We start from the raw sequence: 115,343 nt of genomic DNA, 5'->3' as shown, positions 1-115,343 counted from the left end.
CCGTACCCCGGGGAGGGGAGGGGCCCGCGCCCGTCACGAATGGCGATCTGCCGGGGCATCCCTTAGATCCTGGGCCCGGGGCGGGTAGTGAGGCCGGGCCCAGGGCTGCCGGGGCCGGGGCCCAGGACGCCGGGGCCGCGAGCGGGGTGGGCCTGGTGGACAGGGCAGGTAGCGGGCCTCATCGACCCGGCAGCGCGGAGGAACCCGGAGAGGCGGGGCCAGCTGTACCCGGGGCGGGTGGTGAGGCCGGGCCCGGGGCGCAGGAGCCTGCTGGGACGGCAGGGCCGAGTCGGGCGACGGCGTCGGGCCTGCCGCCCGGGCTGGTGGATGCGGTGCGCGCCGTCCTCCGGGAGGCCGACGGCGGGGACCAGCTGGTCGTCCGCCTCACCCCGCCCCACGCCCCGTCCCAGGCCACCATCCAGCTCCGACGTGCCGGGCGGGTGCTGCGCCTGGAGGAGATCTGAGCAGCCCCTGCTGGCAGTGGGGCCGCAGGTGGGGCGGCTCGGTAGCACCGGGCCCGGTGCCTTGCGCCCGGGTACCCGAGGGCCTCTGGTGCACGGTCGCCCTGGCCCGGCGCGACCCTGACTTGCGTCCGGGTACCTCGGGGCCTCCGGCGTCGGGTGCCGGGCGGTCCTGGCGCCTCCTGTCAACCCCGGTACAGGAACTGACCCCTAGGAATGTCACGAAGGGCGCCAGTGAGGTCTCCCGTCGTGGACGACGATCACGATTGGCGTCACATAAAATGACATAAAATCATCTATGATGGTCAAGTAGAGGGTGGATCCATTATAAGGTCTGGCTATTGAAATATTCAAAAATATAATAGTTTGAGCCTCGCAAGGTTTTTCGTGGCAATTACTTGTACTTTGTGAGGCTGGCTGTCGGCGGGCCCTGAGCGTAGACTTCCACTGCTGTCCTGCCCGCAGAGGCGTTCCCCGGCTTTGACGGTCGGCAGACGCCATGATTTTCAGTCCCTGGACCCACGGAGATACTTTTCTATGAGCATGGATATTTTCTTGGTGCTGGAGCTGTCCGGTACGGTAACCCCGTGGCCGCATTCTTCCCGGCGTTCCGTCGGTGCATGTGAGTGATATTATTTGAAGATTTACAAGGACTACCCTCTTAGTACTTGTGTCCCCGATTAGGAAGGTAAGGTCAGCGGTGAGTCGGATATTCAACTTTCTCTCGATTCTGGGCGGAGCCGATCCTGACGTCCTTAAGCATGCGCGATCCGAACGGAACACTTTTATCGGGCTGGGTCTGGTCATGCTCGGCACCGCGTTCGTGGCCGCACTGTCCATGATGTTCGCCCTCCGCAACGCGGTCCTCGTCGTAGTCGACCCTCAGACGGGAGCGGCAGCGGCAAACCAACCGGGCAGCCGTCTGGCGGCGTCCATCGTCCTGGGCCTCTTGTGGGGCGCCCTGATTCTCGTCCTGGACAGGGCGCTCATTAAGACGATGCAGGGTATCGCGGGATGGTGGCGGGCAACGAAGTACGCGTTTCCAAGGTTCATTCTGGCGGTCTTCATAGGTGTGGTGGTGTCGACGCCCATTACGTTGCAGATCTTTCACAGTGAGGTCAGCGCCGAGGTTAAGGCGTATCAGGACGACCTGATCCGTGATAGCAGGGAGGCGGCCGAGAACGGCTCCACCAAGACGGACCTGGAAGCAGTCGATCAGGAGATCGACGCACAGCAGAAGATCGTCAATGAAGGCCCCGCCGGTCTGACGTCGCCGGAGCTGGAGCAGGCGAAGACGGAGTACGCGGCCGCCGAAGCCAAGCTAAAAAGTGCCAAGGATGCGCGTGAGCAGGCTCATGAAGTCTATATATGCGAGCAGAACGGTCAGAGTTGCGGTGGTCGCGCAAGTGGGATCCCCGGTAATGGCCCTGCTGCTGAAGCAAGAAAAGCTGAATACGAGCAAGCCAATAAGAATGTTGTGAACGCGGAGACGGAAAAGCAGAAGGCTCAGGATAACCTGACTGCGGCTCAGGACGCAGTCAGGGAGGCCAACAAGGAGAAGACCGAGCAGGCCGTGCGCGAGGCGAACATAGCGCTCTGCGGCTCCCAGAAGGACAGTCAGGGTAAGGCGGTCAAGGACGACAAGGGGCATGAGGTAAAGGATCCCGGCTGTCAAGGTGGGCTGATCGCAAAGCGCGACAGGTTCAGTGCCCAGCTGGAGGCGGAGAAGAACGGCGACCTCATCCGGAACAGCTCCGGACTGCTCTTCCAGATCATTGCGCTCCACCGTCTCGGCTCGAAAGGCTGGACGCCGTGGCTGTCACATCTCTTCGTCGCAGGTCTGTTCATCTCGATTGAGCTGCTGCCTGTCATCATTAAGGTGTTCATTGCCGCAAAGGGTGTCACCCAGTACGACAGGATCGCCCGAAAGCTCCAGGACGATGAGTATGACCGGGTTGAGACGACCACCGACCGCGACCAGGAGCAGCGTAACCGGGAGACTCGTCGGGAGAAGGCCATCCGTGATGACATGCTCGACCGGGAGATCGAGCTGGGAAGGACCGCCAACGCGCACGTCGCCAAGGAGATGGAGGAGATTCTGAAGCGTGCGCTGTCTGAGTGGAGCTCGCAGGTGAAGAATGCTGCTGCTGCCAGCCCCGCTCAGCCTGGGGGCAACCGTCCCTCGACTGCACGTAGTACCTCAAACGGCCTTCCGGACGGGAGTAAGATATGAGACAGACAGACGTTCCTCCTCAGGTCCCGGGGAGCGTGAGCGGTGAGATGGATGAGCGTATAGTCGGCGTAGTAGTGGTAGCCTGTTCCGAGGGTGTCAGGAGCAAGGTCTCACGGGCCTTCCTTAACGCAGACTACTCCCTGTCTGTCGACCCGGTCCTCTCGGAGGCCCTCGTTCTCGTCGGACCACAGGGTCTCAGGACCTCCCTGCGGCACAGGGGAACCAGTGCCTTCGGCTCGACTGACGCAGAGCGTATTCGCAAGTCATTTGAGTCCGGGCTGTTGAAGAGCGACCTCGACCAGTTCACTCGCGTGGTCCTGGGTGTCATCGTGGTCGATCACGGGCAGAACCTGGAAACCATTATGATGGGTCTGCGAGGCGCTCCGCAGCTGACTGGCATCCGCATGCAGGTGCGTGGCATTAGCCTCACACCGATCTCCGGGGAGCCGATTAAAGGGGTAACCGCCCTGGGCCCTGACCAGGGCCTTGACCCCCTCATTCTGAGGGTCTGCGAGGAGATCATTGAGTCCTCGCAGTCGTCCACAAGGATGTCGGTACCAGCGCTCGAGCTCGGCAAGGTCTTCAGCTCAGTCAAGATAGGTTCTCGTGTCGCGGACGAGGTGGAGCCAGCACGCATGATGGACCAGGAGGAGTCCGCCGCGCACGCGAACCAGGTGGCTATAGCGTCCTCCGTTAGCGCCCAGGAGCACCGTCCTGCTCTCCTGCAGCCCTCTCCCCAGGATCCTTACATGGCCCCAGGAGGCCTTCCTCTGCGACTGACTTACCTGGTCATCGCTAATGGCGTGGAGTCAAAGCCAAAAAAAATACATAACAGGATTGTCGAGCTGGTCGTAGACCTCGACCGCGGACTGACTCCCCACCATAATACGTTTGCGAGCAAGACACGGCTCGTGGCCGCTGGCCAAGGGGAGTCGCGAAGGCCCATTATGCGAGATACCGGAAGCATTGACAAGGCCAGCATCTGGAAGCCCAGCTCTGATTTCCTGGACATGACCAGGGTAATGCGCGAGCTGCTGCAGCTAGTTACTGAGGACATTGAGTCCTGCCAACGGCGCGGGCAGAAGCTTAGCAAGCCCCTGGTCCTGTTTGTCCTACCAGATGCAGCCATGTCGGGAGAGCGTTGCCTGAAACTGTACCGTAGTCTCAAGGAACGTGCCGACATCGGCTGGCTGATCACGGACAAGGACGCCCCTGGACCGAATGCGGAGGTAGACGGACAGCGGGTCGTGACCGACAAGTTTGATGTCGTCAACGAGCTGCTGTACAAGGTAGGGTATCCGCAGGAGTTCCCCGTCGCCCCGTCAGTTCAGGAGGAACCGTCACGCAGTATTCTGAGAAGAGGTCTCGCAAAGGTATTCAGACGTACCGCACCGTCGGACCAGGACACCCACTAACAAGTATCACACCCCCGCACCTCAGCACACAGTACATAAGGAGAAGAGAATCATGACTGAAGTTTCCGAGGTCCCAGAGTCGTCGTTCAAGGAGCAACTGGTCATGCCCTTCTACATCATCTGCGACGCCTCCGCCTCCATGAGCGCCGACCTGCCGGATCTGCAGGCTAACCTGGAGGAGCTGGTGACGTCTATCAGCAGCGATCCGGTTGTTGAGGACACGACAATGATCAGCATTATCGCGTTCGGAACCGAGGCGAAGACGCTGGTCCCGCTCACCCCTGCGGGAGACATTGTTACGGTGCCGACTCTGAGCATTATGGGGGGCACCTCGTACTCCAGTGCGTTCAAGGAGTTTAGCAGGCGATTCCCTGAGGACTTCAAGCGCCTCAGGGCCGAAGGGTCAAAAGTGTATCGTCCGTGCGTGTTCTTCCTCACAGATGGAGAGCCGACCGACCCCGGGGAATGGGAGAGCACGTTCCAGGATCTGATCGCCTGGGACCCTAAGACCGGGACAGGTAACAAGCGTTACCCGTACATTGTGTCGTACGGGTTCAGGGACGCTACTGAGCAGATTATGAAGAAGATCGCGTACCCCAATTTCGGAAGAAAGCTGGGGGCGTGGTTCATGGCCCGGACAAACAATGTGCGCGCGCTGCTTGAGTCAATGATCGGTACGATCGGGAAGACGATTATCAGCTCAAGCTACTCGATCGGGCAGGGTGAGCCTGAGCTCATGATCCAGGCGCAGCCCAGCTCTGAGTTCCGGTCCGGAAACCCTGATATTCTTGAATGATAAAGGTGGGATAGTGTGATCGCTATCGGTCCGCCAGGGAGAGCGGCGAATGAGATCGGAGGCGGAGTCCCTCCTGCTGAGCCGTGGCCGCCTGACATTGCGGCCTCAGAGTATGAAGTCGGTCCTTTTACCGTGCGGGCCGGTTCTGTTCGCGGCATCCTGCACCGGCACCCGCGTAATAGTGAGCCCAGGCAGGACGCGTACGGGTTGATGTATGACCAGAGGACTAGGACCCTCATTGTAGTGGTCTGTGACGGGGTGGGTGAGTTCAAGTACTCCCACGAGGCCGCGGCGCACGTGTGCCGTGAGCTCCCCTGGTATTACCTGAAGTCCGGTAGCTGGAACAGTGCGTTCTTCGAGGCCAACAACTCCCTCATGCGTCTGGTAGAGTCGTGGCCAGGCTCAACTGGACGCGATAACGACCTCATGGCCACCACGGTCGTGGCTGCTGCCGTCAGCGCAGGTGATAGTGGGATCTCTGGTGAGATCGCCTGGGTGGGAGACTCCCAGGCCTGGGTGCTGGATGATGAATCGGTGTGGCATCTGGTCGCGCCGGTAAGGTCGGATCAGCCCGACACGGAGGTGGTAGCTGGGCGCACCAGGGCGCTACCGTCGGGCTGTTTGAGTGTGCATACCATATCCTGGCCACCAGGAGGTCGCCGAGTTTTCCTCATGTCTGACGGCGTGGGTACTCCCCTGGAGATGAGCGCGGAGGTACAGAAAACTCTTGCGGAGTGGTGGGGATCCCCGCCGGATCCGTACACGTTCGTTCAACAGGTAGGATTCGCCCGACAGTCTTTTATGGACGACAGAACCGCGGTCGGAATATGGATTGACCTACCCGACGCTCCAGAAGACGAGAACAGTGAAGGTAACGTAGCTGGCTACTCGGGTCTTGTGCTTCGCGACAGTAGTAGTGACCAGGAGGACGTCGCGGCATCGGTGGTGGTGTCGTATACAGATCTCGGGGTTGTCGGGTTTACCTCTGATGATGATCTCGGGGAGGTTTTCCGTACCGGGTTCAGGCTTCCTGGGTACCGTGGTCCTCTTGTCTATAAGGAGCTTAGGTCATCTCTGTCCCAGGAGGAGTACTCCCGAGCTATTGGCGGTATGCGTCAGGCGGTGCGGCTCCGTGACTTCATGTCGGATGAGGACCGTTCTTCTCTGGATGAGGTGACCGTGTGGCCCCTGGCCCTGGTAGAGAAAGACGGCGTAGTCAGCGGGTGCCTTATGCCGATGATCCGCCCTGAGCTCTCTATTGAACTGCACCCGCCCGCCACGGGCAGGACGGTCTCGAGGAATCGTGACCTGGCCTGGCTGTGTATGGGGGCGCGGACGGCCATACGTGCTGGGTTCTCGCAGGAGGAGATTGACGAGTTCAGTGGTCTCCTGGTCCGTATGAGGATCCTGGTCTGGCTGGTGCACTCCGTTGCCCTGCTGCACAGTCACGGGGCGGTCTACGGTGATATCAACCTGAGGAGTGCGGTGTTCTGCCTGGGTGAGCATCCTCGTTCTGTTCTCACTAGTTGTGACAGGGTCGCTAGGCTGGATGATATGTCGAGGCGTCAGGCGAACTCCCCGTTCTTCCTGGCTCCTGAGTGCGAGGAGCCGGGGCGTAGCCCGTTTTCCCGGGGGAGGGCGCACTTCCAGGACACCCGTACCGACGTCTACAAGCTCGGGCTGTGCGTGGTCCGGTGCCTCTCCCGGGGGCACGGTGCTACACAGCTTAAGTCAGCGGACCACCTGACCGGCCTGCTGAGCCCGGAGTGCCTCGATGCCATTAAGGCCTCGCTTAGCCAGGACCCGGACCAGCGCCCCACGGCCAAACATCTCTACCAGGCCCTGAACAATTTTGTTCAGTTTAGGACAGAGTATGACTCGGCGTGCACACGTTCGCCTAATTGTTCCAATGTGCGCAATGATCAGAGCCAGAAACCAAAGCTGGGTGAAGTAGGTAGCTGCGGTGGAGAGGATAATGGTCGCAAAAACTGATCTAGGATCTCTTGCGTCTATTGCCAGTGGTGGTTTCGGGGAGGTTTTCCGTACCGGGTTCAGGCTTCCCGGGTACCGTGGTGCTCTTGCCTACAAGGAGCTTAAGTCCTCCTTGTCTCAGGATAAGTACTCTCGGGCTGTGGAGGCTATGCGTCAGGCGGTGCAGCTGCGTGACTCCATGTCGGATGGGGACCGTTCTGACCTGGATGAGGTGACCGTGTGGCCCCTGGCCCTGGTGGAGGAGGGCGGCGTAGTCCGCGGGTGCCTTATGCCGCTGATCCGCCCTGAGTTCTTTGCCGAGCTGCACCCGCCAGCCACAGGCAAGAAGGACTCAAGGACTCGCGAGCTGGGCTGGTTACCTGCGAGACCAGCTGCACTTCAGGGGGCAGGCTTCTCGCAGGATCAGATTGACGAGTTCAGTGACCTCCTGGTCCGTATGAGAATCATGGTCTGGCTGGTGTACTCCGTCGCCCTGATGCACAAGTACGGGGTGGTCTACGGTGATATGAGCTTGAAGAACGCGGTGTTCTGTCTGGGTGAGTATCCTCGTTCTGTCCTCATGGACTGTGACGGAGTCGCTAGACTGGATGATGCATCGAGGCGCCAGGCGAACTCCCCGTCATTCCTGGCTCCTGAGTGCGAGGAGCCGGGGCGTAACCCGTTCGCCCGGGGGAGGGCGCACTTCCAGGACACCCGTACCGACGTCTACAAGCTCGGGCTGTGCGTGGTCCGGTGCCTTTCCCGAGGGCGGGGTGCTATGCAGCGTAAGTCAGCGGACCACCTAGCTGGCCAGCTGAGCCCGGAGTGCCTCGACGTCATTAAGGCCTCGCTCAGCCAGGACCCGGACCAGCGCCCCACAGCCAAACAGCTCTACCAGGCCCTGAATGATTTTATTGTTCCCGTTATTCATGAGTTCCGCGTTCTTGACTCGGTAGTGCCGCGGGACGGGGGCACCATGCTGGTCTGGAACGTGTCTAACGCTACCAAGGCCTTTATCCATGGCCCCAATGGGTCAGTCGTCCCGGTGGACCCGCTCCAGGGACAGCACCCTGTGCAGGTACACGACCCGACTGTGTTCACGCTGGAGATATGCAGAGGCAGTCAGACGGTCCAGCAGGACTCCGATCTCGTCCGAGTTTTCGACGTCCCTAAGTTCGACATTGAAAGCAGTAAGCACTACAGGTCGCTGAGCGCTTCACTTAATACTCCCCGTCTCCCGCCGGTAGATATCTCTCCGATCCTGGAGTCGTTTCCGAGGCGACCTGCCGTAGGAATAGGGGGAGACTCTGCGCCAGAAATCATGCTGCCGTCGATAGAGGACTTTGTCCGACGACTGGACAGGGCGAGCACGGGGTCGTACGAGGCGATAGTGAGTCAGGTCATGCGGTCGTGCCGCTTCCCTGACCTTGAGCGTCAGGCTGGATCTATTAGCCAGCTGATTGCTGACCTCCCTGCCGCGAGCGAGGAGGCCAGGCAGACGATTGAAGGTGCCCAGGAGGGCCTGCGCAGGTCTCTTGAGCAGGGTATCGCCGGTAGCCTCGACCAGGCTGTCGACGATATCTCCAGGCACGTGACGGCCAAGTACAGTGCGGCTAAGCCATGAGATCATTACGTGCCAGATTGCGGACAGTGCCTCGAGTGAGGACGCTGGTCGTAGATCCCTGGAATAAGCTCCTCGTGTGGACGAGGACAGGTCTTGGCGGGGTCGTAGGCAGGTTCCTGGCGCTGTCGTCCGCGGCCCGTCGCGCGGCACCCGCACGAATGGGGACACACGTAGGCGTCGTCATGCGCAAGATACGCACTTGCGCAGAGTCCCAAGCCAGGACCGTGAGGCGTCTCCACCTGAAAGGCGTCACCGGTACCACGAGCTCGTTCCTCGCACATGCATTCACTAGGCTCGTGTCAGTGAGGACGCGACTGCTCTTGCGGCTCAGAGCAGCGGCCTCAGGCGCAGCCGAACTCGCTCGCTCTGCACCTAATACTATGCTGTGTGCGTCCTCGGTGTCCGCACTGATGGTCTTCTGGGCGGCATCACGTTTTTACGGCCACGCGGTCTTCGGAATCCTCTCCGCCATGACCGAGGCCAGCATCCTGCTGGCTCTAGGAAATCTCTCAACCACGACGATGACGGTCCCCGGAAAGGCGGGTCGACGTGCTGACACCTCACTGCTCTCACGATTTTGCGCGGTGTTCCTCCTGGCCGCGACGATCTCCGGCCCGGTGGTCCTGATGTTCCTGCATGCGAGTTTCTCAGGACTTCCGGCTGGTATGATGTACTCGTCTCACGTCTGGATCGCCGTCCCGGTCGTAGGAGGCGTGAGCCTGTTTCTGACGTTGTGCATGTCATCCCCGTTCCTGGTTGCCGCAATGGTCTTCCTGAGAGGGGACGATGCCAGGGGGAGGAAGATGGTCTCGGACAGGGAGCTGCACCTACTCGCGGCCTTGTCCTGGGTGTTCTACGGGGGGATTGCGTTGATAGTTTCAGGAACAGTGTAGGTGATGAGGTTGGTCGGCGAGCCGGTGTCGTATACTGGTGCAATTGCGTTTCCGTTCTACGTCGTTATCCTGGCCAGGACGTTGTCTCACACCTCCTTGGCACGGAAGCTGAAGGACTTCATCAACAGGATTGCCTGTGATCCTCTGGCGGACGATTGTGTCATGTTAGGCGTCATCGTAGCGAGTGATCAGGCTCAGGTCATGGTGCCGCTAAGCTATGCAGATGATATTGTTCTGCCGAGTTCCCTGCCCTCAGGCGGCGACGTCTTGGCGCCGGCCCTCGAAGAGTTTGTGACGCAGTTCACAAAAGATTTTGCGAACCTGAGGCGGCATGGATGTAGGGTGTGGCGTCCGTGTATGCTGCTCGTTCTAGCCGACCGACCGCTAGACTGCAGGGAGTGGAAATCGACGCTCGAGCGTCTCGTGCGATACGATCCAAAGAGAAAGGTAGGTAATAAGTATTATCCTCACATTAGCGTTTTTGGGTCATCGAGTGTAGGTGTAGACGTCCTGAGAAGTATAGCCTATCCAGATTTCGGCTCAATACCAGGAAGGTGGTTTATGATTGAGGAAGGAGGATTTGACGACATTTTGGATGTCGCGCTCAAGGTCGCGGAGAAGGCAGTATTCTCCCTATTTGAAGCTCGGGTCGAAGTCCGGTCGTCGCCCTCTTATTTTTGTGACCTTGACGACGTGCCGGGCATTGTCTCGGGCGTGCCGGAAAGGTTGTCGGACTAGAGTTCGTGCAGGAATCCTAAAGTTTTGCTGACAGAAGGAGTGACATGCCCTCAACAATAACGCTTCGTGATGCCGACCGCATCCTGCCCCTGTATCTGATCTGTGACACCTCGCTGACGATGAGCGTCTCTAGAAACGGAGGGAGGCGGCCTATCGACGTGCTCAACGAGTCGATTGACAACATCTTTCAGGTGATCGATGAGCGCCCACTCACGACCGTCGACATCCATGTGAGTGTCATCTCCTTCAACACGAGGGCGTCGCTCAGCCGTGAAATGGCTGCCATCGACTCGGGGGCGACCATGCTCCCGCTGACATCGTCGGGGGTTACCAATCTTGCTCCCGCACTGGAGCTCTTCAAGTCACGCCTCGTTATCGACAAGAAGAACAGGGGACCTCGCGGCGCGTACAGGCCCGTGGCGTTCATTATGACTGACGGGGTTCCTACGGACTACCCGGAGCAGTGGGTCCCTATTGTCAAGGCGCTGGGGGAGATGCCCTTTCCTCCGCGCCTCATCCCCTGCGCGCTGGGTAAGTCGGTGCCAGATGTGTTCGCGCAGCTGACCGCCGCGTACGGAACTAATGTAGGCGCCCTTACCAACGAGATCCTCAGTGACGGGAAGGACGTGGCCGAGCGAATCGCCTCGTTGTTTGAGAAGATCTCCAGGACCCTTGACGCGGCTCAGGCTCCGACCACGCAGGAGGAGATGGACGCCACCGTCGTCGCGGCACTGACTGAAGACCGCAACAAGGCAGAGTTCTCGTTCTTTAGGAGTCTCTATGGTAACTATTCCTAGCTTCTGGCGGTGGCTGCGGAACCCTGATGCTGACACCCCGAGCGCCACCAGCTCACAGAACGGCCTGGACCCGGTAGCAGGCCATGATGCTCCGGCCTCCGGAGCGTCCCAGAACGACTGGCCGTCTACGGGCGCCTACTCCGGTGCGCCTGCGACTCCGGTAGCCACGCAGCAACCCGCTCTTCCGCTCCACCGCCCCACGGCTCCTGCGTCTACGGCCGCAGGTGACCCTCTTGTTCCGGCTACCACATCATGCAACCCAGTGGTTCCCGCGCCTGTGGCGCCTGTGGACGTGGGAGGCCGCTTCTCCACGCTCCCGGGAAGCATGACCTCCACCCTCATGGACGGACCAGGGGTTGCCCTTGACGCCGGGTCAACCATGGGGGGTCTGATTGAGGTGCGCGCGGCCTCCCTGGTAGGCGACAGCCACGTCAACACAGGCTCTCGTCGGCAGGACGCCTACGCCCTTCGTATTAGCAGGGAGCGGCGTGTAGTGAACGCGGTCGTCTGTGACGGCGTCGGCTCGCGCTCCCGTAGCAACGAGGGTGCTGCAGTACTGGCGACCACGGTCGCACGGTGCGCGGCTCAAGGTGATCCTGATCCCGTGCAGCAGGGTACCGCCCAGTTGCTAGCCATGGCTCAGGCAGCGGGCGTGGCACCTGCGGAGTACTCCACTACAATGATCTGGGTACAGGTGGAGGTCGGGGAACCAGGGGAGCCGTGGGGAGCCAGTCTCGTACACTACGGTGACGGCGACGTCCGATTCCTTGGACGCGATGGACTGTGGAGGCCCGTAGATACCCGTCCCGCCGCCTCAGAGACAAGTGCAACATCCTTCGCGTTGCCGCTGGCAAGATATCCCGCCCGTACGACTCGTTTCGCATGGGAACCCGACCAGCTCCTTGTCCTGGCAACAGACGGCCTGTCTGTCCACCTGGACTCCCAGACCAAGGTCGGGTACTTCCTGGCTGATGCGTGGCAGACCCCACCAGACCGTTGGACCTTCCTCAGCCAGATCGCTTTCCGTACCGTTGGTGCCGGCGACGACCGGACTGCCGTCGCCCTGTGGCGTACCGACTTGGACTCCTTACCACCTGGCGGGAGCCGCCCACTGCGGCAGCCAGAGATGGCATAACGGCCCCGACACTTCAATAGGTACTCGACCCCGTGCTCGCGCACAGTACTTGGACGCCCTGGAGGTTCTTGCTACATGGTGGACTACTATCTCGGTGACTATGACCGCATTAACGAGATGGCGCGGACGATCCGGCTGTACAATGATAGCTCTCCCCTTGTCGCCGCCGACCCGGTCGAGCGCAGCGAGATCATAGCCGGGGTGGACATGTCTGACAGGAGGGAGGGTGGTCAGGCCTACTTCCTGTACCTGAAGCACCACAATCGGACGTTTGGTGTCAAGATGTTTAAGAACGACACCGCCAGTCCTGCGGATCGCGTCAGGAGGGCTAAGCGCATAAGATCGGCCCTGGAGGTGCTGAGCCGAATAGAGTACAGGAGCACGCGGACCCTCCTGCTGTTCAACCTGCTCAACGTCCCGATGCAGTACGTCAACGACCCTGACGGGGGCCTGGCCGGGCTGATCGTCCCCATTCTGCCCGACTCCTGCCACATCGAGGTCGAGCGCATGGGCAGGCGCAGCTCCCGGGACGTGCTGATCGGCAACATTGTCTCCGACAGGCACCTTATCCCCTCTCGCACAGGCAGTGCCAACGACCCCCTGCCACCGAACGCGAAGTGGTCGTTCCTCTCCTCGCTCTGCGAGGCCATCTCGTTCCTGCACGAGCTCGGGCTCATCCACGCGGACATCTCGTCAAACAATGTCTTCGTGCGGTGGGCCGAGTCTGACGACCCTAAGGCGTACGTCATTGACGCTTTTAACGGATTCAGTACCACAGGAGGTAACAGGGAGCTCAAGGGCATGAGGTCGGACGTGTTCTGCCCGCAGTCCTTCCGCCTGGGCGAGTACACGCCCGCGACAGACGTCTACTGCCTGGCCTGGTGGATCGTCCATATTGCGGTCACGGCTGACCCGATCGGCGCGAAGCTGCCGCGGCCGAGTATGCGTGACGCCGCCGAGGGCGCCGACGTGCTCTATCTACGGCACAGGTACGTGGTCGAGGGTCTTGACCTCGGGCGCAAGAACCTCTCCAAGGATCTCCTGTCGATCCTCAAGGAGGCGCTCCAGGAGCCGCCCGCGAGCCGTCCCTCCTCCCGCGAGCTCGCTAATGTTGTTACCGAGCGCTGGTTGACCTGCAGGGGGGCGTAATACCTGGAGGCCTGCCCGGATTCGGAACGTCAGCATGAAGGTACGTGCTCCCAGGCCTGGCGCCTTGCGCCTCCGGCATTCTCCTGGTCCGGGCCACCACCGTGCTTGCGGCCGGGCGCCAGGGGGCCTCCTGGGGCGGCCTGCCCCTGTTGTGCGGGCATCGGAGTCTTGCGCTCGGGCGCCCCGGGGCCTCCGCGGCGTCTGGCGGTCCCAGCGCCTCCTGTCAACCCCGGTACAGGAACTGACCCCCGCGGACGCGGGATGTGGCGTGGACCGGGCGCCGCAGGGCGGGCGGCAGGACACGAGGGCCGGACCGGACGACGTAGGCCCATCATGTGATACGCACTTAAAAAGTGCCAAGCGCAACCAAAGGGATCGCTAGGCGTCGTTTATAAAATCGTCATCTGAGTTCGTCCGAGATAGTCGGAAGGCAGGTTTTGGGCGTGTTGCTGGGTTGACATGACCGGGATCCTAGGCCTAACCTAATCCCCGCTGCTTTGACCCGCTTGAGCATCTTGCCTGGTTACGCAGTTTCCCACCCACTCCCTGAAACCACTGTGGAGACGCACTATGAGTGTCGATCGTGACCTGTCCCTGGAGGCGCGCGACCCTCGGACGAGCGCGGACCGCCTCGGGGAGCTGGTCGACCAGGAGCCCGCCCTGTGGAAGGACATCTTCCTCAACCCCTCCTGCCCCGAGGACCTGCGCTCCTACGTCCTGAGCCGGCTGGGGGAGGCGGACCAGAGGAGGTGGAAGGCGGAGCTGGCCGAGCGGACCCGCCCGCGCAACCCACCTCGACCTGCCGCACCGGACCCCGCACCGACTATGACCGCACCGACTGTGGCCGTGCCGCGGGGCTCCGTGCTGAGGGAGCCCCCGCGTCGGCCGGCCGCGGGCGCGCAGAGGAGGCCCTCGCGCACCGGCCCCACCGTGTTCAAGGCGGTTGCGATCGTGTTCGCGGTCCTCCTGCTGTGGCGTTGCGCGGCCGCTGTCATGAAGGACGACACCGGCCACCGGTCCCGGTCGGTCAGCAGCGTCTCGGCCAGCCCGACACCCGTCAAGGTCAGCCCGGCGCCAGCGGGCGCGGGCAGCGCCACGCTCATTGAGGCGCCCTCACACAATATATCGTGCAGGCTCAGCGGCTCCGACGTCACCTGCTCCATCCACGAGAGGTACTACGCCGAGTCCGGCCAGCAGGACTGCTCCGATGAGTACTTCTCCATCAGCGTCTACAAGAGCACGGAGCTCGCCTGCGGGCAGCCGATCTCGAGCAGCGGCACCGTCCTGGAGTACGGGGAGTCGACGGCCAACGACGACTTCGCCTGCACCTCCGCCACCGACGGAATGACCTGCTGGAACCAGTACACGGGGTCAGGGTTCAAGATCGCCCGGGCCGGGTACTCGACATGGTAGGAGGCACACAGTGAACGACTTTCACTTCAGCGGGGTCCCCAACGCCTTCGGCTCCGGCCGCGACCCTCAGGAGCAGGAGCCCACTAGGAGCAGGAGAAGACGGAGCCGGAAGGCCTCCGCCGCACCCGGGTTCGGCTCGGGCAGCTCAGGGTCCTCGGGCGCCCCGCAGGCGCCGGGCGGCTCGGGGTTCGGCTCGGGTGCCCAGGGCTCCGGGCCCTCTGGCGCCCGGGGCTCCGCGGGCTTTGGCTCAGGGTCCTCGGGCAGCCCAGGCACCTGGGGCTCCGCGGGCTTTGGCTCGGGTGCTCCTGGCTCAGGCGCCCCGCAGGCGTCAGGCGCCCCTGGCCCCTCGGGGTTCTCAGGGTCCTCGGGCGCCCCGGGCGCGGGTGCCCCGGGCTTTGGGGCCGCCTCCCCCGGCACCCCGGCTCCCGTCTCCCCCGGCGGCCTCACTGCCTTCTTCCGCTCCTTCCGCGCCTCCCGTACCAGCGGCCAGGCGGCTGACGACGCCGGCTCACCGGTGCGCTCCTCGCGCACCACACGCCCCGCCGTCGTCCTGTGCGTCCTGGGACTGGCGGGAATCGCCTGGGGCTCCTACCACTTCCTGGCCTCGATCGACGTCTTCGGGGTGGTGTTCTCCGGGGCCTCCCTTATCCACCTCACCGACGTCCTCCTCGCCACCCTGTCCGCGTTGCTCGTTTTCCTCGCCCTCCTGCTGAGCGTCCGGGGGATGGTCGTCAGCCGTCCCAGGCGGGTGCCTGCCGTCGTCTTCGCCGCCGCGCTGCTGCTGCCCCTGCCCGTGGCGGTGGGCTCGCTGCTCCTGGGGGCCGAGGCCCTCAAGGACAACGTCGTGGACGACGCCTGGGACTACGTGGGCCAGGTCTCCCCACAGGACGTCGATACCGTCTACGATCAGCTCGAGGGCTACGGCATCAGGATCCCGGGCCGTGAGGAGGTCCACAGGATCCTCACCGCGACGGCCCCCTGACACCCCTCCCAGGAACTAGCCCGTCCCCGGTTCTCCTAGATGTGAAGGTCTGACGCATGAGCAACCCGTCCCAGCAGCCCGCGGCCGGTGCGTGGCAGAGTCTCCCCGGTACCCGGGCACCCGCACCCGGCGACCTCCCGGAGGAGAGCACCAGGGAGGTCCCCGTGGTCCCGGCCCCGGGCTTCACCCGGCCGTCCTCCCCCCTGGGCGGGACGACGGCGTCGGACGCGATCACCGTGGTCTCCCCGCCGGTCGTCATCCTCTACGGCTCCCTGGCCGCGAGCCTGGCCGGCATCGCCCTGGCGGCGCTGGGCGCGAGCCTGGTCCTGGGCGTGCTCAGCTGGTCGCTGTCCGCCCTGGTGGGGCTGGGGCTGGCCGTCCTCTTCCTGCTCAGGGACTCGGCCCGCCAGACCCTCCCCTTCTACGCGCGCACCCCGGCCACCGCGCACCTGTACCGCGCCAGCGTCGCCGTGGCGCTCCTGGGCATCACGGCCGCCGCCGTCCGTATCGCCTTTATCGCCGGAAGGATGTGACAGACGTGAGCCTCCTACGCCCCCGGTTCCGGCGTACCGCCGCGGCCGTCGGCCTGGCCGCCAGCCTCCTGGGCGCCGCCCTGGCGGGGACCTCCGTGGCAGCCCCCGCGGCCCCCGCGGCCCCGCCCGCCCCCGCGTCCACCCCCGGGCTCAGCGAGTTCGGGGCCTGCCTGTCCGGACACGGCCAGGGCTCGGTGGTGCTCCTGGTGGACCAGTCCGGCTCCATGCGCCAGACCGACCCCGACCAGGGCCGAGTCAAGGCCGCCACCTACCTCGTGGACCGCCTGAGCAGCTTCGCCGGGCGCAGCGGCGTCACCCTTGACGTACGGGTGGCGGGATTCGCCGACGACTACCACCCGGTGGGGGACTGGACCGCCCTGACGGCCTCCACCAAGGACGCCGTGTCCGCCTCGGTGCGTACCGTGGGCGCCGACCTCAAGGACTACGACACCGACTACTGGAACGCCCTCAACGGGGCGCGCCAGGACCTGGTGGACCACGACTCCTCCGGGTGCCGCGCCGTCGCCTGGCTCTCGGACGGGGAGTTCGACCTGGACGTGCGCGACTCCGACACCGCCAAGCACGACTACGGGGAGACCAAGGGCTACGCCACCGGCGCCGACCTGTCCAGCGAGTCCGGCGTCCAGCAGGCCGAGCAGGCGGGCCGGGGCGACCTGTGCCGCCCCACCGGCCTGGCCGACCAGGTCCGCTCCAGCGGGGTGACCCTCATCGGCATCGGCCTGAGCGGCCCCGGCCCCCAGCCGGACTTCACCCTCATGCGCCGCGTCAGCCAGGGCGGGGGCTCCAACGCCGCCGCGGCCGGCCTGGAGCAGTGCGGCAACGTCTCCAGCCCCTCAGGAGTCTTCTACCCGGTCTCCAGCCTGGACACCCTGCTCATGGCCTTCGACTCCGTCTCCACCCCGGGGGACACCGTGCAGAGCCAGTCCGTGAGCATCTGCCAGGGCAGCGCGTGCAGCGCAGGGGAGTTCAGCTTCGTCCTGGACGGCACGCTGGACGCCGTCCACGTCATGGCCTCCTCCGACGCCCCCGGGCTGGACGCCTACCTCTACGCCCCCGGGGCCACCCAGCCCCTGGTGGTCAAGGCAGGCCAGAGCAGCCCGGCCGGCACGGGCGTGGACGCCACGTGGCTGACCCCGGGCACCTTCCAGGCCGACCTGGACTCCACCAAGGTGCCCACCTGGGACGGCCAGTGGCGCCTGGCCTTCGTGGACCCCTCCTCGGCCTCCCAGAACCAGCAGATCCACGTCAACGTCCACCTGTCCTCACCCCTGACCCTGAGCTGGACGGACCTGGACAAGGCGGAGCTGCGCCAGGGCGAGAGCGTGGGGGACGTCAACCTGGCCCTCCTGGACCACGTGGGCGGCCAGGCCGTCCCGGCCTCCCGCGTCAAGGGCTCGGTCACCATGTCGGTGTCCCTCAAGGACTCCGCCGGCAACGAGCACGAGCTGTGGAGCGGCACCGACGTCACCGCCCTGGGGGCCCCGGTCACCGTCGCACTCCCCCCGGACACCGCCATCGGCAGCGCCACCCTGACCACCTCGGTGACGGTCACCACCGCCTCCACCACCCTGCCGGACGGCAGCACCGTCCCGGGCACCGTCCTGACCCCCACCGAGGCCGCCCAGGACGTTACCGTCCTGGCCCCCGTCAACTTCCCCGCCGTCACCGGGCAGGCGGCCTTCCCCACCCTGGAGGACGAGCTAAGCGGCGCCACCGAGCTCACGGTCAGCGGCCCCGGCTGCGTGTGGCTGAGCTCGGGCGAGCCGACCCTGACCGGCGCCCCGGCCGACGCCGGGAGCGTGAGCGTGTCCTCCCCGGCGTCCTCCCCGGACACCTGCGTCAAGGTGGCCGACGGCGCCACCGCGACCCTCCCGGTGACCCTGGCCGTACAGGGCCACGCCAACGGGGCGCTCTCGGGCACCCTGGCGGTGACCCTCGCCCCGGACGACGCCCCCGACCGGGCCCAGACGGTCCAGGTCCCCTTCAGTGCCGAGATGCGCCGCCCGCTCAACGTGGCCACCACCTGGACCACCTTCGTCCTGGTGCTGCTGGCCGGCGTCCTCATCCCGCTGGCCCTGCTCTACGTCCTCAAGTTCCTCACCGGGCGGATCCCGCGGGGCCCGCTGGACACCGCGACCCGGGTCGTGGAGGTGCCCGCGCAGGGCGGTGCGGTCACCATCCGGGTACCGAGCAATGAGGTCACCATGCTCTCCCTACGCGGACGCTCACGTCAGCTCACCGTGGGGCCCTACGAGTTCAGGGTCCGCACGGGCCTGCTGCCGACCTCCGCGCCGACCGTGGAGCTGGTCTCCCCCGACGTCCCCTCGGTCTGCGGCGCCGACCCCGGGGCACGCAGGGGCCACGCGGTCCTGCCGCTGGGCGTGCGCGGCAACTGGGTGGCCGTCCTGGACCAGCCCGACTCGCCCCGGCACGTGACCGTGGTGGCGCTCGCGGCCACCAGCAAGGGCAACCAGGCGCTCCAGCAGGTCCTGGACGACGCCGGACGCCACCTGGCGGACCGGGTCGCCAGCATCGCCCCCCAGGACGCCGGGCAGGGCGACGACGCCCGATCCCAGGACCCGGGCTTTGGCAGCGGCTCGACCGGGCCGTCCACCTCCTCCGCCTCCTTTGGGACGGGCTCATCAGGGTCGGGCTTTGGCAGCGGCTCGACGGGCTGGGGCTCCGGCGGGTCCTCGGGCTCCTCCTCCTCAGGCTCCGGTTGGGGTAGTGGCGGCTCATCAGGATCGGGCTTTGGCAGCGGCAGCGGGTCCTCGGGCTCGGGCTCCGGCGGGTCCTCGGGCTCCTCCTCGGGCTGGGGCTCAGGCGCGGGCTCCGCCTCCTCCGGCTCGGGCTGGGGCAGTGGCGGCTCGACGGGCTCGTCCACCTCCTCCGGATTCGGCTCGGGCGCCTCTGGCTCCGGGTGGGGCTCCAGCGGGTCCTCGGGCTCCGCCTCCTCGGGCTCCGGGTGGGGCTCGGGCTCCTCGGGACCGGATCCCTCGTCTGGCTCGGGCTGGGGCAGCGGCTCATCGGGTACGACCCCTCCGCCCGCCACCTTCTAGCCCCTGCCGCGGGGACAACCCTCTACCACTCACCGCCACCCTGGGTTCCAGGGCCGGGCGCCGGTCACCCGGCGGAAAGGACGAACAGCACGATGTACCGCGTACTCGTTATTGGGTGCGGAGGCTCAGGGGCCAAGACCCTCGCCTACATGATGGACCAGCTACGGGCCGACCTCAAGGTCTACGGGATCAAGGAGATTCCGGGCTGCTGGCAGTTCCTCAACGTGGACACACCCCTTCAGGAGGAACCCCCCGCGTCGGTCGCCCCGGTGTCCAGGCAGGGCGGACACTACGTGTCCTGCGGCGTCTCCAGCGGCGCCTACCGGATCGTGGACGAGGCCCTGATGGAGGACGTCCAGGCGCAGACCTCCACCGGGCTGCGGGACCTGGCCACCTGGCTGCCCCGCAGGCCGCAGGACGTCACGGTGCCGCTGAACATCGGGGCCGGCCAGTACCGGGGGATCGGCCGGCTGGTCATCCTCACCAGGCTGGCGGAGATCCAGGACGCGGTGCGCCAGGCGGTCGAGGCCATGGGCCACCCCGACTCCCTGCGGGCGGCCGAGGAGGTGGCCCGGCGGGTGCCCGGCGTCGGCACGGCCCCGGCCATTGACCTGGCGTCCATGGTGCTGGTGGTCTCCTCCATGGCGGGGGGCTCGGGGGCCTCCATGACCCTGGACGTGTGCCGCCTGGTGGCAGGGACGAGCCTGGAACTGGGGATCAACCCGGACAGTATCAGCGTCTTCCTGTACACGGCCGAGGTCTTCCAGAAGTCGGTGCCGGCCAATGCGCGGCAGGGGATGCCGGGCAACACCCTGGCCATGCTCGGTGAGATCGTGGCCACCCAGTCGGGTGCTGACGGAGAGGCCGCGAGAGTGGACCGGGACCTGTACGCCAAGCTAGGGGTCTCTGTGACGGCAGGCAAGGCCTTTAAGCGGGTGACCCCTATTGGGCTCAAGGCCGGGGGCTCCGGCGCGGTGTTCGGCGACGGCAGCTCCGAGGGGGTCTTCCGCGGTATGGGGCGCGGGCTCGCCCGCTATATCGCCGGCGACGCCTTCCAGGACTATGTGAGCTATGACGTCGCGAATCATATTGACGTGCCTAACCGTGACCTGGTGAGCTGGGGCGTAGACCCGGACAACACGGCGTGGAGCTCCTTTGGCTACGCCTCGCTGAGCACGGGGCGGGACCGCTACGCGGAGTACGCCTCCCAGCGCCTGGCCCGCAGGGCCGTGGACCACGTCATGGACGGGTTCCGCATCCCGGGAGACACCACCAGCGACACCCAGCGCCTGGCCAACCTCTGGCAGCACTACCAGGGCCAGGAGCTGCGCGACCTGGGACTGCCCGACGGCGTGGGGGTCAATGTGCTCAGCACCGCCGGTACCGCCACGGACCAGGGCGTCATTAACTGGCTGCTCTCCGAGGAGGTCAGCCAGGGCGTCAACCGCGCCGTCCTCAACCAGCGGGCCGGGGAGGCCGTGGCCACCGTCATGGGGCAGCGTCCCCAGGCTGACGGCATGCCCGTCCCCGAGTGGGGGACGAGCATGGCCCAGTTCCTGGACTACCACCGGCCCCGCGTCCTGGAGGAGCTGGAGAAGGTGGCGGCGGCCCTGGCCCTGCAGCGCTCCCAGGAGATCGCCCAGAGGGTGGTCGTCACCACCCGCTCCGCCATCGCCCGGCTGGGCCTGCCCTACGCCTCCACGGTCCTGGCCCGGGTACGCGAGCCCGGGGGCGTCATTGACTCCCTGGTACCGCGCCTGGCGGCCCTGGAGGGGCTCAAGCCCGCCAACACCCTGGAGATCCCCAACGACCTCGTCACCAAGATGCGCGCCATGGCCAAGGCGGTCCTGGGTGGCGTCGGGGCCGAGAGGCTGGCGGAGACGGTCCAGGTCGCCCTCCAGGAGCAGCTCTACCAGTGGCTGGCCGCCCGGACCTCCGTCCACCTGGCCACCGCCCTGAAGGACCTGTCCCGCTCGGCGATCAAGCCTCTCCAGGACGCCCTGGAGGACGCCAGCAAGGTCCTCCGGGGGGCGCGCCACACCGAGACCACCGAACGGGGCGTGGCCAACGTCGCGACCTCGTTCTACACCGCCTGGCCCGCCGAGCCCGAGGCGGGGCAGGCGGAGGCCGCGGCGGTGCCGGTGCGCTTCGCCACCGCCCACAACGAGGTGGTCCTCATGCCGGTCTCGGAGTACCCCGGATGCTTTAACGAGCACGTGCGCGACTCCGTCCAGCCCCCCTTTAACGCGGACCTGCACCAGGCCTACGCCGAGGCGGTCCGTGAGGTCGTCACCGGGGTGTGGGAGCAGGGGGCCGACGTCAGGCCCCCGGCCGACCTGCTGACGGTGGCCACCGCCTGGGTGCCCAGCGGCCTGCAGGGGGCCACCGGCGGGGTGCTGCCCACCCCGGCCCGCTACGAGCTGCGCCTGAGGCCGGTGGACCTGCTGGAGCGCTCGCGCGCCTTCGTGGCCCGGCGCGGGGAGTCCTTTGAGCAGTTCTGCTCCCAGTCCATCCGCGACTACCTCGGCGACGAGGGCGTGGGCGACTACGAGCGGGACCAGCGCTCCCGGGCCGTGCTCGAGGGCCTGAAGAGGACCATGGAGATGGCCCGCCCCCTGACGGAGGTCAACAAGGGCCTCTACGAGCGGCTCCACCAGGGGACCGCTGCGGCTAAGTTCCAGCGCGAGTACAGCTTCACCCCCATCCCCGTGGGGGAGGCGGTGACCGAGCAGCTGTGCGACTACGTCACCACCCTGCCGGACGTGGACAAGGCCGAGCTGCCCCGCCGGATCCAACGTGCCGCCCAGACCGACGCGGCCGTCTCACGCATTGACGTCTTCGGCTCCTTCTCCCGGACCCTGCCGGCCGCCTACTCCGGGATCCTGGACTCCGTCAAGACGGTCTGGGAGCAGGCCAAGGGGTCCCCCGGTGCCAGGAAGCAGATGTGGACCTTCCGGCGCGCCCGCCCCCTGGCGGGGGGCGTGCCGGTGGGGGACGCGGACCGGCGGATGCAGATCCGTGGCTGGTGGGTGGCCTCGCTGTGCGGCGGCCTGGAGCGCCCCGCCTGGGGTGACAAGCAGGCCGACTACACCCCGGTACGCATCTGGGACAGGGAGGACCGGCGCTGGCTGGACTTCCCCACCCCGCTGCTCACGCCCCCCTCCGAGATGATCGTGGCCAACGCCCTGCTGCCCGCGGTGCTGGAGTCCACGCTGCTGGCCTACCTGGAGGTCTCCCAGAAGGGGCTGGAGGCCTTCCGGCCCTGGACGGTCATGCGCCGGTGGGCCGAGGCGGGGAAGAACGACCCCGAGAGGACCTTCGGCATCCCGACCCCGGTGGAGGACAACCTGGCTGACCTGCTGGCCACGGGCACGGTCGACGACCTGGCCCCGGCGGTGCAGGGCCTGGAGAAGGCCACCACGCCCGAGGAGCGCCGTGAGGTGCTGCTCGCCTACTGCGACTCGGTCCTGGCCTACCTGGACCAGCACTACCTGCCCGGCCGGGGCAAGAAGGACGAGCCCGGCTGGTTCACCAACTACCGGCGGCGCAACCTCGTGGAGTGGACGCCGCTGACCGTCGACCTGGCCCAGGAGATGAGTGAGGAGCTCATGCACGTTCGTAACGTCCTCAAGACCCTCAAGCCCGCAGGCACCGAGGGCCCCGGCAGCCTTCCCTTCTCCGACGGCGGGATGGTGTTCTGAGATGGCCACCCACAAGCAGGAGAAGGCCAGCTCCGCCGTCCTCATTGTCGCCCCGCCCAGCCAGCGCCCGGTCCTGGCGGCCCTGGCCGACCTGTCGGCCGCCGGGCTCCTGGCCCCCTTCGCCTGGGTCGAGGCGCCCAGGGACCCCGAGAACGCCCAGGACTGCCTGGACCCCAGGACCGTCGAGGTCCGTGACGGGGCGCTGAGCGCCTCCACGTACTCGCGCCTGGTCAACCACCACGGCCTGGAGCGCCTGCGCCTGCTCGTGCTGGTCCCGGTGGGCCACCCCGCCGGTGACGCCCTGCCGGCCACGGCCGAGCAGTTCTACCAGCTGCTGGGCCTGCCCAACGGCGCCGTGCGCCACAGCGTGCGGGTCGTGGTCCCCTGGAGCGCGGACCCCCTGCCCGCCGAGCTGGGGCGCATTGGCTGGGAGGACGTCATGGTCTCCCCGGAGTCCACGGCCGACCCCGGCTTCAACCAGGTGCCCTGGTGGAACAACCCGGCCACCGTCCCCGGGGCCGTGGCCGTGGCCCTGAGCGTGCAGGCGGGTATCGCCGGCGCGGTCAGCCAGGCCCCCTACGACGGGGCCGGGCCGGACACCTCCCTGGACGTCCAGGTCGCCCGCTGCTTCGTGCGGGTCACCGACGCCCACGACGTCGAGGACAAGCTGCGCCACCAGGTCCTGCGCCTGTCCGGCACCTTCCCGCGCCCCAACCAGGTCTCGGTCGGGATGCAGGTGATGCCCTACGCCGACCCCGAGGCGCGTATCGAGGCCCTCACCCAGGCCTGGAGGAAGCGGCACACCGAGTCCCTGCGGCGCCCGCCCGTGCAGGTGCGCGTCGTCCCGGCCCAGACCATGGGCCTGTTCAAGGCGCTCGGACTGTTCTTCTCCTTCCTCTTCCGGGCCATTATCGGGGCCCCGGGCGCCTGGGCCAGGGGCCTCGTCCGCCGCGCCAAGGCCGGGATCGCGTCCACCACGACGTCGGTGATCTTCGGTAAGGACAGCGCCGTGGACGTCATTGTCGGCGGCGTGGACAGCTCCGGACGCTCCGTGGGCTGGCGTGAGCTGGCCGCGGCGGCCAGCAGCGCGAGCACGGCCATGCCCGAGGACATGAAGCGCTCCAGCCAGCCGGTCAGGCGTGACTTCGGTGCCCTGTGGCAGGATCTGACCACCGGCAGCATGGCGCTCGTGGACGGCTCGGGCTGCGCCAACCTGGGGCTGGGACCCCACGAGGGCTGCGTGTGCGACCAGGCCCTCATCGCCCCGGCCCTGAGTGCCGACGGCGTCTTCGAGATCAGGGAGTCCCTGGGTGACGTCCCCGCCGGTACCAGACTGCGCTGCTGGGACCAGCTGGAGGTCGACCGGGTCTCCTCCCGGCTCCAGGAGCTGTCCCGGTCCCAGGACCCGCGCGCACGGCGGGCCGCCGAGTGCCACATGGAGCTGAGCCGGTGGCAGGGCCGTAACCAGCACCGTCTCCTGCCGCAGGTGGGGCGGAGCCTGGCAGAGGTCTTCCAGGCCACCCGTGCCGACATCGACCGGCTCAGGGGCGAGATCCGCTCCCTGGAGAGCGAGGACGAGCTCGGCGACCTGGAGGTGCGCCAGCGTCGTCTGGGCCGGATCCTCGCCGTCCTGGCCGCCCTCCTGCTGGGCGGGCTCGCGGTCCTGGCCGTGGTCGGGGTGCTGGGGAAGGTCGGATGGGGTCTTGTCGGCGCTGTCTGCGCTGTCCTGGTGCTGGTGTGGCTGATCGTCTCCCTGACGGTCTTCGTCAAGGAGCAGCGTGAGTTCTTCCGCCTGCGCTACCGGCTGGAGAGGACCAGCACCCAGTACCCCGACCTGCTGGCCAACCTGCGCCTGGCGATGGAGGACCTGGCCGCCCAGGGGGAGGCCTACGCCCAGTTCGACCGGTGGGCCAGCATCCTGACCTCCTTCCTCACCGACCCCCTGGGGGAGAGGGACACCGAGCGCACCGCCCGCGAGCACGAGACCGTCCTGCCCGCCGGTATCCAGCGGGTCACCGTCTCTGCCGGCACCGAGCACCTGGCCAACGTGGCGGCCGCCCTGCGCACCGACGTCTTCCAGGTCGGCTGGCTCACCGAGGCCTGGCAGGCCCTCAACGAGCACATGGGCGCCTACCTCACCCCCGACCAGCGCCAGCTCCTGGTCACCCGCCAGCTGTCGGTCACCGCCGAGCGCGGCACCCAGGGGACCGCCCTGAGCAACTGGGCCCAGGGCCTGGAGCAGGGCGGCGTCACCTCCTCGGCCGGCGCCCAGCGGTGGGGCAGGTGCCTGGAGATCCTCAAGACCGGGTCCGGGCCGGAGCTCGACCTTGAGATCACCATGCCCGACGGCGACACCCGCCAGCTGGTCGACTACCGCCAGGACCTGGCCCAGGCGGCCCACAAGAGCGTGGTGCAGGCCGTCCTGCGCGCCCGGGCCCGCACCGGCGGGGCGGTGCTCACCCAGCCCCGGTACTCCTGGTACCGCGAGCAGAGGGACGGGCTGTCCGAGACCATGGTGCTCATGGCGGCCACGCAGCCTATTAGCCCGGGGAACTTCGTCTACCCCGCCCCCCGTGACGAGCGGGTCGTCCACGACTGGCAGCAGGAGGGCCCCGGCACCTCACGCCCGGCTGCGCAGGACCCCCCTGCCGACGGTATGCAGCCCTGGCAGCGTGACGTCACCTTCTGACACGAGGACACCCTAATGACCTTCTCCTTCTTCGACTTCACGATGGCGGTCACCAAGTGGCTGTCCACCGCCCCCGACGAGGCGCGCGAGCGGCTCAAGCCCTCCAGCTGGAAGACGATCTACTCCACGGCTGACAAGCAGGGGGAGCACCTGACCTTCTCACCCGACACCATTGCGCGGGTCGCCCTGGACGGGAACGCGGGCCTGAGGGACAGGGTGGCCGTCCCACTGGCCGACATGCTCAACCAGCGTTTCGGCGCCCCCCAGGCCTCCCCGCCCGCCGAGCCCCCGGCCGCCAGCTCCCCGGTCGCCGACTCCCCGGCTGCGGAGTCCCCGGCGCCGCGACAGGGGACGCCCCCACCTGCCCAGGTGCCCTCGCCCCGCCAGGAGACGGCGCCACCGGCCCCGACCACGGCGCCATCGGCGCTACAGGCCTCGGCCCCGGTGGCCCCGACTCCACAGGCCCCGCAGGCGCGCCCCGTGGCCGGGCCCGCGCCGGTGGCCGGGCCCGCGATGCCCGCCCCGGCCACCCTGCCTGAGCCAGCACCCGCACCCGAGGCCCCGCAGCCCGCACCGGCGTGGGTGTTCCCGGACTTCGACTACTCCCGGCCGGACCGCGACCAGGTCGGTGTCGAGGGCGGCACGCACCACGCCGTGACCGTGCAGCGGGTGGACGGCACGCTCCTGTACCGCTGGGAGGACCCCGGGGAGGACGAGGTCTACCGGGTGGTCGTCTCGGACACCGAGGACCCCTACGTCCCCGACGACTTCGAGCAGGTGGCGGTCACCGAGGACCTGGAGGCCCGGGACACCACGCCGCCCACCACCGCCGTCCGGTTCGTCACCGTGTGGGGGTACACGCGCCCCTCCTCTAGGACCAGCGTCCTGGGGCAGGGGCGGCGGGTGGCCAGCGCCGTCGTCGTCCACCCCCTGCAGGGGTGGACCCTCTCCTTCGACACCATGAGCCGGGCCGTCGAGGGCAGGTGGAACCCGCCCACGGCGCCCGCGGACGGCCAGGTCACGGTCCTCACCGCCCGGCTCCCCGTGGACAAGCCCGTGGGACGCTACCTGCGCGGCATGGCCTGGCTCTCCTGCCAGATCCCCAACAACGGGGCCGGGTTCCAGGACAGTGACGGCCTTGTCGGCGGCAGGAAGCACACCTACGTGGCCGCCGTCGAGGTCACCGTGTCCGGGCAGACCTACACCTCCGCCCCACAGGTGGCGCACATCACCCCTGAGCTCGTCCGTGAGGCGGTCACCGACCTGAGCGCCCACCAGCAGGCACAGGGCGCCGAGGGCGTGCGCGGCACCCTCCTGAGCGTCACCTGGACCCAGAACCCCCTGTCCGACGTCGTCGTCTACCGCACCGACTCCCCGGTGGACGCCGCGGCGCTGGCGCAGGGCACCCTGGCCACGAGCCAGCTGGAGTCCGCCGGCCTGAAGGAGTCCGACGCCATTACCAGCGCCGCGGGCCTGAGCGCCACTGAGGACCCCAACCGCCAGCTGCGGACCCTGGAGAAGGTCGTCTGGCCCGAGGGCAGCCAGTGGGACACCTGCTACCTCACCCCCGTGACCAGGCACGAGGACGGCACCTCCACCATTGGCACCCCGGTACAGCTCAAGCGGGCCGGCGGCATCCGCAACGCCACCTTGAGACGCCGGGGCTCCTGGGACCTGGTGACCTTCACCTGGCCCGGTGACGCGACCTCCGTGGAGCTGCGGGCCCTGCCGGTCGACCAGCCCTTCGACCCCGACGTCCCGCCGCTGGTCAGCGTCAACCAGGACCGGTACCGCACCGACGGCGGGTGCATGGTCCCCGGCGGCCTGCCGGCGGAGGGCAGCACGGTCTACCTCAACTCCCTGACCTACCACGGGGGCCAGCAGATCACCTCGGCCCCGGTCAGCCTGGAGGCGCCGCCCCTGTGGAGGTACCGGTACACGCTCAAGTGGCCGCTCATGAAGAAGGTGACCCTGTTCGGCGCCCTGGTGGAGGTCGAGGTCGTGTCCCAGGTCGGTATCACCCGCCAGGACGACGCCGTCGGCATGAGCCTGGTCTACAACCCGGACCACTTCCCCCTCCACGCCGGGGACGGCCAGCCGGTCCCCCTCTACCTGGAGCGACCCACCAAGGACGGGGGCCAGGAGACCCACACCGCGGTCCTGCTGCCGCCTCACGGGGTGCCCATGAGCATGTGGTTCGACCACAAGGACCTGGGGCCCGGCTACGTGCGCCTGCTGGTCAACGCCCGCCCGGCCGTGGCCGGTACCGAGGGGCACGGCCACGCCCTGGAGTGCTACGCGCTCACCGACCCGCCCCTCAGCCTCCTACGGAAGCGGTGAGACGTCATGACCACCTACAACAGCACGCCCTCGGTGGAGCAGCTGCTCTACACCAACGTGGACCGGGTGGTGGACGGCCAGGAGCTCAGCGGCTGGCAGACCATGGCCACCACCCCCGGCATGGACGAGGCCGAGGCCGACTGGCTGCGCAGCCTGATCGACCCGGGCCTGAGCGGCACCCGCCCGCTGCCGGGGTACCCGACCCCCGAGCAGGTGGCGGCCGCGGACCGACGCCTGCGTCAGGTGCCCTCCTCCTCCGGTACCGTCCTGGTCCACACCGCCCCCGCGGGCACGGACTCCACCGGGCGCACCAACTCCATGACCCACGTCCTCCTGCTGCCCAGGCAGGCCGCGCCGTCCCTGCGGACCACGGACCTGTGGCGCAGCCCGGGGTGGGTCACGCCCTTCGGGGCGCAGGCCGTGCGCGACGCCGTCCTGCCACCGCCCCAGGACCTGGTCCCCGGCGAGGTCACCACCATGGACGCCGTGACCGAGTTCGTCCTCCAGAAGGGGCGCGGCGCCGTCCTGACCGCGCTCGCCGACGCCCTGGAGCCGGTCCTGGCCTCCCGCGTGCCCGGCCCGCCCCGCCCCGCCCCGGACACCACCGTCCTGCTGGGTGTGCGCTCCACCGACGAGGCGGCCCTGTGGGTCGCGGCCCTGCAACGCTGCTGCGCCCCGCTGACCGGGTGCTACCTGGGCTTCTCCACCCTGGAGACGGCCGGGACCATGACGGAGGTGGACGCGGTCATGGCCTCCCCCACCGACCTGGCCTGCGTCCCCCTGGCGGAGCTGGAGGCGGTCGAGGCGCGCCCCGGCCTGGTCGTCATTAACCCGGACAGCCCTCCCACGTCCGCCCCGCAGGGCACCTGGGGCAAGCTCGTGGCGGCCATGACCTCCAGCATGGCGAGGTGGGTCACGGGCCAGGAGGGCCTGGAGACCGTCCTCAGCCTCCTGGAGGACCACCGTGAGCTCACCCCGGCCTGGCCCCTGGCCATGGCCGAGGCCAGCGAACCAGGCCTGTTCTCAGACGTGATCAACGTCATAACCGACGTCGACCGTGAGCTCATGACCTGCCAGCCGGCCGCCCTGGCCCAGAACCCCTACCTGACCGGCCTGCTGACTGAGCGCTTCCTGGACTCCTCGGACACCGACCCGGCGAGCTGGTACGCCAAGCTGGACGCCGTCCCGCTCGGGACGCCCGTGGGCGGCGTGGTCTCCGGGCTGGTGAACAAGTACCTGGACAGCGCGGTCGCGGACAGCGGCTGGCTGCTGGACGACACCCGTCAGGCCTCCGCCACGGTGACCTACTGGCTGCGCAGCTGGACCACGGAGCCCGAGCCGGGCCGGGACATGAGGCTGAGGCTCCTGGTCAGGACCGCTGAGCGCACCGTCGGTGACACGCCCATCGCCCACCTCCTCCTGGCCGACCGGCTGACCCGTGACGGCGTGGTCCTGGGGGAGGCGGACACAATGCGCCTGGTCATTGACTCCGCCCAGAGCCTGGTGGGTCCCGGGAACCCGTTGCTGCGGGGCCAGGTCCTGGGCCTCAGTCCGGCCCCGGACCTCATGGACGCCATCCGCGTCCTCGTGGAGGACCTGCTGGTGGTCCCCGTGGAGGACGTCCCGGTGCTGCCCCGCCTGGACAGGCAGGTCGCCGCCTGGCTCGCCGCCGACGGCCCCAGGACGCTCGGACCGGCCCTGGGCGCCGAGGTGGCGCTGGCCTTCCTGGGGGCCCCGGGGACCGACGTCGAGACGGTCCTGGCCTTCCTGGGGGCCCTGTCCCGCCGCTTCCACCTGGACCCCACGGTGGTGGACTCCCTGGTCGCCGTCTGCACCCCACGTCAGGCGCTGGCGATGACGCCGCTGTGCGCCGACAGGGTCGTGCTGGTGAGCCGGGTACTGGCCCGCGACCCCCAGGGCGAGGGGGCCCAGGAGGCCGCCAAGTGGCTCATGCGGGTCAAGCAGCACTCCCTCGAGCAGCTCAGCGTCACCCCCCTGGAGGCAATGAGCCAGGGGACCGCCGCCGCGCTGCTGACGCTCTCCCGGCAGGTCCCCCTGGCCAGCGGCCTGGAGACCAGCGTGGCGTGCTGCCTGGCGGGCAACATCCTGGTAGCGCTGCAGTCCCTGCTGACCTCCCAGGGCATGTGGGCCCCCAGGCCGTGGCCGGGCGGCCCGCCTGGCCGGCCCCCGGTGGCGGCGCGCCGCCCGAGGACGCCCCCCAGCCCGAGGTGGTCCAGCCCGAGGCCGTGCCCGACGCCGCCCCGCCCGCCCCGGAGGGCGTGCAGGACCCGGCCCCCCAGGACGGCGCCCCCGGGCCTGACCCGTACGGCGTGTGGGGCCCGGACCCCTGGACCCAGGCCCCGCCCGCCCGGCAGGACATCCGCTACCCGGGTGACCCGCCCCGCCCGCCCGCGCCCCCCTCCCCGGAGTCGGTGCGGCTCACGCCCTACCAGCAGGACGTCTGCGACCGGGCGCTCGCGGTCCTCCTGCTGGTGCTGTGGAACGACCAGGCGGTGCGCCTGGAGGGCCTGCGCCCGGAGATGACCGTGCTGGCCCAGGAGCGTCTGGGGCTGCTCGCGGGACGCCTGGAGGAGACGAACGCCTTCCTGGTCGACGGGGAGGAGGTCGACTCCGTCCTCGTCGCGGGGGCCGTGGTCCGGCTCTACTGGCTCATGAGCGGCTCCAGGCACCAGGACCAGCAGGCTGAGCGGGAGGCCCTGACCGAGGTGGAGACCGCCTCCCACCACCTCCTGCACTCCCAGGACGAGCTGGTGCTGGCGTTGTGCCGTGCATGGGTGTGCGGCTTTGACGAGGACTCCGGTAACAGGTTCGTGGCGACCGTGCTCTCCGGGCTCCCCGGCGACCCTGACGCGGAGAAGTGGGTCAGGAAGCACATTATGCCTGCGTCGGGCCTCAGGAAGAAGCTCAGCGGCAGGTTCTTCGGCGGCCGCTGAGGCCGGGTACTACAAGGAGAGGTCGTAGTTCATGTCCAGTATCCATTCCTACGGTGAGTGGGACGAGCTCCCGGTCACGGGGCGTTCCGCCCTCACCCTGACCCTCGTCAGCAAGGTCCCCGCCACCGTGGCGGCCACGGGTACCACCACCACGCCCAAGTACCTCGGGGCGGCCCGCGACACGCTCGCGTTCCCCGTGGGCGCCGTCGCCCCGGACAAGCCGGTCACTATCCGGGCACTCACCGTGAGCCGTGAGCCCTTCCCGGCGGACTGCGTCGTGGACCTCTCGGTGGACGCCGGCGGGGGAGCCGGCTACCTCCTGCGCGGCCTGCCGGTGACCGGGCAGGTGGAGGCGCCCCTGGTCCAGCTGCGTCGTACCGAGCGGGGGCTGGTCCTCGTACCCGGCGCGGAGGGGCAGGTCGCCCTCAGCCTGGGCGGGTGGTGCGTCAGGCGCTGTGAGGAGAACGGACGGGTTCTGCGTCCCACCGTGGGCACGGTGCTCCTGGACGACTCCTCCTCCATGCGCCGCCACGCCCGGGAGGTCGAGGCGCTGACCCGGTGGCTCGACGACGTCTACGCCACCCTGGGTGCCACGCCCCCGGCGGTGGTCCGGGAGGGGGCCGGCGGGGCGCTGGCACACGGGGTGGGCTACGTGGGCGGTTCCCGGCTCCGGGGGAGGGGACGCACCGTCGTCGTGACCGACATGCCGCTGCTGGACGGCGACGGCGAGAGCCTGGTCATCGGCTCCCCGGAGCTCGCTGAGATCCTGCCCGCCGGGCAGGTCTTCGTGCCCACCAAGGAGGTGTGGCACGAGCTGCGCCGTGAGGACACGGCGTTCACGCAGCACACGTTCAGCACACTCACCCCGCTCCTGGAGTGGGTCAGCCACCCCGCAGACACGAATGGAGTCCCCGCATGACCACCGCCTGCCCCTCGTGCTTCACGCCGCTGCCCGACGACCAGGTCGTCTTCCGCTGCACGGGCACCTGCCCCCAGACCAGTGACCCGGTGGCCTCCGAGTACGCCGGGACGAACGTGCTCCTAACACCCTGGTACCGGGCCTCCCTGACCGGTGAGATCAAGGTCCTGCCCTCCTCGGTCCCCTGCCGTCGCTGCCAGAGCCGGTGCACCCAGGAGATCTGCCCCACCTGCCACTACGACATCCCCGCGGGCTGGCGGAGCTCCCGCGCCTTCACCGTGGCGGTGGCGGGTGCGCGCGGCGCCGGCAAGTCGGTGTACATCGGGGTCGGCATGCAGTCGCTCACACGCTACGCCCAGTCCCGGGCCTGCACGGTGAGCCCCTACACGCAGGGCACCCTGGACGTCTACAACCGTGAGTACTACAAGCCCCTGTTCGACGAGAACATCACCATGAGGGGCACACCTCCGGTCAGTGCCGGTGGCGCCTACCAGCGCGACCCGCTGATCTGGGACATGTCCGGCGGGCCCCTGGGAAGGCTCTTCCTGGTCATCCGTGACGCGGCGGGGGAGGACCTGGAGAAGATCGTGGGGCGGTCCAAGGCCTTCTCCTTCTTCAGCCGGGCGGATCTCGTGGTCTTCCTGTTCGACCCGCTGCGCCTGAACGGCGTCCGCCAGGTCCTGTCCGGCATTATCCCGGACGTGGATCCCAAGCGCCTGGGCGCGCCCGCGGAGAAGGTGCTCGCCAATGTCCTCAACCAGATGGAGAGGAGCAAGGCGCCCATGGCCCTGACCATCTCCAAGTTCGACTCCCTGCAGCAGCTCCCGCAGGCCAATAACCCCCTGGCACTGCCCCTGGCCAACCCCGGGTCCCAGATCAACCAGGACGACACCATGGCCCGTGCCGCCCTGCCACCGCGCGAGGCGGTCAAGGCCCTGGACCGCGACTCCGAGCTCCTCGACGCCGAGCTGCGCACCCTGTATCAGGAGCTCGGGCAGAACAGTGTGGTGCTCCTGGCCGAGCAGGCGCACCAGAGCCACAAGATCGGCGAACTGCGGCACTTCGCGGTCTCGGCCCTGGGTGAGACGCCGGAGCACAACCAGCAGCTGACCCTGCGGGGCGTCTCCCCCTTCAGGGTCCTGGACCCGATCCTGTGGGGCATGGCCCAGGCGGGGTACCTGTTCTAGGCAGTTCTAGGCCGCGGAGGGGCACGGCACCAAGGGATCCGGGTGCGCGGGCAGGGCCCGGGCCGGTGGCCTGCGGCGGCCGGCGGTCCCGGGTGACTTCATCGGGTGGATAGGCGACGCCTGGAACGGCGGTCCCGCGGCCCGCGGGGCTCGGGTGCTGGGCGGGCACACTGTCAGCAGGTAATCGACAGCTAGGGGGTTATAGGAATGTACTACTGGCAGGATGACCAGGACCAGGTCCGCCGTCTGAGGGCGTTGCTCGCGGCGCGTCTGAGGGCCGTGCTCGCCGCGGTGCCCACCTGCGACGTCTCAGGAGGGGTCTGTGAGAGATCGTGTCAGGTTGTGTTTGTCTGAGGTAGACGGGAGATAAAAATGTCACGTCAGGACAGGAAAGAGCGCAGGCGCGCAAAGAAGAAGTGCGATGAGGGCTTTGAACTTAAGTGGAAAAGTAAGTATGCTGAGGCGCTTGCCGCGTATAAGGAGGCTCTCAGTATATATCGCAGCCTGGGTGACGAGTTCGAGCAGTCTTGTTGCCTGGAGGATATTGGTGGGGTTCTACGTAAGCTAGGGAGGTACGAGGAGGCCCTCAAGGCGTACCGACAGGGTGCGGACGTGTGCGATTTCGATTTTCGACGGGCAGACTGTCTGGAGGGAGCTGGCGACTCCCTGCGTGACATGAAACGATACGAGGAGGCCATAGCGGAGTACCGGCAGGGTGCATTGGTGTCCGACTCGGACTACGAGCGGGGCCAACTCATGAAAAAAACTGGTGAGGCTCTGTACGAAATGGGGCAGCACGAGGAGGCCCTGTCCGCTTTTCAGCAGGCCCTGGACTACTGGCGCAAGGAGAAGAGCTTCGAAACGCGGCGGGCTAGCGGCCTGAGTGACGTCGGCGATGTGCTGCGTGCGCTAGGGCGCTACGAGGAGGCCGTGACCGCTTATCAGCAGGCTGCAAATACTTACCGTGACTACAAAGGCTCCAAGTACTACAAGAAGGAGCGAGCTTACTGTCTGAGTGACGCGAGTGCCACCCTGTGCGCACTAGGGCGTTATACGGAGGCTGCTGCCGCCTACCGGCTGGCGCAGCATCTGTGGCCTTACCGGTCTGACATCAGTAAGAAGCAGGCCAGTTCCCACTATAGTACTGGCGATTCCCTGCTCCAGGAAAGTCATTACGCTGAGGCGCTGGACTCCTATCGTCAGGCCCTGGAGATCTACCGGCAGGTGGAGGGCACCGAGAAGGACCAGGCCGACTGCCAGGCGGGGATCGACCGCGCCCTGCGTGCGCTGGGCCGGGACGGGGCCGCCGCGCCCGCCAGTGCCGGGCCGGCGTCGAGCGGTTCCGCGCCAGGGACCGCCGCGCCAGCCAGTGCTGCGCCGGGGGCCGCCGCACCGTCCGGCGTACCGTCAGGGGGTGTCCCGTCGTCCGGCACCACGCGCCAGCAGGCCGACTCCCTGCGCAACGACGCTCTCGCCCTGCGCAGGGAAGGGCGTCACGAGGAGGCGCTGGACGCCTTCCGGCAGGCCCTGGAGGCCTACCGAGGCATTGGCGGCACCGCGGAGGACCAGGCCGACTGCCTGCACTACGGCATTGGCCTGACCCTGCAGACGACGGGGCACTACAGCCAGGCCCTGGAGGTCTACCGCCAGGCCCTGGAGATCTACCGGCAGGTGGAGGGCAGCCAGAAGGACCAGGCCAACTGCCTGTACAACACCGGTAAGACCCTGTCCCTGGCGGGGCGCCTCGAGGAGAGCCGCGAGGCCTATCAGGACGCCCTTGGCCTCTACCGGCAGGTGAGTGGCACCACGGAGGACCAGGCCGACTGCCTGGGCAGTACCGGGACGGTCCTGCGCGGCCTCAAGCGCTATGAGGAGGCGCTGGACAACTTCCGCCAGGCCCTGGAGGCCTACCGCAGCGTGCCCGGGACAGCGCGCAGCCAGGCTGGTTGCCTGCTTGACATTGGCAACACGCTGGACAACCTGGGGCGCTACGCCGAGGCCGTGGACACCTACGGCCAGGCCCTGGAGGTCTACCGCCAGATAGAGGATGCGACGCGAAACCAGGGGGTCTGCCTGGAGAACACGGGTAACACCCTGTGCCGCATGAGCCGCTACGCCGAGGCCCTGGCCTCCTACCGCCAGGCCCTGGAGACCTACCGCCAGGTGGAGGGCACCGAGAAGGACCAGGCCGACTGCCAGGTGGGAATCGATATCGCCCTGCGTGCGCTGGGCCAGGGCGGGACCCAGGACACCGCCCCCGCCCCGTCAGCCCCGCCCGCCCCCGCTCCACCTGCCCCGCCCGCTCCACCTGCCCCATCGTCAGGGGGCGTTACGTCCTCCGGCGTCGCGCAGCAGCGGGCCGACTCCCTGCGTGACCAGGCCCTGGTCCTGCGCAGGGCGGGACGGTACCAGGAGGCCCTGGCCGTCTACGGCCAGGCCCTGGACGCCTACCGTCAGGAGGGCACCAAGGCGGGCCAGGCCGAGTGCCTCAACAGCATCGGCCTGGTCCTGGGGGCGCTGGGGCAGGACCAGGAGGCCGCGGACGCCTACCTCCAGGCCCTGGAGACCTACCGCCAGGTCAGTGGCACCCAGCGGCTGCAGGGTGTCTGCCTGGAGAACACCGGTCACGTCCTGCACCGGGAGGGTCGCTACCAGGAGGCCCTGGCCAGGTTCGAGCAGTCCCTGGACCTCTACCGCCAGGTAGCGGGCAGCGAGCGGGACCAGGCCGACTGCCTGCGCGGTACCGGTCTGGCCCTGGAGAAGCTGGGGCGCTACGAGGAGGCCCTGACCTGCCTGCGGCAGTCCCTGGGCCTCTACCAGCAGGTGGAGGGCACCCAGGAGGCGCAGGCTGAGTGCCTGGGAAGTACCGGCAGCGTCCTGGACGACCTCGACAGGTACCAGGAGGCCGCGGAGGCCTACCGCCAGGCCCGGGAGACCTACCGGCAGGTGGAGGGGTGCGAGGAGGAGCAGGCCCACTGCCTGTACATGGCCGCCCTCAGCCTGCTGCGGGCGGGGCGCCACGAGGAGGCGCTGGCGGTCCTGCGCGACGCCCTGGAGCTCTACCGCACCCTGGACGGCACCCAGTCGGACCAGGCCGACTGCCTGCGCGGTACCGGTCTGGCCCTGAGGAAGCTGGGGCGCCACGAGGAGGCCCGCACCGCCCTCCACGACGCCCTGGAGCTCTACCGCAGCCTGCCTGACACCCAGTCGGACCAGGCCTGGTGCCTGCGGGCTGCTGCCGACTGCCTCAGTGAGGCGGGCCAGTTCCAGGAGGCGCAGGCGGTCTACCGTCAGGCCCTGAGCCTCTACCGCAGTCTGCCCGGCACCCAGGAGGAGCAGGCCGAGTGCCTCCTGCACTGCGCGGACATCGCCCAGTGGGTGACGGGGCGCTATGAGGAGGCCCTGACCGCTCTCCGGCAGATCCTGGATCTTGGCGGGCAGGGTGACCAGGCGCACAAGGTGAGGGCCGTCTGCCACTTCCGCGTCGGCACCCTCCTGGTGGAGCTGGGGCGCGACCAGGAGGCCGTGGCCGCCTACCGCCAGGCCCTGGAGGACTACCGGGAGGAGGGCGCCGTGGCGGAGAGGGCCAGCTGCCTGCACGAGCTGGGTACCACCTTGGCGCAGACGGGGCGCTATGAGGAGGCCCTGACCGCCCTGGACGAGTCCCTGGGCCTGTACCGCACGCTGAGTGGCACCGTGGCGGAGCAGGCCGGGTGCCTGTATGACACGGGCGTGGTCCTGGGCGTAGTGGGGCGTCACGAGGATGCCCTGACCGCCTACCAGGACGCCGTCGAGCTCTACCGCAGCCTGCCGGACACCAGCCGCCAGCAGGCCGCCTGCCTGCACAGCACCGGCCTGGCCCTGGTGGAGGTGGGACGCTACGAGGAGGCCCCGGCCGCCTTCCAGGGGGCGGAGGATCTCTGCCCGGGTCTGTGCGAGGAGGTCGGGCAGGCCGACGCCGAGGACCTGCGCGCCGCCTGGAGCGCCCGGCGCCTCGCCGAGGACGGTGACGCCCCCGGGCGCACGCGCCAGGGCTGACCTGCGCGGACGCCCCTTGCCTGGGGCGCGGGTCACGCCAGCGGCCTGTTACCGCCGACATCGTGTCCTATCACCGGGCCCAAGGGCGTGTGGATCACGCCCTTGGGCCCTTCGGCCTCCTAGGCTCGGAGCTGGCACCCACGCGTCGGCCCCGCCCCTCCCCAACGGCGGAGAGCCACTGACCCCAGAACTGTCTCACGGCGGGCGCGCGCCAGGTACGCACACACGACGGATCACGCGAGGCAGGAGGCAGGAATGGCGCACAAGGACGAGGGGCGTGCGAAGAAGCACTTCGACGCAGGAACGAAGCTCCTGCACAGCGAGCAGTACGAGGAGGCGCTTGCCGAGCTCAGAAGTGCCTTGAGCATCTACCGTGAGACCTCCGACACCGGCTGGAAGCCCGCCAGCTGCCTGTTCAGGATCGGCCAGACCCTACGTGCCATGAGACGCTACGAGGAGGCCCTGGAGGCCTACCAGCAGGCCGTGAACATCTACCGTGACCTCGGTTACGCCAAGGACGAGTACGCTGACTGCCTGCACGGCACCGGTGAGACCTTGATCGCACTGGGCAGGCGCCAGGAGGCGCGGGCGGCCTATGAGCAGGCCGTGCGCCTCTACGACGCCCTGCCCAAGTGGGCCAGGGAGCTGAGGCAGGACAACTACAGGTCCTGCCTGCGCGGCATCGGCAGGACCGTGTCCGCTACCGACCGGCAAGGGCCCGGCGCCCCGGGCACCACCTCCCCAGGCCCCCTCCCCTCAGGCCCCGCCCCGGTCACCAACGGCAGGCCCGGCCCGGACCGCCAGCGGGCCGACGCCCTGCGCAAGGAGGGCGTCAGGCTGCGTGAGGCGGGCAGGTGCGAGGAGGCCCTGGCCGCCTACCACCAGGCCCTGGAGCTCTACCGCGCCCTGCCCGGCACCACCGTGGCGCAGGCCAACTGCCTGCACTACGGCATTGGCCTGACCCTGCAGACGACGGGGCGCTACAGCCAGGCCCTGGAGGTCTACGACCAGTCCCTGGAGCTGTACCGCCAGGTAGGTGACACGCAGCGGGACCAGGCCAACTGCCGGTACAACGCTGCCAACGCCCTGCGCCGCTCGGAGCGGTACGAGGAGGCCCGCCTCGCCTACCAGGACGCCCTGAGCCTCTATCGGCAGGTGGAGGGCACCGAGGAGGACCAGGCCGACTGCCTGAACGGCGTCGGCCTGGCCATGACGGGTGCCGGGCGTTCCGAGGCGGCCCTGGCCCCCTACAGCCTGGCCCTGGACATCTACCGGCAGCTGCCGGGGACCGAGCTCGACCAGGCCAACTGCCTGCACAGCACCGCCAACGCCCTGGACGACGTCGGCCGGTACGCCGAGGCCGTGGAGGCCTACCGCCAGTCCCTGGAGCTGTACCGCCAGGTGGGGAGGACCTCGCGGGAGCAGGCCAACTGCCTGTACAACATCGGCGGCACCCTGCGCCGGGCCAGGCGCTACGAGGAGGCCATGACCTCCTACCGCCAGGCCCTGGAGACCTACCGGCGGGTGGAGGGAAGCAAGCGTGAGCAGGCCGACTGCCTGTACGGTCGTGGCCTGGCCATGACGGGGCTGGGCCGCTGCCAGGACGCCCTGACCGCCTACCGTCAGGCCCTGGAGGCCTACCGCCAGGTGGAGGGGACCGAGCGTCGGCAGGCCCTCGTGCTGTTCAATATCGGTGACTGCCTGGAGGATCTCAGGCACTACCAGGAGGCCGTGACCGCCCACGAGCAGAGCCTGGACCTGTACCAGCAGATCGGGGGCACTGAGCGTCAGCAGGCCATCTGCCGGGAGAACATGGCGAACTGCCTGCGCCGGGCGGGCCGCCCCGAGGAGGCCATGACCGCCTACCGCCAGGCCCTGGAGACCTACCGGCGGGTAGAGGGCACGACGCAGGACCAGGGGATCTGCCTGGAGAACACGGGCAACACCCTGCGCCGGGCGGGCCGCCCCGAGGAGGCCCTGACCGCCTACCGCAAGGCGCTGGCCTCCTACCGCAAGGTTGAGGGCAGTGAGCGAGACCAGGCCGACTGCCTGGGTGGTATCGGGCGGGCTCTTGACGCCCTTAAGCGCCGTGAGGAGGCCCTGAGCGCCTACCGCCAGGCCCTGGAGGCCTACCGAGCCGTGTCCGGCACGGTGCGCCAGCAGGCCGTCTGCCTGCTGAGAGCCGGTAACGTCCTGGACGACCTGGGGCGCTACGAGGACGCCCTGACCTCATACCGCCAGTCCCTGGAGGCCTACCGCAAGGTGGAGGGTACGACGCAGGTCCAGGGCACCTGCCTGTACAACGTCGGCGGCACCCTGCGCCGCCTGAACCGCTACGAGGAGGCCCTGGAGATCTACCACCAGGCGCTGGAGGCCTACCGGCAGGTGGAGGGCACGACGCGGGCCCAGGCGGACTGCCTGGGTGGTATCGGGCGGGCCCTGCGCGGCCTGGGGCGCTATGAGGAGTCCCACAAGGCCTTCCGCCAGGCCCTGGAGGCCTACCGTACCGTGCCCGGCACGGCGCGCCCCCAGGCCGTCTGCCTGCTCGACATCGGTAACGCCCTGGACGACCTGGGACGCTACGAGGAGGCGGTCGACCTCTACGGCCAGGCCCTGGAGGCCTACCGGCGGGTGGAGGGCACGACGCGGGCCCAGGGGCTCTGCCTGGAGAACACGGGCAACACCCTGCGCCGCCTGAACCGCTACGAGGAGGCCCTGGAGATCTACCGCCGGGCGCTGGAGGACTACCGCAGGGCGGAGGGCGCTGAGAGGGACCAGGCGGACTGCCTGGGTGGTATCGGGCGGGCCCTGCGCGGCCTGGGGCGCTATGAGGAGTCCCACAAGGCCTTCCGCCAGGCCCTGGAGGCCTACCGTACCGTGCCCGGCACGGCGCGCCCCCAGGCCGTCTGCCTGCTCGATATCGGTAACGCCCTGGGCGACGTGGGGCGCTACGAGGAGGCGGTCGACCTCTACGGCCAGGCCCTGGAGGCCTACCGGCGGGTGGAGGGCACGACGCGGGCCCAGGGCGACTGCCTGTATAACATCGGAAACGTCCTGCTGAGCCGCCTGGGTCGCTACGCCGAGGCGCTGGAGGCCTACCGCCAGGCCTTGGAGGCCTACCAGCAGGTGGAGGGCAGTGAGCGTGACCAGGCGGACTGCGTCATTAATACCGGGCGGGCCCTTGACGCTCTTAAGCGCCGTGAGGAGGCGCTGTCGGCCTTCTACCAGGCCCTGGAGGCCTACCGTACCGTGCCCGGCACGGTGCGCCAGCAGGCCGTCTGCCTGCTCGATATCGGTAACGCCCTGGGCGACGTGGGGCGCTACGAGGAGGCGGTCGACCTCTACGGCCAGGCCCTGGAGGCCTACCGGCGGGTGGAGGGCACGACGCGGGCCCAGGGCGACTGCCTGTATAACATCGGAAACGTCCTGCTGAGCCGCCTGGGTCGCTACGCCGAGGCGCTGGAGGCCTACCGCCAGGCCTTGGAGGCCTACCGCCAGGTGGAGGGCAGTGAGCGTGACCAGGCGGACTGCGTCATTAATACCGGGCGGGCCCTTGACGCTCTTAAGCGCCGTGAGGAGGCGCTGTCGGCCTTCTACCAGGCCCTGGAGGCCTACCGAGCCGTGCCCGGCACGGTGCGCCAGCAGGCCGACTGCCTGCTGAGAGCCGGTAACGCCCTGGACGACCTGGATCGCTGCGCCGAGGCGCTGGAGGCCTACCACCAGGCCCTGGAGGCCTACCAGCTCGAGGGCGCTACCCGGGGCCAGGCCAACTGCCTGTACAACATCGGCGGCACCCTGCGCCGCCTGGGTCGCTACGCCGAGGCGCTGGAGGCCTACCGCCAGGCCTTGGAGGCCTACCAGCAGGTGGAGGACAGTACCCGGGACCAGGCCGACTGCCTGAACGGCGCCGGCCTGGCCCTGGTGGGGCAGGGGCGCTGCGAGGAGGCGCTGGGCTCCTACCACCAGGCCCTGGAGACCTACCGCCAGGTGGAGGCGACCGAGCGTCGTCAGGCTCTTGTCATGTTCAATACTGGTAGCGCTCTGGAGAAGCTCGGACGCTATGAGGAGGCTGCGACCGCCCACGAGCAGAGCCTGGGCCTGTACCGGCAGGTCGAGGGCACCGGGCGTCAGCAGGCCGTCTGCCAGGAGAACACGGCCAGCTGCCTGCGTCGGGCGGGAAGGTACGCCGAGGCCCTGGAGCTCTACCGCCAGGCCCTGGAGGCCTACCGGCAGGTGGAGGGCACCAAGACGGACCAGGACGACTGCCTGAGGGGCATCCGCCACTGCCTGGAGGCGCTGGGGCGCCCGCAGGACGAGGCCGACGAGGCCCCGCCTCCTGTCGGCAGGCAGCCCGCCGGTGACGTGGCGGCCGACCACGCCGCCCAGGTACCCCAGCCCGACCACGCCGCCCAGCCCGACCAGCCCGGGGCCGGGCGCCAGGAGGCCGACCAGCTGCACGAGGCCGCCCGCTTCCTGATGGGGCAGGAGCGCTACGAGGAGGCCGTGGTCTCCTACCGCCGGGCCCTGAGGGCCTACCGCGACCTGGGCGGCGCCCAGGCGCAGGAGGCCCGCTGCCTGCACGAGGTGGGCAGGGCCCTGGCGGAGGTGGGGTGCCTGACCGAGGCCGTGGACGCCCTCCAGGAGGCCTCGGAGCTCTACGACGCCGGCTCCGTGGGGGACCGGGCCGCCTGCCTGTACGACACCGGCGTCGCCCTGGGGGCGGCAGGGTGCCACGAGGCGGCGGCGGCCTCCTACCGCGCCGCCGCCGACCTCTACGCCACCCTGGCCGGCACCGGGCGTCAGCAGGGCACCTGCCTGTACCGTCTTGGCGGCGCACTGGCTGAGCTGGGACGCTACGAGGAGGCCTCGAGCACCTACGCGGCCGCCGTCGGCCTCCACCCGGGCCTGCGCGAGGAGGCCGGGGTGGACGACGACACCCTGCACCGCGCCTGGAGCACCCGGAGCCTCGCCGAGGACAGGGGCCTGCCGTGAGGCCTCCGCGGGTACGCCCTACCCGGTACCGGACACATGCGTCATATGTTAAAATATTGTTGTCTATGATAGGCGGGAGATGAGGATGCCAAGCCAAGATGAGGAGGGACGCAGGCGCGCGCGCGAGACGTATGACGCCGGCGTCGCCCTCAGGCGTGAGGGCCGCCACGAGGAGGCGCTCGCCGAGCTCACGAGCGCCCTGGAGCTCTACCGCGGCCTGCACGGCACCAGGTGGAGGCAGGCCGACTGCCTGCACGGCATGGGCCTGGTCCTGCGTGAGACCGGCCGGTACGAGGAGGCCCTGACCTCCTTCCAGGACGCCCTGAGCCTGTACCGCAAGATCCAGGGGACCGAGCGCCAGCGGGCCAGCTGCCTGCTCAACGCCGGCAACGCCCTGGACGACGTCGGCCGGTACGAGGAGGCCCTGGCCTCCTTCCAGGACGCCCTGAACCTGTACCACCAGGTGGAGGACGCCGAGAAGGAGCAGGCGGGCTGCCTGAACAGCACCGGCATCACCCTGCGCCGGGTAGGGCGCTACGAGGAGGCGCTGGCCTCCTACCGTCAGGCCCTGGAGCTCTACCGCAGCCAGAGCGGTACCGGGCGTGAGCAGGCTATGTGCCTGCGCAACACCGGCCTGGCCCTGCGCACGGTAGGCCGTCAGGAGGAGGCCCGGGCCGCCTTCCAGGACGCCCTGTCCCTCTACCGCCGGGTCAGGGGCTCCCAGAGGGACCAGGCCGTCTGCCTGGTCGACGTCGGTAACACCTGGGACGACGCGGGGCGCTACGCACGGGCACTGAGCGCCTACCGGCGGGCCCTGGACCTGTACCTCCAGGTGGGGGCCACCGAGCGCCAGCAGGGTATCTGCCTGGAGAACACGGGCAACACCCTGCGCCGCCTGGGGCGCTATGAGGAGGCGCTGGCCTCCTACCGCCAGGCCCTGGAGCTCTACCGCAGCCAGGGTGGTACGGAGCGTGAGCAGGCTATGTGCCTGCGCAACACCGGCCTGGCCCTGCGCACGGTGGGGCGCTATGAGGAGGCGCTGGCCTCCTACCGCCAGGCCCTGGAGCTCTACCGCAGCCAGGGTGGTACGGAGCGTGAGCAGGGCATGTGCCTGCGCAACACCGGCCTGGCCCTGCACGGGCTGGAGAAGCACGAGGAGGCGCTGGAGGCCTACCGCCAGGCCCTGGAGCTCTACCGCCAGGTGGAGGGCACCCAGAAGGACCAGGCCGACTGCCTGGGGCAGACGGGCAACACCCTGCGTGTCACGGGCCGCCACGAGGAGGCGCTGGAGGCCTACCGCCAGGCCCTGGAGCTCTACCGCCAGGTGGAGGGCAGCGAGCGTGACCAGGCCCTGTGCCTGCACGGCACCGGCCTGGCCCTGCACGCCCTGGGCCGCTACGAGGAGGCCCTGGCCTCCTACCGGGACGCCCTGGGCCTGTACCACCAGGTGGACGGCACCCAGAAGGACCAGGCCCTGTGCCTGTACGGCACCGGTAACACCCTGCGGCAGGTGGGACGCTACGGGGAGGCCTGCATCGCCTTCCAGGAGGCCCTGGGCCTGTACGCCCAGGTGGAGGGCACCCAGAGGGACCAGGCCAGCTGCCTGTACAACACCGGCCTGGCCCTGGGGAGCATGGAGCGCCACGAGAAGGCGGTGGCCGCCTACCGCCAGGCCCTGGGCCTGTACGCCCAGGTGGAGGGCACGGGGCTGCGGCAGGCCGGCTGCCTGCGCAATATCGGCCTGGCCCTGGGGAGTATGGAGCGCCACGAGGAGGCCCTGGCCTCCTACCGGGACGCCCTGGTCCTGTACCGCCAGGCGGAGGGCACGGAGAAGAGCCAGGCCGAGTGCCTCAACGGCATTGGCAAGGCCCTGCACGCCACGGGCCGCTACGCCCGGGCCCGTGAGGCCTTCCGGGACGCCCGGGATCTCTGCCCCTCCCTGCCCGGCACCCAGTACCAGCAGGCCGACTCCCTGTGCGAGTCGGGCGTGGCCCTGAGCGCCGAGGGCCGCCACGAGGAGGCCCTGAGCAGGTTCCGTCAGGCCCTGGACCTCTACCGGCAGATGAAGGGCACGGAGAAGGACCAGGCGGACTGCCTGTACGACACCGGCCTAGCCCTGCACGCCATGGGCCGCTACGAGGAGGCCCTGAGCAGGTTCCGTCAGGCCCTGGAGCTCTACCGCGACCTGTCCGACGCCGAGCACTGCCGGGCCGACTGCCTGGGCCAGGTCGGCGTCACCCTGCGCACCCTGGGCCGGTTCGACGACGCCCGCACCGCCTACCAGCAGGCCCTGGAGGCCTACCAGCAGGCCCTGGACCTCTGCCGCGACCTGCCGGGGTGCGAGGCAGAGCAGGCCGACTGCCTCTACGGCGTGGGCGACTCACTGGACCGGGTGGGGCGCTACGAGGAGGCCCTGGAGGCCTACCGTCAGGCCCTGGGGCTCTACCGGGACCTGCCGGACACCCGGGCGGAGCAGGCCGGCTGCCTGTACGGTACCGGCAGCGCCCTGGCGGAGACGGGCCGTCACAAGGAGGCGCTGGCCGGGCTCGGCCAGGCCCTGGGGCTCTACCGGGACCTGCCGGGCACCCAGGAGGAGCAGGCGGACTGCCTGTACAGCACCGGCCTGACGCTGGACGACGCGGACCGCCACGAGGAGGCGCTGACGGTCTACCACCAGGCCCTGGACCTCTACCGCGACCTGCCCGGGGACCAGGAGCAGGACGACCACCCGGATGCCGGCGCCGACGAGGGGCACAAGGAGGCGGAGCCCACCCGGCAGGGCCCGCCCGACCTGCTCGTGACCGGGCGCCAGCGCGCAGGCTGCCTGCACGACATGGGCACGGCCCTGGTGGCGGTGGGGCGCCACGAGGAGGGCCTGGACGCCCTGAGGGGGTCCCTGGAGCTGTACCGGGACCTTCCGGGCGCCGTGCAGGACCAGGCGGACTGCCTGTACGACACCGGCGTCGCCCTGAGGGCGGCGGGGCGCCACGAGGAGGCGGCCGCCTCCTTCCGCCAGGCCCTGGACCTCTACCGGAAGGTGGGGGGTACCGGGCGCCAGCAGGCCGTCTGCCTGTACCGCGCGGGCAGCGAGATGGCCAAGCTGGAACGCTACGAGGAGGTCCAGGAGGCGTTCCAGGACGCCGTCGCCCTCTACCCGGGGCTGCGTGAGGAGTTCGGGCAGGACGAGGGCACCCTGCGCACCTCCTGGAGCGCCTGGTGCTTCGCCAGGGAGCGGACCCACTCGCGACGCTTCCGCAGGTGCCTGTGAAGGCCGACGGAGGAGAATGGGACGTTACTTCCACGTAACAAAGAGCCTCAAGATAAAGTAATGTGATCAAAACACATTGAAATACCTGGGCATGGGTCAGAACCTGTCTGTATCCGGGGTCCTCGAGGCCCCTGAGGCGTCCTGGTGCTGTGGCATACTCACGGCGACGTTTTTCGTCTCCTCCGTGACTTGCGGCGTCGTACGGCCGGAGGATTCCCGTCCCCGTGGAAAGGTCGGCTGTTGCGGCGTCTCTCGGTACGTAGGCTGACCGTGTGGGTCACGAGCGTCCTCACGGCGGCGGCGGTGGTCCTGGTGCTGCTCAACCCCGGCGTCGCCACCCACGAGGTGGACCTCCACGACGGCGGCGTGTGGGTCACCAACGCCGGTATGCGCCTGGTGGCCCACCTCAACTACCCCTCCCAGGCCCTGGACTCCGGGTTCCGGGCCGGCTCGGCCTCCTTCGACGTGGACCAGGCCGCCGCCGACGTCTTCGTCTCCGACACCGAGTCCGACACCTACACCCAGGTGGACGTGGCCCGCAGCGAGCTCCTCACCGCCTCCAGCGCCACCGGCTCGGCCCGCATGGAGCTGGGCGGGGGCTCGGTGGGCGTGGCCGCCCCCGACAGCGGCCACGTCTGGGTCATGCCCGCCTCCCGGTACGCCAGCTTCGACCCCGCCTCCTCCAGCCCGCTGGTCACCGACATGCCGGGCGCGGTCCTGGCCATGGGCACCGACGGCTCGGTCCACGTCGCCTCCACCCGCACCGGCACCCTGCGCACCCTGACCCCGGCGGGCTCCACCTACGACGTCACCCAGACCGACCTGCCCGCCCTGGGCCCCGAGGCCGTCCTGGAGGTCAGCGCCGTCGGCTCGGCCACCGCGGTCCTGGACACGACCTCGGGCACCCTGGTCCTGCCCGGCGGCAGGACCGTCACCCTGCCCGGCGACTCCTGGCGCCTCCAGATCCCCGGCCCGGCCGCCGGCGAGGTCCTGGTGTCCACCAGCCAGGCCCTGCTGCGCGTGTCCCTGGAGGGCGAGGTCACCACCGTCGCGCCCACCCTGGCCGGGGGCACCCCCGCCCGCCCCGCCCAGCACGCCGGGTGCGCCTACGCCGCCTGGGGCGGCAAGGGCTCCTTCCTGCGCGACTGCGAGGGCCCCCAGGACGACGTCGACATGGCCGTGGCCGGCCTCGACGACGCCACCCGGGCCGTCTTCCGCGTCAACCGCGAGGTCATCGTCCTCAACGACGTCGAGTCCGGGGGCCTGTGGCTGCCGGACAGGAACATGGTCCAGGTGGACAACTGGGACGCCGTCAACTCCGACGTCGAGAAGGAGGAGACCAGCGACGAGGACTCCACCCGGACCCAGGACGAGGCCCAGCAGGAGCGCAAGGAGGAGAACACGCCCCCCGACGCCGTGGACGACTCCTTCGGGGTGCGCCCCGGACGCACCGCCTACCTGCCGGTGGTCGCCAACGACACCGACCCCGACGGCGACGTCCTGGTGGCCACCCCCGACGCCGACCCCTCCTTCGCCACCGTGGGCAAGGTCCGCGGGGGAGCGGCCCTCCAGGCGCAGGTCCAGGAGCAGGCCACCGGGGAGTCCACCTTCACCTACACCCTCGACGACGGCCAGGACACCGACCAGGCCACCGTCACCCTGACCGTCCACCCCTTCAGCGTCAACGACGGCCCCACCCAGCTGCGCACCTCCACCCTGGCCCTGACCAGCGGGGCGCAGGTCTCCCTCAACGTGTCCGGGGACTGGATCGACCCCGACGGCGACCCCGTCTACCTCAAGGGCGTGGCCTTCCCCGCCGACCTCGACGTCACCTGGAGGGCCGACGGCACCATCAACGTCCGTGACCTGGGCTCCGCCACCGGCACCACCGACCTGACCGTCACCTACTCCGACGGCACCGCCGAGACCGACGGCGTGCTGCGCGTGGACGTGCGCGGCAACGACAACGTGCCCCCGGTGGCCAACGGCGACCACGTCATCACCCCCGCCGGGGTGGGCGTCCAGGTCATGCCGCTGCTCAACGACACCGACGCCAACGGCGACACCCTGCGCCTGGTCTCCGTCGGCCAGGCCCCCGCCGGGGTGGGCGTCAGCGTGGACCAGAACCTGGGCATGGTGACCGTCACGCCGTCGGCCCCGGGGACCACCTACCTGACCTACACCGTCAGCGACGGCCCCTCGTCCACCGACGGCCTCATCCGGGTGGACGCCGTGGACCCGGCGGTCTCGCTGCCGCCGGTGGCCATGGACGACGTCACCACCCTGCCCGCCGGTGGCCAGGCCCTGGTAGCGGTCCTGGACAACGACATGGACCCCAACGGGGGCGTGCTCTCCGTGCAGTCCGTGCGCACCCCCGAGGGCTCGCCCCTGGTGGCGGCCCTCCTCCAGCACCACCTGCTGCGCGTCACCGCCCCCAGCGGCCTGAGCGCCCCGGCCCAGGTGACCTACACCGTGGCCAACGCCTACGGCACCACCGAGGGGCACGTCATGGTCATCCCCGTCCCCGCGGCCTCGGCCAGCGCGCCCCCCGAGCTCACCGACGACACCCTGGTGGTGCGCGCCGGTGACATCGGCACCGTCTCCGTGCTGGCCAACGACCGCTCCCCGGCGGGCCTGACCATGAGCGTCAGCGGGGACCTCCAGCACGAGATCGCCCCCGCCATGGGCACCCCCTTCACCTCCGGCAACCAGGTGCGCTTCCGCGCCGGGGACCAGCCCGGCAGCGGCAACATGATCTACACGGTGCGTGACACCGCCGGCAACGTGGCCTCCGCCGTGGTACGGGTCACGGTGGTGGCCATGGACGAGGAGCGCAACACGCCCCCGCACCCCAAGGACGTCACCGCCTGGGCCGTGGCCGGGGAGACCGTGACCATCCCCGTACCCCTGGAGGGTATCGACTCCGAGGGGGACTCCGTGACCCTGGTGGGCCTGGGCACCAGCCCCAGGCTGGGGGCCGTGGAGCTGGGCACCGCCGAGATGGCCTACACGGCCGCCCCGAACAAGGTCGGCACCGACGTGTTCACCTACACGGTGCGCGACCGCCTGGGCAAGATCGCCACCGCGCAGGTCCGCGTGGGCGTGGCCCCGGCCGCCACCAGCAACCAGCGCCCCGTGGCGGTGGCCGACGCCGTCACCGTGCGCCCCGACGTGGCGGTGGCCGTGCCCGTCCTGGCCAACGACGTCGACCCCGACGGCGACTCCCTGTCCCTGGTGGAGAGCCTCATCGCCTCCCAGGACCCGGCCGTGGCCCCCGCGGCCCGCGGCTCGCGGGTGGCCCTGCGCTCCCCGACGACCCCGGGCACCTACACCATGGAGTACGGGGTGACCGACGGCAGGTCCGACCCGGTCACCGGCCTGCTGACCCTCACCGTCTCACCCACCGCCCCGCTGTCCGCGCCCGTGGCGCGCGACGACGAGGTCCCCGCCGACCAGGTGCGCGCCGGGGCCTGGGTGCCCGTGGACGTGCTGGCCAACGACGAGGACCCCGACGGGGACGTGGCCGCGGACACCATCTCCTCCGCCGACGACGGCGTGCGCGTCCAGGACGGCAAGCTCGTCGTGGAGGTGCGCGACCAGCAGCGCTTCGTCCTGTACACCCTGACCGACCCCGACGGCCTGACCTCCTCGGCGGTGGTCAACGTGCCCGGCACCACCGTGACCGTCCCGCGCCTGGACGCCACCAAGGGCGCCGTGACCGTCAGGGCCGGCACCACCGTGACCATCCCCCTGGGCGACTACGTCCTGGCCACCCCGGGCAAGAAGGTCCAGATCACGGACCCCGACAAGGTCAGCGCCGCCGTCGGCTGGGACGGCTCGTCCCTGGTCAAGGACGCCACCACCCTGACCTTCGGCGCCGCCGCGGACTACTCCGGGCCCTCCTCGGTGACCTTCGAGGTCACTGACGGGGCCGACCTCAACGACCCCGCGGGCAACGTGGTCCCGCTGACCCTGCCTATCACCGTCACCCCCGGTGAGAACCGGCCCCCCGTGGTCACGCCCACCGGCGTGGAGGTGGCCGCCGGGGAGACCTCCCCCGCCGTCTCCATGGCCCAGTGGGTCACCGACCCCGACGGCGAGGACCCCGCCTCCATGACCTACACCCTGTCCGACGTGCCCGCCGGGGTCAGCGCCTCGGCGTCGGGCTCCTCGCTGTCGGTAGGCGTGTCCGCCGACGCCCCCCGGGGCAGCGCGGGGTCCATGACCCTCACCGTCACCGACGCCGGGGGCGCGAGCACCTCCGCCAGCGTGCCGGTGAGCGTGGTGGGCTCCACCCGGCCCCTTGTCCAGCTCTCCGCCGCCTCGGTGACCACCGACGCCGGCAGGCCCGTGAGCGTGGACGTCTCCTCCTACGCCTCCAACCCCTTCCCCGACACCCCCCTGCACCTGGTGGGCACACCCACCTCCTCCGACGGGGGGACGGTCTCGGTGTCCGGGACCACCCTGAGCATTACCCCGCCGTCGGGCACCAACGGCACCGCCACGGTCAGCTACCGCGTGGGCGACAAGACCGACGACCCCACCCGTGAGGTCGAGGGCGTGGTCACCGTGACCGTGCGCGACAGGCCGGGTGCGCCCACGGCGGTGAGCGCCACCTCCAACTCCCCGGCCACGGCCCTGGTCTCCTGGACCGCGGGCCCGGCCAACGGCGCGGACGTCACCGGCTTCACCCTCTACGACGACACCCAGGGCGACTCCACCGACTGCGGCGTGGTCACCAGCTGCCTGTTCTCCGGGCGCACCAACGGCGTGGACCACACCTTCCACGTGGTGGCCCGCAACGCCGTGGGCGACTCCCCGGCCTCCGCCTCGGCGACCACCAATATCGACGTGGTGCCCGGGACCGTGCCCCAGGCGGTGGCCACGCCCGGGGACCGTGAGCTCTCGGTGACCTGGTCGGCCCCGAGCAACGAGGGCTCGGCCCTCAAGGGCTACACGGTGGCGCTGTCCCCCGGCGGCCAGCAGCAGAGCGTCACCGGCACCAGCGCCACCTTCACGGGCCTGACCAACGGCAGCGCCTACACGGTGGTGGTCAAGGCCGAGAACGCCAAGGGCCAGTCCCAGGAGTGGTCCTCCCCGTCGGTGGCGGTGACCCCCTTCGGCCGCCCCGGCCCGGTGGGGACGGTCTCCGCGGAGGCCACCGGCCTGGGCACGGCCTCGGGGTCGGACTCCGTGCGCGTCAGCTGGGGCCCGGTGAGCAGCACCAACGGCAAGGACGTCGAGTACTACACCGTGACCTCCTCCAACGGCGCCAGCACCACGGTCCAGGGGGGCTCGCGGTCCACCACCCTGGAGGGCGTGGGCACCGCCGAGGACCAGGTCAGCTTCTGCGTCACCGCCACCAACGATGGCGCGAACGCCTCGGCCCGGACCTCCTCCCAGACCTGCGTCAGCACCTGGGTGGTGGGCGTGCCCGCCTCCCCCAACGCCTCGGGCCTGGCGGCCACCGGCAGCGACAACCAGATCAGTATGACCACCTCGGCGGTGGCCGGCAACGGCTGGCGCACCAGCGACCTGTCCCTGGAGTGGAGCGTGGGCGGGGGCGCCTGGCAGTCGGTGTCCAACCTCAGCGGCAACGGCCTGTCCAACGGCCAGGCCGCGACCGTCAGGGTACGGGCCTGCGGGGCCAAGACCGGCACCCAGAGCTGCTCGACGCCCACTGAGGCCGGTACGGTCACGCCCTTCGGGTCCCCGGTCGGCCCCACCATGAGCTGCGCGGCCAACGGTACGCGCGTGGACTGCAGCTGGAGCGGGGGCAACGGCAACGGCCGGGACACCAGCTTCGTGCTCTCAGGCCACGAATCCGCGTCGGTGGGACCCTCAGGGTCCAGGTCGTGGGACGTCGGTGAGGGGGGCTACGTCCGCCTGTGCGTCAAGGCGGTCCAGCACTCCTCCGAGAAGGGCGAGTCGCCGACTTCCGACAGCTGCGCGGAGGCCAGGACCCGGACCTACGCGCGCTCGGCAGGGACCTATAAGGCGGCAGGGCAGTTCGGTGGGGGCTCGAGCATAGGGTACTGCGCCGTAGCGACCTGCAACGTGGTGGGCCTGAGGCTCACGGACTGGCCGCCCAATACCACGGTCAGCTGCTCCGGCAAATTCGGTGGCTACAGCGTCTCCACCTCCATCCCCGTTGACGGGGCCGGAAACGCCTCCTATGAGGGTAAGTGGAATATAGGCGTGCTCGGTGCCGACACCAAATACAAGGACGCCCAGTGGGCGAACATGATTGACAGCCTTAGCTGCAGATGACCCCCGGTAGCGGAGAGAAAGGCGGATATCCTATGGCTATGACTCAGGAGAATGCGGCTTGGTTTGCGGAGACGTTTGCGCGGATGGTGGGTAATGTGGGTCTGGCTCTGTTGGGTAAGGAGGAGGTGGTGAGGTTGGCTCTGGTGACGATGCTGGCTGAGGGGCACTTGTTGCTGGAGGACGCGCCGGGGACGGGGAAGACGGCTCTGGCTCGGGCGGTGGCGGCGACGGTGCAGGGGACGCACTCGCGGATCCAGTTCACGCCGGATCTGCTGCCTAGTGATATCACGGGGGTGACGGTGTTCGATCAGGGGAGTGGGGAGTGGGAGTTCCACGCGGGTCCGGTGTTCGCCTCGGTGGTGCTGGCGGACGAGATCAACCGGGCGAGTCCGAAGACGCAGTCGGCCCTGTTGGAGGTGATGGAGGAGTCGCAGGTGACGGTGGACGGGGTGGCTCATGCGGCGGGTCGTCCGTTCATGGTGATCGCGACGCAGAACCCGATTGAGCAGGCGGGGACGTATCGTCTGCCTGAGGCGCAGTTGGACCGGTTCCTGGTGAAGACGTCGGTGGGGTACCCGGACCGGGTGGCTCTGCGTCGGGTGCTGGCGGGGTCGGCTCGTCCGGACCGGTCGCGGTCTCTGGGGGCGGTGATCGCGTCCTCGGCGGTGGCGTCGATGGCGGATCTGGCGGCGGGTAATCATGTGGAGGACTCGGTGCTGGACTATGTGGGGGCTCTGGTGGAGGCGACGCGGGGGGATGCCTCGGTGAGGTTGGGGGTGTCGACTCGTGGGGCGATCGCGATGGTGCGGGTGGCGCGGGTGTGGGCGGCTGCTCAGGGTCGGGCGTACGTGGTGCCTGATGACGTCAAGGATCTGGCTCGTAGTGTGTGGGCGCACCGTGTGGTGATGGATCCTGACGCGGAGTTCGCCGGGGCCAGTCCCGAGCAGGTCATCGACCACGCCCTGACCACCGTACCCGCACCCACCCACAGGTAGGCCGCTGCCATGTCCCAGCCACCCCCGCCCCCGCCTCCCCCTCCCGCCTCAGCGGCCCCGCCCCCTCCTCCACCGCCCCCGCCGGCCAGGGGGCGCAGGTGGCGTCGTCGTGCCTCCGGGGGCGCTGCCGGCCAGGGAGGCAGGGGACGCTGGTGGCGTCCGGGTCGGGGCGGAGACGGCCAGGCCCGGGCCTCCGGGGCCCCGGGTGAGCGCCAGACGGGCCGGAGACGACTGGACCCGGCCCGCCTGTGGCGCTCCCTGTCCCGCCTGGCCCCCTGGCTGGTCGCCACCGCCCGGCGCCTGTGCACCCAGGGCGCCCAGGTGGCGCGCGCCCGCCTCCTGGCGCCCCTGGCCGACCTCGCCCGCCGCTGTGAGCAGGTCGCCGTCCTGGGGCCCGTCGTGCGCTTCACCGGCTCGGTCCTGGGCGCCGTCACCCCGCTGGGGTGGGGGAGCCTGGTCGTCATGGCCCTGTCCTGGTGGGCTGGCGCCACCCGCCACTGGCTGGAGGCCTGGACCCTGGCCACCGCCCTGACCCTCCTGCTGGTGGTGGCCCTGCTGTGGTCCCTGGGGCGCACCAGCTACCAGGTCACCGTCTCCCTGGCCTCCACCCGCGTGACCGTGGGGAAGCCCGCCCTGGGCAACGTGGTCCTGCGTGGCGCCGCGGGCCGGGCCGTGGGCTCTAGCACCATTGAGATGCCCGTGGGCCGGGGCCTGGCCGTCTTCCGGGTGCCCCGCCTGGGCGCGGGGCAGACGCACGAGGAGGTCTTCACCGTCCCCACCCGACGCCGCGGCCTGGTCACCGTGGGCCCGGTCACCTCCGTGCGCGGGGACGCCCTGGGGCTTGTGCGGCGCACCCAGCGCTGGACCGACCCCCTGGACCTCTACATCCACCCGCGCACCACCGCCCTGGACACCACCGCCCTGGGGTTCATCCGTGACATTGAGGGCGCGGTCACCCAGGACCTGTCCAGCTCGGACGTGTCCTTCCACGCCCTGCGCGACTACGTGCCCGGGGACGACCGGCGCAATGTGCACTGGCGCACCACCGCCCGCGTTGGACGCCTCATGGTCCGCCAGTTCGAGGAGACCCGCCGCGCCCACCTCCTGCTCGTCCTGGACCTGGACCCGGCCTCCTGGGCCAGTGACGAGGACTTTGAGACGGCCGTGAGCGTCACCGCCTCCCTGGCCCTGACCGCCCTGCGCGAGCACCGTGAGCTGAGCCTGGTCACCCAGGCGGGCGTCCCGCTGCTGCCCACCTCCACCCGGGTCCTGGACCTGCTGACCACCATTGAGCGCCTGGCCGACCGCGGTGACCTCATGGAGGTCACCCGCTGCGCCGCCGCAGCCGTCCCCGACGCCTCGGTCACCGTCCTGGTCACCGGCTCCCTGGTCCCCATTGCCAGCATCCACCGCGCCCACGTCGAGCTCCCCCTGAGCACCCGGTCTATCGCCCTGCGCGTGGACGGCGACGCCGCCCTGCGCTCCCAGCGCCTGGCCGGGCTGCCCGTCCTGACCCTGCCCGAGCTCGACCTGCTGGGCCGGGCCATGAGAAAGGTCGACTCGTGAGCGCTGACACCCCTGAGCCCGTGACCGGGCAGAGCACTGATACTCCTGAGCCCGTGACCGGGCAGACCGGGGCCACCGACGGGCCCCGGGCTCAGAGCACCGGTGAGGCCGATCAGGCGCCCGCCCGGGGCGTGGACTGGGTGAGCCTGGGCGCCGTCGTCCTCCTCCTGGGAGCCGCCGGGGCCACCCACGGCGCCGTATTCGGGGACACCAGCGGTTATACGGCGGTGGCCGGGGGCATTGCCCTGGGCAGCCTCATTGGCCTGGCCGGGGCCCGGTGGCGGTGGAGCCTGCTGGAGACGCTCCTGGCCACCACCCTGACCTACCTCCTGGCGGGCGGCGCCCTGGCCCTGCCCGCCACGACCACCTCACGCCTGGTCCCCACCCTCGCCACCCTCCAGGGGCTGGTCACCGGGGCCGTGGAGGCCTGGAAGGACCTGCTCACCCTGAGCCCGCCCGCAGGGGCGTTCGTAGGCCCCGCCATCGTGCCCTACCTGGCCGGGCTGCTGGCGTCGGTCACCGCGGTCACCACCGCGCTGCGCACCACCCGCCGCCAGGCCTGGGCGCTGGTACCGGTGGCGGCCCTGGGGCTGGTCGGCGTGCTGTGGGGCTCCCAGAACGCCCCCCTGGCCCTGCCCGCAGCCGGGACCGTCCTGGCCACGGGCCTGCTGTGGACCTCCTGGCTGGCCCACCGGCGCCGGCGGGAGGCCGGCCGGGGCATTGTGGGCAGCCCCACGGGCCAGGGCAGGCGCTGGCTCACGGTGGCCGGGTCGCTCGCCATGGTCGCTGTCGCCCTGGTGGCGTCCGCCCTGACCGCCCCCGTCCTCCAGGGCGGGGAGCACCGCGACGTCCTGCGTGACCACGTCCGCCCGCCCCTGGACCTGGAGGAGTACGCCTCGCCCCTGACGAGCTTCCACTACTGGGTGGACAACCAGAAGGACGCCACCCTGTTCACTGTCACCGGCCTGAAGGAGGGGGAGCGGATCCGCCTGGCCACCCTGGACGCCTACGACGGCGTCGTCATGCGGGTGGGCACCGGGCAGGGCTCCGACAGCTTCTACCGCACCGGGACCACCGTGACCGACGACGCCCTGCCCGAGGACGCCACGACCTCCACCCTGGGCATCACCATCAAGGACTACTCCGGCTACTGGATGCCCGGCGGCGGGGAGCTGCGCACCATTGACGTCACCAGCGCCGACTCCGCGGCCATTATGGACGGGCTGTACTACTCCTCGTCCCTGGGCTCGGCCCTGACCACCCGGGGCCTGAGCAGCGGGGACAGCTATACCGTGACTCTCGTCACCCCACCGGTGTGGAGCGACCAGCAGCTGACCGGGCGCGCCGGGAGCACCCTGGTCCAGCCCGAGCTCACCAACGTGCCCGACGGCGTGGGCGAGCGCCTGTCCGAGGCGGTGGGGGAGGCCGACACCCCCGTCTCCCGGGTGCGTGCCATGCAGCAGTTCTTCTCCACCCAGGGCTACTTCTCCAACGGGTCGGACGGACTGAGCCTGCCCAGCCACTCCACCGCCCGCCTGGAGAGCCTGCTGGACGTCAACGCGGCCATGATCGGGGACGACGAGCAGTACGCCGTCGCCATGGCCCTCATGGTGCGCCAGGCCGGCTACCCCTCCCGGGTGGTCATGGGCTTCTACCCGCAGACCTACTCCGAGGGCGAGCAGAGGATCCTGGGCACCGACGCCCACGTCTGGGTCGAGGTCAGCTTCGACGGCGCCGGCTGGGTCCCCTTCGACCCCACCCCGCCGCGCGACCGGACCCCGCAGACCGAGGTCCCCAGGCCCAAGCCCAACCCGCGCCCCCAGGTCCTCCAGCCCCCGGTGCCCCCGCAGGAGCCCGCCGAGCTACCCCCCGACATTACCGACGACCACGACCGGGACACCGACGACGCCTCCGCCTGGAGGTACTGGCTCCTCCTGGCGGCCCGCCTGACCGGCGGCCTGCTCGTGGTCAGCTCGCCCTTCCTGGTGGTGGTCGGGCTCAAGGCGCGCCGCCGCCACCGGCGCCGCACCGGGGGCACCGGCCTGGACCAGGTCGGCGGCGGCTGGGACGAGCTCATTGACCGCGCCACCGACCTGGGTACCGGGGTGCCGCGCAGCGCCACCCGCCCGGAGCAGGCCCGCTTCCTCCAGGCGCTCACCGACGGGCGGGCGCAGGTACCCGGGAGCGTGTTCCGTCCCCAGCCCGCCCCGGGTAGTGTGGGTGCCCTGGCGGTGTCCGTGGACGGGTCGGTCTTCGGTGGCGCCGACGCCTCTCACATCCGCTCCGAGCAGGTCTGGGAGGACGCCGACGCCGTCCTGGCCCGGCTGCGTGCGGCGACCCGACGCCGTCGGCGCGTCCTGGCGGTGGTCGCCCTGCGCTCCCTGCGGGACGGCCGCCGTGAGCGGCGCACCCGACGCCGTGCCGAGCGCCGGGCCGCCGGGCGCACCCGCCGTCCCACCCCCTCCCGTCCCCGCGTCCGCCTGCGGCGCCCCCACTCGAATCGAGGCCGGTCATGAGCCCTACCACCGCCCCCGGGGTGCTGCCCGCCCACCTGCGTCAGACCGTGCCCGCGGGCATAGGCCGACGCTGGGCGGCCTGGTTCGTGGACTATGTGCTGTTGCACATTGTCTCGGCGATCATGCTGGCGATCGTGTTCTCCGCCCTCCTCAGCGGGTACTCGGAGTTCCCTGTCTACATGGTGATAGCGGTATACCTCCTGGCTGTCTTCGCCATATTCTTCTGGCCGGTGCGCATCTCCGGCCAGACCCCGGGAATGCGGCTGCTCGGGGTCGCCTACGTGCGCTGGGACCGGCCCGGGCAGGTGCTCCCCAGGGTGCTGGCCTGGACCCTGCTGGGGGCACTGACCGGGCTGGCGAGCTTCGGCCTGGTGCCGCTCGTCGTCTTCTTCGGCACCCTGGACCCCCTCAGGCGGTCCTGGTACGAGCGGTGCGCCGGGATCTACATTATTGACGTCAGGGCCGGTGCCTGGCCGGAAGGGGCCAGGCGGCGGGACGCCGTCCCGGGAACCGGGTCGGTGCGGGCCACCGGGGTGGTTCCGCAGGCCAGCGCGTCCCAGGGGCACGAGGCGGCCCTGGGCGCCTGGGCGTCGTCCCCGGCCCCCGCCGGGGAGGAGAGCCTGGAGAACACCGTCGTCGGCGGCCTCGACCTGGCCGGGTGTCGTCCTCCGGTCCCCCCGCCCCCCGCAGCCTCCTCGGCGCCTGCGGCCTCATCCGGTTTTATTACCGCCGTGCCCTGGGAGCAGGGAGCTGGCGGCCAGGGCCCCGAGGCGACGCCCGCCCCGCCTGCCCCGGCGCTCCCGCCTGCCCCGCCGGTCACGCCGTCCCAGCCCTCGGCGTCGTCGGGCTCGGTCCCGCCCGCTCCAGTGGGCCCCGTCCCGCCCGCCCCGGCCCAGCCGCCCTCCTCGCCGCTGGCCCCCGTCCCCATCCAGCGCGGAACCAGCGCCAGCGACCCGGTCGTGGTCCCTTTGCAGGTGCGTGCGGCCCAGGTCGCCGGCCCCGGGCCCGCGCCGTCGTCGGAGGAGGCGGACCGCACCGTGGCGCGCGGGTCCGGCGCCGCCCGTCTCCTCCTGGACACCGGGCAGCAGGTGATGCTGGGCGGCACCGTCCTGCTGGGGCGTGACCCCGTGGCCGTGCCCCCGTGGACCGGCGCCGTCCTGGTGCCCGTCCCCGACTACTCCGTCTCCAAGACCCACGTGGCCCTGCGCCTGGAGGGATCCCGGGTGCTGGTGCACGACCTGGGCTCCACCAACGGCACCGTCGTGGTCTCCCCGGGCGGGTCGGCCACGGTAGCGGTGCCCGGGGACGTCCTCGAGGCCCCGGCGGGCTCCACCGTGCGCTTCGGGGACCGCAGCCTGAGGGTGGAGGCCTGGTGAGCGTGTCCGCGTCCCCGCCCGTCGCCCCGCCCCAGCCGCCCGGCCCCGCGGGGCCCGTCCTGCGCGTGCGCTCGGGCGCGGCCAGTGACACCGGGCTGGTGCGCAGGCACAACGAGGACTCCTACCTGGCACGCTCCCCGGTCTTCCTGGTGGCCGACGGCATGGGGGGCCACGAGGCGGGCGACGTGGCCTCCGCCCTGGCCCTGGACGCCTTCCGGGACCTGGTCGGGCAGGACCTCGTGGGAGCGCGGGCGCTGGCCCACCGCATTGACCGTGCCGCGGTGAGCGTGGCCGGCCTGGAGCGGGCCGGGTTCGCACCGGGGACCACCCTGACCGGCGTCGTCCTGTCCTCCCAGAGCGGCAGGCCCTGCCTGCGGGTGGTCAATGTCGGGGACTCGCGCACCTACCACGTCTCCGAGAGCTCCTTCTGCCAGGTCACCCACGACCACTCCGAGGTCCAGGAGCTGGTCGACGCCGGACGCCTGACCCCGGAGCAGGCGCGTACCTCGGGGCGCCGCAACGTCATCACCCGGGCCCTGGGGGCCGGTGGCGGCGCACAGGTCTACGCCGACCAGTTCCTCCTGCCGGCCCGTGCGGGCGACCGGTTCGTCATCTGCTCCGACGGGCTGAGCAACGAGGTCGCCGCCACCCGGATCGAGGCGGTGGCCCGGGGCGTGGCCGACCCCGGCCAGGCGGCCCGCGAGCTCGTGGGCCACGCCCTGGCCTCAGGCGGTCACGACAACGTCACGGTGGTGGTGGTCGACGTCGTCCAGGCCCTGCCTCCGTGGGAGGCGGGTGACGTAGACGAGTCCACGGCCCCCAGTGTGAGCGACGACACCATCCCTCGGCTGCCCACCAGGAGTGCGGGGCACCCGGCGCACCTCGCGCCACCGCGCAGCCACGGCCACCAGCACCAGGAGACGGAGGAGCCATGAGGACGACACCGAGGTGGATCCCGGGAAGCGTGCCCCTGGCAGTGTCCCCGCGCGGCCTGGTCGCGCTGCGTGAGGACCTGGGGCTCCTGGAGAGCATGTGGCAGGAGACGGAGGCCGGGCAGGGGCTGGAGGAGGTCCTCCAGGTCCTGGTGCGCGCCCACGGCAACGACGTCTTCACCCTACCCGACTTCCTGGCCGTGTCCGTGGAGGAGGACGCCGTCCGGGTCGTGGGGCGCGGGGCCTTCCAGGTCCGGGTCGTGGCCGACGGCGGCGAGCAGGTCTTCAGCGCCCCCAGGGTGGTGGTCTGGGACGAGGCCTGCTTCACCGGCGTCCGGGACCTCACCGTGGTCCTGGAGCCCGCCGACGTCGGGACGACGCCGGGCCTGCCGCTGCGCTCGGGCCTGGTAGAGGCCAGTACCCTGACCTGGCAGGAGCCGGGTACCGGCCCGGGGCCCGCGGACCGGGGGGCCGGTGAACCGGTGCCTGACCCGGTCACCCCGGTGCCCGACCCGGCGCCTGGCCCCGGGGCGCCTGGTCCGGCGCCTGTCGCGGCGCCCGCGGTGGTGGCCGGGCCGGTCGTGGCCGCCGAGTCGGCCGTGGTGGGCGGGCCCGCGGTGGTGGCTGAGCCTGCCGTGCTGGGTGGGCCTGCTGTGGCGGGCGTGCCAGCGCCCCCCTCCCCGGGAGGCGCGCCCCTGGACCCTGTGCCCGCGGAGCCGGCGGGGCGCGTCCCCGCGACCTGGTCGGCGGCCCCCGTCCCGGCGCCTGTGCCTGCGGAGCCGGCGTCCCTGGAGCCCGCGCCCGCTGGCGACGCCGGGGCGACCCTGCGGCCGGAGGACGTGGACCCCTACGCCGGGCCCCGGTGGGCGCAGGGTGCCCAGGAGACCGCGGTCCCCGGCCCTGAGGACCAGGTCAGCAGCCTCGATACTCCTGAGGCGCCTGGGACTCCTGAGGTTCCCGAGGCACCTGAGGTTCTTATGACACCTAATATTCCCGGAGTTCTTGAAACTTCTGAAGTGCCCGGTGCTCCTGGGACGCCTGAAATGCCTGAAGCTCCTGAGGTGCCTCATACTCCTGGAGCTCCTGAGGTTTCTGGTGTCCCTGGGACGCCTGGGATGTCCAGGGCCGGCCTCGAGGGGCCGGGGGACCAGCCCGGCTCCGGGGCGCCGTCCCCCGCCCCGGACCCGGCCCAGTCCGCACCCCCAGTCCCGGCCGCGCTCCCAGTCCCGGTCCCGTCCGCACCCCTGCCCGCGCCCCCGGCCCCAATCCCGGCCGCACCTCCGGTCCCGGCCGCACCTCCGGCTCCGGCCCGGCCGCCCCAGGACCCCGGACCGGCCAGCGTGGAGCAGGTCGAGGAGGACTACTTCGGCCACCTCTTCGATGCCACGTCCCTGACCCCGCACCGGGTCGAGGACGCCGCCATCCGCCAGGTCCACTGCGACGACGTCAGCCCCCTGGATGCGGTCAGCGCACGCCACCAGCCCCAGGGCGACCCCCAGGCGCCGGGTACGAGCCAGGGCACGGGCCAGGTCCCGGACCCGCCCGCCGGGCTCCCTGGTGGGGTCCCGGCCGCGGGGGATGAGTGGCGGCATGACGGGCGCACGGTCTCCTCGGCCCAGCTGCGTGCGGAGCACCAGGCCGCCCTCCCCCAGGGAGGCGACGCCGCTGCCCTGCCGGGCCCGGCGGGCGGGACCGGCCTGCCCGGTGGGATCCCAGGCGGCCTGCCCGGTGGGGCCCCGGGCGAACTCCCTGGCCAGGTCCCGGACCCGCCCGGTGGTCTCCCTGGTGGGCCTCCCGGTGGGCTCCCGGACTCGCCCGGCGGGGTCCCGGCTGCGGGGGGTGACTGGCGGCATGACGGGTGCACGGTCTCCTCGGCCCAGCTGCGTGCGGAGCACCAGGCCCTGGGGACGGGCCTCCCCCTGCCCCCGGGGACGGTGCCGGACGGATCCGCGCCCATGGTCCTGGCCGCCTTCTGCCCCGCCAACCACCCCAACCCCGTGCACGCCAGCAGGTGCCGGCAGTGCGGCGCCGAGGTGACCTCGGCCACCGGCATGGTCCGGCGTCCGCCCCTGGGGCTGCTGCGCGCGTCCACCGGCGCCACCGCGGTGCTGGACGCCGACGTCGTCGTCGGGCGCAGGCCCCAGGTCACCACCCGCTCCGGGGGCCCCACCCCCCACCTCATTGCCGTGGCCAGCCCCGACCTGGGTATCTCCAAGTCCCACTGCGCCATCCGCGTGGAGGGCTGGGACCTGACCGTGGAGGACCTGCGCTCACGCAATGGCACGGTCCTGCTGCGCCCCGGCGAGGCCCCCCATCGCGTCCCCGAGCACGGCAGCACGTTTTTGCGCACAGGCGACGTCATTGACCTCGGTGAGAACGTCACCCTGACGATTGAGGAGGCACGGTGAGTACCGCACAGCCCCAGGCCCCAGCCATCCCCGGAGCCACCCCCAAGGGGTTCCTGGGGGCAGGAGGGTTCGCCGACGTCTTCCTCTACGAGCAGGCCGTCCCGCGCCGCGACGTCGCCGTCAAGGTGATCCGCCAGGGGACGACGCCCGCCCAGCGCGCCCACTTCGAGGCCGAGGCCAACCTCATGGCCCGCATGTCCTCCCACCCCTCGATCCTGTCCGTCTACGGGGCCGGGACCGTGGAGGGCGGCCGCAACTACCTCATGATGGAGTACTGCCCGCCGCCCCACCTGGGCAGGCGTGCGGCCGCCCACCCCCTGAGCGTGGCCCAGGCCCTGGAGGTGGGGATCCAGGTGGCCGGTGCCGTGGAGACCATCCACCGGGCCGGCTACCTGCACCGGGACATTAAGCCCGCCAACATTCTGCTGACCTCCTTCAAGCACCCGGTGCTCACCGACTTCGGGATCGCCACCCCGATCAAGGACCAGGTCGTCGGCGACGAGTTCGGCGGCGCCTCCCCGCCCTGGGCGTCGCCCGAGCAGCAGACCGACGAGGAGGCCCTGACCCCCGCCGCGGACGTGTACTCCCTGGCGGCGACGGTCTACACCCTCCTGTCGGGGCGCTCCCCCCACGCGGACGCCACCGGCCGTGACGACAGCCGGATGGCCCTGTACCGGCGGGCCCTGGCCGGTCAGATACCGCCGATCGGGCGCCCCGACGTGCCCGACCAGCTTGAGCGCGTCCTGCGCACGGCCATGGCTGTGCGTCCCTCCGGGCGCTACCCCACCGCCTACGCCTTCGCCCGCGCCCTCCAGCAGATCCAGACCGACCTGCACCTGGGCGTCACGGCCCTGGACGTCATGGAGGAGGAGCTGGCCCCCGCCCCCGGGCCCGACGGCGCGGACGCCACCGTCCTGCGACCGGTCACCTCGATCGACCCCACCGGCACCCGGCCGGGCTCCGCTGGTACCCGGCCCGGCCCCACCGGCAGCGACGACACCCGCTCGGTGCCCCGCGCCCCGCGCCCGGGGAGGCCGGATACCCCCCTGCCGCCCGGCGGCCCGCCACCTGGTGCCCTCCCGCCCTCGTCGCCCGATGAGGCGGACGCCGTGCGGCACCACCAGGAGCCCCTTCAGGACGGCTCCGGCGCCCAGGCCCCTGACGGCCCACAGCACGCCGGTGGCGACGGCCAGGACCACGCCGACCGACGCCCCCGGCCCCGGACGGTCCTGGTCAGCCTCCTGGCCGTGTTCCTGGTCGCGGGCGTCGGCCTCCTGGCCTACCGGGCGCTGGTGCGCCAGGAGCCGACCACCTACGCCACCTCCACCGCCCGGCCCTCGGCCACCTCCAAGCTCAAGCCGCCCCCGGGGGTCCCCAACGGCCCCGCCGTCACCGACCTCACGGCGGTGCTCAGGGACGGCGTCGTCCGCCTGACCTGGATGTGGGAGGGGGACACGCAGGGGGTGACCTTCCTGTACCGCGTCAACGACCCGGCCTCCCCCCAGCCGGTCCAGGAGACCACCGAGCTGACGGCCACGGTCAACCCCCTGCCCGGGCGCACCTGCGTGGAGGTCGTGGCCCGCTCCCAGGACGGGACCACCTCGGCCCCGGTGACCACCTGCGTGCCCACGCCATGAGCGGGCAGGACGAGGCGCTGGTCCTCGACTTCGCCGGGGAGATCCACCGGATCCCCCGCGACCAGGCCTTCACCATCGGGCGGGAGGGGGACCTCGCCCTGGACGACAACCCCTTCCTCCACCGACGCTTCCTCATCCTGCAGTGGCAGACCGGGCTGTGGTGGGTGGTCAACGTCGGCAGCCGCCTGGGGACCACCGTGGCCGAGGCGGAGGGAAGCTCACGCTCCTGGGTGGCCCCCGGCGCCCGGGTCCCCCTGGTCTTCCCCCGCATGGCGCTGGTCTTCACCGCGGGCGCGACCACCTACGAGATCCTCCTGGAGGTCCCCGGCCCCCTGTACGAGGTCAACCCCCCTGAGCCGGGCCCCTCCCAGGGGGAGACCACGGTGGGGCAGGTCAGCCTCACCCCCAGCCAGCACCTGCTCATCCTGTCCCTGGCCGAGCCCTGGCTGCGGCGCACCGGGACCGGGCCGGTGGACCTGCCCCGCAACGCCGACGCCGCCGCCCGCCTGGGCTGGTCCATGACCCGCTTCAACCGCAAGCTGGACAACGTCTGCGACAAGCTGGACCGGCTGGGGGTCAAGGGGATGCGGGGCGGGCCGCGCTCCCACGCCTCCTACCGCCGTAACGCCTTGGTGGAGTACGCCCTGGCGGCGCGCCTGGTCACGGTCAGGGACCTGCCGCTGCTGGACCACGCCGCTGGCGACCCCACCCCGCCCACCTCACCTACCGCCCCACCCGGGCCCCGCCCCACTCCACCCGGGCCCCGCCCCGCAGCCCCCGCACGCCCGCAGAGCACAGGAGAGACCGCATGAAGATCCGTCTGAGCGTGCGCGGCCGCGCCGGCCAGGCCACCAACCTCCAGGTGACCGCCGACGCCACCGCCACCGTGGGCGACGTCGCCGCCGCCCTGGCCAGTGCCGGCCCGCTCAAGGCCGGTGACCCGGTGGACCCCGGCACGGTGACCCTGCGGGTCCTGGACCCCGACGGCGCCCACCCGCCCACCGTCCTGACCCCCGTGACCCCCCTGGACGAGTCCGGGCTGGGCAGCGGCGACGTCGTCGACCTCGCCCCCGTGCCCAAGGAGCACGCGCGCGCCATGGAGGCCGCCGTCGTCCAGGTCCTCAGCGGGCCCGACGCCGGGACCTCCTTCCCCCTGCCACCGGGCTCCACGGAGGTGGGGCGCTCGCGGCACTGCGGCGTCGTGCTCAACGACCCCCTGGTCTCCAAGCGGCACATGCGCATTACCGTGGGCACCCAGGTGGAGGTCCACGACCTGAACTCGGCCAACGGCGTCACCGTGGCCGACCAGCGGGTCCAACGCCTGGCCGTCAGCACCCAGGACGTGGTCACGGTAGGGGAGACGAGCCTGCGGATCAGCCTGCTGACCACCGCCAGCAACGTCCCGGGGACCCGCTCGGGCTCAGGCAGCACCGACGTGCCCTACCTGCGCTCACCACGGGTGATACCCCGCACCCCGCACGAGAAGATCACCCTGCCCACCCCGCCGCGCTTCCAGCCGGCCCAGCGTTTTCCCCTGCTGGCGCTGGTGGCCCCCCTGGTCATGGGGGCGGGCATGTACCTGTTCAGCCGCAACGTGATGAGCCTGGTGTTCGTGGGCCTGTCCCCGGTGCTCATGATCGGCACCTGGGCGGAGCAGCGGCTGCGGCGCAGGCAGGAGTGGAAACGTGACCGGCGTCGCTTCGCTGAGGCGGTGGTGGACGCGCGCGCCAACCTGGTGAGGGTCTTCGCCCGGGAGCGCCAGGCACGCACCGCCCAGTACCCGTCGGTCAACGACGTCTACGCCGACGTCATGGGGCTGGGCCCGGCGCTGTGGTGCCGCCGCCCCGAGCACCCCGAGTTCCTCCAGCTGCGCCTGGGGTTGGGGACCGACACCCCCCGCACCGAGATCGAGGAGCCGCACGCCCAGGACGCCGTCAAGGAGCACCGTCAGGCCCTGATGGTGCTGCGGGAGCGGTTCTCCACCATTGACCAGGTGCCGATCGTGGTCAACCTGCGGGAGGACGGATCCCTGGGCCTGTGCGGCGCGGCCCCCGACCTGGAGGGGGCCACCCGGGCCGTGGTCGCCCAGCTCGTCAGCCTCCACTCGCCCGCCGAGGTGGCCCTGGTGTGCCTGACCGACACCACCGGGCGGGGGCGCTGGGACTGGGTGGAGTGGCTGCCCCACACCTGCTCGCCCCACTCGCCCCTGGGCGACCTCCACCTGGCCTCCGACGGCGCCACCGGCATGGTCCTGCTGGCCCGCCTCGAGGAGCTCATCGCCCAGCGGGGCGCCACCGAGCCGACGCGCCGCGGCCCCACCGAGGAGGAGGACGACGACAGCGGTGACGACGCCCACGTCCCTGCCGTCGTGGTGGTGGTGGACAACCCCGCCGTGGACCGGGCCCGGCTCATCCGCGTGGTGGAGCAGGGCCCCGACGTGGGCGTACACACCATCTGGATCGCCCCGCAGGTCACCGAGCTGCCCGCCGCCTGCCGCAGCTTCCTCCAGCTCGCGCCCACGGGCCAGGGTGTGGGCGGCACCGTGGGCTACGTGCGCCGCTCCCGGGCCGCCACCGACGTGGTCCCCGAGTCCCTGAGCCACGACCAGGTCCGTCACCTGGGACGCCACCTGGCCCCTGTGGTGGACATGGGCGTGCCCGTGGACGACGACTCCGACCTGCCGCGCTCCATCTCCTTCGTGGGGCTCACGGGCGAGGAGCTGGCCGACTCCGCCGACGCCCAGGTGGGGCGGTGGCGGGCCAACCACTCCGTCATCGACCACGACGGCCCGGCCGCTCCCCTCAAGCAGGCCCTGAGCCTGCGCTCCCTGGTGGGCCAGGGGGCGGAGGCCCCCCTGGCCCTGGACCTGCGCACCCACGGCCCCCACGCCCTGGTGGGCGGCACCACCGGTGCGGGCAAGTCCGAGTTCCTCCAGTCCTGGGTGCTGGGCATGGCCCAGGCCCTGTCCCCGGACCGCCTGACCTTCCTGTTCGTGGACTACAAGGGCGGCAGCGCGTTCGCCCGCTGCACCGAGCTGCCCCACTGCGTGGGCCTGGTCACGGACCTGTCGCCCTACCTGGTTCGCCGGGCCCTGACCAGCCTGAGGGCCGAGCTGCGCCACCGCGAGCACCTGCTCAACGAGAAGGGCGCCAAGGACCTGGTCACCCTGGAGAAGATGGGTGACCCCGACTGCCCGCCCAGCCTGGTGATCGTGGTCGACGAGTTCGCGGCCCTGGCCACCGAGGTCCCCGAGTTCGTCGACGGCGTCGTGGACGTGGCCCAGCGGGGCCGCTCCCTGGGCCTGCACCTCATCCTGGCCACCCAGCGCCCGGCGGGCGTCATTAAGGACAACCTGCGGGCCAACACCAACCTGCGGGTGGCCCTGCGCATGGCCGACGAGTCCGACTCCCAGGACGTCCTGGGGGAGAAGACCGCCGCCCACTTCCCGCCCGAGATCCCCGGGCGCGCGGCCGCCAAGACCGGACCGGGGCGCATCACCCAGTTCCAGTCCGCCTACCCGGGGGCGCGCACCACCTCGGAGGTGTCCACCGCCCCGGTGGGGGTGGACGAGATGACCTTCGGGATGCCTCGCCCCTGGCAGGTGGCCCGCGTGGAGGTCTCCACCGAGTCCGTGCCCCAGGACATTGACAGGGTGGTGGCCACGATCAGGGCGGCCTCGGAGTCGGCCCGGATCCCCTCGCCCCGCAAGCCCTGGCTGGAGGAGCTGGCCCCCACCTACGACCTCAACCGCCTGCCCCAGCGCCGCGACACCGAGCTGCTCCTGGGGGTGGTGGACGACCCCGACCATCAGGACCAGCACCCGGAGTACTTCCGCCCCGACGACGAGGGGCACATCGCCTTCTACGGGGCCTCCGGCTCGGGGAAGTCCACGGCGCTGCGCTCCCTGGCGATCGCCGCGGCCATTACCCCGCGCTCGGGTCCGGTGGACGTCTACGCCCTGGACGCCGCTGGCGGGGGCCTGGCCATGCTGGAGTCCCTGCCGCACGTGGGGGCGGTGGTGGAGGCCGACGACGACGAGCGCGTCACCCGCCTGCTGCGCTACCTCACCGACCTCATTGACACCCGCAGCGAGCGCTACGCCGCCGCCCGCGCCGCCACCATCACCGACTACCGGCGTATCTCGGGCAACCAGGAGGAGCCGCGCATCCTGCTCCTGGTGGACGGGATCGGGTCGTTCAGGACCGAGTACGAGAAGAACTCCGACGGCCTGGCCGTCCTGGACCTGTTCCAGCGGATCCTGGTGGACGGGCGCGGCGTGGGGGTGCACGTGGCGGCCGGGGCCGAGCGTCCCCAGGCGATCTCCACCTCCATGGCAGGGACCTTCCAGCGCAAGGTGGTCCTGCGCCAGACGGACGAGGAGGGCTACATGTACTTCAACCTGCCCAAGGACGTCCTGTCCCCCAAGAGCCCGCCGGGGCGCGCCATGCAGGTGGACCGCAAGGACGAGGAGCTCCAGCTGGCCATCCTGGGCGACAATGTCAACGTCCTGGCGCAGTCGCGCCTGGTGGAGTCCTTTGGCCACTACCTGGAGCGCCGGGGACGGACCAGGCCGACAGGGGTGGGTAAGCTGCCCGACGAGCTCTCGACCTCCGCGCTGCCCAAGACCGTGGCAGGTCTGCCGACCCTGGGAATGTCCTCCGACACGCTGGGGCCGTGGGGCTACACCCCGGTGGGGGCGGTCCTGGTGGCCGGGCAGGCCGAGTCCGGTGGCGTTACCGCCCTGCGCTGGCTGGCCACCACCCTCAGGGCCTGGGATCCGGACGTGGTACGTATCCACATCTCCGGCCGCCGCTCGTCCCTGGCCCGCGTCGAGGGCCTGTGGGACACCTCTGTCACGGGGGATGAGCGGATCCGTGACGCCCTGACCGCCGCCAGTGAGGTCCTGTCCGTCGAGGCCCCTGAGGGGCATCCGCAGGTGGCCCTCTTTATTGAGGGCTACCCCGAGTTCCTCCAGACCCCGGTGGAGATGCCGCTCATAGACGCGGTCAAGAAGGCCAAGCGCAACGGCCACCTGGTGGTGGCCGAGGGAGAGACCTTCCAGTGGAACTCCTCCTGGCCCCTGCTCCAGGAGGTCCGTAACGCCCGCACCGGCCTGCTCCTCCAGCCCGACTCCATGGACGGGGAGATGCTCCTGCGCACCGACATCCCCAAGGTCCGCCGCGGCGAGATGCCCCCCGGACGGGGCTACTGGGTGAGTGCGGGCAAGGCCGTGAAGGTCCAGATCCCGCTCGTGGAGTGAGGCGCGCTCGCGGCCGGTACCGGTTCGCTCGGGCCGGCCGCCGCGGTGGGTTCGATGGGGATCTCTCCCCATCGACACCACGGGCCTGCTGCTCTAGCCTCGTGCCTGGTAGACGCTAGGACCTGTTTCCTGTCCTTCTGGTCAATGAGAGGAGAAGCCCGATGACGGCAGATCTGAAGATCGTCGAGGCGGACTTCAATGACGCCATCAGGTCGATTACCAGTATTAAATCTGCTTTTGACTCAATGCAGCATGATGACGGGGTCCTGGCGGATAGCGTCGGACACTCTGGACTAGCCTCCGCGGTCCGGAGTTTCTGTGACTCGTGGAGGGTCAAACGTCAGGACCTGGTTGACTCCCTGGAAAAGCACAAGAAAGACCTTGAGCAGGTTCGTGACACCTGGACAGATGTTGACAATAAGCTCGCGCCTAACGATGACGGCAAGGGCAAACAGCCCAAACAGGACCCGCCCTGTCAAGAGCCTCCGACCCAGCCCAGTGCACCTTCTTCGCCTGGATCACCTGGCGGCGGCGCCTCCGGTGGAGGGCGTAACTGGTCCACGGGTGACTACAATGCTCCTCCGGTAGGCGGAGGTTCCTCTTCCGGGGGAGGGATTTCGGATCCGCGTACTGAGGCTGCCAAGGATCCTGGTGCGGTGGACGGTACGGCAGGCCCTACCGCGACCATTAATCCCACGGACGCTGTCGATCCAGGTCAGACTCCTGAGGTCACTGACACTACAGCGAATCCTGACCTCGACCCAACGAAGTACCCTGAGGTCGCTAAGCTCAAGGAACTCCTGGGCCAGGCTGTGGACGTGGTCCTGGAGTCCCATCCTGACGGCGGGGTCACTCTCAGGGTCGGCTCCGTCTCCGGTCTGAGCCTTATTGCGCTGACTGCCCTCATGGCACGTCGAGGGAAGGCCGAGGCGGGAGGTGGGGCTGTCAATGCCGCTGATGCCGAGACCGGTGCGGCCGGTGCCCTGAGGAAGGCGTTGGGCCTGGTGACCGGTACCGGAAAGACTGCTCCCGGCGCCGTGGAAGGAGTGCCGCACGGGCAGGTTCAGGCCGCTCCTACCGGTTCTGACTCTCAGCCGGACAGGGACGGTGTCAGTGAGGTCGGGGCAGACCGTGGTGGGGCCAGTGGTATTGTCAGCTCTGCCGAGGGGAGTGATGGCGCGGAGGGGGGCCGCGAGGTCGGTGGTAGTGACGTCCAGGACCACCTTCGTAAGGTCCTGGGGGCTGATGCCAGTGGTGACGCTGGGGCAGGACAGGGTGGTGCGTCACCAGGTAGTGGGGCAGCGGACCTCTCTGCAACTGCTGCCCTGAGGACAGCGCTCGGTCAGGACGTCAGTGATGGCGATGGTGTTGGTGGGCTCGACGTCGGATCGGGAGGCTCCCTGCCGGGCAGCGCGGATAACCCACTGATCCCCAACCCCACGGACGGCATGGTCGACCCGTCCTCTGACGATGGTACGACGGCGTCAGACGGCAGCACGGACACGACTACCACCTCGACGGAGGGAACCAGCTCTGCCGAGGAGCGTCGTGATAGCAGCATGATGTACGGCGGCATGGGAATGGCTGCCGGTATTGGTGCCAGCGCCGGGCAGAGCGCGACGCGGCAGGATGAGGAACGAGCTAGCCTGGCACGACGTCTGCGTGAGCGGTTGGCCGCTGGCATGAAGAAGGAAGAGGAAAACTGATGTCATCCCGTCCCACCGACTGGTCGGCCCTAGGGTATTCCAGTGATCCGGTTCCTGGTGACCCTAGCGTGGTCAGCGCAGCGGCAAAGCGTTACCGCGATATCGCGGAAACAATCAGTAGGGCACATCGGTCTCTGCAGTCGATCTCCTACCGCTCGCAGGGACATACGGCTCAGGAACTGCGTAATCGGGCCGAGGAGCTGGCCGTAGAGGTGAATAAGGCGCACAGCCGGTGCGAGGACGCCGCCAACGCCCTCAAGGAGTATGCGCCCTGTCTGCAGCAGGCGCAACGTGATTCCGTGGCAGCCCTTAATCAGGCCTCTCCGGCGCAGGACTCGGTCCGCGATGCGCGACGACAGCAGATTTCCTTGCAAACTGAGCTCATTACCTGTCGAGATCCCAGGCGCATGACAGAGATTTCCCAGGAGTGCCAGCGCCTGGGGCGTCGTAAGGAGTCGGCTCAGGCATCGGTTAACGCGGCCAGGGCCAAACTCAAGGCTGCGATCGAGGCGCGCGACAAGGCTGCGACCAAGGCGGTCTCCGCCCTGCAGGAGGCAGACAAAAATAGTCCTCTCAAGGATGGGTTGTGGGAGCGTTTCCGGGAGTTCCTCCAGGGCCTGCGCTCAATAGCCGAGTACGTCAAGCCGTTTTTGGATTGGGCAGGCATAGTGCTTGCTGGTATTACGGTCCTTGTTGCAATTGCTTGCCCGCCTGTAGGGTCGGCGCTACTCCTGCTCGGCTTCGCGTTGACCGCCGCGACAACTGCTTGTAACCTGGCCATTAATACTTCCAAGCTCGCTAACGGCGAGATGAGTGTTACGCAGTACGCCACTGAGACTGCTCTTGATCTCGGTATGCTGGCATTGTCGGCCGTAGGTCTGCGCGGCAGCCTTGCCGGGGCCAAGGCTGGTGCTGCCGCAAGAAAGACCGCAGAGGCGGCTGCAAAGAAGGCTGGCGCTCATGGGGTAACTAAGAAAATTCTCAGTGGAACCAGTCGGTCGGAAGTAGTTCAGGCGGTTAAGGGCGCCACGAAGGGTAGTGTCGACAAAAGTGGCAAGCTGGTTCAGGTAATGAGCAAAGCAAATAATGTGGTGGAGAAAATCAAGGCTCCTCTGACCGCTCCTATTGAGTGGGCAACTGAGGCCTCGAACCACTGCAAGGTGTTTGCGTCCGCACGGAACGCTGCGGTGCGTGATGGCGTGGCAGAAACCGTTAAGCAGGTTGCCAAGTACAGTTCCGAAGGAGCTTTTGATGAGGCCAAGAAGGACTGGGTCAAAAACATGCACAACAATCAGTATGGTGTCGAGCAGGTGGGCTCCAACTACTGGAATCGCTTGTGGAATCCTAAACCGCTGACTCCTCTAGGGCAACCTGACAGGTCCTGACCACCAAGCTGCCTCGAGTTGGGCTGTGGAGAAGACAGGAGATGGCTATGAGTGTAAGGCTAGAGTACATTCTGCCTGAGTTCTGGACCAGCGTGGACCTTCAAGGTGACGTCCAGATCCAGGCGCGGGCCTTGGCGCAGAGAATGACGGGCGGGCACACCACTGATGAGGCTGTTAAGGCAAGGGCGGTATTGGAAGGGCAGTTGCTTTCCCAGTTCCGCAACCTGGCGGAGGCCACCTGTGAACTGGTGCTCCTGGAAGCGGACCCGGTCGCCGAGGTGCGCACCGGCACTTTTCTTGCAGTCCTTCCCTTCCGGGCTCAGGAAGGAGCGGATCCTATGGACACGCTTCTTGCCGTTGCCTCCTCGCATCCAGGCGCGACGGTTCTGGAAGCGGGTGAGCTTGTCGTACTGCGGACTACTGAGGTCCAGGAGGCCACTGAAGGCGTTCGCAAGGCTATCCGGGAATCGGCTGACCTGTACCAGATAGCAGTTTCATCCCTACCTGAAGGTGCCAAAGTACTGGTGACTGAACTGCAGTACCTGGTGGGTGACCCCTCTCACCCAGATGACTGGTTCATGGTCATGGGAAGGATCACCTTGCGTGATGACAAGGAGAGCCAGGATCTGGCCGAGGCACTTATCGGTCTGTGTGACTCTGTCGTCGAGACCATGAGGTTCGTGTGATGGCAGAGAGACTGGTAATGAACCTGGGGGAGACCTGGACGGATCTTCCTGTGGCGCCAGCAGACCAGGCAATGGGAGTCCTGGCAAACCTCGGTATCCTTGCTGAGGATGAGGAACTGGTCGTCCTCATGGAGCTGATCACCCTCCCGGCTGAGGGGGAGGAACAAGACAGACTGCCTGCGATGATTACTGTGGCACCCTCGGAGAGAGGGCCGCGCGTGTCCGAGAAGGCGACACTTCCTCACGGACGTACAGTTTATCGGTCGGTTGGGTCTGTGACCTCAGATCCGCAGACTTCCGGCTCGCAGGCGCTTTTCCTGTGCTGCCACGCAATGCGACTAAATGGAGTCGACATTGTGGCACGGACCTGGCTGGGACCGGATCCGAGGATTCTCAAGCCTTTGCTGGAGCCGATCGAGGAGCTCCTGGACTCGATTACGGTCGAAGACGGAGTCTCCTGATCCTGCTTACCAGTACCTCCTGTGACGTCGATGAGGCGATCCCCATTGACAAGTGGGTGGATTCTGGGGCAGACTCGGACCAAAGATAACTCGAGGAACAACCTCGCCACACGAAAGGATGCCACTATGGCTAACATCAGCGCTTCGTACGAGGAGATGCGTCAGCAGGCCCAGGCGCTGCGCAACACGCGCGACCAGATTACCCAGGAGCTGCAGCGTGCCCGCATGCAGGTAGACAACCTGGTGTCCTCCGGGTTCGTGACGGACTCGGCCTCGGGCGCATTCCAGACCTCCTACCAGGAGTTCACTACCAGCGCTACCAAGACGATTGACGCGCTGACCACGATCTCCCAGAACCTGGACCAGGTCGTCCGCACCCTGGAGGAGACGGACAAGTCTCTGGCCTCTCAGCTGCGCTGACTCCTGTCCTGGCCACCAGGCTCCCGGGTCTGTGGCAGTGACAGGCGCCTCCTGACCTGGAGGTCTGTGCAAAGCTTCTTCCCGGCACCCGCAATGGGTGCCGGGAAGAAGCTTGTTCGTGGCAGGGTCAGCTGACTTGCACCATGCGGGCGGGTGCCCCGAGGACTCCCTCGGGGCACCCGCCCGCACGTGCTATGTCATCGGTGGTGAGGTTCTAGAAGGGAATCCACACCCACTTGCTCTCGCCAGGGGCCAGCAGGTAGACGCCGTAGATCCCTCCGAGCAGCCCGGTGAAGAAGAGCTTCCAATCAAAGAACGTGGGCTGGAAGCTGTTCACGAGGAGCATGATCCCGCCGCAGGTACACAGGATACCCAGTCCCTTGATGTACAGGAAGCGGATCCCGTGTCCGACGGCAGAGATCCCCCGGGCCGTCGCCCCAGTGGCTCCCCGGCGCGACTTGATGCTGTCCCAGTTCCAGATCAGGGTGAACACGCTGACGAAAATAAGGACGGAGAGGAACGTTGTCATCTTGACTCCTTACAGAAGATATGTGTGGATAATAGGAAGCAGGTTGAGTGGGTGCCCGGACTGCTACCTGTGATCTTAGCGCTCACCACGTCGAGGATTCCCAGTTCACGGCTTTGTCAACGGGGTCAGCGGCATGTGAGGACTTTGAGCAGTAGCTCTCAACGGCCGCGCTGACGCCCAGGACGTTGCTCATTGAGGAGGTGCTGAGATCGTGCTGTCTCAGAAGTGACTCCAAGAGGTCGTTCTTCTCCTCGCGGTCCAGCTTCTTAAACTCCGCGCAGGTGGTGTCGCCTGCGCTGGCACAACCACTCAGAGGCAGGCACAGAGCGGCGATCACTGATGCCGTCAGAACCTTGGTTGGCGTTTTCATGAGGTCCTTTCTTACGTTGATAGGATGACAGAGCGTGCCTGTCCGGAAGGGCCTGTCAAGGCCTCGCACCGTTGTCTTCAGCTCACCCGGGACAGGCTCAGCTTCGGTTCGGAGCTCTTGCTGAGGTACAACTTGATCGTGTCGTTGTTGACTACCTCCACGGTGAACTTGTTCCCGGACCCCAGCAAGCCGGTCAGGTCCAGGTGGTAGGTGCCGCTCTCCTGGTAGAAGGCGTAGGTGTCCGACGGGCTGAACAGCGCGGTCTTCGACCCGTTGAACGACACGACGTCGCCCTTGCTGACGATTCCGTAGGACCCGGAGCTGACCTTCCAGGTGCCGGTGATGTCAAAGGCGTCGGACTTACCGGACTTGTTGGAGGAGCCGCAGGATGCCAGACTGGCTGCTGCGGCTACGACCAGGGGCAGGGTGAGGACTGCACGACGAGGTGTCAGGATGTTAGTCATTACGGCTCCAAAAACGTGACAGGAGACTGTGATTGGGTGGGACGCCACTAGTGTAGAGGTGCCTGCCTGCTGTGGGTGCGGATTCTGGCGGTATGACAGGAACTGAGCTTTACCGCCCTGTCCGGGCAGGTGCTCCTCGGGTATATCTGCAGCTAGGACGAGCATTTCCGGGACCTATGTCCCGTTGAGATGGGGCAGAAAGATTCCGTGACAAGTTCCTGTCCTGCAACCGCATCAGGTCTTCTTATGTGTTAAAGGAGGTCTGACGTTCCGGTGCGGCCTGTGTGCCCAGGTGACCTGGAGACACTCCGTGTCTTCCGGCATGCGGTAGAAGGTTGCCGCACCAGTTCCTGAGGGAGAGTTGGCGGATGAGGTGCTGAAGGCAGCGTCTGAGTGGTTGTGGTGCTGCTGGCTCCTATAACATCATGTGCACTCGGCGTGCAACAGGAGAGGAGGGCAGGAAGTGGTAGTGCCGTGCTCGCACAGACCATGCTGGACCCGGCTGTAGGATAGATGCATGACCTCTTCTTTCCCTCCCCCTCCTGGTGGGTTTCCCGCTCCTCCGCCTGAGCCCGGGCCGCCCCCGACTCTCACCTCGCAGGTTCCCGTCCCGACGGTTCCTGCCCCGTACGTATGGCCAGAATTAAACAAAACGGTATTCTGGGGCGGCTTCTGCGGGGTTCCTGGTTGACGTCTGCGGAGTATCTCGTACAGGGGTGGTCTTGTGCGGGTCGACGTGACGGGCGGGGAGCGGGACGTCCTCATCAGGTGGAAGAAGCGTTCGGACACCTACAAGCTTGTGCGGACGGGGGCGGAGGCGATTGTGTACGCCGCCCGTGGCGTCGGCCTGGACATTATCGCGGAGATGGTTGAGCGGACCGAGAAGACGGTACGCGAGTGGCTCTCGGAATGGCGGAGGTACAGGCTGGGATCCGTGGTGACCGGTCACGCCGGAAACGAGAACGCCGCAAAACTCAAGAGGGCGCAGAAGGAGGAGCTGGAGGAGATTCTCAGTAAGCCGCCCTCGGAGTCGGGAGTCAAGGCCGCCTTCTGGGACGTCCCGGCCCTCAGGGACGTCGTGCAGACAGGATTCGGAGTCGAGTACAGGTCGGACTCCTCCTGACCTGCTGCTCATGCGCTTCCTGGGAATGAGCCTCTGCTGCCCCGACCCGTTCGGGGGGCGCCGCGACGAGGAGGCCGTCACCAGGCGGATGACCGGGACCCGGCACCAGGTCAACGACCTGCTCCAGGAGGGCTGGGAGGTCTACACCGTCGACGAGGTCCGCGCCCGCCACGAGGCCGAGACAAGGCGCACGTGGCCTCCCCGGGAGGAGGACAAGGCTGTACGTGGACCGTGAGAAGGCGAGCCAGTCGTTCTTCGGGGCGCTGAGCCTGACGACCAGGAGAATGAGGATCTACCCCATCGAGGGAGACCAGAACACCGAGCAGACCATCCTCATGACGGGGCCGCCTCCAACGCGAGACCGAGGAGGGAAAGAAGATCGCCGTCGTCCTGGACAACGCCAGGTTCCACCACGCCAGGGCCCTGACCGACCTCTACGCCCCCGGCCAGGCCCTGGAACGCATAACACCCATCTACCTTCCCCCCTACGCCCCCGACCACAACCCCACGGAACACGTACGGGACGCCGCCAAGAACAACATCGCCAACCTCCAACGCGACACCCCGGAGAAAACCTTCACGGCCTTCACCACCTACATCACCAACCGCACCTTCGACTACGACCTCGAGCACCTCCCAACCACACCACCACACACCGATCTTGTTTAATTCCAGCCATAGTTTGTTGTTTACGATCTTATGTTGTCCTATTGGCATTATTACCTGCTTCGCTGGTGCTAGGATGTTTAATGGAAGGCCGGTATCCGTATCCTGCAGTCTGGCTGTCGCTGAGGCGTTCGGGGTGTATGCGTTGAGGCAGATAATTAGAACGTTCGTCCAAATCACGATTTTTCCGAATCGAGAGGATCTCTGTATCAATTATATCGAATGGCTTACACCGGTTCATTATGACTGTCTGGAGGGTGTGCCAACTATTAATTATTTTATTGGTCTGCTTCTTCTCATTATTATGGTTGTCGCGTCGATCCTGTCGGTACTGGCAGGGCTACGGAAGCGAAGTCGCGTACTTATGATAATGACTACGATCGGAGCAGTGTTCCCTGTTTTTATGGCGAATTTTTATTGCTCGATATTGGCTGGTTTTGCAGACGTGTGGGGTTTTGTGATGATAACAGTCGCTGGTATCGTCATTTTCCTTGCTTTGGCGCTCATGCCGTTGAGGCGTTCGGGCGCGGAATGGTTCGCTGGGAGGTGGGAGCCGAGAGTCCGGCAGCCTGTGTCGCACCAGGTTGCGTTTGTCGCCGTCCCTGTGGTCGGGCAGTACGCGGGTGGGCAGCCTGCTCCCGTTGTGGGGGCGCCGGTGAGTCCGCAGGTTGCCGCCCTGTTGCCGTCCACCGCACCGACGTTCTGGATCAGCTTCTTCTTCGGTCTGTTCGGACTCATTCCCATGTCAATGGCGAACTCCATGGCGGCCAGGCTCGGTGCTGTGACCAATCAGTACAACCACGCCTTTCTCAAGGGCTGGCTCATTGGCATGGCCGCGTGGATTGCGTGCTACGTCCTGGTCTTCGTGCTCATTATGTCGAGTGGGTACTGAGAGTGTCATTCACCTGCGGTGGGTGTGTCGTCGGGTACATTGACAGATCGGCCTGACGGGTCGCGCGGCTCTGAATTGGCTGCCTACCGGCGGCGCCTGGGTTCTTGGGACACCAGCTTGCAGGAGCGGCGCCACTTCTGCCTGCACAAGGGCGCTCTTTGGGGAAGTACCAGCGCGCTACTGGAGTGACTTGCTTCTGCCTGCGCAGAACGCCTCTACACCCAGGGGACCAGGGTCGCTGAGGACCCACTGCCCTGCTTGCGCGTGCCTCTTCTGGCCGGGCCTCGCCTGACCGCCAGTCTGTGCTGCACCTGTTCGTATGGGTGCCTCAGCCCGGTCAGCACCTGCTGGCCCAAGCTGCACCGCATCGTTCCCACTTGTGTGGGGCCTGGTCCGGAGGGCGGCAAGGTGGTCTCCCGGGCGCGAACCTTAATGGTTTATGTGGCGTCCTGGGTATCCTGCCGCCTGTCTGCTGGCCGTGTTCTGCGCGCGTGTCGCAATCTGAGGATCAGAGCGGTGGTCACTCCCGACCTCATCAGAGCTCAGGCCTCTGAGCTGCGTGGACATTAGGTGTACAAAGCTGAGAACGAGGTGGGCTTGGTTCTGATCCTCAGATTGCGACAAAACCAGGTACCCGGCCTCACCGGGACCGTGCATAGAGCCTGATCCGGTCCCAGGGCGGGGCGTCTCCTGGCCGCGCCAGCGACATGGCCGGGTCCCGGGCGGGGCGGCGTGTCTTCTCCCGGCCTGCTCGGGCGCGTAGGCTTTGGGGACCAGAGGACCAGTAGACGACCTGGAGCCTGCACAGGCTGACAGGCCGTCGCCACATGAGGAGCTAACCGCCGTGCGCCTGCCTTCCCGCGATCCAGGATCACAACCCACGCAGTCCCTCAGCCAGGGCGCCCAGGGCACCCCGCCCTCGGGCGCGAGGCCGCACCGGCACGCTGCCTCCTCTGGTGACCTTCCCGGCTCAAACGAGCCGACGACCTCCATCCCGGCCGAGGAGCTGGAGGAGTGGAGGGAGGAGTGGCAGGACGACGGCGAGGGCTTCTCCTCCTCAGGCGACCGCACCACGGTCGTGCCCGCCCCTGGTCCGGCCACGCAGGCCTACCCCTCGCCGGACCCCACCACTGCTTTCCCCGCAGGCGCCTCACCAACCACCGCCCTGCCCGCAGGCGACTACGACGAGGGCTTCCCCTCCTCGGGGGACCGCACCACGGTCGTGCCCGCCCCTGGTCCGGCCACGCAGGCCTACCCCTCACCGGACCCGACCACTGCTTTCCCCGCAGGCGTCTCACCAACCACCGCCCTGCCCGCAGGCGACTACGACGAGGGCTTCCCCTACTCAGGCGACCGCACCACAGTCATGTCCACCCCCGACCCGACCACCGTCTTCCCGAGCCGGGGCGTACCTGCGGGCGGCGGACCGGTGCGGACCCCGATTATGCCCGACCACCGGGCCCAGGCGGGGGCGCGGTCCCCGGCGGGTACGTGGTCCCAGGCAGCACCCCCGCCAGCACCCCGGCCCCGCTCCCAGGCGGCACCCCCACCCGCCCGGTGGGGAGAGCCCGTCGAGTCGCCTCTGCCACCAGCAGTGCCCCGGTCCCAGGCGAGTACGCAGTCCTCGGCGGGCACGTGGTCCCAGGCGGCACAGCCCGCGCCCCAGTCTCCGAGCTGGCGAGCCTCCCAGCCGACGCCCCGACCCCGGGAGGCCTACCAGCCAGCTGCCCGCCCTCAAGCCGAGCCCCAGCCCGCCCCGTGGGGAGGACCCGTCGAGAGCCCCCGACCCGTCCTGCCCCCGCCCCCGGCCAGACGGCACACCGCCGCCCTACCGCTGGGGACTCTCATGCTGGTCGTCACGATCGGGCTCCTGGGCTGGGGGACCTACACCTTCCTCACCTCCCTCCACATCCTCGACCTCGTCCAGGGCACCGTTGACAAAACCATCTGGACGGCAGGAGGTGCGGTCATAGGTGGCGCCGTCCTCGCCTTCTTCACGGTAATCGTGAGCTTCGTCGCCGTGGCCCGCGCCAAGCCCAAGACGGCAGCCCTCACGCTCATGCTGGGCGCCTTCTTCCTGCCCCTGGGGGCCTGTGCCGCAGGTGTCCACTACGGGTGGCCCGTGCTCAAGGAGAACACCCTCGCCGAGGCGCGCCAGATGGCGGGGACGGTCAACCCGGATGACGTCGATGCCCTCATTGGCCAGGTCGAGGACCTGGGGATCAACGTCCCCTGGCGTGGGGAGCTCATGGAGATCCTCCGGGGGAGTCGCAGTAAGCGGTGCGGCAAGCTGGTACGGACTGCAGCCGGGCCCAGCTGAGGTGCTGGGCCCAGCGCAGGAGGTACAGGGTACGGGCCTCGTGACCGTGACTCGGACGGCAGGGCCGGGTCCACCGGCCCACCGCAGGAGGTGCAGGGCGTGAGTTGGTGTGATGGTCCGCACAATGGGCGTTGCCAGGCCTGACTCAGGAGGTGTACGGGACCCACGCCGTGTGGGTGACTGCCGGGGCCGCGGCCAGGTGCGGTAGGAGACAGCGGCGCCTGCAACCGCCCTTGTCGGCCCGGTGCCAGGTACGACCGGGTGCGTAGGGCCTGGCAGGCGTGGTGCGAACGGAGCAGAACCTGATTGTGGGCTTGTTCTGGTCGTGTCGCGTGTCTGGGTGTGGTGGCTGGCGGCCCGGTGGCAGGCCAGCTGGCGGCCATAAGCAGGCCGTCAGCCGACCCGGCTGGCGGAGTTGCACATTCTTTTTACAAACCACGATCAGTAAACGGCGGGATCATGCGGATCTGCTTGGTGGCCTGGGCCTGGGAACCAGGATGAATGTGCAACGGCGCCCGCGTTGCACATTCATCCTGCTCACCTCCGCCTCCCGGGGCGGGAAAACGTTGGAATGACGCCACCATCCCGACCAGCACCCCGGGATGAATGTGCAACACCGCCACCCAGGCCCCCGATGAACACACCACTGGCAGCCACCACGGCCTCCCCGGCCACCTCCGGCCCTGGCCCCGGCCCCCGCACCACCAGCAGACACCCCCACGTAGCGGCACGGGGACCAGCCGATGAGGGGCCGACTCCCACGCAGCTGGCGGACACCCCGACAGGGAGGCTGAACCTGACGGCCTGACTCCCGCAACCAGGTCCTTGCCCTGTCCACGTTATAAGTACCGTTCTCACGGCCAACAAGTACCGTTCTCGCGGGTTGGGTGCGGCCCCGGGCGGGTGGCCAGTGCGCCCCGGGTCCGCCCGGGTGCAGGGCGGCTCGTGGGACCGTCAGGGGTGCGGCACATGGTGAGTAGGTCCGCCCGGGTGCAGGGCGGCTGGCGCGCCTCCAGCAGCGAGGACCACTGAAACCGTTCCAGTGGTGAGGACCACTGAAACCGTGGCCGCCCTGGGATGGCGGGCGACGGCGTCGAGCACGTACCCTGGCCTGCGGTGCCCGAGCGCGGGCCGCCACTTCTCCGTTCCCAGCGAGGCCGGGCCTCACGCGACCCCCTCGTGATGCGGGTCTGCCGCAGCGGGAACCGACGGGCCCCATCCGCGGGGCTCCGGACGTCATCAGTCGCGCCCCCGGCCGACGCAGGCGGGCCGGCCCTCACCGCGGTGCCGTGCGCCCCGGGGGTGGGGTCAGCGTGAGAGCAGCGACAGTTCTCGATGCACGTCAAGATGGAGAGTCTCAGTGCCAACCATTCAGCAGCTGGTCCGCAAGGGCCGCTCGACGAAGCGCACGTCGTCCAAGACGCCCGCGCTCAAGGGCAGCCCGCAGCGACGCGGCGTGTGCACCCGCGTGTACACCACCACCCCCAAGAAGCCCAACTCCGCCCTGCGTAAGGTCGCCCGTGTCCGCCTGTCCAGCGGCATCGAGGTCACCGCCTACATCCCCGGTGAGGGCCACAACCTCCAGGAGCACTCCATCGTGCTCGTGCGTGGTGGCCGTGTGAAGGACCTTCCCGGTGTCCGCTACCACATCGTGCGCGGCGCCCTGGACACCCAGGGTGTCAAGGGCCGCCAGCAGGCCCGCTCGAAGTACGGCGCCAAGAAGGAGAAGAAGTAATGCCTCGTAAGGGTCCCGCACCCAGGCGCCCGCTCGCCGTCGACCCTGTCTACGGCTCCCCGGTCGTCACCCAGCTCGTCAACCGCGTCCTGCTGGACGGCAAGAAGTCCACCGCCGAGCGCATTGTCTACGGCGCCCTGGAGGGGGTGCGCGCCAAGACGGACCAGGACCCGGTCTCCGTGCTCAAGCGTGCCCTGGACAATATCCGCCCCGCCCTGGAGGTCCGCTCCCGCCGCGTGGGCGGGGCCACCTACCAGGTGCCCGTCGAGGTCCGCCCCGGCCGCGCCACCACCCTGGCCCTGCGCTGGCTGGTGGACTTCTCCCGCAAGCGCCGCGAGAACACCATGACCGAGCGCCTCATGAACGAGATCCTCGACGCCTCCAACGGCCTGGGTGCCGCGGTCAAGCGCCGTGAGGACATGCACCGCATGGCCGAGTCCAACAAGGCCTTCGCCCACTACCGCTGGTAATCCCCCGGTAGGCACGTCGGTCGGGGACCGTCCCCGCGGGACCCGGCCGACACCTCTGCTCACACTCCGAAAGAAGGACACCTCTAGTGGCACTCGACGTGCTGACCGACCTCACCAAGGTCCGCAATATCGGCATTATGGCCCACATCGATGCCGGCAAGACCACCGTCACCGAGCGCATCCTGTTCTACACCGGCATCAACTACAAGATCGGTGAGACCCACGACGGCGCCTCCACGATGGACTGGATGGAGCAGGAGGCCGAGCGTGGGATCACCATCACCTCCGCCGCCACCACCTGCTTCTGGAACGACAACCAGATCAACATTATCGACACCCCCGGCCACGTGGACTTCACGGTGGAGGTCGAGCGGAGCCTGCGCGTGCTCGACGGCGCCGTCGCGGTCTTCGACGGCAAGGAGGGTGTGGAGCCCCAGTCCGAGACCGTGTGGCGCCAGGCCGACAAGTACAACGTCCCGCGCATCTGCTTCATTAACAAGATGGACAAGCTGGGCGCTAACTTCGAGTTCTCCGTCCAGACGATCCGTGACCGGCTCCACGCCACCCCGATCGTCCTGAACTTCCCCATCGGCTCCGAGAGCGAGTTCTCCGGCGTCGTGGACCTGCTGGAGATGCGTGCCGTGCGCTTCCCCGAGAAGGACGCCGACGGCAAGGACACCCGCGGCTCGGTGGTGGAGTACGAGGAGATCCCCGCCGACCTGGTGGCCAAGGCCGAGGAGCTGCGCGCCCAGCTGGTCGAGACGGTCGCCGAGGCCGACGACGAGCTCACCGAGAAGTACCTGGAGGGCGAGGAGCTGACCGTCGCCGAGCTCAAGGCCGGCATCCGCATGCTGACCATCGCCGGCAAGGCCTTCCCGGTCCTGGCCGGCTCCGCCTTCAAGAACAAGGGCGTCCAGCCCATGCTCGACGCCGTCCTGGACTACCTGCCCAGCCCGCTGGACGTGCCGGCCACCGAGGGCCACAAGCCCGGTCACGAGGACGAGGTCCTGGTGCGCCGTCCCAGCGAGGACGAGCCCTTCTCCGCCCTGGCCTTCAAGATCGCGGCCCACCCCTTCTACGGCAAGCTCACCTACGTGCGCATCTACTCGGGCAAGGTCTCCCAGGGCGAGATGGTCCTCAACGCCACCAAGGGCAAGAAGGAGCGCATCGGCAAGCTCTTCCAGATGCACTCCAACAAGGAGAACCCGGTGGACGTGGCCCACGCCGGGCACATCTACGCCTTCATCGGCCTCAAGGACGTCACCACCGGTGACACCCTGTGCGCCCAGGGCGCCCCGATCGTCCTGGAGTCCATGACCTTCCCCGACCCGGTCATCCACGTCGCCATCGAGCCCAAGACCAAGGGCGACCAGGAGAAGCTGGGCACGGCCATCCAGAAGCTCTCCGAGGAGGACCCGACCTTCACCGTCGAGCTCGACAGCGAGACCGGCCAGACCGTCATCGGCGGGATGGGCGAGCTCCACCTGGACATCCTCGTGGACCGTATGCGCCGTGAGTTCAAGGTCGAGGCCAACGTGGGCAACCCGATGGTCGCCTACCGCGAGACCATCCGCAAGAAGGTCGACAAGGTCGAGTACACCCACAAGAAGCAGACCGGTGGGTCCGGCCAGTTCGCCAAGGTGCTCATGTCCTTCGAGCCCCTGGTCGCCGAGGATGCCGCCGAGGGCGAGGAGAAGGAGCACTACGAGTTCGTCAACGCCGTCACCGGCGGCCGCGTGCCCCGCGAGTACATCCCCAGCGTCGACGCCGGCGTGCGGGACGCCATGCTCACCGGCGTCCTGGCGGGCTACCCCGTGGTGGACGTCAAGGCCACCCTCGTCGACGGCGGCTACCACGAGGTCGACTCCTCCGAGATGGCCTTCAAGATCGCCGGGTCCATGGCCTTCAAGGAGGGTGCCAGGAGGGCCTCCCCGGTGCTCCTGGAGCCCGTCATGGCCGTGGAGGTGCGTACCCCCGAGGAGTACATGGGTGACGTCATCGGCGACCTCAACGCCCGCCGTGGCATGATCCAGTCCATGGAGGACGCCGTGGGCGTCAAGGTCGTCAAGGCCGCCGTCCCGCTGAGCGAGATGTTCGGCTACGTCGGTGACCTGCGCTCCAAGACCCAGGGCCGCGCCGTGTACTCCATGAGCTTCGACTCCTACGCCGAGGTGCCCAGGAACGTGGCCGAGGAGATCATCGCCAAGGCCAAGGGCCTCTGAGGCGCCCGGCCGCGGGCGGTCCGGCCTGGCCCACAGCGGGCCCCGCATCCGGCCCGCCCGCGCCTCCGGGGCGGTGCCCGGGCACCTCGCCCCTCACGCGACGGCTGGCCACCAGTACGGCTCCGGCCGTCGCACCACCCCACTGGGTTAGGCCAGTGGGTGCCATGTCCAGTAAGATTCCCGACAATCCATTAGTGTGTGCTCCGCGCGGAGACCAGCGATAGCATAGGCTGGTCGAGACCCGACGAAGAGCACTACCCGAGTCCCAGGAGGACACCAGTGGCCAAGGCCAAGTTCGAGCGGACCAAGCCGCACGTCAACATCGGAACGATCGGTCACGTCGACCACGGCAAGACGACGCTGACCGCCGCGATCTCCAAGGTCCTGCACGACGAGTACCCGGACCTCAACCCCTTCACTCCCTTCGACGAGATCGACAAGGCTCCCGAGGAGCGCCAGCGCGGCATCACCATCAACATCGCGCACGTCGAGTACCAGACGGCCAAGCGCCACTACGCGCACGTGGACGCCCCCGGTCACGCCGACTACATCAAGAACATGATCACCGGCGCGGCCCAGATGGACGGTGCCATCCTCGTGGTGGCCGCCACCGACGGCCCCATGGCCCAGACCCGCGAGCACGTGCTGCTCGCCCGCCAGGTCGGCGTGCCCGCCCTGCTGGTGGCCCTCAACAAGGCCGACGCCGTGGACGACGAGGAGCTCCTCGACCTGGTCGAGATGGAGGTCCGTGAGCTGCTCTCCAGCCAGGACTACGACGGCGACAACGCCCCTGTGATCCGTGTCTCCGCTCTCAAGGCCCTGGAGGGCGACGCCGAGTGGGCCGGCAAGATCAAGGAGCTCATGGACGCGGTCGACGAGTACATCCCGACCCCGGTCCGTGACATGGACAAGCCCTTCCTCATGCCCATTGAGGACGTCTTCACCATTACCGGTCGCGGCACCGTCGTCACCGGCCGTGTGGAGCGCGGCAAGCTCCCGATCAACTCCGAGGTCGAGATCCTGGGTATCCGTGAGCCCCAGAAGACCACGGTCACCGGTATCGAGATGTTCCACAAGTCCATGGACGAGGCGTGGGCCGGCGAGAACTGCGGTCTGCTCCTGCGCGGCACCAAGCGTGAGGACGTCGAGCGCGGGCAGGTCGTCTGCAAGCCCGGCTCCATCACCCCGCACACCCAGTTCGAGGGCCACGTCTACATCCTGACCAAGGACGAGGGCGGCCGCCACAACCCCTTCTACTCCAACTACCGTCCGCAGTTCTACTTCCGGACCACCGACGTCACCGGCGTCATCACCCTGCCCGAGGGCACCGAGATGGTCATGCCCGGCGACACCACCGAGATGACCGTCGAGCTCATCCAGCCCATCGCCATGGAGGAGGGCCTCGGCTTCGCCATCCGTGAGGGTGGCCGCACCGTTGGCTCCGGCCGCGTCACCAAGGTCCTCAAGTGAGGTCCTGACCGGCGGGTCTCTCCGCCTACCTGACTGAGCAGCGGCTCAGCCCGAGGGTCTGCCCCGGATCGTACCCACGATCCGGGGCAGACCTTTTTTCTCACCTTCGCGGGGCCGGGGGCGGGCCGTCATGGGCCCCTGGCCTGCGCGCCGGTGGGCGGGGCCAGCGGCTGCGGGGCAGGCCTGACGGCTGGCGGCCTGCTGGCTGTGGACGGTTACTGGGCGGGCCTGGCGGCTGCGGGGCGGGGCGGCGTGGGGGAGTGGCGGCTTGCCACTAGCCTGGCCGCCCCAGCCCGGCCCGGCGCCGCCCCAGCCCGGCAGCCGCCCCAGTGCCGACCCGTTGTATGACGCTATTCTCATTCACGCCTTTATCGTTACTGGCGTGCAACTGGGTCGTTACGGCCCGGTGCCCGTTGTAATCACGTCGAGACAATTCACCTCCCTCCTGGTTGCAATTCCGTAAAGAAACCGCTTCTGGCTTGCGCCGGGGCGGGGGGCCCTGGTTAGGGTGGTATCCGGTATCGCGACCGCCTGGCATCCCGTGCCTTAGGCGGACTCGCCACGTATTCTTTCTTCCCCTATTTTCTTACCGGAGTCCCATGATGCTCTCTGTTCCGCGCTTCTCCTCCGTACGGAGGGCTGGCGCAGGCGTCTGTGCTCTTCTGGCTGCCGTCCTCCTCACCCTGGCAGGTGCCGGGGCGCCCTCCCTCCCGCCCGCAGCCGCACTGCCCGCCAGCCTCTCCGACGACGCCCTGCCCGCCGTGTTCGCAACCGGCGGCACGAGCCACTACCGGGACACGATCCAGTGGCTCCAGTGGGCCAGCTACGACAAGGACTTCAAGGGGCGGGACCGGCCCAACGTCCCGGTCCTCGACTACGGCCAGAGCAAGGTCTTCGTCAACTACCGCGACATGGGCGACGCGGGCTACCTCTTTACCACCTGCACGCTCTCCGACCTCCAGCACCTGGGGCACGCCTCCAACTTCCCCGCCGACCTGGCCAAGGGGCCCCTGGTGGCCACCCGCCCGGGGACCTGGGCGGGCGACGTCCTGGACAACCTGTACAACATCGGCGGCGCCGCCGACTGGTCCGACGGCAGCAAGGTGTGGCACACGGGCCTGAGGTACCCCGCCGACTACCGCAACAACAACCAGATGGTGATCGGCCTGGCCAACGGCTACGCCTACAACGGTGACAAGACCTGGGACGGCAAGGACAAGAACGACGCGAACGCGGACCGCACCCCCACCGGCGGGTACTCGCGCATTAGCTTCGACATGTCCTGCTCGGCCAAGATCGTCGCCTCTGACGGCACCGAGACCCCGGTGGCGCTCCACGGGCTCGTCCTCGCCGACGCCGAGGCCTCCAACCCGGCGCCCAAGGGCGTGACGGACCCCTACGCGGGGGAGTGGATCCAGGCGACGGTCCCCGCCGACCAGGACGTCACCTGGCGCCTCCTGGACGGCATGCGCTCGGAGCACTGCAAGGACACCCGGGCGGGTAAGAGCACCCAGGTGACCACCGTGGGCACGCTGTCCGACAACGACCGGACGCTGCGCCTGGACAACACCGGCAGCGAGTGCGTCTACCAGGACGGCGGCAGCTACTCGCGGCCCAACGGCCTGGGCGGCCCCGCGGTGTCCGTCTTCATGCAGGGTGCCACCAAGGCGACCATTACCATGCAGGGCTCCGGCTACTCCGCCGTCGCACTGGGCCTGGTCATCGCCACCGACTACGGTGACGCCCCCGCCAGCTACGGCAGCGCCTCCGCCCTCATCCAGCCCACCTGGGAGGGCGGGCAGATCACCCACTCCAACAGCGCGGACCTGTTCGACTCCAGCGCCATTGAGCGCACCCGTATGAGCGTCTCCGGGCCGCGCCTGGGCTCCCTGCTGGACTCCGAGGGCTACCAGTTCTACTCCACGGGCGCCGACGGTGACGACGTCAACGGCCCGACCGACCCCGTGGTCAGTGACGAGGACGGCGTGAGCCCGCCCCCGGACGGCTACAGCACCGCCCCCGGGGCCGTGGTCGAGCAGGCGGTGACCTGCCAGAGCCAGGGCGTCGTCGCCGGGTGGGTGGACTGGAACCACAACCAGGTCTTCGACGACGCCGAGAAGAGCGACGAGCAGCCCTGCTCCGCGGGCGGCGCCACCCTGCACTGGACCGTGCCCGACGACGTCGTGCGCTCCGTGGACGGGGAGACCGGCAGCCAGCCGGACACCTACCTGCGGGTGCGCATTAGCGACGACGGCCAGCCCCTGCGCCCCCAGGGCGTCACCATGAGCGGGGAGGTCGAGGACTACAAGGTCGCCGTGCGGGTGCCCACCATCGAGCTGGTCAAGACCGTGGAGGCCCACTACGCCACCGCCGAGGTCCCCGCCTTGGACGCCAGCCAGTGGTCGCTCCAGGCCAGCGACGGCTCCACCGCCCCGCCCGGCCTCGTGCGTGGGTCCGGCGCCGCCCCGGTCACGGTGGTCCGCCCCGGCGGCTACACCCTGTCGGAGTCCTCCGCCTCACCCGAGGCCGACGGCTACCAGGCCGGGGCGTGGGAGTGCGCGCAGACCCCCGGCACTCTCGACGCCCCCGGCGTCCCCTACAGCTCCACCGTGAGCGGCACCACCCTGACCGTGGCCAACCAGGACCGGGTGACCTGCCGCGTCGTCAACACGAGCAAGCCAGCCACGCTCACCTGGCACAAGGTGGACCAGGACGGGACGACGCCGCTGGGCGGTACAAGCTGGACCCTGACCGGCCCGGGCGTGCCCGGTGGGACCGTCGTGGCGGACTGCACCGGCGCCCCCTGCGCCACCGGGACCTTCGCGGACACCGACCCGGCCCCGGGCGCCTTCAGGCTCACCGGCCTGAGCTGGGGGCTGTACACCGTCACCGAGTCCGCGGCCCCCGCCGGCTACCAGGTCCTGACGCAGACCCTGTGCCTCGACCTGGCCGCCCCCGGCACCGGTCCCAAGGGCGTGGACTGGTCCGCCCACCCCGGGTGCCGGGCCCCGGGCGCGGGTACGCGGACGTCGCTGGAGGTGGGCCTCCAGGACACCTATGGCGACGACGGCAGCCCCACGGACGTGGTGCGTGACGGGAACGTGAGGAACACCCGTCTGCCCGGCTCGGTGACCTGGGGGAAGGCGGACGAGGGCGGCGCGCCCCTGACGGGCTCGGCGTGGACCCTCACCGGCCCGTCCGGCACCGGACTGCAGGCCGTGGTCGAGGACTGCGTGGCCGACTCCGCCGACCGGTGCCCGGCCTCCGCCCAGGGCACCTACCGGGACAGCGACCCGCGTGCGGGCTTCCTGAAGGTGACCGACCTGCCCTGGGGCGACGGCGACTACACGCTGGTGGAGGCCCGGCCCCCCGCCGGGTACAGCCTCGATGCCACCGTGCACACCTTCGCCATCCGGGCCGACGCGCTGGACTACTCCTTTGACACGCCCTTTACCAACACCAAGTCGGGGGTCCCCTCTATCCCCCTGACCGGAGGGCGCGGAGCCTACCTGTTCCTCGCGGCGGGAGGGGTCCTCCTCTGCGTGGCCCTGGCCGCCGGCCTTATCAGGAGGTACCGCTCTCACACACACTGACCACCAGTAGCACCGGCAATGAATTACCACCACGTTCCGCGTTCGACGCGCATACGAAAGGACTGCTTTATGACACGGACCCACTCCAGGCGCAACAGTCTCCTGGGCGCCGCCATGGCGATCAGCCTGGGCCTGATCGGCCTGGGCTCCGTGGCCCAGGCCACCGAGCCCAGCTTCGGCAATATCGACCCCGCCGCCAAGGGCTCCCTGACCGTGCACAAGCACGAGACCGGCTCCCAGACCCCGGAGGGCACGCCTGACGGCAAGACCAACGTCACCGGCACCCCCGTGCCCGACGTCACCTTCACCGCCTACCGGGTCACCAACCTGGACCTGACCGCCCAGGCCTCCTGGAACGGCCTGGACACCCTGACGGTCCCCGAGGACGCCTGCGGCGCTGACTGGGCCAGCCCCCAGCTGACCCTGCCCGGTGGCCTGGCCGCCACCTTCGACACAGGGACGGCCGGGATGACCGGTGCCGACGGCTCCACCACCCTGGCCGACCTGCCCGTAGCCGCCTACCTGGTGTGCGAGACGACCTCTCCCGCCAGCGTCATCCGCAAGGCGGCCCCCTTCCTGGTGACGGTCCCCTTCCCCAACACCGCCGCCGAGGCCGCTAACGGCGACGGGACCTGGCTCTACGACGTCAACGTCTACCCCAAGAACACCGTGGTCCAGGCCCCGACCAAGGACTTCGGCCTCAACAAGGCGGGTATCAGGACCGGGGACCAGGTCGACTTCCCGGTGAGCGTCAAGGTGCCCAGCCTGGCCAGCACGCCCCAGGAGCAGTACTTCTCCTACTTCGTCGTCTCCGACCCGCTGGACAGCGCGCTCAAGGACGGCAAGGTCAAGTCCGTGACGATCACCGCGGGCGGCACCACCCAGGACGTGCCCGCCAGCCAGTACACGACGACCGAGGGGCAGAACCCGACGGTGTCCTTCACCGCCGAGGGCCTGACCGCGCTCAAGGGCCAGCCCAACGCCACCGTCACGGTGACCTTCACCGCCACCGTGGACCAGGTCCCGGCCACGGGCCAGATCCCCAACACCGGCTACTTCAACGTGGACACCCGCACCGTGCCCGGTGAGCCCGACCAGCCCGACGACGGCAAGAAGGTCCCCACCAACGAGGTCGTCACCGGCTGGGGTGACCTCAAGGTCCTCAAGGCCGACGCGGACAAGGCCGACACCGGCCTTACGGGCGCCAAGTTCAAGGTCTACGCCTCCTCCGACCCCTTTGCCGCCACCTGCGACGCCTCCACCAAGACCGGTGACCCCATTGCCGTCAACGACGTCACCGAGTTCGAGTCCGACGCCTCGGGCGTGGTGAACATCGAGGGCCTGTTCGTGGACTCCAAGGTCGGCCAGAAGTACAACGTGGGCGACCCCAAGCCGACCACGTCCCTGGACCACAGCGCACGCTGCTACGTCCTGGAGGAGGTCCAGGCCCCCGCCGGCTTCGTCCTGCCCACCGGCGACCAGGCCCTGACCGCCGTCAAGGTCAACGCCGGCCAGACCGCGGGCACCGACATCACCGTCAACAACACCAAGCAGGGGGTCCCGGGGCTGCCGCTGACCGGTGCCGCCGGCAAGGTCCTCATGATGCTCGGTGGTAGCGCCCTGGTGCTCCTGGGCGCGGGCACGGCCCTGGTGGTCCGCTCCCGCCGTCGGCACGGCTGAGCGGGCGACGGCCCGACGCCGACCACGTCCGCCGGTGGCGGGGAGGTCAGCCTCCCCGCCACCGGCGTGTCCCCACCCCGTAGAAGCAGGAGAGAACCGATGCCGCACACCAGGCGCCACCGCGCCGAGCCCGCCCGGCGCTGGCGGCTCTCGGCCCTGTCCGCGCTCCCCGCCGTCCTGGCCCTGGCGGGGATGCTCGTCTTCTCCTACCCCGCCGTGGCGGCCTGGGTCTCCCAGTACAACCAGTCCCGGATCGTCTCGGACTACCACGCCCAGGTGGACCAGGCCCAGCCCGAGGCCGCGGCCCAGCTCGCCGCCGCCCACGCCTACAACGACGCCCTGTCCGTGGGCGCCGTGCTGGAGGCCAACACCAACGTCCCCACCGGCTCGGGCACCGGGGACCAGGCCCTGGACTACGAGAGCATCCTGAGCGTCAACCCCGCCGGGCTCATGGCCCGCCTGCGCATCCCCAGCATCGACCTCGACCTGCCCGTCTACCACGGCACCTCCGACTCGGTGCTCCTGGCCGGGCTCGGGCACCTCCAGGGCACCAGCCTGCCGGTGGGCGGGGCGGGCACGCGCTCGGTCATCACCGGCCACCGGGGCCTGGCCGAGGCCACCATGTTCACCGACCTCGACCGGGTCCGTACCGGGGACACCCTGACCCTGGAGGTCTTCGGCGAGGTCCTGACCTACCGGGTCACCGAGAGCCGGGTCGTGGAGCCCGACGAGACCGAGGCGCTGCGCGCCGAGCCCGGGCGCGACCTGGTCACCCTGGTGACCTGCACCCCTCTGGGCATTAACACCCACCGCATCCTGGTCACCGCCGAGCGCGTGACGCCCACCCCCGTCGCGGACCTGGAGGCCGCCGGAGGGGTCTCCCAGCTCCCCCGCTTCCCGTGGTGGGCCGTGTGGCTGGGGGGCGGCACCCTCTTAGTCGGCCTGTACCTCTGGCGGGCCGGCTACCCTCCCTCCCGGGGCCGGACGGGCCGCCGCGCCGGGGCCCACCGCGCCGGGGCCCACCGCAGGGCGCCCGCCCCCGGCTCCTGAGCGGCCGGGAGGCGCGACACGCCCGAGCGCGGGGGCTGGTGGGAGGACTCACACCCACTGGGGTTTTGGGTGCGTGGAGGGGCTGGTACCTTAGTGCAGGTCGGCCTGAACCGGGGCGCACCAGGTGTCACGGGGCCAGGGTCGGCCACCTCCTGGGGTCGTCCCAGGAACCAGTCTGATGGACCCACTGCCGTGGGCTTCCATGTGCCAGGACCGGTCCCGATTCTTCTTCACAGTGGAGTTCTCGACGCTGTCGCGCGGCGACACGCCCGAGTGCGTGGACCAGTCAAAGCAAGTACGAGAGAGGTTTGGCGCCATGGCGGGACAGAAGATCCGCATCCGGCTCAAGTCCTACGACCACGAGGTCATTGACTCTTCGGCGCGCAAGATCGTCGACGTCGTGACCCGCGCTGGTGCGACGGTCGTGGGCCCGGTGCCGCTGCCGACCGAGAAGAACGTGTTCTGCGTCATCCGGTCGCCGCACAAGTACAAGGACAGCCGTGAGCACTTCGAGATGCGCACACACAAGCGGCTGATCGACATTATCGACCCGACGCCCAAGGCCGTCGACTCGCTCATGCGTCTCGACCTCCCGGCGGACGTCAACATCGAGATCAAGCTCTGAGGACTGCCATGACTACGCTTAACCAGCCGGCTGCCGGCGCGCCCGTCAGGGCGCTGCTCGGCACCAAGCTCGGCATGACGCAGATCTGGGACGAGGACGGCGTCCTGCGCCCCGTCACCGTGGTGCGCGTGGACACCAACGTCGTCACCCAGATCCGGACCGTTGAGAACGACGGCTACGAGGCCGTCCAGCTGGCCTTCGGGCAGATCGACGAGCGCAAGGTGACCAAGCCCATGGCCGGCCACTTCGCCAAGGCCGGGGTGGCCCCCCGTCGCCACGTCGCCGAGATCCGCACCCCCCTGACCGGTGGGCTCGTCCTCGGCCAGGAGCTGGACGCCGGGATCTTCGAGGTCGGCCAGATGGTCGACGTCACCGGTACCTCCAAGGGCAAGGGGTTCGCCGGCGTCATGAAGCGTCACGGCTTCAAGGGCGTCTCGGCCTCCCACGGTGCGCACCGTAACCACCGTAAGCCCGGGTCGGTCGGCGCCTGCGCCACCCCCGGCCGCATTTTCAAGGGACTGCGTATGGCTGGCCGCATGGGCCACGCCACCACGACGGTCCAGAACCTCAAGGTCCGCGGCGTCGACGCCGACAAGGGCGTTCTCCTCGTGAACGGCGCCGTCCCGGGCCCCAAGGGCGCGGTCGTCGTCGTCCGTACCGCGGTGAAGGGAGCCTGACACCATGACCGAGACCACCACCTCGGCGCTGACGATCGACGTCGTGGACCCCACGGGCGCCAAGACCGGCACGGTCGAGCTGCCCGCCGAGATCTTCGACGTCGAGCCCAACATCCCCCTCATGCACCAGGTCGTCGTGGCCCAGCTGGCCGCGGCCCGCCAGGGCACCCACGCCACCAAGACCCGCGGCATGGTCCGCGGCGGCGGCCGCAAGCCCTACCGCCAGAAGGGCACCGGCCGCGCCCGCCAGGGCTCCACCCGCGCCCCCCAGTTCGTGGGCGGCGGCACGGTCCACGGTCCCCAGCCGCGCGACTACTCCCAGCGGACCCCCAAGAAGATGAAGGCCGCCGCGCTGCGCTGCGCCCTGTCCGACCGCGCCCGCAACGCCCGCGTCCACGTCATTACCGAGTTCGTCACCTCCCAGGTGCCCTCCACCAAGTCCGCGCTGGCCGCGCTGCGCCACCTCACGAGCCGCAAGAGGGCCCTGGTCGTGGTCTCCCACGAGGACGACCTGACCCGGCTCAGCCTGCGCAACGTCCCCGAGGTGCACCTGCTCAGCGCCAACCAGCTCAACACCTACGACGTCCTGAAGTCCGACGACGTCGTCTTCACCGCCAGCGCCCTGGAGGACTTCCTGGGCAGGGGCAAGGAGGAGTCCAAGTGAGCCTTGAGAAGTCCAAGAACCCCCGCGACGTCATTATCGCCCCGGTGGTCTCCGAGAAGTCCTACGCCTGCATGGACCGCGGCCAGTACACGTTCATCGTGGCTCCGGGCTCCAACAAGACCGAGATCAAGCAGGCCGTCGAGGCCATCTTCGGGGTCAAGGTCGCCTCGGTGAACACCCAGAACCGCAAGGGCAAGACGCGCCGCACCCGCACGGGCATCGGGAAGTCCAAGGACACCAAGCGCGCGATCGTCACGCTGCGCGAGGGGACCATCGACATCTTCGGCAACGTGGCCCAGTGACCGGAAGGTAGGACACTGACATGGGAATCCGTAAGTACAAGCCCACGACACCGGGCCGACGCGGCGCCTCCGTAGCCGACTTCGTGGAGATCACGCGCTCCAAGCCGGAGAAGTCTCTGGTCCGCCCCCTGCACAAGACCGGTGGGCGCAACTCCTCGGGCCGCATCACCACCCGTCACAAGGGCGGCGGCCACAAGCGCGCCTATCGTCTCATCGACTTCCGTCGCGCGGACAAGGACGGCGTGCCCGCGCGGGTCGCCCACATTGAGTACGACCCCAACCGTACCGCCCGCATCGCCCTCCTGCACTACGCGGACGGCGAGAAGCGCTACATTATCGCCCCCAACAACCTTGCCCAGGGTGACATCGTCGAGGCCGGTCCCAGCGCCGACATCAAGCCTGGCAACAACCTGCCCCTGCGCAACATCCCCACCGGCACCGTGGTCCACGCCGTGGAGCTGCGTCCCGGGGGCGGGGCCAAGATCGCCCGGAGCGCCGGCACCTCCGTCCAGCTGGTCGCCAAGGAGGGCAAGTACGCACAGCTGCGCATGCCCTCCGGGGAGATCCGCAACGTGGAGGCCGCCTGCCGCGCCACCGTCGGTGAGGTCGGCAACGCCGAGCAGTCCAACATCAACTGGGGCAAGGCCGGCCGCATGCGGTGGAAGGGCGTGCGCCCGACCGTCCGCGGCGTGGTCATGAACCCGGTGGACCACCCCCACGGCGGTGGTGAGGGCAAGACCTCCGGCGGCCGCCACCCCGTGTCCCCGTGGGGCAAGCCCGAGGGCCGTACCCGTCGTCCCAACAAGTCCAGCGACCGCCTCATCGTGCGTCGTCGTCGGACCGGCAAGAAGCGCTGATAGGAGCCTGATATGCCGCGCAGCCTGAAGAAGGGTCCCTTCGTCGACGACCACCTCATGAAGAAGGTGGACGCCCAGAACGAGAAGGGCACCAAGAACGTCATCAAGACCTGGTCCCGCCGTTCGGTCATCACCCCGGACTTCCTCGGACACACCTTCGCCGTCCACGACGGCCGCAAGCACGTCCCGGTCTTCGTCACCGAGTCCATGGTGGGCCACAAGCTCGGCGAGTTCGCTCCGACCCGCACCTTCCGCGGGCACGTCAAGGACGACCGCAAGTCGCGCCGCTGACGAGCGCCGGAAGTAGAGAGGCTTAGGAACTATGGAAGCTAAGGCGCAGGCCAAGTACGTGCGCACCACGCCCATGAAGGCCCGCCGAATCGTGGACGTGGTCCGCGGCAAGCGCGCCCTGGAGGCCGTCAACGTGCTCCGGTTCGCCCCGCAGGCCGCTGCGGTGCCGGTGCGCAAGGTCATTGAGTCCGCCATCGCCAACGCCAGGTTCAAGGCGGAGCGGGACGGGGAGCAGTTCGACGAGCACGACCTGTTCATTGTCGAGGCGTACGCCGACGAGGGCCCCACCCTCAAGCGGTTCCGGCCCCGCGCCCAGGGGCGCGCCAGCCGGATCCTCAAGCGCACCAGCCACATTACGATCGTCGTCGGCGAGAAGGCCGACTCCGCCAAGAAGGAAGGAGCCCGGTAATGGGGCAGAAGGTCAACCCGACCGGGTTCCGCCTGGGCATTACGACGGACCACCGCTCGCGCTGGTTCGCCGACTCCACCAAGCCCGGCCAGCGCTACCGCGACTTCGTGGCCGAGGACGTCAAGATCCGCCGTCTCATGGGCGACGGCATGGAGCGCGCCGGCATCTCCAAGGTCGACATTGAGCGCACCCGCGACCGGGTGCGCGTGGACCTGCACACCGCCCGCCCCGGTATCGTCATCGGCCGGCGCGGCGCCGAGGCCGAGCGCCTGCGCGCCTCGCTGGAGAAGCTGACCGGCAAGCAGGTCCAGCTCAATATCCTCGAGGTGCGTAACCCCGACCTGGACGCCCAGCTGGTGGCCCAGGGCATTGCCGAGCAGCTCGCCAGCCGCGTGTCCTTCCGCCGGGCCATGCGCAAGGGCATGCAGTCGGCCATGCGCGCCGGCGCCAAGGGCATCCGGGTGCAGTGCTCGGGCCGTCTGGGCGGGGCCGAGATGAGCCGCAGCGAGTTCTACCGCGAGGGGCGCGTGCCGCTGCACACCCTGCGTGCGAACATCGACTTCGGCTTCTACGAGGCCAAGACCACCTTCGGGCGTCTCGGCGTCAAGGTGTGGATCTACAAGGGCGACCTCACCGAGCGTGAGTTCGCCCGCCAGCAGGCCGAGGCCGGTCAGCGTCGGGGCGGTCGGTCCGACCGTCGCGGCGGCCGTCGCGGTGAGCGTGGCGCGCGTCAGAGTACCGAGCAGCAGACCGAGCAGGCGCCGGTCGCCGAGAACGCTGCCGCTGAGCAGGGAACGGAGGCCTGAGCCGTGCTCATCCCCCGTCGGACCAAGTTCCGTAAGCAGCACCGCCCGCACCGCTCGGGCCTGTCCAAGGGCGGTAACAGCATCGCCTTCGGTGAGTACGGCATCCAGGCCCTGGAGCCCGCCTACGTCACCAACCGCCAGATCGAGGCGGCCCGTATCGCCATGACCCGCCACATTAAGCGCGGCGGCAAGGTGTGGATCAATATCTTCCCGGACCGTCCCCTGACCAAGAAGCCGGCTGAGACCCGTATGGGCTCCGGTAAGGGCGCCCCCGAGTGGTGGGTCGCCAACGTCAAGCCCGGGCGCATCCTGTTCGAGCTCGGCGGTGTCGACGAGGCCCTCGCCCGTGAGGCCATGCGCCGCGCGCAGCACAAGCTTCCCATGAAGACCCGTTTCGTGACTCGTGAGGGTGGTGACGTCTGATGGCTATCGGTTCCAAGGGGCTGACCCCCACCGACCTGGACGGCATGGACAACGAGCGCCTCGCTGAGGAGCTCTCCAAGGCCAAGGCCGAGCTGTTCAACCTGCGGTTCGCCTCGGCGACCGGCCAGCTCGAGGACCACGGACGGCTCAAGGCCGTGCGCCGCGACATTGCCCGCATCTACACCATCGTGCGCGAGCGTGAGCTCGGCATCCGCACCGCACCGAGCACGGAGGAGTCCAAGTGAGCGAGCAGACCCCCACCACGGCCCAGGCCACCGAGCGAAACCAGCGCAAGGTCCGCCGCGGCTACGTCGTCTCCGACAAGATGGACAAGACCGTCGTCGTCCTGGTCGAGGAGCGCTACAAGCACTCCCTGTACGGCAAGGTCCTGCGCCGCACCAAGAAGTACAAGGTGCACGACGAGAACAACACCGCCCACGTGGGCGACCTCGTCGAGATCATGGAGACCCGTCCACTCAGCGCCACCAAGCGCTGGCGCCTGACCCGGATCGTGGAGAAGGCCAAGTGACCTGACCGTCCACCAGCCGACGCCGCAGCCACTTCCGGTGGCTGCGGCGTCGTCGTGTCTTGCGTCGGTGAGCAAAGGCACAAGGGCGGACTTCGTCCTGAGGTTTTGCCGCGTCACGGCGTGCACTAGGCTTACGGAGTTGCGTGCGCCCCGGGTGCGCCCGCCAGAGACCTCGTGCCACGGGTGCCTGTGTCTGGCGAGGTACCGGGACTCCACTCGCCCCCTGGCGGGCAGAGAAGTGCGCATTACCTATCAGGAACGTTCGGCTAGGCTCTGCGACCCCCGGGACGCCGAGAACCGGCTCGACGACAGGAGAACACTCAATGATCCAGCAGGAGTCGCGACTGAAGGTCGCCGACAACACCGGTGCCAAGGAGATCCTGTGCATCCGTGTGCTCGGCGGCTCGGGTCGGCGCTATGCGGGTATCGGCGACACGATCGTCGCTACCGTGAAGGACGCCATCCCCGGTGGCAACGTCAAGAAGGGCGACGTCGTCAAGGCGGTCGTCGTGCGCACCCGCAAGGAGCGTCGGCGCCCGGACGGCTCGTACATCCGCTTTGACGAGAACGCCGCCGTCATCCTCAAGAACGACGGCGACCCGCGCGGCACGCGCATTTTCGGTCCCGTCGGCCGTGAGCTTCGTGAGAAGAAGTTCATGCGCATCGTCTCGCTCGCCCCAGAGGTGATCTGAACATGGCACGCATTAAGAAGGGCGACCTGGTCGAGGTCGTGCGCGGACGCACCTCGGACCCCAAGAAGCTGGCCGAGCGCAACGCCCGCCGCGCCGACGAGGGCCTCGACCCCCTCCAGCCCGGCGACAAGGGCAAGCGGGGCCGCGTCCTGCGCGTCTTCCCCGCCGAGGACAAGGTCCTCGTCGAGGGCGTCAACCTCAGGACCCGTCACGTCCGCCAGAACGCGCAGGGGCAGTCCGGCGGCATTGAGACCGTCGAGGTCCCCATCCCCCTGTGCAAGGTGGCCCTGGTCGACCCCAAGACCAAGAAGACCACCCGCGTGGGCTTCCGGGTCGAGCAGGGTGTGCGCTCCAACGGCCGCAAGCGTACCGTCCGGGTGCGCTACGCCAAGAAGTCCGGGGAGGACCTGTGACCATGACCGAGAAGATCACCCCCCGCCTGAAGACCAGGTACGTCCAGGAGGTGCGCCCCGCCCTGCTCAAGGAGTTCCAGCACGGCAACGTGATGGAGGTCGGGCGCATTGTCAAGGTCGTCGTCAACATGGGTGTGGGCGAGGCCGCCCACGACTCCAAGATGATCGAGGGCGCCGTGCGCGACCTGGCCGCCATCACGGGACAGAGGCCCCAGGTCACCCGGGCCCGCAAGTCCATCGCGCAGTTCAAGCTGCGTGAGGGCATGCCCATCGGGGCCCACGCCACCCTGCGCGGGGACCGCATGTGGGAGTTCCTCGACCGCCTCATCTCCATCGCCCTGCCCCGTATCCGCGACTTCCGGGGCTTGAGCCCCAGGCAGTTCGACGGCAACGGCAACTACACCTTCGGTCTGACGGAGCAGGCGGTGTTCCACGAGATCGACCAGGACAAGATCGACCGCGTACGCGGTATGGACATTACCGTGGTGACCACGGCCAAGACCGACGAGGAGGCCCGCTCGCTGCTCAAGCAGCTCGGCTTCCCCTTCAAGGAGAAGTGACATGGCGAAGACCGCCCTGATCGAGAAGGCCAACCGGAAGCCCAAGTTCGGTGTCCGCGCCTACACGCGCTGCCAGCGCTGCGGACGCCCCCACTCGGTGTACCGCAAGTTCGGCCTGTGCCGTATCTGCCTGCGGGAGATGGCGCTTCGCGGCGAGCTCCCCGGCCTGACCAAGTCCAGCTGGTAAGAACTTACGTCGCAGGTCCGGTGAGGAAACCGCGACGAGGAAGGGCCGAGGCCCACTTATGACTATGACAGACCCGATCGCAGACATGCTGACCCGTCTGCGCAACGCCAACAACGCCCACCACGACTCCGTCTCCATGCCGTCGAGCAAGCTCAAGGTGAACATTGCCGCGATGCTCAAGGCCGAGGGCTACATCGCCTCCTACGAGGTCGCCGACGCCGCGGTGGGCAAGACGCTCACCCTGACCCTGAAGTACGGCGCCAACCGCCAGCGCGCCATCCAGGGCCTCAAGCGCGTCTCCAAGCCCGGACTGCGCGTCTACGCCAAGTCCACCAACCTGCCCAAGGTCCTCGGCGGCCTGGGGGTGGCCATCCTGTCCACCTCCTCCGGCCTCCTGACCGACCGGCAGGCCGAGTCCCGGGGCGTGGGCGGCGAAGTCCTCGCCTACGTCTGGTAAGAGAAGGAACGGAGGAGAACAATGTCTCGTATCGGACGACTTCCCGTTCCGGTCCCCGCCGGCGTGGACGTCACCATCAACGGCCGGGAGGTGACGGTCAAGGGCCCCAAGGGCACCCTGACCCGCACCATCGCCGCGCCCCTGAGCGTGACCCGCCAGGAGGACGGCTCCGTCCTGGTGACCCGCCCTAACGACGAGCGCCTCTCGCGCTCCCTGCACGGCCTGTCGCGTACCCTCATCCACAATATGGTCGTGGGCGTCACCGAGGGCTACACCAAGAACCTTGAGATCGTCGGCACCGGCTACCGCGCCGCCCAGAAGGGGACCGCCATCGAGCTGTTCCTGGGCTTCTCGCACACCGTGGTCGTCGAGGCGCCCGAGGGCATCACCCTCAAGGTCGACGGCAACCTCAAGATCGCCGTCTCCGGCATCTCCAAGGAGCAGGTCGGCGAGGTGGCCGCGAACATCCGCAAGATCCGTCCGCCGGAGCCCTACAAGGGCAAGGGCGTGCGCTACGCCGGCGAGAACGTGCGCCGCAAGGTCGGAAAGGCTGGTAAGTGACCATGGCTTACGCGATCAAGAGGGGCAAGGGCGCCGCCAGGAAGGTGACGGCCCGCAAGATCCGCCACCAGCGCGTGCGCAAGCACGTCAACGGCACCCCCGAGCGCCCGCGCCTGGTGGTCACCCGGTCCAACCGCCACATGGTGGCCCAGGTCGTGGACGACACCATCGGCCACACCCTGTGCTCCGCCTCCACCCTGGAGAAGGCCGTCAGGGACGCGGACGTGGAGGGCCACAAGGTCGGTGCCGCCCACAGGGTCGGCGAGCTCGTGGCCGAGCGCGCCAGGGCCCTGGGCATCGAGACGGTCGTCTTCGACCGGGGCGGATTCAAGTACCACGGTCGTGTGGCGGCCGTCGCGGAGGGCGCCCGCGAGGGCGGCCTGGTACTGTGAGCGCCGGACGACGAGAGAACTAAGGAGCATCTGATGGCTGCACCGCAGCGAGACAGGTCCGCGTCGTCCGACGGCTCGGCCCGCAGCACCGACGAGCGTCGCGGCGAGGGCCGCGGGCGCCGTGACCGCAACAACGACCGCCGTGACCGTTCCGGCCGCGGCACCGACGACAAGTACATTGAGCGCGTCGTCGCCATTAACCGCGTGTCCAAGGTCGTCAAGGGCGGCCGCCGCTTCACCTTCACGGCACTGGTCGTCGTGGGTGACGGCGAGGGCACCGTCGGCGTGGGCTACGGCAAGGCCAAGGAGGTCCCCTCCGCCATTGCCAAGGCCGTGGAGATCGCGAAGAAGAACTTCTTCCACGTCCCCATGATCCGCCGCACCATCCCGCACATCACCCAGGGTGAGGACTCCGCCGGGATCGTCTTCCTGCGCCCCGCGTCCCCCGGTACCGGCGTCATCGCCGGGGGCCCGGTGCGCGCGGTGCTGGACTGCGCCGGCGTCCACGACATCCTGTCCAAGTCGCTGGGCTCCTCCAACGCGATCAATATCGTGCACGCCACGGTGGACGCGCTCAAGAGGCTGGAGCAGCCCGAGGCCGTCGCCGCCCGCCGCGGCCTGCCCCTGGAGGACGTCGCCCCGCAGTCCATGCTGCGGGCCCGTGCCGAGGGGGAGGCCGAGAAGCGGGCCGAGGCCGAGAAGAAGGAGGCCGAGAAGGCCGCTGAAGGAGTTGGTGCGTGATGGCTACCACCACGACCAAGCAGCTCAAGGTGACCCAGGTCCGCTCCGGCATTGGTGGTACCCACCGGCAGCGTGCCTCCCTCAAGACCCTGGGCCTGCGTAAGATCCGCCAGTCCGTCGTGCGCGAGGACACCCCCAGCGTGCGCGGCCTGATTGCCACGGTGCACCACCTGGTCACCGTTGAGGAGGTCTGAGATGGCTGACACCAGCAACACGCAGGAGGAGAAGGGGCAGGTCATTAAGCTGCACGACCTGCGTCCCGCTCCCGGCTCCAAGAAGGCCAAGACCCGTGTGGGCCGTGGCGAGGGCTCCAAGGGTAAGACCGCTGGCCGCGGCACCAAGGGCACCAAGGCCCGCTACCAGGTCCGCCCCGGGTTCGAGGGCGGTCAGATGCCGCTGCACATGCGTCTGCCCAAGCTCAAGGGCTTTAAGAACCCCAACCGGGTGGAGTACCAGCCCGTGAACGTCGGCCGTATCGCCGAGCTGTTCCCCGACGGTGGCACGGTCACCGTGGAGGACCTCGTCGCCGCGGGCGCCGTGCGCAGGAACCAGCCGGTCAAGGTCCTCGGCGGTGGCGACGTCACCGTGGCCCTGACCATTACCGCCGACGCCTGGTCCGCCTCCGCCAAGGAGAAGGTCGAGGCCGCCGGGGGCACGCTCACCGCCCGCTGAGCGCTCCTGCCTGCTTCCCCGGTCCCCGGCCAGCACTGCTGGCCGGGGACCGCTACGTAGGGGCGCACCCACACCTCAGGTGCGCGGCCGCGGCGGGTGTGGTCAGGTGGGCGCACGCAGGCTCGCACCCGCGGGCGCGGCCGCGGCAGGCGTGGCCAGGGCCGCGGCGGGCGCGCAGGCCCCGGGGTTCAGGGTCGGGCCCGGCACGCGGTAGGGTGGCCTGTGGTGCCACCACCGGTGCCACCACGCGACGCCGTACCCGGGGTCGCTCCACCCACACGCGACTTCCTGGGAGGGACGAGTGCTTCGCGCCTTCGCTCAGGCCTTCAGGACACCGGACCTGCGGACCAAGCTCCTCTTCACCCTCGGCATTATGGCCCTGTTCCGGCTCGGGTCGGTCCTGCCGACGCCGGGCGTCAACCTGACCAATGTGCAGCAATGCATTGGTCAGAGCCAGGACGCGGGCCTGCTGGGCCTGGTCAATATATTCTCCGGAGGGGCCCTGCTCCAGCTGAGCGTCTTCGCGCTCGGCATTATGCCATACATTACCGCCTCCATTATTATCCAGCTGCTGCGCGTGGTCATCCCCCGTTTTGAGGAGCTGCACAAGGAGGGCCAGTCCGGTACCGCCAAGCTCACGGAGTACACGCGCTACCTGACCATCGGCCTGGGCGTCCTGCAGTCCGCCACCATTGTGGCCACCGCCGCCAACGGCCAGCTCTTCCCCGGGTGCACGGCGAAGGTCATCCCCAACTCCTCGCCGGTCAACCTGGCCCTCATGATCGTGACCATGACGGCGGGCACCGGCCTGATTATGTGGCTCGGCGAGCTCATTACCGAGAAGGGCATCGGCAACGGCATGTCCCTGCTCATCTTCACCTCCATCGTGGCGCGCTTCCCCCAGAACATGGCCTCCGTCATCGGGGGCAACGGGGGCACGGGCAAGTTCCTGGCCATTATCACCGTGGTCCTCCTGGCCACCCTGGCCGTGGTCTTCGTGGAGCAGGCCACCCGCCGCATCCCCGTGCAGTACGCCAAGCGCATGATCGGGCGGCGCCAGTACGGGGGGTCCACCACCTACATCCCTATTAAGATCAACACCGCCGGCGTCATCCCCGTCATCTTCGCCTCCTCGATCCTCTCCGTGCCCCAGCTCGTGGCCCAGTTCGGCGACCGGACCAGCGGGTGGGTGCAGTGGATCCAGACCAACCTCCAGCAGACCCAGCCCATCTACCTGGCGGCCTACGGCGTCCTCATCCTGTTCTTCACCTTCTTCTACACGGCGATCACCTTCGACGCGGCGGAGATCAGCGACAATATGAAGAAGTACGGCGGCTTCATCCCCGGCGTCCGGGCCGGTGAGCCCACCTCCCGGTACCTGTCCTACGTCATTAACCGGGTCACCACGGCGGGCAGCCTCTACCTGGTGGTCCTGGCCCTCCTGCCCACCCTGGCGGTCATCTGGCTGGGCCTGTCGCAGCACCTGCCCTTCGGCGGCACGACTATCCTCATTATGGTGGGTGTCGGTCTCCAGACCGTCAAGGAGATCAACTCCCAGCTTCAGCAGCGCCACTACGAAGGGTTCCTCTCATGAGCGCACGCATGGTCCTCCTGGGCCCCCCCGGGGCCGGCAAGGGCACCCAGGCCGCCCGCGTCTGCCAGCGCCTGGCCGTCCCCGCCATCTCCACGGGGGACATCTTCCGGGCCAACGTCTCGGGGGGCACCCCCCTGGGCGCCCAGGCCAAGACCTACATGGACAGGGGCGAGTACGTCCCGGACTCCGTCACCAACGCCATGGTCGCCGACCGCCTGGCCCAGCCAGACGCCTCAGACGGGTTCCTGCTGGACGGCTACCCCCGGACCGAGGCCCAGGTCCACGAGCTGGACGCCATGCTGGCCCGCGACGGACGGGCCCTGGACGTCGTGGTGGAGATCACCGCCGACGCCGAGGCCGTCATTGAGCGGCTCCTCAAGCGCGCCACCGAGCAGGGGCGCGCGGACGACACCGAGCCCGTCATCCGCCGTCGCCTGGAGGTCTACGCCGAGGCCACCGAGCCCCTGGCCGCCCTCTACGAGCGGCGTGGCCTGCTGGTGCGCGTCAACGGGATCGGTACCCTGGAGGAGGTCACCGACCGCCTCATGACCGCACTGGCCTCCCGGGGCGTCGGGGCCTGAGAGCGGGTCGCGGCAGGCCTGTGGCGTAGGTGGGTCGCCGTCCTGCCCCTGACCCACCACGTTATCCAGGAGGAGACCATGCTGGGCCGCGACCACATCCAGATCAAGACACCCGACCAGGTACGCCAGATGCGGCGCGCGGGCCTGGTCGTGGCCGACGTCCACGCCGCCCTGCGCGAGGCGGTACGCCCCGGCGTGACCACCGCCGAGCTGGACGCCGTCAGCGCCGAGACCATCCGGCGCGCGGGGGCGGTCTCCAACTTCCTGGGCTACCAGGACTACCCGGCCACCGTCTGCGTCTCGGTCAACGAGGAGGTCGTCCACGGGATCCCGGGCCCGCGGGTCCTGGCCGAGGGGGACCTGGTCACCTTCGACTGCGGCGCCTACGTCCTGGACGAGGAGGGCACCGCCTGGCACGGGGACGCGGCCTTCACCACGGTGGTGGGCGGGCGCTACGCCAGTGACTCCGACCGGGTCCTGGACACCACCACCCGTGAGGCCCTGTGGAGCGCCGTCGCCGCCCTGGCCCGCGCCATGGAGGGCCAGGCCACCGGCCGTGGCGAGCGCCTCAACGCCGTGGGCGACGCCGTCGAGGAGGTGGTGGCCGCGGCCCGTGAGCGTGAGGACATGGAGCTGGGCATACTGGAGGAGTACGTCGGCCACGGCATTGGCACCCAGATGCACATGGCCCCCGACGTCCTGAACTACTCGGTGCGCCGTAAGGGGCCGCGCCTGCGCCCCGGCATGGTGCTGGCCGTGGAGCCCATGCTGACCGCGGGCGGGCCCGCCGTGCGTGAGCTCGACGACGGCTGGACGGTGGTCACCCAGGACGGCTCCCGGGCGGCCCAGTGGGAGCACACGGTGGCGCTCGTGCCCGGTGGCGTGTGGGTGCTCACGGCCTCCGACGGCGGGGTGGAGGGCCTGGCCCCCTTCGGGATCGCGCCCAGGCCCCTGACCGAGCGGGCCGGCTAGGGGCCCATGCGCCGCACCCCCGCGGGGGTGGTGAGACGGCGGCGCGGGCGCTGCTCGCCTCCCGCCCGCGGGTAGGCTGCGGTGTACAGGGCGACGGTGCCGAGAACGGCCGTCTCCCGTCCCCGCCCGCGGGTAGGCGGCCCCCTCAGGGCGGTGCGTGGGCGGGGGGAGCGGTTCTCGGGCGAGGCGGCGCATAGGTCCCACCCGGTCTCCCGGCGGGGGAGTGACGCAGCCGGTGCTATGGGACCAGGAGGGCGGTTGTCGCCGTCCCAGGCTCGGTGTAGTCTCTGCTCGGTGAGCAGAACTGCTTGCTTCCCCTCTCGAACCTACGCGATGCATCAAGGAGGATGCTCATGTCCCGTTCCACCCGTGCCCTGGTCGCCACAGGTGCAGCCGTCGCACTCCTGGCCGGATCCGGCGCCACCTTCGCTCGGTGGTATGACGAGAAGACCCTGTCCGAGTCCCGGGTGGCCACCGGCACCCTGTCCCTGACCACCACCGGTACCCCCACCTGGACCATTAACACCGCCGCCACCGACGAGAACGGCGACGCCACCGTCCCCTTCGACCCCGCCACCGACAAGATCGTGCCCGGTGACGTCGTGGAGTACTCCACCACCGTCACCCTCCACCTCCAGGGCAAGAACCTCCACGCCGCCCTGGGCGTGGTGGCGGAGGAGGGCTACACCCTGGCCGAGGGCGTCACCGCGACGCCGTCCTACGACTGCGGCAACGTCAACCTCGCGGACATTACCACCGCGGACGACGGCAAGTCCTGCAACGTCAAGATCCTCGTGCAGTACACCTTCGGGGCGGACAACACCCACTCCGGCATTATCGAGAACAACGGCGACGGCACCCACGAGGGCACCGGCTGGCAGAAGGCCCCCGAGGGCCAGGGCAAGGCCCTGGACGTGCCCTCCTTCAAGGTGGTCCTCGAGCAGAAGATGCGTCCCTCGCTCTGAGCCGCCCGGCGTGAGCCGGTGGCGCCCCCATGCGACACGCAGTCCCGACCGGGTCCGCCTCCCCCGTCAGGAGGCTGGCCCGGTCGCGCGCGCTGCGCTGGGGCGTGGGGGCGCTGGAGGCCGTCGTCGGCCTGGGGGCGCTGACGGTGGTGGCCCTGGCCTCCCTGGTGCCCACCGTCATGGGCTGGGTGCCCCTGACCGTCCTGACCGGCTCCATGGCCCCCACCATCCCGGCGGGCTCGCTGGTGGTGGTGCGGCCGCTGAGCGAGGAGCAGGCCACCCGCCTGAGCGTGGGCTCGGTGGTCACCTACCAGAGCGCCACCGGCGGCAGGGACCTGGTCACCCACCGGATCGTCTCGCTCAACGTGCTCGACGACGGCACGACCACCTACACCATCCAGGGGGACGCCAACGCCGCCCCCGACCCCGCCCCGGTCAGGCCCGCCCAGGTCCTGGGCCTGGAGCGCTACCACGTGCCGGTCCTGGGGCGCCTGCTGACCCTGGTGGGACCCGAGGTCAAGCAGGTCGGGCGCCTCCTGGCCGGGGTGGCGCTGCTGGCCTACGCCGCCTGGCAGGTCGTCGCCGCCCTGAGGGAGCGCCGCAGATGTGGCCGGAAACACCGCGATCACGCGCCTTCTGGCCTGGAGGGGGAGCGGGATACTGCCGTATCGTTGGCAGTCGGCGCGCCCAGGCCATCCCCTGGGGACTCCCCCTCGCAGGTGGAGCAGGGGGGCGGGGGCGCTGACCCGACGGCGTCGTCGTCGGGGAGTTCGAGCGAGAAAGCACCGGCGGAGGAACATGGCTAAGAAGGATGGCGTCATCGAGGTCGAGGGATCGGTCGTCGAGGCCCTTCCGAACGCAATGTTTCGGGTGGAGGTGAACAACGGGCACATTGTGCTCGCGCACATCTCCGGAAAGATGCGGCAGCACTACATCCGCATTCTCCCCGAGGACCGTGTGGTCGTGGAGCTGAGCCCCTACGACCTGTCCCGCGGCCGCATCGTCTACCGGTACAAGTGACAAGCCTCCCCTCACGGGGCGGCGGAGGGCAATCATGAAGGTCAAGCCGAGCGTGAAGAAGATCTGTGACAGCTGCAAGGTGATCCGTCGCCACGGCCGCGTCATGGTCATCTGCTCCAACCCGCGCCACAAGCAGCGTCAGGGCTGAGCACCACCCGGCCACCCAGGTGGCCGCTGAACAGCACCCGTCCCACGCGGCGCGTCGCGTCGCGACCCCCGGTCCCCGGAGGCCGGGGCCGCCGATAGCGGACAGACGGGTGACGACCTCCGGGAGCACACAGGAGAGACCACACCGTGGCACGTATTTCCGGTGTCGACCTGCCTCGCGAGAAGCGAGTCGAGGTCGCACTCACCTACATCTTCGGGATCGGCCGCACCCGCGCCACCGAGACCCTGGCCGCGACGGGCGTCAACCCGGACACGCGCGTCAAGGACCTCACCGAGGAGGAGCTCGTCAGGCTGCGCACCCACATTGACTCCAGCTACCAGGTCGAGGGTGACCTGAGGCGTGAGGTGCAGGCTGACATCCGTCGCAAGATCGAGATCGGCTGCTACCAGGGCCTGCGCCACCGCCGTCACCTCCCGGTGCACGGCCAGCGCACCAAGACCAACGCGCGTACCCGCAAGGGCCCCAAGCGCACCGTGGCCGGTAAGAAGAAGGCCAAGTAAAGCAACCGCCTGCGCACAGGCGTGAGACGCCCCGGTGCGCGCACACGATCTCATCACGAAGAAGGAAACATGCCTCCCAAGACCCGCTCTGGCGCGCAGAAGGTGCGTCGCAAGGACCGCAAGAACGTCGCCCACGGCCACGCCTACATTAAGTCCACCTTCAACAACACCATTGTCTCCCTGACCGACCCCCACGGCGCGGTCATCGCCTGGGCCTCCTCCGGGCAGGTCGGCTTCAAGGGCTCGCGCAAGTCCACGCCCTACGCCGCCCAGCTGGCCGCCGAGGCCGCCGCCCGCCGCGGCGCCGAGCACGGCATGAAGAAGGTCGACGTCTTCGTCAAGGGCCCCGGCCCGGGCCGCGAGACCGCGATCCGCTCCCTGCAGGCCGCCGGCCTGGAGGTCGGCTCCATTACCGACGTCACCCCCCAGGCCCACAACGGCTGCCGTCCCCCCAAGCGTCGTCACGTCTGAGCCCGGTGGCCGACGGCGGTCCGCTGCGTGCCCCGTCGTCGGCCACCGGTCCCGCCGGGGCACCGGGTGCGGCCGCGCCGTCGCCCCACCACCAGCAGGAACGGCGTCATATAGCGGGCGCCGCGACGAAAGGAAACCACGTGCTCATCGCACAGCGACCCACGCTCACCGAGGAGGTCGTCGAGGAGGACCGCCGCTCGCGGTTCGTCCTCGAGCCCCTTGAGCCCGGCTTTGGCTACACCCTCGGCAACTCCCTGCGGCGCACGCTGCTGTCGTCCATCCCGGGCGCGGCGGTGACCAGCGTGCGCATTGAGGGCGTCCCCCACGAGTTCCGCACCATTGAGGGGGTCAAGGAGGACGTCGCGCAGATCATCCTCAATATCAAGGAGATCGTCCTCTCCAGCGAGAACGACGAGCCGGTGGTCATGTACCTGCGCAAGTCCGGCCCCGGGGACGTCACCGCCAGCGACATCACGCCCCCCGCCGGGGTCGAGATCCACAACCCTGAGCTGGTGATCGCCACCCTCAACGAGAAGGGCAAGCTGGAGATCGAGCTGACGGTCGAGCGCGGCCGGGGCTACGTGTCCGCCAACCAGAACAAGGACCCGCAGGCGGAGATCTCCCGGATCCCGGTGGACTCGATCTACTCCCCGGTCAAGAAGGTGTCCTACGCCGTCGAGGCCACCCGCGTGGAGCAGCGCACGGACTTTGACCGCCTGGTGGTGGACGTGGAGACCAAGGCCTCCATTACCCCGCGTGACGCGCTGGCCTCCGCCGGCAAGACCCTCGTGGAGCTCTTCGGGCTGGCCCGGGAGCTCAATGTCGAGGCCGAGGGCATTGAGGTGGGTCCCTCCCCGGTGGACGAGGCCCTCCAGGAGGACCTCGCCATGATGATTGACGAGCTGGACCTGCAGGCCCGCTCCTCCAACGCCCTCAAGCGTGAGGGCATTCACACCGTTGGCGAGCTGGTCTCCCGCAGCGAGGCCGACCTGCTCGACATCCGTAACTTCGGTGCCAAGTCGATCTCCGAGATCAAGGACAAGCTGGCCGACCTGGGCCTGGCCCTCAAGGGCACCCCGGTCGACTTCGATCCTGAGGACGACGACTTCACCAACAACCCCACGTTCAGCGACGAGCAGCAGGCCTGAGAGCCGCTCGTCAACTACTAGGAGACAACAATGCCTCGCCCCCCCAAGGGTCCCCGCCTGGGCGGAAGCGCCCAGCACGAGCGCCACATGCTGGCCAACCTCGCCACCCAGCTCATTGTCCACGAGTCCATTACGACGACGGAGGCGCGCGCCCGGCGCCTGCGCCCCTACGTGGAGAAGCTCATTACCAAGGGCAAGCGTGGCGACCTGCACGCCCGGCGCACGGTGATGAAGAAGATCACGGACAAGTTTGCCGTGTACCGTCTCTTCGAGGTGATCGCCCCCCAGCTTGAGGGGCGCGACGGCGGTTACACCCGCATTATCAAGACCATGCCGCGCAGGGGCGACAACGCCCCCATGGCCGTGATCTCCCTGGTCCTGGAGCCGGTGGCCAAGAAGGAGGTCGTGGACGACGCCGTGACCACCGCCAAGCGGGCCGCGCAGAGGGCCGTCGCCGCGAGGAAGGCCGAGGCGGCTCCTGCTGAGGCCGCTGAGGAGGCTCCTGCCGAGGCTGAGGAGGGCGCGGACGCCGAGGCCGCCACGAAGGGCGCTGACGCCGAGGCCGCTGAGAAGACTGAGGCCGCCCAGAAGGACGCGGACGCCGAGGAGACGCCTAAGGCCGCCGCCAAGGTTGCTGCGGAAGGCTGAGGCTGCTGCGGAGGCTGCCATCTCCCAGGCGCCTGAGGCCGCCAAGACTGAGGCCGACACGAAGGGCGCGGTCGCCAAGAAGGGCGCGGCCAAGGCCTGAGCCGACGTCCTCCGCGTGAGCGCACGGGGCTCGGTCACCTCCAGAGGTGACCGGGCCCCTACTCGTGAGAACGGTACTTATTGCTCGCGAGAACGGTACTTGTTTGCCGTGAGAACGGTACTTGTTCGTCGTGAGAACGGCTGCCTCGGGTGCGGGTGGCCCCGGGGCCGGGTCCGCTGGCCTAGTCGTGGTCGTGGCGCTCCTCGGTCAGCACGTCCTGACCGGCCACCAGCCTCCCCGAGGAGCCGGCCCCCAGGGTCTCCAGGGCCAGGCGGGCCACCATTTGCTGGTTGGTGACCGTGCGCTCGGTACGTCGTCCGGAGATAAAGCTGAAGAACCAGTCCATGAGCGTGGAGAACTGGTTCTTAAAGCCCACGATGTAGAGCAGGTGGAGGAAGCACCACATCTGCCAGGCCACGAACCCGGACACCTCCAGACGGCGGATCTTGACCACCGCCCGGTAGCGCGAGATGGTGGCCATGGAGCCCTTGTCCCGGTAGGTGAAGGGCCCCTGGGGCTCCTTGCCCCGCAGACGGCGTCGGATCGCCTGGGCCACGTAGCGCCCCGACTGGATGGCCCCCTGGGCCACCCCGGGTACCCCGGGCACGCTCATGAGGTCGCCAATGACGAAGATCTCAGGGTGCCCGGGCACGGTGAGGTCCTTGTCCACCACCACCCGGCCGGCACGGTCCACCTCGGCGCCCGTGCGCTCGGCGAGGATCCGGCCCAGGGGGGAGCCCTGGACGCCCGCGGCCCAGACCTTGCACACCGAGTGGATGGTGGAGACCTCCTGGGTGTCCAGGTTCCTGACGGTGACCGTCTCGGCGTCCAGGCCGGTGACCACGGAGCGCATGACCACCTCCACGCCCAGGCGCTCCAGGGCCGCGCGGGTCTTGGCCCCGAGCCCCTGGCCGAAGGGCGGTAGGGGGTGGGGCGCGCCGTCGAGCAGGATGACCCGGGCGTCGCCGGGGTTAATGCGGCGGAACTCACCGCGCAGGGTGTCCCTGGCCAGCTCGCGGATCTGGCCGGCCATCTCCACCCCGGTGGGGCCGGCACCCACCACGACGAAGGTGAGCAGGGCCGCCCGGCGCTTCGGGTCCTTCTCGATCTCGGCCATCTCGAAGGCGCCGAAGATGCGGCTACGCAGCTCCAGGGCGTCGTCAATGGTCTTCATACCGGGGGCGAAGACGGCAAAGTGGTCGTTGCCGAAGTAGGACTGGCCCGCCCCCGCGGCCACGACCAGGGTGTCGTAGGGCGTGGAGTGCTGGTCGTTGTGGTGGCGCCAGCGGACCACGCGGGCCGTGGTGTCAATGTCCTCCACCAGGCCCACCACGGTCCTGGCGTTCTTCTGGCGGGTCAGGATCTCGCGGGTGCTCGGGGCGATCTGCCCCTCGGAGAGGATGCCGGTGGCGACCTGGTACAGCAGGGGCTGGAAGAGGTGGTGGCTGGTGCGGTCGATGACGGTAATCGCGACGTCCTCGCGCCGCAGGGCCTGCGTGGCGAAGAGTCCGCCGAACCCGGAGCCGATAATGACGACGCGGTGTGCGCTCATGGGTCCTCACTGTCCTCGGGGAGGGAAATACGGTATGGAGATCTTACAAAAATCCCGTCCCTGGTGGGGCCCGAGGAGGTGGCCCAGGGTAGCTGGGTGTGTGGCGGCTTGGGTGCGGTGTCTGCGGCGGCTTGGGTGCAGCGTCCCGGGTGCGCCGTCCGCGGTATCCTGGGTGCGGTGGCCTGTTACCGCTGTCAGGATGGCGGACGCCAATGGCACGCGGTGGCCTGGGCGTGGCGGCGGCTTGGATGCCCCGTCCGCGGCATCCTGGGTGTGGCGGCCTGGGCGTGGCTTAGGGGCGCACCATGTCCCAGCAGCGGGCGCCGCCGGTCATGCCGGCCTCGTTGGGCACCACCACGACGTCGTCGCCGATCCTGGCCAGCTGGGTGGACGTGATCCGCCGGGAGTTGCCGCCACCCAGGTAGAGGCGGTCCCACAGGTACATGGGGCGCAGGGCGTCCACCACGCGGCGCACCCGGCGCGACCAGTGGGCGTCCCCCAGGCGCAGGCGCTCGTGCTCGCCGATGTAGTCGTCGTAGGTCAGGCCCCAGCGCACCGGGCCCTGGGAGACCTCCACGTGCGGGGCCAGGGCGCCGTTGTCGAACACCGCGTTGCCCAGACCTGTGCCAAGGGTCACAATCATCTCCAGGCCGTGGCCGGTGACCACCCCGGCGCCCGCGACCTCGGCGTCATTGAGCACCAGGGTGGGCAGCCCCAGACGTTGGCTGACGGCGGTGCCCATGTCGAACCGCAGCCAGGCCTCCACCAGGTGGGGCAGGACTCGGGAGCGGGGGCCGTCCTTGGTGACGTAGTGGGGGGTGGCCACCACGACCCCGTGGCGGATCATGCCCGGCATGCCTACCGTGACCCGCGAGGCGGTGGGCAGCTGCTCGGCCAGGCCCGCGATCGTCTCCACCAGGAGGTCCGGGGGCAGGGGGTAAGGGGTAGGGGTGCGGACGGCGCGGGAGACCATGGCGCCCTCACTGTTCAGGACGGAGGCCTTGATCCCGCCGCCCCCGCAGTCGACGGACAGGGTCGTGTTGCTGCTCACCGCCCCAGGGTAGCGGCCCGCTCTCCTCCGCGAGAACGGTACTTATTCGTCGCGAGAACGGTACTTATTCGTCGCGAGAACGGTACTTGTTCGTCGCGAGAACGGTACTTATTGCTCGTGAGAACGGGCGGCTGGCTCCTGTGCGCCATTGGCCTGCCCTGGTTGTGGGGAGGCTCACCGCGGAGGCTGTCCAGGGCGCGTCCGCGGCCGCCAGGGCGCGTCCGCGGTGAGTAGGGGTGTGTTCTGGGTCAGGCCCGGGAGCCTGGAGGCGACCTTCGTGCGTCCGCGGCGGGCGGGGCGCGTTCCCCAATAGCTGACAGGTGCTGGAGGGGCTGCTCGGGGTACCTGTGGCGGGTCCTGACGCAAACCTAGGTTGATTATTCGATTTATCACATTATCTCTCTACCGTCTGTCGCTGCGGATCCCTAGCGTCTGTCGCAATCTGAGGATCAGAACGGAGGGCACTGCTGGACGCGCCAGGACCTAGGCCCGTGACCTGCGTGGACATTAGGTGTACAGAGGCTGGGGCGGGGTGGGTCCGGTTCTGATCCTCAGATTGCGTCAAAATCCGGGACGGTCTCACCGAGGTCGTGCATAACCCTCCTGACCCCGCCTCAGGACGGGTGGGAGGATGTGCTCATGCCTCGTCTCCGCCTCGACCTCGCCTACGACGGCACCGCCTTCAACGGCTGGGCCGCCCAGCCCGGCCTGCGCACCGTCGAGGGGGTCCTGACCAGCGCCCTTGCCACTATCCTGCGCCAGGACGTATGCCTGACCGTGGCGGGGCGCACCGACGCCGGTGTCCACGCCGCCCACCAGGTGGCCCACCTCGACGTGGACGAGGAGGCCTGGGGGCGCCTGCCCGGCCGCTCCCGCCGCGCACCCCAGGCGGCGCTGCTGACCCGACTGGCCGGGGTCCTGGCCCGTGAGGCCCAGGCCAGTGCTGGCGGGCACGGGCTCGGTGCGGTCCCCCGGGGGGCCAGCGACGTCGTCGTCAGCGCCGCCGCCGTGGTCCCGGACGCCTTCGACGCCCGTTTCTCCGCCCTGTCCCGCCGCTACACCTACCGGGTGGCCGACGCCCTGGCCTCCCGTGACCCCGCCCGCCGCGCCACCGTCCTGTGGGTCCCCGGCCGCCTGGACGTAGGCGCCATGGCCGACTCCGCCGCACCCCTGCTCGGGGAGCACGACTTCCTGTCCTACTGCAGGCCCCGACAGGGCGCCACCACCGTGCGCACCCTGCGGTCCCTGACCTGGCGGCGGGTGGAGCAGGGGGCCGACGCCGGACTGGTCACCCTGGAGGTCGAGGCCGACGCCTTCTGCCACTCCATGGTCCGTTCCCTGGTCGGGGCCGCCCTGGCCGTGGGGCAGGGGCGCAAGGGGTCCGACTGGCCCGGCACGCTCCTGGTCGCTCGCTCACGTCGGACGGCGGCCCCGGTCGCGCCACCCCACGGGCTGACCCTGGAGGAGGTCACCTACCCGGCCGACGCTGAGCTCGCCGTCCAGGCCGAGCGGGCGCGCGTCCTGCGGGCGCTGCCTGGGGAGGGTGCCGGAGTGGACGGCGCCAGCGCCGGGACGGAGGGTGCCGGTATGGCCGGGACGAGCGGCGCTGGGACGGATGGTTCCGGGGCCGGGACGAGCGGCGCCGGAGCGGGTGGTCGGACGTCTGCCGGGCTGCCTGCCACCGGGTGCGGCTGCGACTAGAGGAGGCCTCAGGCCGTGTGGGTGACGTGTAGGGGGGCGGGTGCACCTGCTCACCCAGGGCCGTACCTTCGGGAGCGTGGGTGACGTGTAGGGGAGGGCGGTGCTCACATCACTGGGCCCCGGGCCGTACGGGCGGGACGTGTGGGGCCTTCTCCGGCCCCGACTCGGGGCGGTACCTGAGTGTTACGATTCACGCCAGCCGGTCGGCCGGACCTTTTGACCCCCTGTCCGGCGCGCCGGTATGGTGGGGAACCGTCGTGCAGCACACGAGTGCGTCTGCGGTGCCGTCCCACTCGCCCCGGATCGCCTGTGCTCCGACCACTCACCTGACCATGGTGGTCTCGCGGAACAGTGACGCTTCTACGCCGTTTCGCGCGCCCACACGCCAAGAGAAACGAAGGCAACGCCCGTGCGCACGTACACACCGAAGCCCGGCGACGTCGAGAAGAACTGGTATGTCATTGACGCCACCGACGTCGTCCTGGGCCGCCTGGCCGCTCAGGCCGCGATCCTGCTCCGTGGGAAGCACAAGCCCCAGTTCGCCCCCAACGAGGACTGCGGGGACTACGTCGTCATTATCAACGCCGACAAGGTCGTCCTGACCCACGGCAAGGCGGACAAGAAGTTCGCCTACCGCCACTCCGGCTACCCCGGCGGCCTCACCGCCACCTCCTACCGCGAGCTGCTGGCCACCCGCCCCCGGTTCGTCGTGGAGAAGGCCATCAAGGGCATGGTGCCCCACACCAAGCTTGGTCGTGCCCAGCTGAAGAAGCTCAAGGTCTACGTCGGCGGCGAGCACCCGCACGCCTCGCAGAACCCCCAGCCCTTCGAGATCACCCAGGTCGCCCAGTAAGCGCGCAGCGCTCGGCACCACGCTCAAGCAAAGGACCAACAGTGTCTGATAACACCGTCGACATTGACGCGCTGGACGAGGAGAACGCCCCCTCCAGCTACACCACTGAGACAGAGGACTCCACCCCTGGCCGCGGTCAGTCCGTCACCGCCCCCGGCGCCGGCCTGGGCCGCCGCAAGGAGGCCGTCGCGCGCGTCCGCCTGCTGCCCGGCACCGGTCAGTGGACCCTCAACGGCCGCACCCTGGAGGA

The 115,343-nt window shown here is 69.2% G+C and carries 92 protein-coding genes and 1 pseudogene (2 of these 93 only partly in view); 87 read left to right on the top strand and 6 right to left on the bottom strand.

Going from position 1 to position 115,343, the window contains the following annotated elements; genetic code table 11:
- From C3V41_RS14190 to C3V41_RS06835, 41 genes and pseudogenes are all read left to right on the top strand, one after another.
- A protein-coding gene (locus C3V41_RS14190) for an ATP-binding protein (RefSeq protein WP_165271596.1) crosses the window boundary here: on the top strand, nucleotides 1-464 show its final stretch. 2,485 nt of this gene lie to the left of the window's left edge; only the last 464 of its 2,949 coding nucleotides appear in the window; its start codon lies off the left edge, out of view; the stop codon is at nucleotides 462-464.
- Nucleotides 465-1,131: 667 nt separating this feature from the next.
- The gene (locus C3V41_RS07010) at nucleotides 1,132-2,694 is read left to right on the top strand and encodes a DUF4407 domain-containing protein (RefSeq protein ID WP_106109672.1); all 1,563 of its coding nucleotides are present in this window, start codon (nucleotides 1,132-1,134) and stop codon (nucleotides 2,692-2,694) included.
- Nucleotides 2,691-4,109 (top strand): hypothetical protein, encoded by a 1,419-nt coding sequence (locus C3V41_RS07005; protein ID WP_129591509.1) that lies wholly within the window; start codon nucleotides 2,691-2,693, stop codon nucleotides 4,107-4,109. The genes C3V41_RS07010 and C3V41_RS07005 overlap by 4 nt, the downstream gene beginning before the upstream one ends.
- Nucleotides 4,110-4,161: 52 nt before the next feature.
- Nucleotides 4,162-4,905 carry a vWA domain-containing protein gene (locus C3V41_RS07000; RefSeq protein ID WP_106109670.1) on the top strand — a complete coding sequence of 248 codons (744 nt, stop codon included), beginning with the start codon at nucleotides 4,162-4,164 and terminating at the stop codon, nucleotides 4,903-4,905.
- A gap of 15 nt (nucleotides 4,906-4,920) precedes the next feature.
- Entirely contained in the window at nucleotides 4,921-6,897 is a 1,977-nt protein-coding gene (locus tag C3V41_RS06995) for a protein phosphatase 2C domain-containing protein (protein ID WP_129591508.1), read from the top strand.
- On the top strand, nucleotides 6,869-8,500 hold the full coding sequence (locus C3V41_RS06990) for a hypothetical protein (protein ID WP_129591507.1): 1,632 nt from the start codon (nucleotides 6,869-6,871) through the stop codon (nucleotides 8,498-8,500). Before C3V41_RS06995 ends, C3V41_RS06990 begins: the two co-directional genes overlap by 29 nt.
- Before the next feature lie 398 nt (nucleotides 8,501-8,898).
- Entirely contained in the window at nucleotides 8,899-9,393 is a 495-nt protein-coding gene (locus C3V41_RS06985) for a hypothetical protein (RefSeq protein ID WP_129591506.1), read from the top strand.
- 3 nt (nucleotides 9,394-9,396) lie between these two features.
- Nucleotides 9,397-10,131 carry a hypothetical protein gene (locus tag C3V41_RS12830; RefSeq protein ID WP_129591505.1) on the top strand — a complete coding sequence of 245 codons (735 nt, stop codon included), beginning with the start codon at nucleotides 9,397-9,399 and terminating at the stop codon, nucleotides 10,129-10,131.
- Between the two features lie 44 nt (nucleotides 10,132-10,175).
- A complete protein-coding gene (locus C3V41_RS06980; RefSeq protein ID WP_106109666.1) occupies nucleotides 10,176-10,928 on the top strand; it encodes a vWA domain-containing protein in 753 nt (250 codons plus the stop codon).
- Nucleotides 10,912-12,063, top strand: coding sequence for a protein phosphatase 2C domain-containing protein (locus tag C3V41_RS14390; protein ID WP_106109665.1), 1,152 nt, complete (start codon nucleotides 10,912-10,914; stop codon nucleotides 12,061-12,063). Before C3V41_RS06980 ends, C3V41_RS14390 begins: the two co-directional genes overlap by 17 nt.
- A 75-nt stretch (nucleotides 12,064-12,138) precedes the next feature.
- Nucleotides 12,139-13,212, top strand: a complete 1,074-nt coding sequence (locus C3V41_RS06970; RefSeq protein WP_106109664.1) for a protein kinase — start codon at nucleotides 12,139-12,141, stop codon at nucleotides 13,210-13,212.
- 570 nt (nucleotides 13,213-13,782) lie between these two features.
- Nucleotides 13,783-14,625 (top strand): variant leucine-rich repeat-containing protein, encoded by an 843-nt coding sequence (locus C3V41_RS06965; RefSeq protein ID WP_106109663.1) that lies wholly within the window; start codon nucleotides 13,783-13,785, stop codon nucleotides 14,623-14,625.
- A gap of 10 nt (nucleotides 14,626-14,635) precedes the next feature.
- On the top strand, nucleotides 14,636-15,607 hold the full coding sequence (locus C3V41_RS14185) for a hypothetical protein (protein WP_106109662.1): 972 nt from the start codon (nucleotides 14,636-14,638) through the stop codon (nucleotides 15,605-15,607).
- A 56-nt stretch (nucleotides 15,608-15,663) separates the two neighbouring features.
- Nucleotides 15,664-16,140, top strand: a complete 477-nt coding sequence (locus C3V41_RS06955; RefSeq protein ID WP_106109661.1) for a hypothetical protein — start codon at nucleotides 15,664-15,666, stop codon at nucleotides 16,138-16,140.
- A 5-nt stretch (nucleotides 16,141-16,145) separates the two neighbouring features.
- Nucleotides 16,146-19,220 carry a vWA domain-containing protein gene (locus C3V41_RS06950; RefSeq protein ID WP_106109660.1) on the top strand — a complete coding sequence of 1,025 codons (3,075 nt, stop codon included), beginning with the start codon at nucleotides 16,146-16,148 and terminating at the stop codon, nucleotides 19,218-19,220.
- A 149-nt stretch (nucleotides 19,221-19,369) separates the two neighbouring features.
- Nucleotides 19,370-22,921: a tubulin-like doman-containing protein gene (locus tag C3V41_RS14180; RefSeq protein ID WP_302475968.1), complete on the top strand. Its 3,552-nt coding sequence runs from the start codon at nucleotides 19,370-19,372 to the stop codon at nucleotides 22,919-22,921.
- A 1-nt stretch (nucleotide 22,922) separates the two neighbouring features.
- Nucleotides 22,923-25,610: a hypothetical protein gene (locus C3V41_RS06940; RefSeq protein WP_165271594.1), complete on the top strand. Its 2,688-nt coding sequence runs from the start codon at nucleotides 22,923-22,925 to the stop codon at nucleotides 25,608-25,610.
- Nucleotides 25,611-25,625: 15 nt separating this feature from the next.
- Nucleotides 25,626-27,950, top strand: a complete 2,325-nt coding sequence (locus tag C3V41_RS13300) for a hypothetical protein (protein ID WP_174714762.1) — start codon at nucleotides 25,626-25,628, stop codon at nucleotides 27,948-27,950.
- A 6-nt stretch (nucleotides 27,951-27,956) separates the two neighbouring features.
- Complete coding sequence (locus tag C3V41_RS06930; RefSeq protein ID WP_106109657.1) at nucleotides 27,957-30,494, top strand: GAP1-N2 domain-containing protein; 2,538 nt, start codon at nucleotides 27,957-27,959, stop codon at nucleotides 30,492-30,494.
- Nucleotides 30,443-30,904 carry a hypothetical protein gene (locus C3V41_RS06925; RefSeq protein ID WP_106109656.1) on the top strand — a complete coding sequence of 154 codons (462 nt, stop codon included), beginning with the start codon at nucleotides 30,443-30,445 and terminating at the stop codon, nucleotides 30,902-30,904. The genes C3V41_RS06930 and C3V41_RS06925 overlap by 52 nt, the downstream gene beginning before the upstream one ends.
- 31 nt (nucleotides 30,905-30,935) lie before the next feature.
- Complete coding sequence (locus C3V41_RS06920) at nucleotides 30,936-31,823, top strand: hypothetical protein (RefSeq protein ID WP_106109655.1); 888 nt, start codon at nucleotides 30,936-30,938, stop codon at nucleotides 31,821-31,823.
- Nucleotides 31,820-33,010 (top strand): GTPase domain-containing protein, encoded by a 1,191-nt coding sequence (locus tag C3V41_RS06915; RefSeq protein ID WP_106109654.1) that lies wholly within the window; start codon nucleotides 31,820-31,822, stop codon nucleotides 33,008-33,010. The genes C3V41_RS06920 and C3V41_RS06915 overlap by 4 nt, the downstream gene beginning before the upstream one ends.
- Before the next feature lie 372 nt (nucleotides 33,011-33,382).
- Nucleotides 33,383-33,562: pseudogene (locus tag C3V41_RS14385) on the top strand (hypothetical protein); the annotation flags it as partial.
- A 123-nt stretch (nucleotides 33,563-33,685) separates the two neighbouring features.
- On the top strand, nucleotides 33,686-37,048 hold the full coding sequence (locus tag C3V41_RS06910; protein ID WP_254423509.1) for a tetratricopeptide repeat protein: 3,363 nt from the start codon (nucleotides 33,686-33,688) through the stop codon (nucleotides 37,046-37,048).
- A gap of 255 nt (nucleotides 37,049-37,303) precedes the next feature.
- Nucleotides 37,304-42,040: a tetratricopeptide repeat protein gene (locus tag C3V41_RS06905; protein ID WP_106109652.1), complete on the top strand. Its 4,737-nt coding sequence runs from the start codon at nucleotides 37,304-37,306 to the stop codon at nucleotides 42,038-42,040.
- Between the two features lie 85 nt (nucleotides 42,041-42,125).
- On the top strand, nucleotides 42,126-45,308 hold the full coding sequence (locus tag C3V41_RS06900; RefSeq protein ID WP_165271593.1) for a tetratricopeptide repeat protein: 3,183 nt from the start codon (nucleotides 42,126-42,128) through the stop codon (nucleotides 45,306-45,308).
- 270 nt (nucleotides 45,309-45,578) lie between these two features.
- Nucleotides 45,579-51,578: an Ig-like domain-containing protein gene (locus C3V41_RS14175; protein WP_106109650.1), complete on the top strand. Its 6,000-nt coding sequence runs from the start codon at nucleotides 45,579-45,581 to the stop codon at nucleotides 51,576-51,578.
- 32 nt (nucleotides 51,579-51,610) lie between these two features.
- Nucleotides 51,611-52,573 (top strand): AAA family ATPase, encoded by a 963-nt coding sequence (locus C3V41_RS06890; protein ID WP_106109649.1) that lies wholly within the window; start codon nucleotides 51,611-51,613, stop codon nucleotides 52,571-52,573.
- A 9-nt stretch (nucleotides 52,574-52,582) separates the two neighbouring features.
- Complete coding sequence (locus C3V41_RS14170) at nucleotides 52,583-54,139, top strand: DUF58 domain-containing protein (protein WP_106109648.1); 1,557 nt, start codon at nucleotides 52,583-52,585, stop codon at nucleotides 54,137-54,139.
- The gene (locus C3V41_RS06880) at nucleotides 54,136-56,655 is read left to right on the top strand and encodes a transglutaminase family protein (protein ID WP_106109647.1); all 2,520 of its coding nucleotides are present in this window, start codon (nucleotides 54,136-54,138) and stop codon (nucleotides 56,653-56,655) included. Before C3V41_RS14170 ends, C3V41_RS06880 begins: the two co-directional genes overlap by 4 nt.
- Nucleotides 56,652-58,031 carry an RDD family protein gene (locus C3V41_RS06875; protein WP_106109646.1) on the top strand — a complete coding sequence of 460 codons (1,380 nt, stop codon included), beginning with the start codon at nucleotides 56,652-56,654 and terminating at the stop codon, nucleotides 58,029-58,031. The genes C3V41_RS06880 and C3V41_RS06875 overlap by 4 nt, the downstream gene beginning before the upstream one ends.
- Nucleotides 58,028-58,966: a PP2C family protein-serine/threonine phosphatase gene (locus C3V41_RS06870; RefSeq protein ID WP_165271592.1), complete on the top strand. Its 939-nt coding sequence runs from the start codon at nucleotides 58,028-58,030 to the stop codon at nucleotides 58,964-58,966. The genes C3V41_RS06875 and C3V41_RS06870 overlap by 4 nt, the downstream gene beginning before the upstream one ends.
- Nucleotides 58,963-61,371: an FHA domain-containing protein gene (locus C3V41_RS06865; RefSeq protein WP_129591503.1), complete on the top strand. Its 2,409-nt coding sequence runs from the start codon at nucleotides 58,963-58,965 to the stop codon at nucleotides 61,369-61,371. The genes C3V41_RS06870 and C3V41_RS06865 overlap by 4 nt, the downstream gene beginning before the upstream one ends.
- The gene (locus C3V41_RS13405; RefSeq protein WP_217350917.1) at nucleotides 61,368-63,008 is read left to right on the top strand and encodes a serine/threonine-protein kinase; all 1,641 of its coding nucleotides are present in this window, start codon (nucleotides 61,368-61,370) and stop codon (nucleotides 63,006-63,008) included. Before C3V41_RS06865 ends, C3V41_RS13405 begins: the two co-directional genes overlap by 4 nt.
- A complete protein-coding gene (locus C3V41_RS06855) occupies nucleotides 63,005-63,820 on the top strand; it encodes a hypothetical protein (RefSeq protein WP_254423508.1) in 816 nt (271 codons plus the stop codon). Before C3V41_RS13405 ends, C3V41_RS06855 begins: the two co-directional genes overlap by 4 nt.
- On the top strand, nucleotides 63,817-68,268 hold the full coding sequence (locus C3V41_RS06850; RefSeq protein ID WP_106109643.1) for an FtsK/SpoIIIE domain-containing protein: 4,452 nt from the start codon (nucleotides 63,817-63,819) through the stop codon (nucleotides 68,266-68,268). Before C3V41_RS06855 ends, C3V41_RS06850 begins: the two co-directional genes overlap by 4 nt.
- A 161-nt stretch (nucleotides 68,269-68,429) precedes the next feature.
- Nucleotides 68,430-69,974, top strand: coding sequence for a hypothetical protein (locus C3V41_RS12825; protein WP_129591502.1), 1,545 nt, complete (start codon nucleotides 68,430-68,432; stop codon nucleotides 69,972-69,974).
- On the top strand, nucleotides 69,974-71,359 hold the full coding sequence (locus C3V41_RS12820) for a putative T7SS-secreted protein (RefSeq protein WP_129591501.1): 1,386 nt from the start codon (nucleotides 69,974-69,976) through the stop codon (nucleotides 71,357-71,359). Before C3V41_RS12825 ends, C3V41_RS12820 begins: the two co-directional genes overlap by 1 nt.
- A gap of 47 nt (nucleotides 71,360-71,406) precedes the next feature.
- A complete protein-coding gene (locus C3V41_RS06845; RefSeq protein ID WP_106109642.1) occupies nucleotides 71,407-72,045 on the top strand; it encodes a hypothetical protein in 639 nt (212 codons plus the stop codon).
- Entirely contained in the window at nucleotides 72,045-72,506 is a 462-nt protein-coding gene (locus tag C3V41_RS06840; protein WP_129591500.1) for a hypothetical protein, read from the top strand. The genes C3V41_RS06845 and C3V41_RS06840 overlap by 1 nt, the downstream gene beginning before the upstream one ends.
- Nucleotides 72,507-72,632: 126 nt before the next feature.
- Nucleotides 72,633-72,926, top strand: coding sequence for a WXG100 family type VII secretion target (locus C3V41_RS06835; protein WP_106109640.1), 294 nt, complete (start codon nucleotides 72,633-72,635; stop codon nucleotides 72,924-72,926).
- 214 nt (nucleotides 72,927-73,140) lie between these two features.
- Here C3V41_RS06835 and C3V41_RS06830 read toward each other — a convergent pair whose 3' ends face one another.
- The 3 genes from C3V41_RS06830 to C3V41_RS06820 form a co-directional block, all read right to left on the bottom strand.
- Entirely contained in the window at nucleotides 73,141-73,455 is a 315-nt protein-coding gene (locus C3V41_RS06830) for a hypothetical protein (RefSeq protein WP_106109639.1), read from the bottom strand.
- 82 nt (nucleotides 73,456-73,537) lie between these two features.
- Nucleotides 73,538-73,825, bottom strand: a complete 288-nt coding sequence (locus C3V41_RS06825) for a hypothetical protein (protein ID WP_129591499.1) — start codon at nucleotides 73,823-73,825, stop codon at nucleotides 73,538-73,540.
- 77 nt (nucleotides 73,826-73,902) lie between these two features.
- On the bottom strand, nucleotides 73,903-74,289 hold the full coding sequence (locus tag C3V41_RS06820; RefSeq protein ID WP_106109637.1) for a hypothetical protein: 387 nt from the start codon (nucleotides 74,287-74,289) through the stop codon (nucleotides 73,903-73,905).
- Between the two features lie 724 nt (nucleotides 74,290-75,013).
- Between C3V41_RS06820 and C3V41_RS06815 the strand changes: the two genes are divergently transcribed.
- Nucleotides 75,014-75,412, top strand: coding sequence for a helix-turn-helix domain-containing protein (locus tag C3V41_RS06815; RefSeq protein ID WP_106109636.1), 399 nt, complete (start codon nucleotides 75,014-75,016; stop codon nucleotides 75,410-75,412).
- Between the two features lie 10 nt (nucleotides 75,413-75,422).
- Complete coding sequence (locus tag C3V41_RS06810; RefSeq protein WP_174714761.1) at nucleotides 75,423-75,647, top strand: hypothetical protein; 225 nt, start codon at nucleotides 75,423-75,425, stop codon at nucleotides 75,645-75,647.
- Nucleotides 75,648-75,745: 98 nt separating this feature from the next.
- Here the strand turns inward: C3V41_RS06810 and C3V41_RS14510 are convergent, their stop codons facing one another.
- On the bottom strand, nucleotides 75,746-76,258 hold the full coding sequence (locus C3V41_RS14510) for a hypothetical protein (RefSeq protein ID WP_254423507.1): 513 nt from the start codon (nucleotides 76,256-76,258) through the stop codon (nucleotides 75,746-75,748).
- Nucleotides 76,259-76,466: 208 nt separating this feature from the next.
- Here C3V41_RS14510 and C3V41_RS06800 point away from each other — a divergent pair, with 208 nt between their 5' ends.
- The 41 genes from C3V41_RS06800 to rplQ all read left to right on the top strand — a co-directional run bounded on the left by C3V41_RS06800 (nucleotide 76,467) and on the right by rplQ (nucleotide 109,836).
- Nucleotides 76,467-76,970 carry a hypothetical protein gene (locus tag C3V41_RS06800; RefSeq protein ID WP_217350916.1) on the top strand — a complete coding sequence of 168 codons (504 nt, stop codon included), beginning with the start codon at nucleotides 76,467-76,469 and terminating at the stop codon, nucleotides 76,968-76,970.
- 844 nt (nucleotides 76,971-77,814) lie between these two features.
- Nucleotides 77,815-79,290, top strand: coding sequence for a hypothetical protein (locus C3V41_RS12815; RefSeq protein ID WP_129591497.1), 1,476 nt, complete (start codon nucleotides 77,815-77,817; stop codon nucleotides 79,288-79,290).
- Nucleotides 79,291-80,650: 1,360 nt separating this feature from the next.
- On the top strand, nucleotides 80,651-81,025 hold the full coding sequence (gene rpsL, locus C3V41_RS06790) for a 30S ribosomal protein S12 (RefSeq protein WP_106109633.1): 375 nt from the start codon (nucleotides 80,651-80,653) through the stop codon (nucleotides 81,023-81,025).
- Nucleotides 81,025-81,495, top strand: coding sequence for a 30S ribosomal protein S7 (gene rpsG, locus C3V41_RS06785; RefSeq protein WP_106109632.1), 471 nt, complete (start codon nucleotides 81,025-81,027; stop codon nucleotides 81,493-81,495). The genes rpsL and rpsG overlap by 1 nt, the downstream gene beginning before the upstream one ends.
- A gap of 86 nt (nucleotides 81,496-81,581) precedes the next feature.
- Nucleotides 81,582-83,717, top strand: a complete 2,136-nt coding sequence (gene fusA, locus C3V41_RS06780) for an elongation factor G (protein ID WP_106109631.1) — start codon at nucleotides 81,582-81,584, stop codon at nucleotides 83,715-83,717.
- Nucleotides 83,718-83,996: 279 nt separating this feature from the next.
- Nucleotides 83,997-85,187: an elongation factor Tu gene (gene tuf, locus C3V41_RS06775; protein ID WP_106109630.1), complete on the top strand. Its 1,191-nt coding sequence runs from the start codon at nucleotides 83,997-83,999 to the stop codon at nucleotides 85,185-85,187.
- 599 nt (nucleotides 85,188-85,786) lie between these two features.
- Entirely contained in the window at nucleotides 85,787-88,780 is a 2,994-nt protein-coding gene (locus C3V41_RS06770; protein ID WP_106109629.1) for a CshA/CshB family fibrillar adhesin-related protein, read from the top strand.
- Between the two features lie 69 nt (nucleotides 88,781-88,849).
- Nucleotides 88,850-90,460 carry a SpaH/EbpB family LPXTG-anchored major pilin gene (locus C3V41_RS06765; RefSeq protein WP_106109628.1) on the top strand — a complete coding sequence of 537 codons (1,611 nt, stop codon included), beginning with the start codon at nucleotides 88,850-88,852 and terminating at the stop codon, nucleotides 90,458-90,460.
- Between the two features lie 99 nt (nucleotides 90,461-90,559).
- Nucleotides 90,560-91,510: a class C sortase gene (locus tag C3V41_RS06760; RefSeq protein WP_106109627.1), complete on the top strand. Its 951-nt coding sequence runs from the start codon at nucleotides 90,560-90,562 to the stop codon at nucleotides 91,508-91,510.
- A 316-nt stretch (nucleotides 91,511-91,826) separates the two neighbouring features.
- On the top strand, nucleotides 91,827-92,135 hold the full coding sequence (gene rpsJ, locus C3V41_RS06755; RefSeq protein WP_005987219.1) for a 30S ribosomal protein S10: 309 nt from the start codon (nucleotides 91,827-91,829) through the stop codon (nucleotides 92,133-92,135).
- Nucleotides 92,136-92,143: 8 nt separating this feature from the next.
- A complete protein-coding gene (gene rplC / locus C3V41_RS06750) occupies nucleotides 92,144-92,812 on the top strand; it encodes a 50S ribosomal protein L3 (protein WP_106109626.1) in 669 nt (222 codons plus the stop codon).
- A 4-nt stretch (nucleotides 92,813-92,816) separates the two neighbouring features.
- Nucleotides 92,817-93,476, top strand: coding sequence for a 50S ribosomal protein L4 (gene rplD / locus C3V41_RS06745; protein WP_106109625.1), 660 nt, complete (start codon nucleotides 92,817-92,819; stop codon nucleotides 93,474-93,476).
- Nucleotides 93,473-93,778 (top strand): 50S ribosomal protein L23, encoded by a 306-nt coding sequence (gene rplW, locus C3V41_RS06740; protein WP_106109624.1) that lies wholly within the window; start codon nucleotides 93,473-93,475, stop codon nucleotides 93,776-93,778. The genes rplD and rplW overlap by 4 nt, the downstream gene beginning before the upstream one ends.
- Nucleotides 93,779-93,798: 20 nt before the next feature.
- Nucleotides 93,799-94,635: a 50S ribosomal protein L2 gene (rplB, locus tag C3V41_RS06735; RefSeq protein WP_106109623.1), complete on the top strand. Its 837-nt coding sequence runs from the start codon at nucleotides 93,799-93,801 to the stop codon at nucleotides 94,633-94,635.
- 12 nt (nucleotides 94,636-94,647) lie between these two features.
- Entirely contained in the window at nucleotides 94,648-94,926 is a 279-nt protein-coding gene (gene rpsS, locus C3V41_RS06730) for a 30S ribosomal protein S19 (RefSeq protein WP_006548387.1), read from the top strand.
- Between the two features lie 31 nt (nucleotides 94,927-94,957).
- Nucleotides 94,958-95,335 (top strand): 50S ribosomal protein L22, encoded by a 378-nt coding sequence (rplV, locus tag C3V41_RS06725; RefSeq protein WP_106109622.1) that lies wholly within the window; start codon nucleotides 94,958-94,960, stop codon nucleotides 95,333-95,335.
- Entirely contained in the window at nucleotides 95,335-96,141 is an 807-nt protein-coding gene (rpsC, locus tag C3V41_RS06720; RefSeq protein WP_106109621.1) for a 30S ribosomal protein S3, read from the top strand. The genes rplV and rpsC overlap by 1 nt, the downstream gene beginning before the upstream one ends.
- A gap of 3 nt (nucleotides 96,142-96,144) precedes the next feature.
- Nucleotides 96,145-96,564 carry a 50S ribosomal protein L16 gene (rplP, locus tag C3V41_RS06715; RefSeq protein ID WP_106109620.1) on the top strand — a complete coding sequence of 140 codons (420 nt, stop codon included), beginning with the start codon at nucleotides 96,145-96,147 and terminating at the stop codon, nucleotides 96,562-96,564.
- Nucleotides 96,564-96,809, top strand: a complete 246-nt coding sequence (gene rpmC / locus C3V41_RS06710; RefSeq protein ID WP_003781894.1) for a 50S ribosomal protein L29 — start codon at nucleotides 96,564-96,566, stop codon at nucleotides 96,807-96,809. Before rplP ends, rpmC begins: the two co-directional genes overlap by 1 nt.
- Nucleotides 96,806-97,093: a 30S ribosomal protein S17 gene (rpsQ, locus tag C3V41_RS06705; RefSeq protein ID WP_106109619.1), complete on the top strand. Its 288-nt coding sequence runs from the start codon at nucleotides 96,806-96,808 to the stop codon at nucleotides 97,091-97,093. The genes rpmC and rpsQ overlap by 4 nt, the downstream gene beginning before the upstream one ends.
- A gap of 323 nt (nucleotides 97,094-97,416) precedes the next feature.
- A complete protein-coding gene (gene rplN, locus C3V41_RS06700; protein WP_006548393.1) occupies nucleotides 97,417-97,785 on the top strand; it encodes a 50S ribosomal protein L14 in 369 nt (122 codons plus the stop codon).
- 2 nt (nucleotides 97,786-97,787) lie between these two features.
- Complete coding sequence (gene rplX / locus C3V41_RS06695) at nucleotides 97,788-98,198, top strand: 50S ribosomal protein L24 (RefSeq protein ID WP_106109618.1); 411 nt, start codon at nucleotides 97,788-97,790, stop codon at nucleotides 98,196-98,198.
- A 2-nt stretch (nucleotides 98,199-98,200) separates the two neighbouring features.
- A complete protein-coding gene (rplE, locus tag C3V41_RS06690) occupies nucleotides 98,201-98,758 on the top strand; it encodes a 50S ribosomal protein L5 (RefSeq protein WP_106109617.1) in 558 nt (185 codons plus the stop codon).
- Nucleotide 98,759: 1 nt separating this feature from the next.
- Nucleotides 98,760-98,945 (top strand): type Z 30S ribosomal protein S14, encoded by a 186-nt coding sequence (locus tag C3V41_RS06685; RefSeq protein WP_106109616.1) that lies wholly within the window; start codon nucleotides 98,760-98,762, stop codon nucleotides 98,943-98,945.
- A 58-nt stretch (nucleotides 98,946-99,003) separates the two neighbouring features.
- Complete coding sequence (gene rpsH, locus C3V41_RS06680; RefSeq protein ID WP_106109615.1) at nucleotides 99,004-99,402, top strand: 30S ribosomal protein S8; 399 nt, start codon at nucleotides 99,004-99,006, stop codon at nucleotides 99,400-99,402.
- A 21-nt stretch (nucleotides 99,403-99,423) separates the two neighbouring features.
- Nucleotides 99,424-99,963: a 50S ribosomal protein L6 gene (rplF, locus tag C3V41_RS06675; RefSeq protein WP_106109614.1), complete on the top strand. Its 540-nt coding sequence runs from the start codon at nucleotides 99,424-99,426 to the stop codon at nucleotides 99,961-99,963.
- 2 nt (nucleotides 99,964-99,965) lie between these two features.
- Nucleotides 99,966-100,355, top strand: coding sequence for a 50S ribosomal protein L18 (rplR, locus tag C3V41_RS06670; protein WP_106110722.1), 390 nt, complete (start codon nucleotides 99,966-99,968; stop codon nucleotides 100,353-100,355).
- A gap of 33 nt (nucleotides 100,356-100,388) precedes the next feature.
- A complete protein-coding gene (rpsE, locus tag C3V41_RS06665; protein WP_106109613.1) occupies nucleotides 100,389-101,096 on the top strand; it encodes a 30S ribosomal protein S5 in 708 nt (235 codons plus the stop codon).
- Nucleotides 101,096-101,290: a 50S ribosomal protein L30 gene (rpmD, locus tag C3V41_RS06660; protein ID WP_106110721.1), complete on the top strand. Its 195-nt coding sequence runs from the start codon at nucleotides 101,096-101,098 to the stop codon at nucleotides 101,288-101,290. Before rpsE ends, rpmD begins: the two co-directional genes overlap by 1 nt.
- 1 nt (nucleotide 101,291) lies before the next feature.
- Nucleotides 101,292-101,768: a 50S ribosomal protein L15 gene (gene rplO, locus C3V41_RS06655; RefSeq protein WP_106109612.1), complete on the top strand. Its 477-nt coding sequence runs from the start codon at nucleotides 101,292-101,294 to the stop codon at nucleotides 101,766-101,768.
- Between the two features lie 301 nt (nucleotides 101,769-102,069).
- Nucleotides 102,070-103,362, top strand: coding sequence for a preprotein translocase subunit SecY (gene secY, locus C3V41_RS06650; protein WP_106109611.1), 1,293 nt, complete (start codon nucleotides 102,070-102,072; stop codon nucleotides 103,360-103,362).
- Nucleotides 103,359-103,943, top strand: coding sequence for an adenylate kinase (locus C3V41_RS06645; RefSeq protein ID WP_254423506.1), 585 nt, complete (start codon nucleotides 103,359-103,361; stop codon nucleotides 103,941-103,943). The genes secY and C3V41_RS06645 overlap by 4 nt, the downstream gene beginning before the upstream one ends.
- A gap of 78 nt (nucleotides 103,944-104,021) precedes the next feature.
- On the top strand, nucleotides 104,022-104,915 hold the full coding sequence (gene map, locus C3V41_RS06640; RefSeq protein WP_106109609.1) for a type I methionyl aminopeptidase: 894 nt from the start codon (nucleotides 104,022-104,024) through the stop codon (nucleotides 104,913-104,915).
- A 353-nt stretch (nucleotides 104,916-105,268) separates the two neighbouring features.
- The gene (locus C3V41_RS06635; protein ID WP_165271591.1) at nucleotides 105,269-105,880 is read left to right on the top strand and encodes an alternate-type signal peptide domain-containing protein; all 612 of its coding nucleotides are present in this window, start codon (nucleotides 105,269-105,271) and stop codon (nucleotides 105,878-105,880) included.
- 29 nt (nucleotides 105,881-105,909) lie between these two features.
- The gene (locus C3V41_RS06630) at nucleotides 105,910-106,686 is read left to right on the top strand and encodes a signal peptidase I (RefSeq protein ID WP_106109607.1); all 777 of its coding nucleotides are present in this window, start codon (nucleotides 105,910-105,912) and stop codon (nucleotides 106,684-106,686) included.
- Nucleotides 106,679-106,900: a translation initiation factor IF-1 gene (infA, locus tag C3V41_RS06625; RefSeq protein ID WP_106109606.1), complete on the top strand. Its 222-nt coding sequence runs from the start codon at nucleotides 106,679-106,681 to the stop codon at nucleotides 106,898-106,900. The genes C3V41_RS06630 and infA overlap by 8 nt, the downstream gene beginning before the upstream one ends.
- 34 nt (nucleotides 106,901-106,934) lie before the next feature.
- On the top strand, nucleotides 106,935-107,048 hold the full coding sequence (rpmJ, locus tag C3V41_RS06620) for a 50S ribosomal protein L36 (protein WP_008729428.1): 114 nt from the start codon (nucleotides 106,935-106,937) through the stop codon (nucleotides 107,046-107,048).
- A gap of 146 nt (nucleotides 107,049-107,194) precedes the next feature.
- Nucleotides 107,195-107,569 carry a 30S ribosomal protein S13 gene (rpsM, locus tag C3V41_RS06615; protein WP_106109605.1) on the top strand — a complete coding sequence of 125 codons (375 nt, stop codon included), beginning with the start codon at nucleotides 107,195-107,197 and terminating at the stop codon, nucleotides 107,567-107,569.
- A 69-nt stretch (nucleotides 107,570-107,638) separates the two neighbouring features.
- The gene (gene rpsK / locus C3V41_RS06610; protein ID WP_106109604.1) at nucleotides 107,639-108,040 is read left to right on the top strand and encodes a 30S ribosomal protein S11; all 402 of its coding nucleotides are present in this window, start codon (nucleotides 107,639-107,641) and stop codon (nucleotides 108,038-108,040) included.
- A 140-nt stretch (nucleotides 108,041-108,180) separates the two neighbouring features.
- Complete coding sequence (locus C3V41_RS06605; RefSeq protein WP_106109603.1) at nucleotides 108,181-109,188, top strand: DNA-directed RNA polymerase subunit alpha; 1,008 nt, start codon at nucleotides 108,181-108,183, stop codon at nucleotides 109,186-109,188.
- A 30-nt stretch (nucleotides 109,189-109,218) separates the two neighbouring features.
- Nucleotides 109,219-109,836 carry a 50S ribosomal protein L17 gene (gene rplQ, locus C3V41_RS06600; protein ID WP_106109602.1) on the top strand — a complete coding sequence of 206 codons (618 nt, stop codon included), beginning with the start codon at nucleotides 109,219-109,221 and terminating at the stop codon, nucleotides 109,834-109,836.
- A gap of 281 nt (nucleotides 109,837-110,117) precedes the next feature.
- Here the strand turns inward: rplQ and C3V41_RS06590 are convergent, their stop codons facing one another.
- The gene (locus C3V41_RS06590; RefSeq protein WP_106109601.1) at nucleotides 110,118-111,488 is read right to left on the bottom strand and encodes an NAD(P)/FAD-dependent oxidoreductase; all 1,371 of its coding nucleotides are present in this window, start codon (nucleotides 111,486-111,488) and stop codon (nucleotides 110,118-110,120) included.
- Nucleotides 111,489-111,780: 292 nt separating this feature from the next.
- Nucleotides 111,781-112,539: an ROK family protein gene (locus tag C3V41_RS06585; protein WP_106109600.1), complete on the bottom strand. Its 759-nt coding sequence runs from the start codon at nucleotides 112,537-112,539 to the stop codon at nucleotides 111,781-111,783.
- A 639-nt stretch (nucleotides 112,540-113,178) separates the two neighbouring features.
- Here C3V41_RS06585 and C3V41_RS06580 point away from each other — a divergent pair.
- From C3V41_RS06580 to rpsI, 3 genes are all read left to right on the top strand, one after another.
- A complete protein-coding gene (locus C3V41_RS06580) occupies nucleotides 113,179-114,240 on the top strand; it encodes a tRNA pseudouridine synthase A (protein WP_106109599.1) in 1,062 nt (353 codons plus the stop codon).
- Nucleotides 114,241-114,649: 409 nt separating this feature from the next.
- On the top strand, nucleotides 114,650-115,093 hold the full coding sequence (gene rplM, locus C3V41_RS06575; RefSeq protein WP_106109598.1) for a 50S ribosomal protein L13: 444 nt from the start codon (nucleotides 114,650-114,652) through the stop codon (nucleotides 115,091-115,093).
- Nucleotides 115,094-115,134: 41 nt separating this feature from the next.
- Nucleotides 115,135-115,343 carry the 5' portion of a 30S ribosomal protein S9 gene (rpsI, locus tag C3V41_RS06570; protein ID WP_106109597.1) on the top strand. The gene runs 286 nt beyond the window's last position, so the window shows 209 of its 495 coding nt (coding positions 1-209); it begins with the start codon at nucleotides 115,135-115,137; the stop codon falls past the right edge of the window.

The sequence above is a fragment of the Actinomyces sp. oral taxon 897 genome, assembly GCF_002999235.1.
GTDB lineage: Bacteria > Actinomycetota > Actinomycetes > Actinomycetales > Actinomycetaceae > Actinomyces.
Note: the sequence above shows the minus strand (reverse complement) of the source record. Positions and strands in the feature narration are given on the sequence as shown.

Bases quoted from the DNA above. Each gene is read 5' to 3' on its own strand.
- rpsJ (WP_005987219.1), top strand. From the start codon at position 91,827: ATGGCGGGACAGAAGATCCGCATCCGGCTCAAGTCCTACGACCACGAG.
- rplN (WP_006548393.1), top strand. From the start codon at position 97,417: ATGATCCAGCAGGAGTCGCGACTGAAGGTCGCCGACAACACCGGTGCC.
- rpsH (WP_106109615.1), top strand. From the start codon at position 99,004: ATGACTATGACAGACCCGATCGCAGACATGCTGACCCGTCTGCGCAAC.
- C3V41_RS06835 (WP_106109640.1), top strand. From the start codon at position 72,633: ATGGCTAACATCAGCGCTTCGTACGAGGAGATGCGTCAGCAGGCCCAG.
- rplV (WP_106109622.1), top strand. From the start codon at position 94,958: ATGGAAGCTAAGGCGCAGGCCAAGTACGTGCGCACCACGCCCATGAAG.
- C3V41_RS06830 (WP_106109639.1), bottom strand. From the start codon at position 73,455: ATGACAACGTTCCTCTCCGTCCTTATTTTCGTCAGCGTGTTCACCCTG.
- C3V41_RS06900 (WP_165271593.1), top strand. From the start codon at position 42,126: ATGCCAAGCCAAGATGAGGAGGGACGCAGGCGCGCGCGCGAGACGTAT.
- rplF (WP_106109614.1), top strand. From the start codon at position 99,424: ATGTCTCGTATCGGACGACTTCCCGTTCCGGTCCCCGCCGGCGTGGAC.
- C3V41_RS07000 (WP_106109670.1), top strand. From the start codon at position 4,162: ATGACTGAAGTTTCCGAGGTCCCAGAGTCGTCGTTCAAGGAGCAACTG.
- rplB (WP_106109623.1), top strand. From the start codon at position 93,799: ATGGGAATCCGTAAGTACAAGCCCACGACACCGGGCCGACGCGGCGCC.
- C3V41_RS06865 (WP_129591503.1), top strand. From the start codon at position 58,963: ATGAGGACGACACCGAGGTGGATCCCGGGAAGCGTGCCCCTGGCAGTG.
- C3V41_RS06645 (WP_254423506.1), top strand. From the start codon at position 103,359: ATGAGCGCACGCATGGTCCTCCTGGGCCCCCCCGGGGCCGGCAAGGGC.
- C3V41_RS06980 (WP_106109666.1), top strand. From the start codon at position 10,176: ATGCCCTCAACAATAACGCTTCGTGATGCCGACCGCATCCTGCCCCTG.
- C3V41_RS06825 (WP_129591499.1), bottom strand. From the start codon at position 73,825: ATGAAAACGCCAACCAAGGTTCTGACGGCATCAGTGATCGCCGCTCTG.
- C3V41_RS06580 (WP_106109599.1), top strand. From the start codon at position 113,179: ATGCCTCGTCTCCGCCTCGACCTCGCCTACGACGGCACCGCCTTCAAC.
- rpsC (WP_106109621.1), top strand. From the start codon at position 95,335: ATGGGGCAGAAGGTCAACCCGACCGGGTTCCGCCTGGGCATTACGACG.
- C3V41_RS06920 (WP_106109655.1), top strand. From the start codon at position 30,936: ATGTCCAGTATCCATTCCTACGGTGAGTGGGACGAGCTCCCGGTCACG.
- rplQ (WP_106109602.1), top strand. From the start codon at position 109,219: ATGCCTCGCCCCCCCAAGGGTCCCCGCCTGGGCGGAAGCGCCCAGCAC.
- rplC (WP_106109626.1), top strand. From the start codon at position 92,144: ATGACTACGCTTAACCAGCCGGCTGCCGGCGCGCCCGTCAGGGCGCTG.
- rpsG (WP_106109632.1), top strand. From the start codon at position 81,025: ATGCCTCGTAAGGGTCCCGCACCCAGGCGCCCGCTCGCCGTCGACCCT.
- C3V41_RS07005 (WP_129591509.1), top strand. From the start codon at position 2,691: ATGAGACAGACAGACGTTCCTCCTCAGGTCCCGGGGAGCGTGAGCGGT.
- C3V41_RS06970 (WP_106109664.1), top strand. From the start codon at position 12,139: ATGGTGGACTACTATCTCGGTGACTATGACCGCATTAACGAGATGGCG.
- rplD (WP_106109625.1), top strand. From the start codon at position 92,817: ATGACCGAGACCACCACCTCGGCGCTGACGATCGACGTCGTGGACCCC.
- rpmC (WP_003781894.1), top strand. From the start codon at position 96,564: ATGGCTATCGGTTCCAAGGGGCTGACCCCCACCGACCTGGACGGCATG.
- C3V41_RS06765 (WP_106109628.1), top strand. From the start codon at position 88,850: ATGACACGGACCCACTCCAGGCGCAACAGTCTCCTGGGCGCCGCCATG.
- C3V41_RS06940 (WP_165271594.1), top strand. From the start codon at position 22,923: ATGGCCACCCACAAGCAGGAGAAGGCCAGCTCCGCCGTCCTCATTGTC.
- C3V41_RS06590 (WP_106109601.1), bottom strand. From the start codon at position 111,488: ATGAGCGCACACCGCGTCGTCATTATCGGCTCCGGGTTCGGCGGACTC.
- C3V41_RS06770 (WP_106109629.1), top strand. From the start codon at position 85,787: ATGATGCTCTCTGTTCCGCGCTTCTCCTCCGTACGGAGGGCTGGCGCA.
- C3V41_RS14180 (WP_302475968.1), top strand. From the start codon at position 19,370: ATGATGGACCAGCTACGGGCCGACCTCAAGGTCTACGGGATCAAGGAG.
- C3V41_RS06845 (WP_106109642.1), top strand. From the start codon at position 71,407: ATGAGTGTAAGGCTAGAGTACATTCTGCCTGAGTTCTGGACCAGCGTG.
- C3V41_RS06955 (WP_106109661.1), top strand. From the start codon at position 15,664: ATGAGCAACCCGTCCCAGCAGCCCGCGGCCGGTGCGTGGCAGAGTCTC.
- C3V41_RS06930 (WP_106109657.1), top strand. From the start codon at position 27,957: ATGACCACCTACAACAGCACGCCCTCGGTGGAGCAGCTGCTCTACACC.
- C3V41_RS14170 (WP_106109648.1), top strand. From the start codon at position 52,583: ATGTCCCAGCCACCCCCGCCCCCGCCTCCCCCTCCCGCCTCAGCGGCC.
- C3V41_RS12820 (WP_129591501.1), top strand. From the start codon at position 69,974: ATGTCATCCCGTCCCACCGACTGGTCGGCCCTAGGGTATTCCAGTGAT.
- C3V41_RS06890 (WP_106109649.1), top strand. From the start codon at position 51,611: ATGGCTATGACTCAGGAGAATGCGGCTTGGTTTGCGGAGACGTTTGCG.
- C3V41_RS06685 (WP_106109616.1), top strand. From the start codon at position 98,760: ATGGCGAAGACCGCCCTGATCGAGAAGGCCAACCGGAAGCCCAAGTTC.
- C3V41_RS12825 (WP_129591502.1), top strand. From the start codon at position 68,430: ATGACGGCAGATCTGAAGATCGTCGAGGCGGACTTCAATGACGCCATC.
- rplR (WP_106110722.1), top strand. From the start codon at position 99,966: ATGGCTTACGCGATCAAGAGGGGCAAGGGCGCCGCCAGGAAGGTGACG.
- C3V41_RS06840 (WP_129591500.1), top strand. From the start codon at position 72,045: ATGGCAGAGAGACTGGTAATGAACCTGGGGGAGACCTGGACGGATCTT.
- C3V41_RS06850 (WP_106109643.1), top strand. From the start codon at position 63,817: ATGAAGATCCGTCTGAGCGTGCGCGGCCGCGCCGGCCAGGCCACCAAC.
- C3V41_RS06905 (WP_106109652.1), top strand. From the start codon at position 37,304: ATGGCGCACAAGGACGAGGGGCGTGCGAAGAAGCACTTCGACGCAGGA.
- C3V41_RS06965 (WP_106109663.1), top strand. From the start codon at position 13,783: ATGAGTGTCGATCGTGACCTGTCCCTGGAGGCGCGCGACCCTCGGACG.
- rpsE (WP_106109613.1), top strand. From the start codon at position 100,389: ATGGCTGCACCGCAGCGAGACAGGTCCGCGTCGTCCGACGGCTCGGCC.
- C3V41_RS06855 (WP_254423508.1), top strand. From the start codon at position 63,005: ATGAGCGGGCAGGACGAGGCGCTGGTCCTCGACTTCGCCGGGGAGATC.
- rpmJ (WP_008729428.1), top strand. From the start codon at position 106,935: ATGAAGGTCAAGCCGAGCGTGAAGAAGATCTGTGACAGCTGCAAGGTG.
- C3V41_RS06760 (WP_106109627.1), top strand. From the start codon at position 90,560: ATGCCGCACACCAGGCGCCACCGCGCCGAGCCCGCCCGGCGCTGGCGG.
- C3V41_RS06635 (WP_165271591.1), top strand. From the start codon at position 105,269: ATGTCCCGTTCCACCCGTGCCCTGGTCGCCACAGGTGCAGCCGTCGCA.
- C3V41_RS12830 (WP_129591505.1), top strand. From the start codon at position 9,397: ATGAGGTTGGTCGGCGAGCCGGTGTCGTATACTGGTGCAATTGCGTTT.
- rplX (WP_106109618.1), top strand. From the start codon at position 97,788: ATGGCACGCATTAAGAAGGGCGACCTGGTCGAGGTCGTGCGCGGACGC.
- C3V41_RS06820 (WP_106109637.1), bottom strand. From the start codon at position 74,289: ATGACTAACATCCTGACACCTCGTCGTGCAGTCCTCACCCTGCCCCTG.
- rpmD (WP_106110721.1), top strand. From the start codon at position 101,096: ATGGCTACCACCACGACCAAGCAGCTCAAGGTGACCCAGGTCCGCTCC.
- C3V41_RS06915 (WP_106109654.1), top strand. From the start codon at position 31,820: ATGACCACCGCCTGCCCCTCGTGCTTCACGCCGCTGCCCGACGACCAG.
- map (WP_106109609.1), top strand. From the start codon at position 104,022: ATGCTGGGCCGCGACCACATCCAGATCAAGACACCCGACCAGGTACGC.
- rpsK (WP_106109604.1), top strand. From the start codon at position 107,639: ATGCCTCCCAAGACCCGCTCTGGCGCGCAGAAGGTGCGTCGCAAGGAC.
- C3V41_RS06810 (WP_174714761.1), top strand. From the start codon at position 75,423: ATGCGCTTCCTGGGAATGAGCCTCTGCTGCCCCGACCCGTTCGGGGGG.
- C3V41_RS14390 (WP_106109665.1), top strand. From the start codon at position 10,912: ATGGTAACTATTCCTAGCTTCTGGCGGTGGCTGCGGAACCCTGATGCT.
- infA (WP_106109606.1), top strand. From the start codon at position 106,679: ATGGCTAAGAAGGATGGCGTCATCGAGGTCGAGGGATCGGTCGTCGAG.
- rpsS (WP_006548387.1), top strand. From the start codon at position 94,648: ATGCCGCGCAGCCTGAAGAAGGGTCCCTTCGTCGACGACCACCTCATG.
- rplE (WP_106109617.1), top strand. From the start codon at position 98,201: ATGACCGAGAAGATCACCCCCCGCCTGAAGACCAGGTACGTCCAGGAG.
- C3V41_RS06630 (WP_106109607.1), top strand. From the start codon at position 105,910: ATGCGACACGCAGTCCCGACCGGGTCCGCCTCCCCCGTCAGGAGGCTG.
- C3V41_RS06910 (WP_254423509.1), top strand. From the start codon at position 33,686: ATGAAACGATACGAGGAGGCCATAGCGGAGTACCGGCAGGGTGCATTG.
- C3V41_RS13300 (WP_174714762.1), top strand. From the start codon at position 25,626: ATGACCTTCTCCTTCTTCGACTTCACGATGGCGGTCACCAAGTGGCTG.
- C3V41_RS06875 (WP_106109646.1), top strand. From the start codon at position 56,652: ATGAGCCCTACCACCGCCCCCGGGGTGCTGCCCGCCCACCTGCGTCAG.
- rplO (WP_106109612.1), top strand. From the start codon at position 101,292: ATGGCTGACACCAGCAACACGCAGGAGGAGAAGGGGCAGGTCATTAAG.